Below are 115343 nucleotides of genomic sequence, written 5' to 3' on the forward strand. Positions count from 1 at the left end.
CCCGATAGCGGTGGTTCAGTCAATGGAGATGTTGACTGGAAGATCGCCATCGGGGGCAAGCCCCCTCCCACATTTGGGCAGTGTTGGCAGCGGAGAATCAGTCTTCCTTGCGCATCAGTGGGCAGCGGACGCTATTGGTCAAATTGGAACGCGGTCAACCCTGTGGGAGGGAGCTTTCCCCCGATGGCGGTGGCTCAGTCAATGGAGATGTTGACTGGAAGCCCGCCATCGGGGGCAAGCCCCCTCCCACATTTGGGCAGTGTTGGCAGCGGAGAATCCGTCTTCCTTGCGCATCAGTGGGCAGCGGACGCTATTGGCCAAATTGGAACGCGGTCAACCCTGTGGGAGGGGGCTTGCTTGCCCCGATGGCGTTGGTTCAGTCAATGGAGATGTTGACTGGAAGATCGCCATCGGGAGCAAGCCCCCTCCCACATTTGGGCAGTGTTGGCAGCGGAGAATCAGTCTTCCTTGCGCATCAGTGGGCAGCGGACGCTATTGGTCAAATTGGAACGCGGTCAACCCTGTGGGAGGGGGCTTGCCCCCGATGGCGGTGGCTCAGTCAATAAAGATATCGACTGAAGAACCACTTCACTTTTCCTTGCGCACCGTCGCCACATCGTCAGCTTTGACACGGATGCGTTTGCCGGCGATGTCGGTGAACTCATAAAAACCATCGGCGGTCTTGGCGTTTGGGGTGTCTTTGGTCAAATACTGCGTGCCATTTTGCAGTGTCACTACGGTTTGCGTCGCGCAACCGGCCAATACCAGAAATGTGAGTGCAACCAGTGGCAGACCCAAATTCTTCATGTTCATAACCCTTACCTTAACCCTGAAAAGTCCCGCAGCGTGCGGCTGCGGGCCGCAAATGTTACGCCATCGACTCCACCATCTGATCACTTTTATACAAAAAGTTGCGTGAGCCATTTATCTATTACCGATTGCAACACAGCATCGGGACCGGCACTCTGTATGCATAACCAGTATTTGACTCGCTTGCGCCATGACCAACCCCCTCGACGACCCGCTCTATTACCTGCACAACTTCCGCCAGGTCATGCAATGGCTGGGGCAGCGCTATGCCGATCTGCTGGACCCTGACGAACAGCATTTCATTCAGCAATTCGACAGCTTGCCGCAGCCGTCCCAGGCGTTGTTAGTGCGCATGGTAATGCGCAAGGGCGTGCACTTTCGCGCGGGGAAACTCAGCTATCAGGAGGTCGGTTGTACCCACGCGGCTGCAACGCCATTGCGGCAATTGGGTTGGGTTGATGATCAATGCCTGTTGGCCTTTGAAGAGGTGTTCGCCTTGCTGCAAAAAGGCGAAATCCTCAGCACGTTCAAGCCGTGGATCGACCAACCCAAAGGCAAGAAGGCCGACTGGCTTGAGGGTCTGGCGGCGCAGTTCAGCGAAACCCGCAGCTTTGCCCAGTGGTGCCCGCAGCTTGCCGAACCGCTGTACAGCCTCACCGTGATGGACCTGTGTGACCGGCTGCGCTTGATGTTCTTCGGCAATCTGCACCAGGACTGGTCGGAATTCGTGCTGGCAGACCTCGGTATCTACACCTACGAAAAAGTGGCGTTCTGCGCTGAATCCCGGGGTTTGCGCAGCCGTGACGACGTGCACGGCGTGCTGTTCCTGCACCAATGCCAGCACGCGTTTGAAACCGGCACCGCGCTGCACGACGTGCTGGCGCAGGTGGCCACGCTGACGACCGACAACCCCTGGCTGGAAAAACGCCGGGCCAAGCTGCTGTTCCAGATGGGGCAGTATTGTGAGCGCAGCGCCGAGTTGGCCTTGGCCGAGCAAATCTATCGTACCTGCGCCTACCCTGGCGCCCGTGCGCGATTGATCCGCGTGCTGGAGCGCCAGGAGGACTACGCCCAGGCCTTGGTTCTGGCGAGTACCGCGCAACAGGCGCCGGAAAGTGCCGCCGAACAGCAACACCTGCTGCGCGTCATGCCGCGCCTGCGTCGCAAGCTGGGTGAGCCCAAGTTGCCCAGGCTCAGACCACGGGAAGTCATGCGCCTGGACCTGGAACTGGCACTGCCGGAACCCTTGATGTCGGTGGAGTACTGCGTCCAGGCTCATTTGAGCGCGCCCGATGCGCCGGTGCATTACGTGGAAAACGGCCTGATCAATTCGCTGTTCGGGTTGCTGTGCTGGGACGCGATCTTCGCACCGCTGCCGGGAGCGTTTTTCCACCCGTTCCAGCGTGGCCCGGCCGACTTGCACAGCGAAGACTTCCACCAGCGCCGCGCCCCACTGTTCGCCGCGTGTTTCGAGCAACTGCAGGATGATCGGTACAAGGCCCTCATTCGCCAGCGCTACGCCGCCAAGTGGGGCATTCAATCGCCCTTCGTATTCTGGAATCTGCTCAGTGAAGACTTGTTAGAGCAGGCCCTGGAATGCTTGCCCGCCGAACACCTGCGCTACTGGTTTGAACGCCTGCTCCTGGACATCCGCGCCAACCGCGCGGGCATGCCGGACCTGATCCAGTTCTGGCCTGCGCAAAAGTCCTACCGCATGATCGAAGTCAAAGGTCCGGGCGACCGTCTGCAGGACAACCAACTGCGCTGGCTGGAGTTCTGTGGCGAGAACCAGATGCCGGTCACCGTCTGCTACGTGCGCTGGGCGGAGCAACCGGCTTGAGCTACAACGTGGCCGTGCGCGCATTGTGTGAGTTCACGGCCAAGGTCGGCGACCTGGACTTGCGCTTTACCCCGTCGCCCAGCGCCCAGGAAGGTATCGTGGGCCACCGCACAGTCGCGTCGCGCCGCAGTGCGCACTACCAAAACGAAGTAGCACTGGAAGGCGAGTACCAACAACTCAAGGTACGGGGCAGGGCAGACGGCTACGACCCGGATGCCAATCGCTTGGAAGAAGTCAAAACCTACCGCGGCGACCTTGATGCCCAGCCTGCCAACCACCGGCAATTGCACTGGGCCCAGGTCAAGGTGTACGGCTGGCTGATGTGCCAGAAGCTAGGGTTGACGGAAATCGACCTGGCGCTGGTGTACTTCGATATCGTCGGCGAGGGCGAGACCCTGCTCAATCAACGCTTCCACGCGCCTGATCTGGAGAGGTTCTTCAACCAGCAATGCACGCTGTTCCTCGGCTGGGCTCAACAGGAAATGCAGCACCGCGAAGCGCGCAACACCGCCGCGCAAGCCTTGAGTTTCCACCATGCTGACTTTCGCCCCGGCCAACGCACGTTAGCCGAGACGGTATACAAAGCCGCCAGCACCGGGCGCTGCCTGATGGCCCAGGCGCCCACTGGCATCGGCAAGACCATCGGCACGATCTTCCCGCTGCTCAAGGCCTTTGCGCCGCAGCAACTGGACAAGGTGTACTTCCTCACCGCCAAGACCCCGGGCCGAAAACTTGCCCTCGACGCATCGCAGGTGCTGTTCACCAGCAGCCCCGGCTTGCAACTGCGTGTGCTCGAATTGGTGGCGCGGGACAAAGCCTGCGAACACCTGGACAAAGCCTGCCATGGCGACTCATGCCCCTTGGCCAAGGGGTTCTACGACCGTTTGCCCGCCGCGCGCATTGCCGCCTCCAAGGTAAGCCTGCTCGACCAGCGCAACCTGCGCGCGGTCGCCCTGGCCCATGACGTATGCCCTTATTACCTCAGCCAGGAAATGGCACGCTGGGCCGACTTGATCGTCGCCGACTACAACTACTATTTCGACTTCGGCGCCATGCTCTTCGGCCTGGCCCAACTCAACCAATGGCGCGTCGCGGTGCTGGTGGACGAAGCCCATAACCTGGTAGAACGCGCACGCTCCATGTACAGCGCAAGCCTCGACCAGCACAGCCTCAAGAGCCTGCGCGACACAGCGCCCGAGCCCCTGAAGAAACCCTTACAGCGCCTCAATCGCGAATGGAATGCCCTTCACAAAGACCAGCTCGCGCCGTACCAGGCCTACGCCGCGCGCCCGGAAAAGCTGCTCCAGGCCTTGAGCCTGTGCACCAGCGCCCTGGGCGATTACTTCAACGACCACCCCGAAGCCCTCAGCGGTGACCTGCAAGCTTTCTACTTTGAAGCGCTGCAATTTGCCAAAGTCGCCGAGCTGTTCAATGAACACTTCATCTTCGACATCCACAAGCGTCAGCTCAGCGGCAAACGCAGCAGTTCCACCCTGTGCCTGCGCAACGTGGTGCCCGCCGAATTCATCCGCCCCCGGCTCACCGCCGCCCGCAGCAGCGTGCTGTTTTCGGCGACCCTTAGCCCTCGGCACTATTACGCCGACCTGCTCGGCCTGCCGACGGACACTGCCTGGATCGATGTGGAATCACCGTTCAAGGCCGAGCAATTGCAGGTGCGGATTATCGATGAAATTTCTACCCGCTACGTGCATCGCGAGGCCTCGCTGGCCCCCATTGTCGAGCTGATAGCCCGCCAGTTCGGGCAGCAACCGGGTAACTACCTGGCGTTTTTTTCAAGCTTCGATTACCTGCAGCAGGTGGCTCAACTGCTCGCCGAACGACACCCGCACATCACCCTGTGGCAGCAATCGCGGGGCATGGCCGAAACCGAGCGACAGGCGTTTCTCGACCAGTTCACCGAACACAGCCAGGGTATTGGCTTTGCCGTACTCGGTGGTGCTTTCGGAGAAGGCATCGACTTACCCGGTGCACGTTTGATCGGCGCGTTTATCGCCACCCTGGGGCTGCCGCAACTCAACCCGGTGAACGAGCAGATGAAGCTGCGGATGGCCGCGATTTTTGGCGCGGGGTACGACTACACGTACCTGTATCCCGGTATTCAAAAGGTGGTGCAGGCGGCGGGCAGGGTGATCCGCAGCCAGCACGATCGGGGAGTGGTGATGTTGATGGATGATCGGTTTGGGGAAGGGCGGGTGCGTCAGTTGTTGCCGAAATGGTGGGTAGTCGGCTGATGGTTAGACCCGGCGTATGGTTGGCGCAAAGCATAGTAAGGAGCGCTCACAACTACGTGCTCATTCAGAATTAATAGGTGCCGATAGCGAGCACACTGTTCAATCATCGGATCATTACCACTCGTCGCCACCTGTTAGTTCTGACAGTAGGCAACCCAGGGTTTGAAGCGTTTGATGCAGGTAAGCCTCCCTCACGGCGCCCTGCGAGTACTGTTGCCATGACCCGGAAAAAAAACCTAAAGCTCTTTTACCCCCCATTGAAGTGTCGCTTTTGGAGCTTCCCTTCGAAGGCGATCCTGACGGCGCCCACGGTGGTATCGGCCTTCGGCATACGGAGGTTGATTTCATTGTTTACCTCAGAAACCCCAAAGACGGTGTCAACCCCGGTAGCGTTGCGTATCTCTATTGGGGCAACCGCAATGTTCCCGTAGCGTCTACCCAGATTCGCGAGGGTGAGGAACACCTGGACCGTATCCCTTTGACTGTCCCTGCCCACAAAGTCGTCCAATATTGGGCCAACCCGGTATTCGGCAAATTAAGACGTGTCAGTGGCAATGAGTCGTTTACCGAAGAGCGCAAGTACCGGGTTAGCCTGACGCGTCCAGGGGACCGTGACCCCAATAGCATATTGCCCGGCCACCAGGGGCTGGTGTATGTGGTTCCACCCTCCATATTGTTGAATGGCGTCAGCGAAGTCGATGCATTGGCAGGGGTCAGTATCATCATCCGCCATTGGATTCACATGCATGCCTACGACCTGATCATTCTGGTCTGGGGGTCTCAGCGGGTACTCCATCGTGTGCAGCCTAATGAAGTAGGCCGTGATATTACGCTGACCGTTGACTACGCCACTATCAGTGCCGCAGGCAACAGCCGGGACACAAGAGTGGGTTATCAGGTCCGCGACGCCGGGGGTAACCAGCCGGATGAATGGGCACGTTGGTCGGCGACAACGCTGATTGATGTGCACCTGAATCAGATCCGCCCGGAAGCGCCGTGGCTGGCATTTCCAGGCACCGGCACCGACACGGAGATTGACCTGGCCGAACTGGGCAGTTTGGATGCACAAATCCAAGCTTGGATCACCAGCGCAGAGGTCGCCGCCTATTCAATACTGACGCTGATCTGGGCGGGTGTGGACCGCGAAGGGAACTCAATTCCTTATACAGAAACCAGGTCGCTGAATTCGGCAGGGCTCTACACATTCAATGTGCCTAATGCGCTGGTGGCTGCCATCGCCGACGGCTCCGTCAGCGTGCATATCGTGTTTCAACAAGGGACGATTGAGCAGCCCTCTAAAAAGCTTTACCTGGATGTAGTCGGCGAAATCGTCAGATGGCCGGCGCCGCAGATCAAGGAGGACCTGGGCGGCCACATCGAGCCTGATTTCGCTGCAACCGTGTATTTCCCCTTGCAACCCATTTGGCCGGCAAACGGCTATCTGGAAGTGATTTTCCGGGTCAGCAGCCCCGATATCACCATCGAGCATCGGGTGGGGCGCGAAGTCGACGATATTCCAGCCAATCCCGACGGGGACATGGAGTTCATCGTATACCCTGACGAGCTTTCGCGTTTTGACGGACACCTGGTGGAAGTGTTCTACGCCCACACACGTCCTGGCAGTCGGCCGCAGGAATCCTTGCGGTTGCAAGTTGTTGTGGGCCAGCTTCAACGCACGATGCCCGCGCCGATTATCGATAAGGCAATCAGTGGTCAGTTGAATCCGGATGATATTGGCGCCTATGCCAAAGTATTTGCACCATTTGCAGAAACAAAACGCGATGACTGGATCAGGATGCACTGGGTCGGGCCGAAGGCGCGTATCGAGGTGCCGGTGCAGGTGCCCGTAGACGGTGCCACCACCGAGCATTACATCGAAAGCTACTACGTCACCAGCAACCTGAATGAAACGGTGACGGTGTTCTACACGCTCAAGCGCGGCGATGAAGTTCCGCGTTACTCACAAATTACCGAGGTCCTGGTAAGCCAGGGTGTGGGCGAGCTGCCGTCGCCGACCTTGCTGGAAGCACAGGTGACCGGCCCAGGGACCGCCACGCTGGAACCGCTCAAGGTACAGAACGGCACCAAACTGGTGGTGACCTACCTTGGTATGCGGGGTACCGACTCCATTCAGGTCACCATGATCGGTGCAGGCAATGGTGGCTCGCCGACCATTCCGGCCAAACCCGGTAATGAAGCGCTGCAGAAGGTGGAGTTCGATATCACCAAAGCGGCGATTCACGCCAACATTCGTAACCAGGACACCACCGTGACATTCCAATACGGGGTGACGCGCGCAGGTGCAACGGTTCATTCAGACATATTGACGGTGACGGTCAAGGCGATACCGCTCGCCGAGTTGGTAAAGACAGTTTTGCAAATCAACCAGGCCAATGCCGACACCCAAGTACTGGACCTGAGCGCCTTTACTGGAGACGCCAGAGGCACGGTCGGCATCTGGCCATTTATCACGGCATCTTACCCCGTGTGGTTGAGGTTGCTGGGCAAAACAGCCAGCAACGTTGACCATGATCGTTTGGTGTACAACGGGGCCGGGGCTTCGGCGGTTAACTCGACCTGGATCGCTAATGGGAAAATAGAACCCAATTTGCCGCGGTCCTACCTGCAAGGGTTGGGTCATGGCACTGTGCTTAAGATGGAGTTCAAAGCGGCGGTGAGTAGCAGTAAGGCCGAAGCTGAGGCTCTGACTTTTCCGATAATGGAGTACCGGGTCAACACCTTGCCAGCCGAATTTCCTGTCCCAAAATTAACCCAGGCAACCGGTACGGGGGCGGTGTTTACCCTGGCGCCCTTGAATGCACAAAGCGGCGGCACAGTCTCGGTGGAATACACGCCGATGTACACGACCGACAGCATCAAGGTCACGATGGTGGGGACTGCCGGTGCGGGTTCGCCAGTTATTGCAGCCAAGCCCGGGTTGACCAGTGGCGTGGTGACATTTGCTATTCCTGCAACTGCGATTGCCGCGAACATTGGCAATATCAATAAGATGTTCACGCTTAAATATGAAGTGACGCGTGCGGGAGTGGTGCGTTCATCGCAGGTGGTGACAGTGACGGTGACGCCCATTCCTCAAGCCGAGTTGGCAAAAACCGTGATCCAAATGATTGAGGCGAACCAAACTACCAAGGTATTAGACCTGTCAAGCGGTACGGCTAATAGAACGCTCCGGGTCGGCAACTGGCCCTTCATTGCGACTAGTTCTCCGGTTTGGATTGAGTTCAGAGGTTTCAAGAATGGAGGAGAGGCGCACAACCGCACTCACTGGAATGGTGGCGCTGCATTTGTCAATGCAACCTGGTTCAGTCAAGGGTGGTGGCAGAGTGGGATTACCTATGCGTCGTACTTGAAAGAGTTAGGACACAACACCAAATTGACGCTGCATTTCAAAGCGGCGTTAGGCACTGGCCTAACGGAGGCTGACGCTATTGTATTTCCAGTGGTGGAATACAACGTCAATACACTGCCGGCTCAGTTCCCAGTGCCTAAGTTAACCCAGGCTACCGGTACGGGCGCATCTGTATCTCTGGCGCCATTGAATGTATTAAATGGCGGCACGGTGGAGGTGAGATATGCGCCGATGTATACCACTGACAGCATCAAGGTCATGATGGTGGGGACTGCCGGTGCGGGTTCGCCAGTTATCGCAGCCAAGTCCGGATTGACCAGTGGGGTGGTGACATTTGCTATTCCTGCAGCTGCGATTGCCGCGAATATTGGCAATACCAATAAGACGTTCACGCTTAAATACGATGTAACGCGTGCCGGAGTGGTGCGTTCATCGCAAGTGGTTACAGTGACTGTGACGCCGATACCCGACGCTAACTTGCCCAGACCTTTGATCAATGGTGTCGCCCATAACGGAACGCTGGATATCGCCGCGATGACAGCAAATGCTTCTCTTGCTATTACACCTTGGCCATTGCAGGTCGCTGGCAAGAAGGTTTGGCTGACTTTCCACTGTGGGGGCGCAAATCCTAACCCCTATAATGTATGGACGGGATATGCACACCCATCTGCTTCAGGTATCGATCACTTTGTATTGTTAAGCTGGCTCAAAAGTTGCCCGAATGGAAATCAAATATGGGTTGATTTCAAGGTGGCATATGATCCGAATGCGGTTGAAGCAGGTGCGGTTAGTTTTCCAAGGACGGTTTATACAGTCAAAAGCGTAAATGTTGTTGATAGTACTGATTTTAATAATGGAAGCATGAATAACTGGATTAATTACTCCAGCTCCGGTTCAATTGTTGGCAGTGGTTCCGGAAGATACTGGCAGGGTAACGGAAGTGGACAGTTTCCGTGCGGCATAGTTAAATTTTTTAACTATGGTTATTTGGCTGCTGGGTATCCATATAGAATTACTATCGACTTCGCTGTCAGCTCTAACTTGGGGTGCTTTGTTTTAGTTGAAACTGAAGGGGTTGCAGGCGCTCAAAGAACTACTTTAGTTGGGTCGAGCTCTTGGAGTACTCACTCTTTCGATTTCGTCCCACGAGAAAATTCAAGCAATCGTCGCCTAATAATTACAATTATAAACTTCAATGCTGGCGGTAGTACGCTTTTTGTGCTTGATAATATAAAGATAATCAAGCTGTAAATATTTTCACTGAAAAATTATGTGTGTTCAATCAGTCGAAGAATGCGCAGTAGTAAACCCGGACATTCTGTCCATTACCCCAACATGTCTATATGTGAGATAAAGATATGCATATTGTTGAAAGCACTGACTTTGAGAATGAAGGCATGAATGGTTGGGAAAATTTCTCCAACTCCGGTTCGATTGTTGGTAGTGATCCCCGAAGGTACTGGCAGGGTAACGGAAGCGGGCAGTTTCCATGCGGCATAGTTAAGTTTTTTGACTATGGTTATTTGGTTGCCGGGGATCCATATAGAATCACTATCGATTTCACGGTCACTTCTAACTTGGGGTGCTTTGTTTTAGTTGAGACTGAAGGGGTCGCAGGCGCTCAAAGAACTACTTTTATTGGATCGAATTCTTGGAGTACTCATTCTTTTGATTTCAGCCCAAGAGTAAATTCAAGCAATCTCCGCCTACAGATTACAATTATAAACTTCAACGCTGGAGGTGACACATCTTTCTCTCTCGATAATATAATAATAATCAAGCTGTGAATCCTTGCGTTGAAGAAGATAGTGCGCACTCGAAGAGTGCGCACTATTAACGATTCATATATGAAGATTCTGCCCCGACACACGCCCAAAAAATACAACCGCTATATCTGTTAGGCGATCATACAGAATGCCTTAAGTATCACGTCCTCTCATGGCGGATCATCGCCATGATCGGCACACCCGACGCTCGGTAAGTGCGTATTGGTCGCGCTCTACCAGCATGATTGGCCAGCTCTGTAAGGTGTGGGCAGTGGCAGAGGAGGGGCAGTTCGAGCATAGACTGCATCTATTTATTAATGCAGGTAAGACCTCGCTTCTCCCCAACACAAAAGCGGAACCCAAGCGGGCCAATCACCCGAATAAACAGGCAACTGGCCGAAACTCACTCAAACAACTTCCAAATAAGAACTATGAACCGCCCCCGCCAACTCCCTCACCGTCTCAATAAACTCCGTCAACCGACTATGCAGCCCATCCTCCAGAATCTCATCAATCCCCGTATACCTCAGCCGCGCTTCAAACTCGGCGGCCAGGCGTTGCGCCGTACGCCCATAACTACCGGGCAAGTCCGCGAGGATATGACTCAACTCCTCGATACACGCATGCAGTGAACGCGGCACATCACTGCGCAACAGCAGTAACTCCGACACCGACCGAGCATTCAGTGCATTCGGGTACAGCTCGGTATATGCCTCGAATGACGACAATGCGCGGAGCAGGGCGCTCCACTGGTAATAGCCGCGTGCCGAGAGGTCGCTGACTTCTTCGGACTCTTCGCCGAACATTTCGTAGCGCGCATCCAGCAGGCGCAGGGTGTTGTCCGCGCGCTCGATGAAGGTGCCGAGGCGGATGAACCGATAGGCGTCGTTGCGCATGATGGTGCCGGAGGTCGCGCCGCGGAACAGGTGCGAACGCTGCTTGACCCAGTCACAGAAGTGGCTGATGCCGTGCCGCGCCAGGCCGCCGGCGGCGATGCTGCGCATTTCCAGCCAGGTGGCGTTGAGGTTTTCCCACATGTCGGCGGTGATGCGTCCGCGCACGGCGTGGGCGTTGCCCCGGGCGGCGCGCAGGCAGTTGTAGATACTGGCGGGGTTTTCTTCGTCGAGGGCGAAGAAGTGCAGCATGCGCTCGGCGTCCAGTTGCTTATGGCGCTCCAGATAACTCTCCAGCGTGCCGCTGCTGAGCAGCGACATGGCCAGTTCGTCGAGGCCATCGCTGCGTCCGGCCTGGGGCATCAACGACAGCGAATAACTGACTTCCAGCATGCGCGCCAGGTTCTCGGCGCGCTCCAGGTAGCGGGACATCCAGTACAGATCTGCGGCGGTTCTACTCAACATGATTCAGCCCTCCACCACCCAGGTGTCCTTGGTTCCGCCGCCTTGCGACGAGTTGACGATCAACGAGCCTTCACGCAGTGCCACCCGCGTGAGGCCACCGGGCACCAGGCGGGTTTCCTTGCCCGAGAGCACGAACGGCCGCAGGTCGATATGACGAGGGGCAATGCCGTTTTCGACAAAGGTCGGGCAGGTGGACAGGCTCAGGGTCGGTTGGGCGATGTAGGCATGGGGCCGCGCTTTGATGCGTTGACGGAAATCCTCGATCTCGGCGGCAGTAGACGCGGGGCCGACCAGCATGCCGTAGCCGCCGGAGCCTTGGGTTTCCTTGACCACCAGTTCCGGCAGGTGGGCCAGCACGTGGGACAACTCATCGGGTTTGCGGCACTGGAAGGTCGGTACGTTCTGCAGGATCGGTTCCTCGTCCAGGTAGAAACGGATCATTTCCGGCACGTACGGGTAGATCGACTTATCGTCCGCCACGCCGGTGCCGATGGCGTTGGCCAGCACCACGTTGCCGGCGCAGTAGGCGGCCACCAGGCCGGGCACGCCGAGCATCGAGTCCGGATTGAAGGCCTGTGGATCGAGGAAGGCGTCGTCAATGCGCCGGTAGATCACGTCCACGGCTTTCGGGCCGTCGGTGGTGCGCATGAACACCTTGAGGTCGTGCACGAACAGGTCGGCGCCTTCCACCAGTTCCACGCCCATTTCCCGGGCGAGGAAGGCATGTTCGAAAAATGCGCTGTTGAAGCGGCCGGGGGTCAGCACCACCACGTTGGGGTTGTCCAGGCGGCTTGAGCTTTTGAGGGTTTTGAGCAACAGGTTGGGGTAGTGGTCCACCGGTGCGATTCGCTGCTTGGCGAACACCTCGGGGAACAGGCGCATCATCATCTTGCGGTCTTCGAGCATGTAGCTCACGCCGCTGGGGGTACGCAGGTTGTCTTCGAGCACGTAGTAAGTGCCGTCGCCGTCGCGCACCAGGTCGACGCCGGAAATATGCGAGTAAATGTCGCGGTGCAGGTCCAGCCCAACCATGGCCTTCTGATAACCCTCGTTGCCCAGCACCTGGTCGGCGGGAATGATCCCGGCCTTGATGATGCGTTGGTCGTGGTAGATATCGGCAAGGAACATGTTCAGCGCATTGACCCGCTGGATACAGCCGCGTTCGATCACGCTCCACTCACTGGCGGGGATGCTGCGGGGGATGATGTCGAAGGGAATCAGGCGCTCGGTGTCCTGCTCGTCACCATAGAGGGTAAAGGTGATCCCGGCGCGGTGAAACAGCAGGTCGGCTTCGCGGCGACGCTGGGCCAGCAGTTCCGGCGGCGTGTTGGCCAGCCAGCGGGAGAAATCCTGATAGTGCGCACGGCATACGCCATTTGCGTCATTCATTTCGTCAAAGAAAGATAGAGCCATTCCAGTACCTTGTCAGTGCCCAGGGTTGCGTGGGGGTGGCACTGCCGCTTCAAAAAACGCATGTTTTTATGAGCCTGTGGCGCAGAGTGCCAGCAGGCCTGGTCCTTACTTTCTTATGGGGTCGGCTCTGGGTCGGGCGGTAACGATTGCTCCTGTATCCGGGCAGATGAATGGGTTAAGCAATGCGTGTGCCGGAATGCCCTTGAGGTGACTGGGTTTGCTGTGGCGAGGGGGCAAACCTGCTCGCCACAGCGCGCCCAAACGCCATAAAGCCTGCTGGCCGAGTCATCCCCTCCCAGCAGCGAGCCCTTCCTGACGGAGCCCATTCACCATAAAGAGGCAATGGGCGCCCTGGTGTGGTGCATGAACAAACTTGAACTTCATTCGCGCCCGGTTCTTCTAACGAAACTCGAATCCTTGTGGAGCACGCCCGTGCCCAGAATCATTTCACCCGACACACCCGAATCGAGCCTGGACGATCACAGCGAGCACACCGCCAAGATTTTCGGCTCGCCCAAGGACCGCCTGGACTTTTACCGTCGAGAAATTCAGTACGAAACCTCAATCCTGGCCAACCGTACCGACGCCTATCTCACCGCGCAGTCGTTTCTGGTGATTGCCTTTGTCTCCGGCATGGGCAACCTCAACCCCGAGTGGGGCAAGTTGTTTACCCTGGTGGTGCCGGTTTTCCTCGCTGCGCTCGGGATTCTCAGTTCCTTGAACGCCTGGCCGGGCATCCGCGCTGCGTATGACATCATCGATCACTGGCACTTCAAGCAGAGTGAGTTGCTGCGCAGCGAACCGATAATGGGCATGGCCTATGACGAATCACCGTTGTTTTCCGAGATGGAGTCTTCCCATAAGGGCTACCGCAAGTCGCTGCTGTTCTCCATGCGCGCTCCGTGGCTGTTCATGGTGTTCTGGTTGCTGCTGGGCATCTATGCGTTTTATATCCAGGTCGACAATCCGATCCGCTAGGCAATTGGACGGAACTTCAACGCGCAGCGCGGCGCCTTAACCTTACAGATCCCAGTGAGAGGTGACCCATGAGCACATCCAACGATCCACAAGTCAGTAACCGTAACGATCCGGCGATTGACCGCGGCGAACCGGCCCCCGGCACCAGCGCTGACGCCCCCAAGGACCCCAAGGCCAAGAGCGATCCCAAGGCGAAGGACAACGACTACAGCCCTGATTTCAAGCCCGAGCGCGAGCCCAAGCCTGAAACGGATGCAGATATCGACACCCAAGGCGGTTAGAGGAGAAGGTCATGTCTAAAGAACTCGACGAAGAACTTAACGACCCAGGCAATGAAGATCCCGGGTCACTAATGGATGATGCCGAAGTCCCGCTTAATGATCTGGATGAAGCAGCCGATCTGGGCAACACCGAAGCTCAGGACTGAGCCCGTTACTTAAGACGCTCCAGCAATAGCCGCTCCAGCGTTACCACCGGCAACGGCCGGCTGAACAGATACCCTTGAATCTGATCACAGCCGGCCTCCTTCAAAAACGCCAGTTGCGCCTGGGTTTCCACGCCCTCGGCCACTACGCGCAATTTCAGACTGTGCGCCAGTTCAATGATGGTGCGGGTGATCGCCGCATCCTGCGGGTTGGTAGTGACCTCGCGGATGAACGCGATGTCGATTTTCAGCGTATCGATGGGAAACCTGCGCAGGTACGCCAGGCTTGAATAGCCGGTGCCGAAGTCATCAATGGAGATCTTCACGCCCATGGCGCGCAAGCGTTGCAGGCTGGCGATGGTGTGCTGGGTGTTTTCCATCAGCGAGCCTTCGGTCAGTTCCACTTCCAGCCAGTGCGCCTCAACCCCGGTGCTCTCCAGGCTATGGGCGATATCGGCAATCAGGTCGCCCTCGATTAACTGATGGCCGGACACGTTGACCGACACTTCTACCGCGCCGATGTCACTGCGTTGCCACTCGGCAATCTGCTGGCACACCTGCTCGATCACCCAACGCCCCACCGGTACGATCAGGCCCAGGCTTTCCAGGATCGGCACGAAGACCGCCGGGGACACCGCGCCATAATCGGGCCGGTCCCAGCGAAGCAAAGCTTCCAGTGCGCAGATATTGCCGTTGGCCAACTCGACCTTGGGCTGGTAGTGCAGGGCGAATTCGCCCCGCTCAATGGCCTCACGCAAGGCCTTCTCCATGTCTACGCGGACCAGATCATGCACATTGCCCTGGGTGGTATGCACGGTGTGCTGGTGCAACCGTTGCTCCAACTGCTCGCTGCGTTGTTTGAACTGGTCACCATGGGCCTTGAGCCGCAGCAGGTTGCGCACCCGCAGCCAGAGTTCCAAGTGCTCCACTGGCTTGCTGAGGAACTCTTCGGCGCCGGTTTCCAGACCGCTGACCCGAGCGCTGATGTCGCTCAAGGCCGAAAGCATGATGATCGGGATGTTCGCCGTGGCCGGGTTGCCCTTGAGCTGGGTGGCGACTTCATAGCCGTCCATGCCCGGCATCATGATGTCCAACAGGATCAGATCCGGCGGTTGCTGCGCCACCAACTGCAACGCTTCTTCACCGCTGCAGGCGCTCAGGGTCAGGTAGCCCTCGTGTTGCAGCAGGGTTTCCAATAGCTTGCGAACCTGGGGTTCGTCGTCAACTATCAACAGCGTTGCGGGTGAGCTGGCCATGGAGAGGACTCATTCAGGAGGTGTGAGGGTTGGGTTCAGCAGGGTGTCGATCTCCTGGTACAGCTCCTTGTAGCGCAGGGGTTTGCTCACGTAGGCGTCGCATCCGGCGAGTCGGGCTTTTTCCCGGTCTTCCTTCATCGCCATGGCGGTGAGGGCGATCACCGGGATGTGAGCCGTGTGAGGGTCTTGCTTGAGCAGGCGAGTGGCTGCCAGGCCATCCATGCCTGGCAATTGAATGTCCATCAGAATCAGAGCCGGCTGGTGTTCGCGGGCCATGGTCAGGCCGCTCTCGGCGTCGGCGGCCCACAGCACAATGTGGCCGGCGTTGACCAGCAGTAAGCGCGCAAGACGCATGTTGGCTTCGTTGTCTTCGACAATCAGGATGTTGGCCATGTGGCCTCCACAGTAGCGGCGGCGCGATGCAGCGGCAGCCACACCACAAAGCGTGCGCCCAGGCCTTCGCGGCTGGCCACGGCAACGCTGCCGCCCTGTAGGTCGGTGAGCTGCTTGACCATCGCCAGGCCCAGGCCGGTGCCTTCGAATTTGCGTGCCAGGCTGCTGTCGATCTGGCTGAACGCCTTGAACAGCTTGCCCATGTCATCCGGGGCAATCCCGATACCGCTGTCGCTGACGCTCAACTCAAGAAAGCGGCGGTGCGCGCTGGGTTGCAGGGCAAAGCCATGCACCGGCCAATCGCCGGCGACCAGCCCCACCTCATCGCGACTGACCTCACGCACCGCCAGGGTCACGTCGCTGCCGTGGGCGCTGAACTTCACCGCATTGGCCAGCAGGTTGTAGACGATTTGCTTGGTCTTGCGCAGGTCCAGGATCAGCGTGCCCAGGTCGTCCTGGCTGTCGAGTTTGAGTTGGATACGCTGCAGGGCGGCTTTTTCGCGCACGATCAACAGGCTGTTGGCCAATAAACCGGCCAGCTCCACCGGCTCCAGTTCCAGGTCCATCATCCCGGCCTCGACCTTGGACAGGTCAAGGATGTCGTTGATCAGCGACAGCAAGTGCTGCCCGCTGGTGAAAATATCGCCGATGTACTCGCGCTGGACATCAGTCATGTCGCCCACCAGCCCGTCCTTCAGCGCCTCGGAAAAGCCGATCACCGCGTTCAGCGGCGTACGCAGTTCGTGGGACATGGTCGCGAGGAACTCGGACTTCATGTGGTTGGCGTGTTCCAGCTCCAGGTTCTTTTCTTCCAGGGCGCGCTCAAAGCCTTTGCGCTCGGCTTCTTCCTGTTTGCGCGCAGTGTTGTCGGTACCGATCAGCAGGTAGCCGATGATCGTGTCATTGCGATTGCGCAACGCCGTCACCGAGACCATCGCCGATAGCCGACTGCCGTCCTTGCGGATATAGGTCAGCTCGTAGATGTCCTCGATGCCGCGCGAGGCCTTGAACACCAGCGCTTCGAACCCGGGGGTGATCGGCGTATCCAGTTCCTCGCTGAGGGCCGCCGCGCGGGTGATCAGCTCGGCAGGGTCGGAAATGTCAGCGGGGGTGATGCGGTTGACCACATCGACAGCGGCATAACCGAGCATGCGTTCGGCGCCGACATTGAAGATCTGGATCACGCCTTTTTCATCGGTAGCGATGCTGGAGAAATAAGCGCTATTGAAGATGGCGTCTTGCAGGGCGCCGGTCTTGAGCAGGGTTTTCTGGCGTTTGAATTCGACGATTTTTTCAGCGCGTGACTGCGGTTCGCTGGGGTGGTCGGTTGAGCTTTTATCCATCGTGGTGGGGTTCCGTGAACGTAAGGCCCGCCATCGTCAGTGGGCGAGGGCGCAGAGCATGCTCACAGAAGATCGCGATGAAGCGACGAGGAGGAGATGAGGTCCTTGGACAATAGCAGACATTATGGCGATTTGATGTCTTGGTCTATCTCTTCGGATTGGAAGGCACTCATATGAGTGCCTTTGAGGCTTGTCGTTAATGAATCGTTTCACTCATGGATAAACGACCTGCGCCAGCGCTGGTTTACCTCAGCGCAGACCGAACATGAATTCTCTTTGTGGGCAATTGCTGCTTCTGGCCTTAACGGCCATGTTGAGATTGCGCAGTTCGTTGCAAATCTGCGCGATGTTTTTCGGCGTGACGTAAAGGTTGTTGGAAAACCATAGGTGCTTGGCAGTGGGTAAGTTTTTCAGGGCTCCGCCCGCCGTGAGTATTCGCAAAACGATGGTGGAGCAGTTTTTGCGGAACAAATCGTAATGGGCGTTGGTTTTGTTGCGTATTTTGAACCACTCGGCCCGCATGTTCGCCACGTCCAGCCCGGAGACTGTATAGACCAGATGGGGAGGGCTGCCTTCGGCGCTTATGTCCGACTCCAGGAACAGGTTGCGTCCTTGCGGCTGCTTGCCTAACCACTGCGCGTCAGTTTCCGGCCACCAACTCACGTAGTTGGTATTGACATGCTCGATCGCACCCCTGTCGACATGCCGTGCCTCTCTATTTGCATACGCGTAGTAATTGCGCTCTATATTTTTTCCGATATGTGGGTCGCCGATGTACAGGGCGGCGTGGCCGACGTTTGTCTCTTGCTTAGCAAATACGGGAAACCAGATATAAACGACGGCGCTGGAAAGGGGCATGGTCTTCGATTTATTCCGCGTGAATGAGGGGCGCGCATTCTAGTCAGGTCATCTGTCTTTGCCCCTTACCCTACGGGCATAGGGTTGTAACCAAATCCATCCTGCTACCCGCAAGATTTCACCAAACAGCTTGGTGAAACGTTTCTTCAATGACAAAAATGCCTAAGCAAGCGCTTGCGTACGAAAATGTATCTGGATTAGAGTCGGCCTCGCTTAACCACAAAAATAATAAAACCAGGAGCTCAGCCATGAGCCTTGAACCCTTGCTTGAGATGCAGGGCATCAGTAAAACCTTCAGCGGTTTGCGCGTGCTCAAAAGTGTCGGCCTGAAGGTCTACCCCGGCGAAATCCACGCCTTGATGGGGGAGAACGGCGCCGGCAAATCGACGCTGATGAAAATCCTCTCCGGCGCCTACCAGGCCGACCCCGGCGGCGAAATTCGCATCAGCGGCCAAGCCATCGCCACTTACAACCCCGCCACCGCCAAAGCCCTCGGCATCGCCGTGATCTATCAAGAGCTGAGCCTGTGCCCGAACCTGAGCGTGGCCGAGAACATCTACCTGGGCCGTGAGCTGCGCCGAGGCTGGACCATCGACCGCAAAGGCATGCAGGCCGGCTGCGTCGAAGTGCTGCAACGCCTGGGAGCTGAGTTTACGCCGTCAACTCAGGTCAGCAGCCTGTCGATTGCCGAGCGCCAACTGGTGGAAATCGCCCGCGCCTTGCACGCCCACGCCAAAATCCTGGTGATGGACGAACCCACTACGCCACTCTCGTCCCGCGAGACCGACCGGCTGTTCGCGCTGATCAAGCAACTGCGCAGCCAAGGGTTGGCGATCATCTATATCAGCCACCGTATGGCCGAAATCTATGAATTGTCGGACCGCGTCTCGGTGTTGCGCGATGGCCAGTACATCGGCGAACTCACCCGCGATGCGCTGTCGGCCGAGGTGCTGGTGAAGATGATGGTGGGCCGTGACTTGTCCGGCTTCTATAAGAAAGAACACGCCGCCTACAACCCCGGCAACGTGGTGATGCGCGTGCGCGACATGGCCGATGGCAAACGCGTGCGCAACTGCAGTTTCGATTTACACGCCGGTGAAGTGCTGGGCATCGCCGGACTGGTGGGGGCAGGGCGCACCGAGCTGGCGCGGCTGATCTTCGCTGCCGACCCTCGCACCAGCGGCACCCTGGAAGTGGTGGGCAAGACCGTCACCCAACTGCGCACCCCGGCGGACGCGATTCGCGCCGGCGTGGTGTACCTCACCGAAGACCGCAAGGCCCAGGGCCTGTTCCTGGATATGAGCGTGGCCGACAACATCAACGTCTGCGCCTGCGTGCCGGATGCCCATGCCGGCGGCTTGCTGGATCGCGGTCTTGCGGCGCAGCGCTCGAATGACGCTATCAAGTCCCTGTCGATTCGCGTCGCGTCGGGCAAGGTCAATGTCGGCGCGCTGTCCGGCGGCAACCAGCAAAAGGTGTTGCTGGCGCGGCTGTTGGAGGTCAAGCCCCATGTGCTCATCCTCGACGAACCGACGCGGGGCGTAGACATCGGCTCCAAGTCCGAGATTTACCGCATCATCAATCAACTGGCCCAGGCCGGCGTGGGCATTGTGGTGATTTCCAGCGAACTGCCGGAAATCATCGGCACCTGCGACCGGGTGCTGATCATGCGCGAAGGCCAGTTGGTGGCCGAAGTCGGCGGGGCTTCCGGCCACGCTATTTCCCAGGAACGTATTATTGACCTCGCCACCGGTGGCGATCAGGTGGTTGCCCATGGCTGATTCGATGATTGCAACAACAGGCAAGGCAGAGCGCGTGCGCGAACTGATGCGCACGGTCGGCATGTTGCCGGTGCTGATCTTGCTGCTGGTGGGCTTCGCCCTGGCCAGCGAGAATTTCCTGACGGTGCAAAACCTGTCGATCATCACCCAACAGGCCTCGGTCAACGTGGTGCTCGCGGCGGGTATGACCTTCGTGATCCTCACGGCGGGCATCGACCTGTCCGTGGGGGCGATTCTAGCCGCGTCCGCCGTGGTGGCATTGCAAGCGTCAATGTCGCCGCAGTTCGGTATGTTCGGGATTGCCGCCGGGATTGGCTTTGGCCTGTTGCTGGGGCTGGTCAACGGCGGGCTGATCGCCTTTATGCGCCTGCCGCCGTTTATCGTCACCCTCGGTGCACTCACCGCGATGCGCGGCCTCGCACGGTTGCTGGCGGATGACAAAACCGTGTTCAACCCCGACCTGCCCTTTGCGTTTATCGGCAACGATTCGATTCTTGGTGTGCCGTGGCTAGTGGTGATCGCCGTGGCAGTGGTGGCGTTGTCGTGGTTCATCCTGCGCCGCACCGTGATGGGCGTGCAGATCTACTCGGTGGGCGGCAACCCAGAAGCCGCGCGGCTGTCCGGGATCAAGGTGTGGAAAGTGCTGCTGTTTGTCTACGCCATGTCCGGTGCGTTGGCCGGGCTTGGCGCGGTGATGAGCGCCTCGCGCCTGTTTGCCGCCAATGGCCTGCAACTCGGGCAATCCTATGAGCTGGATGCGATTGCGGCGGTGATCCTCGGCGGCACCAGTTTTACCGGCGGCGTGGGCACCATTGGAGGCACGCTGATCGGTGCGCTTATTATCGCGGTGCTCACCAATGGCCTGGTGCTGCTGGGCGTATCGGATATCTGGCAGTACATCATCAAGGGCATCGTGATCATTGGCGCCGTGGCGCTGGATCGTTATCGCCAGTCCGGTGCGCGGACCTGATTTCACTCATACAACAATCACAAGAGAGACTCCCATGAAGCTTAAACACCTGTTTCCTGTCATTGCCTTGGCCGCCCTGATGTCGCAAGCAGTGGAGGCCCGGGAGCTCAAAGCCCTCGGCATCAGCATGGGCTCGTTGGGTAACCCGTATTTCGTGACCCTGGCCGACGGCGCAACCGCCCGCGCCAAGGTGTTGAATCCCAACGTCAAGGTCACCTCGGTGTCGGCCGACTATGACCTGAGCAAGCAGTTTTCGCAGATCGATAACTTCATTTCGTCCAAGGTCGACCTCATCCTGATCAACGCCGTTGACCCGTCCGCCATGGCCTCGGCGATCAAGAAAGCCCGCGACGCCGGTATCGTCGTGGTCGCGGTGGATGTGGACGCCAAAGGCGTGAATGCCACCGTGCAGACCGACAACGTCGAAGCCGGCAAGCTCGCTTGCCAGTACCTGGTGGACAAGCTCTCGGGCAAAGGCAATGTGATTATCCAGAACGGCCCGCAAGTGACCGCTGTGACCGATCGAGTCAAAGGCTGCAAGGCTGCACTGGCCGGGGCGCCAGAGATCAAGGTGCTCTCCGACGACCAGGACGGCAAAGGCTCCCGCGAGGGCGGCTTGAACGTGATGCAGGGTTACCTGACGCGCTTCGCCAAAATTGACGGCCTGTTCGCAATCAACGACCCGCAAGCCATCGGCAGCGACCTGGCGGCCAAACAGCTCAAGCGCAGCGGCATCATCATTACCTCAGTGGACGGCGCGCCGGATATCGAGAACGCCCTGAAGACCGACACCCAGATCCAGGCGTCCGCCAGCCAGGACCCATGGGCCATGGCCCAGACTGCCGTGAACGTGGGCAATGACATTCTCAATGACAAAGCCCCGGCCGAAGCGGTTACCCTGCTGACCCCCAAACTGATCACCCGCGACAACGTCGGTACGTACAGCGGTTGGTCCAGTAAACATTGATCTATTGAGAGGAACGGCGCCGTGGTCACCATGGATGACGTGGCAAGCAGGGCGGGGGTGTCGACGTCGACCGTGTCCCACGTGTTGAACGGCACCCGCAAAGTCAGCCCGGCCACGGTGCAGGCGGTGCAGCGGGCGATCCAGGCGTTGGGGTATATCCCTAATACCCTGGCGCGCTCGCTGGCCCGCTCCAGTACCAACACCCTTGGCGTGGCGATCTCGGCGTTGTCCAACCATTACTTCAGCGAAACCGTGCACGCGATTGAAACCGAGTGCGCCAAACACGGCTACATGATGCTGTTTGTCGATACCCATGATGACCCGGAGCAGGAATTGCGGGTGGTCACGGCGCTGCATCATCGACGGGTCGATGGGATTGTCCTGGCGCCGTCCAACGGCTCGATGGCCCTGGCGTATTTGCAGGCCAACGAGATTCCAGCGGTGTTGGTGGATCGCATGATGAGTGAGCACTTCGATCAAGTCGGGGTGGAGAATGCCCAACCGACCCAGGCCCTGATTGAACACCTGATTGCCCATGGGCATCGCCGTATCGGTTTCATCGCCGGACGTGCCGGCTTCAGCACCACGGATGAGCGAGTGGCGGGGTACAAAGCCGCTTTGCAAGCGGCGGGGTTGGTGTTTGATCCGCAACTGCTGGTCGACGGCGGCTCCAACACTGAGCCGGCACGCCAGGCCACCGTTCAGTTGCTGGCTTTGGCTGCGCCGCCCACGGCGATCATGGCCGGCAATAACCTGATGACCCTCGGTGCCATGCAGGCACTGCGGGAGGCGCAGATCGAGGTGCCGGGGCAAATGGCCCTGGTGGGGTTCGATGATTTCGATTGGGCGGATTTGTTTGTGCCGCGTCTGAGCCTGATCGCGCAACCGGTCAAGGCCCTCGGCGCACGCGCGGTCGAGTTGCTGCTGCAGCGCATGGCTGCGCCCGGCGCGCCACCCCAGAGCGTACGACTGGCACCCACCCTGCAATTACGTAACTCCTGCGGCTGTGATTGATTGGAATAACGCACGTATGAACAGTCCTGTTTCCCTCGGAATCGACCTCGGCACTTCGGAACTCAAGGCCATCCTCATGGACACCGGCGGTGCTGTACTGGCCCACGCCGGCGTGCGCTTGAGCGTGTCACGGCGCCACAGCGGTTGGTCCGAGCAGGCTCCGGAAGATTGGTGGCAGGCGTGCCTGCAGGCCTTGGACCAATTGCGCCAGCATGAAGCGTTTGCCCGAGTGGCCTGTATCGGGCTGTCCGGGCAGATGCACGGTGCGGTTTTACTCGGGGAGGACGACCGCGTGCTGTACCCGGCGATCCTGTGGGACGACTCCCGCGCCGTGGCCGAAGCCGAACAGTTGGGGCCGACCTTTGCCGAGGTCACGGGCAGTTTGCCCATGGCCGGGCTGACTGCACCCAAGTTGCTGTGGCTGCAACAGCACGAACCTGAGGTATTCAAGGCGATTGACTGTGTGCTGTCGCCCAAGGACTACCTGCGTTTGCGGCTCAGTGGCGAGCGGATCAGCGAGATGTCCGATGCGGCGGGTACGCTGTGGCTGGACGTGGCGCAACGTGAGTGGTTCGCCCCGATGCTGCATGCAACGGGCCTCACGCCTGCGCAGATGCCCCGGTTGGTGGAAGGTGGCGCCGCGAGTGCGTGCGTGACGCTCAGTGGCCTGGGCTTGCCGACAAACGTGGTGATCGCCGGTGGTGGCGGCGATAACCCGGTGGCCGCAGTGGGTATGGGGGCGATCAATGCCGGTGATGCGTTTATCACCCTTGGTACCAGCGCGGCCCTGGTCGCGATCACCGATCACGCTGCCGGTAACCCGGCCAGCGCTGTGCACAGTTTCTGCCATGCGCTGCCCAACCGCTGGTACACCATGGGCGCCATGCTCGCCGGCGCCAGTTGCCTGCGCTGGGTCACTCGGCTCACCGGGACGGCGGATGAGCAAACGCTGTTGAATCAGGTGCAGGCGCAATTCCCGATCGGACAGCCGGTGCCGTTGGATACGCCGCTGTTTCTGCCTTACCTGGCCGGTGAGCGTACGCCCCATAACGATCCATTGTTGCGGGGTGGGTTTATGAACCTCGGTCACGACTGCAATCCCGCCATGCTCGGTTATGCAGTGATGGAGGGCGTGGGCTTTGGCCTGCTGGATGCGTTGCGCGCCGTGCAATCCGCTGGTGCCAGTGTCGGCGCCTGTGCGCTGGTGGGCGGTGGTGCGCGCAGCGAGTACTGGGCCCAACTGCTGGCCAACATCCTCCAGCGGGAAGTCCATACCCTGCACGGCAGCGAACTGAGTGCGTGTATTGGGGCGGCGAAGCTGGGGTTTCTGGCGATGGGGCAGGGCGCGGAGTTGTTGCAGGCGGGTATGCCGGTGAAGGCGCGTTATCAGCCTGATTTGGCTCAGCATGGGTTACTGGAAATGCGCTATGCCAAATTCAAGCAGTTATTGCCCGCCGCCAAGGCGTTGCGTGATTGAAGGGCTGCCTGTCGCGCATATTGAACTACAGTTAAATCTGGCGTCAGTTGCGAGTTTACTGTGCCACGGGCATTTCGCCGGCGCAGTCTCGGAGCGAGTGGAATCAGCTGCTGCAACTGGGTAATTGACTACTCAGGGAGAAGCACGATGCGCTCCGAAAAAAATCCTTCCACCCTTGCAACGTGGCAGAAAGGGGCGCTTCGCCTTGCATTACCTGCCTTGGTATTAATTGCCTTTGTGTGGGTGACTGTTGCGACGGGCACCGCCCGGGCTGACGATGCTCCCTCCCTGATCATCCTTGACAGTGGTGCCCCGAGAACCGTGCTAGGCCAGCCCGCCAGCCTGGGCCGTGGTAACGCAAAATTGTTGCTTGATACACAGCAGTGGCTGGACATTCCGTTGGACCGGAGCGTGACGGTCAGGGTCAAGAAACTTCGAGTTTCCCAGCAGTCCGGGGCCACGGTGTGGGTGGGTGAGGTGCAACCTTCCGCATCCGGGCGTCGTTACATCTCTCCCGGTACTGACCTGTCCCATGACCTGGCCATAGACCCCAAGAACCTGGCGATCCTGATCGCCCATGATGAGCGTGTCACCGGCACCGTTATCGTGGACGGGGTCAGTTATGAAATTTTACCCATGGAGAATGGCCAGGTTGCCGTCTCGCGCAGGCAAGACGCTGACCTTCCTGACCCCCCCACTTGTCGACACCCTGAACGCACGCGATGTGCAGGCAGTTGCGCGCAACGGCGACACGGTGCAGCAGCCGATACGTGTCCTGACGGTCTATAGCAACGATGTTCGCGATGCGTTGGTTGATCCCGTCGCACAAGGCATCAAGCACTTCGAGTATTTCAAGACGGTGGCCCAGCTCAGCGGGGTGACCGGGGTGTTTGAAAATGCAGGGGTGGCGCACATCGACTACAACCAGCCATCCAAGCAATGCCTGGGCGATTTGCCCTGCATGAATCGGTTGCTGAGCCCGGTCGGGACGTTAAGCAGTGATATTCGCACCCAACTAAAGGCCCATGTGGTCATCGCAATGCTGGATACCGATGGCGGCCTCGCGTCCACCGCAGGGCCCACATCGCTGAGACAAAGCCATGCCTACGCGACCATGCACAGCGCCCAGACCTACGCCCATGAAGTCGGTCATTTATTGGGCGCACACCATGAAGATGCCGGGACGCCCTATCCGTATTCCCGTGGTTATTGCCAGCGTAGCGTCTTGCCTTACTGGCACACCCTCATGGGGTATTGCGGCGGTGCCACACCGTCCTCGGTACGTATTGGTGTCTATTCCAATCCGCAATTGACGTACCAGGGATTACCCACCGGGGTGGAGGGCGTGAATGACAATGTACGTTCCATCAACAACTGGCATTCGGTAATCGCCGGCTTTTTCCCACCTCCCGATCCAACAGGGGCGCCCATCGCCAGTGGCTTCGTGGAGTTGGGGCAAAAAGACCTGCCGTTTTCCGGTGAGCGTGCCACGCTCAATGCCAAGGCGTCACGCAACCCTGGCGTGGACGCGCTGCAATTCGAATGGTCGCAGCTTGAAGGTGCCCCGGCTGCTGTGATCGACAACAGCCAGTCGGACATGGCCGTCGCACATTTCCCTGAAGTCCAGGTGCCCACCGACTATCGCTTTCGCCTCACCGTCAGGAATGCCACGGGGGCCGTGGACACCACCGTGGCCAGCGTGCGGGTGTATCCGCGCACCCTCGGGGACGCTTGCGAAAACGTAGCGCCATGGGACCCCGCGCAGGTGTATTCCGTGCCCGGCCAGCCGGTAAGTTACCAAGGCAATCTGTACCGTCTCATCGTGCCTGCGAGCGGTAGTTCTGCGCGACGTGCACCGGCCGTCTGGAGCGGATTGGTGGCGCCGATGAACTGGCGGCTGATCAAGACCTGTGACGACGCAAGGACTTTGCAGCAGCGTCTGGCGGCGGTGGACCACTGGGCAAGGGTCAACCGCGACGCGCCGGTGACTGTTGGCTTGCAGCAACAGCTGCACAATTTGCTGGCGCAACTACGCATGGACTGGCCCGTGCCAGCGGCGGCAGGGCGCTTACGTCCGATCGAGTTCGAATCCAAAAACTGCGTGGTCAAGGACGCGACCAACCCCCTCGGGTTGGTGGCGTAGGAGGCTTGTCATGAGCCCAATGCGGCGCGCTGGTTGCTCGATGGCAGTGGACGCCTGCACGCCATGGATACCCCGGAGCTGTGTGTGCGCAACAACGGCAATGATCAGCCAGTGACGTTGCAGGCCTGTGCCGACGACAGCACGCCCTGGGTCCGTCTCAAGGAAGGGTTCATTGACTACCAAGGGGCCGTGGGGCTGTCCCTTGCAAGCGACTTCACCGTAAACCCGGCGGTGGATTACGGTAATTTCCTGGCCAACGTGGGGGGGAGTCTGATCACCAAAACAAAAATCCCCACTAACTCCGTCACTTACACCCGCTTCGGCAACGTTGCCCAGGACGCCAGTTTGCTGCTGGCCCATGCGGGCGCGGACACCTTGAAAGTGGTCGGGCACGTGATGGACAGCGAAGGGCAACCCGGCACCGCTCCGCCCATGCCACCGATGATTGTGATCAGCGGACCCACCGAGGCCAGCAGTGGTGACAGCGTGCAACTGGACGGCGCGGGTTCGAGTTCCATCAACCCAGGCGCCAACCCGCTGATTTACACGTGGGAAGCGCCGCCCGAACTCGGCGCACACACCGACGGTGCGCGGCTGCAATTCAACGCGCCGACGGTGACCACGCCGACGCCGTACACCTTGGCCCTTCGGGTCGATGACGGGCAGGTCCAGGCCCGTGAAGAGCATGTGGTCGTGGTGCGCAGCCAGGGACAAGGCGGGCCCGAAGGCGAGCTGAACGCTCCGGCGGAGGTGGTGGAAAAAACCACCGCGACCTTTACGGCCTTGGTCAACTCCCCCGGCAACTTGCCCTTGATGTATGACTGGCGGATCCCACCTGGGTTTACGGGCCAGGTGGGCAATACCGCGAGCGTGACCCTCACGGCACCGCCGGTCGCGGCTGACACGACGCTTGAGTTGGCCCTGGACGTACGCGACAGCAACGGCGCAACGCTGAATTTGCACAAAAACGTAATCGTCAAAAAAGATACCCAGTTGGTCGGGGGAACCATCGTCGGCGAAACGCAAGTTCCGAGCGATCAGGCCTTCACCCAGCACGTCGAAATCGGCAACCCACACAATCGTGAACTGACCTACGTATGGACCGTAACATCGCCGCCCGAAGGCGCCTTGACGGTAATAGGCCCTAGCGATCAGCGGGAGATCACCCTCAAGGCGCCTAAGTTGATGGCTAACAAGAATGGTTACGTCAGGGTGTTGGTCCGAGATGGTGTGGGCTTCGCATCGCTGCCGAACAAAACCATCCAGATCAAGGCGTATGAATATCCCCCTTTGATCGGGCGCATGATCTTGCCTAACCATGTCAACGTGGGGGACATCTTCGAGCCCCGGGTGATCATTGATAACCCTGAAGACCGGGATCTGAGCTATCGCTGGTGGGTGAACACCGCCAGCTTCGAATTGTTGGATGCCGACCCCGAGCAGCCCACGGCCCGAGTGAAGGCGGTCAAGTCGAGTAATAACGGTGGGTTGGTGGTTCAGGCCACGGTCAGCGACGGCGGCCTTCGATCGGTGATTTACAACACGCCTCGCGTGGTTGTTGGAGAGCCGTCCGGCGCCAATCCACCCCAAGGTCAACTGAACGGCCCTCTGGAAGTCGTAAGTGGCCAAAGCATTCGTTACCAGGCCGCGTTTACCTCGCCCGTTGGCAATCCCTTGAACTACGCGTGGGTCAAAGGCTCATTGATCGGCGCCACGCCCAACAGCGCCGATCAGACCTGGACCGCGCCGCAAGTGACCACCGATCAAGTGGTCACCGTGGCGGTGACGGTTTCTGACGCGGCCCGCAACAGTGTCAAAAAAGCCGTCGCGGTGTTGGTCAAGGCCAGCGGCTCTGAGCCTGATCCAGAGCCTGATCCGCTACCGCCAGTGGGTAAAATCATCAGCGCGGACGACGTAGAAACCGGTGCATCCATCCTGTTAACTACCGACGCAGCCTCGAACCCGCCGGGCGGCGAACTGAAGTACGCGTGGTCCATTTCGCCGCCACTGGAGGGTACGCTGGTCGATGGCCCGTCGCTGACACTGCGTGCGGCCCAGGTCAGCATGGTGACCCCGGCCACGGTGTCATTGACCGTCACAGACAGCAAGAACGCCAGCCTGAACCTGCGCAAGACGGTGAGCGTCGTACCGTCCGCCAGGCCCGTCGCCCAGATCAGTGGGCCTACCACGGTCGAAGCGGGCAAATCCCTGGCGTTGTCGGCGACCGGCTCAAGTGGGCTCTCGTTACGCTACGCATGGCAGGCAGAGGGCTTTACCCCGGCCGCTTCGGTGACAGTCAGCCCAACGTTCACCGCGCCCACCACTGCGGGCGCGCGAAGCATCGGGCTGACTGTCACCGACGCCGCCAATCGCACGGCCAGCGCCAGTCATTCGGTGATTATCAGCCCACCGGAGCAAGCCGGCGATTGCGCGCCGCCGTGGGTGGCGAGCAAAGCCTATTCGGTCAACAACGAGAAAGTCTCGTATGACCGCTACAACTATGAGGTGGCGCACTGGACGCAAAACCAACGGCCGGATTTGAACTGGGTCATCACAGGCAGCGCCAAACCTTGGCGACGGCTGGCGCCCTGCGCACCCTAGAGGGGCGGTAAACGCCGCTTTACCGGGGTTTTCTTGACGATGGCCGTGTTGGTTTCGGCATAGACGTTGAGGCGGTCAAGCAGGCTGTCGAGATGGTCCATGGTGCGTACATGCAGACGGGCGATAAAGCAGTCTTCGCCCGTCACCTTGTCGCACTCGGTGAACTCGGGGATCGCCTGGATCTGGCGTTCCACTTCCTGCAACTGACCGGGCAGAGGACGGATGCGCACGATGGCTTGCAGCAAATAGCCAAAATGCTTGGGGTCAATGTCCACGGTGTAGTGGGTCAGCACGCCGCGTTCTTCCAGGCGACGCAAGCGTTCGCCAACGCTGGGCGAGGACAGCCCGGTAATACCCGCCAGGGCCTTGAGCGACAAACGCGAGTCGTCCATCAAGGCGGCGATCAGTTGCTGGTCGATGGTGTCAATCATGGTGTTCGCCTAATAAGAAAAGGTGATTTCCGGTGTTTGCCTTTTTTAGTCGCTGGAGCCGATCACGCGCAGATTGCCATAATTGAGCCTCACTTGAGGAGCTCCAATCATGGATACATCGATCCGTCGCGGTTCTTGGGAAATGGTTGCCGCCATGCTCATCTCGGGCACCATTGGCTGGTTTGTGCTGGTTTGTGCTGGTGTCGGGCGTGTCGGTGATTGAGGTGGTGTTCTGGCGCTGTGTGATCGGTGGGCTCACGTTACTGCTGGTCTGCGCGGTGCTGGGTTATCTGCGCCTGGACCTGCTCAGTTGGGCCCGGCTCGGGCTGGCGATGCTCAGCGGCGTGGCCATCGTCGGTAATTGGTTACTGTTATTTGAATCCTATTCCCGCGCATCCATCGCCATCAGTACGGCGGTGTACAACGTTCAGCCGTTCCTGTTGGTCATGCTGGCGGCGCTGTTTCTCGGTGAAAAAATCACCTTACAGAAACTGGCCTGGCTGAGTGTGGCGTTTATGGGGATGCTGGCGATTGTCACTGCCCATGGCGAGCAGCAGAGCGGTGGCGGGGACTATTTGACGGGAATCGTCCTGGCGTTGGGCGCAGCGTTTTTGTATGCCGTAGCGGCATTGATCATCAAGCGCTTGAAGGACGTACCGCCGCATTTGATGGCGTTGATCCAAGTGATTACCGGTGCGCTACTACTGGCGCCGCTGGTGCCTTGGAATAGCCTGCCGCAGGCGAGTAATGCCTGGTCGGCATTGGTGGCCCTGGGCGTTGTGCATACCGGGTTGATGTATGTGTTGCTGTACGGGGCGATCCAGAAACTGCCGACGGCCATCACCGGCGCGCTGTCGTTTATCTACCCGATAGCGGCGATCGTCGTCGATTGGATTGCCTTTGGCCACCGCCTGGGCTGGCTGCAATGGCTGGGGGTGGCGGCTATTCTGCTGGCGGCTGCCGGGTTGCAGCGGGGCTGGTGGTGGCCCCGCTCCCGCAGGGTTAGTGCGTGCCCTGAAAGATGATCTTATCCGGGTTGAAATGCTCCACCACGCTGCCCGGCTGCGGCAAGCCAAGGATATGCCCCTTGATCTTGCCCACCACATGCATCTCGCACGGCTTGCAGTCGAACTTCAGCGTCAGCACTTCGTCGCCATGGATCAATTGCATCGGCGCGACCTTGGTTTTCACGCCCGTCACACCCTTGGCCTGTTTAGGGCAGAGGTTGAACGAGAAGCGCAGGCAGTGCTTGGTGATCATCACCGGTACTTCGCCGGTTTCTTCATGGGCTTCAAAGGCAGCGTCGATCATCTGGACGCCGTGACGATGATAGAAGTCGCGGGCCTTCTGGTTGTAGACGTTAGCCAGGAACGACAGGTGCGCTTCCGGGTAAACCGGCGGCGGCGTGGTCTCGGCCTTGCGTCCACCACGGGGGTGAGCCGCGACACGGGCCGCAGTCAGCGTTTCGATCACTTCGCGGCGCAATGCCTTGAGCTGCGAGTTGGGGACGAAGAACGCCTGTGGCGCGTCCAGCTCGATATTCGTCGCGTGATACTCGGTAGTCCCGAGTTGGCCAAGCAGGTCGCGCAGGGTATCCAGCGCCTGCTCCGGCTTGTTGGCCGCGCCGAACGGGCCGGGCAGGGTGACGCTGGCGCTGATGCCTTCTTCACTGGTAGCTGTGATTTCCAGCTGGTCTTCACGCAGGCGCGCGACCCACGACAGGCCGATACGGCGCTCCGCCGAGGTCTTGAGCAGCGCTTGTTGCCAGTTATGGTCCAGGTTGCGGTTCAGCGGATGGTGCGGGCGCAACTGGTGCAGACCGGCCGGCATTTCGTTCGGCTCGACGCGGTAGCGATAGCGCTTCTGGCCGTCTTCCTCGAACTCGCCCTTGGGTTCGGCGATGTTGGCGCGAAAACCCACCACTTCGCGTTTGACCAGCACGTTCAAACCGTCACCGTTGGACAACGGCTCATGGGTGACCACTTGCAGATCGCGCTTGCCGGCTTTTTCCACCGTACCGACCGGCAGGCCGGTGAAGGTCGGCGTGTCGAAGGCGCCGATGTCGATCTTGCGGTCGCTGACGAAATAGTCGGTGCTGCCACGGTGGAAGGTTTTTTCCGGGTCAGGCAGGAAAAAGTGCACGGTGCGGCCGCTGGAAGCGCGGGCCAGGTCTGTGCGGTCTTCAAGCACGTCGTCGAGGCGCTGGCGGTAATAGGCGGTGATGTTCTTCACATAGCCCATGTCCTTGTAGCGGCCTTCGATCTTGAACGAACGCACACCGGCTTCGACGAGGGCGCGGATGTTGGCGCTCTGGTTGTTGTCTTTCATCGACAGCAGGTGCTTTTCAAAGGCCACGACGCGGCCCTGATCGTCTTTCAAGGTGTACGGCAGGCGGCAAGCCTGGGAGCAATCGCCACGGTTGGCGCTGCGGCCATTTTGCGCGTGGGAGATGTTGCACTGCCCGGAGAACGCCACGCACAGGGCGCCGTGGATAAAGAACTCGATGGCGGCATCAGTCTCGTCGGCGATGGCGCGGATTTCCTGCAGGTTCAGCTCACGGGCCAAGACCAACTGCGAGAAACCGGCCTGGTCGAGAAACTTCGCGCGGGCCAGGGTGCGGATATCGGTTTGGGTGCTGGCGTGCAGCTCGATGGGCGGAATATCCAGCTCCATCACACCCAGGTCTTGCACGATCAACGCGTCAACACCGGCGTCGTAGAGCTGATGGATCAGCTTGCGCGCGGGTTCCAGTTCGTTGTCATGCAAGATCGTGTTGATCGTGGTGAAGACGCGCGCATGGTAACGGTGGGCGAACTCTACCAACTGAGCGATATCGCTCACGTCATTACACGCGTTATGACGGGCGCCGAAACTTGGGCCGCCGATGTAGATGGCGTCGGCGCCATGCAGGATCGCCTCCCGCGCGATGGCGACATCGCGGGCAGGGCTGAGCAATTCCAGGTGATGCTTGGGCATGGACATAGTTTTTTTAGTCAGGCTTGTCACGGTTGAGGCGCGCATTGTAGCTGTGAAATGCCTGACCGGCATCAACTCAGGCCTGGGCGGCCATCGCGGTCACTTCCACGCGCATGCCTTCTACCGCCAATGCAGCAACGCCAACCGCCGCACGCACGGGCCAGGGCTTGGCAAAGAAGCGTTTGTAGACTTCATTAAAGGCCGCACGATCGGCCATATCCGTCAGATAAATGGTCAGGTGCATTACCCGATCCATGGAGCTGCCGGCCTTTTCCAGCGCGACTTTCAGCGCTTGCAGGGTGCATTCGCATTGCAGGGAGATATCGCCCAGCTCCAGGCTGCCGTCGGCGCGGGTCGGGATCTGGGTGGAGACCAGGATACCGTTGAAGCCAATTACGTCGGATGAGATGGAGTCAGCATCAGGATCGGGGGTGTAGGACAGGTCGTGGTTGGCCATGGGCGCCTCTCGTTGGCAGGTTGCAAAGGCGCCCATGGTCCCCGAAAACAGCCGCGCGGGCAAACCGCAATGCGCGGCTTTTTGACGCCAGAAAATAAACATTAAAAACCGCGTAAAGTCGCGTATTCAGCCGCCGATAGCCAGTTACAGACAGCTTCTTCGCACGGTTGAGGGTACGTCATGTTCAATAAAGCAGTTAAAACAGAACTGGCGGCCAGGACGGCCGAAGTCACCGAATACAAAGGACTGTTTACTGCACTCGAACGCTCCATGGCCGTGGTCGAATTTGACCTCAATGGCAAGGTGTTGAGTGCTAACGACAACTTCCTGAGGACGCTGGGTTACAGCCGTGAGCAACTGCTCGGCAAATCCCATCGTGATTTCTGCTTGCCAGCGCTGACCAGCAGCTCGGCCTATGGCCAGTTCTGGGCTGACCTCAAGGCCGGAAAGTTCGTGTCAGGTACGTTTAAGCGGGTGGACTCCCAAGGCAGGACTATCTGGCTTGAGGCCAGCTACAACCCGGTGCTGGATGAGCGTGGCCAGGTGTTGAAAGTGGTCAAGTACGCGTTGGACGTCACTGCCAAGGTTGAACAGGAAGCCGCTACGCGCAGCAAACTGACGGCGTTGGACCGGGCGATGGCCGTTATCGAATTCGATTTGAACGGGCAGGTACTGGACGCCAACGACAACTTCCAGAACGTCATGGGGTATTCGCTGGCCGAGCTCAAAGGCAAACACCACCGCCTGTTTTGCGAACCGGCCCTGATCAACAGCCATGAGTACGCGGACTTTTGGCGGCGCTTGAACAATGGCGAATTCTTCACCGGGCAATTCAAGCGCCTTGGCAAACATGGCCGGGTCGTGTGGCTCGAAGCGAGTTACAACCCGGTCTACGACGGCGACGGCAAGCTGATCAAGATCGTCAAGTTCGCCAGCGACATCACCGAACGTGTAGAGAAGTTCGAAGAAGACTCCCGTGGCGCCTCCCGTGCTTACCACATCTCGTCCGAGACCGAACGGTTTGCCGAGCACGGCACCCAGGTTATCCAGGAAACCGCCACGGAGATGCGCCGGATTGCCGAAAACATCGGCTCATCCGCGCGCCTGGTCGGGCAGTTGGGCGATCGTTCCGAGCAAATTACCGCCATCGTCAACACCATTCGTGGCATCGCCGACCAGACCAACCTGCTGGCGCTCAACGCCGCCATCGAGGCCGCAAGGGCCGGCGACCAAGGCCGTGGCTTTGCGGTGGTGGCCGATGAGGTCAGGCAACTGGCCGGGCGTACCAGTCGCTCCACAGCGGAAATCGCCGAGATGATCGGCATGATCCTTTCGGAAACCCGCGACGCAGTGACCAGCATGAACGCCACCCAGGAAGGCGCACAACGCGGCGTCCAGTTGGCGGACCAGGCGGGTTCGGTGATCTTGCAGATTCGCACCAGCACCAGCGATGCGGTGCAGGCGGTGAGTATGTTTGCGTCGAAGCTGGATGAGTCGGAGGTGATTCCCAAGACTGCCATAGGCTGGGTTGGCTAATCGCTGGCTCGCTGTTGATGTTGGTCTCAGGCTTGCTTTTGGGGCTCTTTTCCAAAAGTGAGCCGCCGTTACCTAGATAGTGGATAGGTACACCGAACGGCCGCTGTCGCGGGCAAGCCAGCGCTCACGTTTTACGGCGGATTTTTTTGTGGGGGCGTCCTTGAGCGCTGGGCTTAGCTGAACTCAATGCGCCAAACCCTGCAGCGCGATCCCCATCGGAAACGGTGCCTGGTGGGTTGCTGCCTTCATTTGGTTGCGATAACCCAGCGGGCTGGTGCCCAGTTGTTTTTGGAAAGCGCGCCGCATGCGCTCTTCACGGCCGAAACCAACCGTTTGCGCGATCCGCTTGATGGGTTCACTCGTGGTGGCCAACACCCGGCAGGCGGCTTCCAAGCGCAAACTCTCCACCGCCTGTGCGGGCGTATCGCCCGTGGCGGCGACATAGGCTCGCGCAAAGTGACGCGGGCTCATGCCGAATTGCTCGGCCAAGCGCTCCACGCGTAGATCACCGTTCAAGTTGCCCGCAATCCACGCATGCAAGCGCGCCAGGCGTACATCGGGATCAGTGCGCAGAGCGGTGGACTGGGCTTTGAGCGAAGCGCTCAACTGCGGTTGCTCGGCCGAGCGCCACAGGAACACGGTGAAATAGCGCGCCAATGACAGCGCCGCGTCGGCCCCCAGATCCTGCTCGACCAGTCCCAACGCCAAGTCGATGCCTGCGGTGGCTCCGCCGCACGTCCACAAGTTGCGGTCATGCAGGTACAACGCGTCGGTCTGGCAGATGACCTTGGGGTAACGTGCCTGCAATGCTTCGGCGAACTTCCAGTGGGTCACTACGTTGCGCCCATCGAGCAAACCGGCGGCGGCCAATGCGAAGGCGCCGGTGCCGATTGAACAGAGGCGACGGATCGCCGGGGCGCGGCCGCGCAGCCAGGCGCAGGCATGCTCGTTGGCTTCCAGGGCGTCCATGCCGGGGCCGCCCGCGACGATCAGCGTATCAATGTCGGGTGCTTGTTGATCGATTTGTTCCAGTGACTGGGTGCTGGCGCTGATCCCCGACACCGAGCTGACCTGGCCTCCAAACGGTGAAGCAAGCAGCAACCGATACGGCGCCTGTGTGGCAAACGCGCCGCCCAGCAGGCGTGGAATCGCGGCAAACACCTCCAGCGGTCCAGCGGCGTTGAGCAGCAGCAAGTCATCGAACGCTAGCACCACCACCGTGCGCACAGCGATGTCCGACGTGGCAGTAAAGGAGGGGTGTTTGGCATGGAGCGGCACGGCGAGCCTCGACATACTGGATTCAACGCAAAAATGAGGGAAAGACAATGACGTTAAAACCGGGTGCTGCCAAGTACGCTGTACGACAACGCTTGGCCGGGCTGGTGTACTGGGCTGCGTTGTTGATCGTGCAACCGGTGTCGGCTGCGCTGCATGTGGGTGACCAAAGCGGTTTGACCCAAGCCATGCTGCACGCGGCGGGGGAGGATGCGGGGCTGTCGGGAACGTTGGTGTGGCATCCATTCACCGCAGGTACCACGCTGCTGGAAGCCCTGAGCGCTGGAGCCATCGACCTGGGTGTGGTCGGCAACGCGCCGCCGGTTTTTGCCCAGGCTGGCGGTTTTGATATCCGCATCATTGGCGTGGCGAGCGGGGCGCAGAACAATAACGCGCTGTTGTTACCTGAGGGGACCACTGTCCAGCGAGTCGCCGATCTCAAGGGCAAACGGGTCGCCGTCGCCAAGGGCACCAGCGGGCACTACCTGTTCCTGGCAGCGCTGCATCAGGCCGGGCTCACAACGCGGGACCTGAACATGATCTATGCCAGCCCCGTCGATGCACAAAACGCCTTTGCCAGTGGCCGGCTCGATGCCTGGGCAGTGTGGTATCCCTTTGTTGGCCAAGCCACTTCGCGAGGCGCGCGGGTACTGCTGGACGGCAGCGAATGGCCGGAAACCGGGCAGAATTTTACGGTGGCGAGCCTCAAGGCTCTGGCCGACCCTGAGCGTACGGCGCAGGCCGGTGACTTGCTGGCCAGGCTCGCCCGCGCCCAAGCCTGGGCCACGGCGCATCCGGATGCCTGGGCCGAGGTATTTGCCCAGACCACGCGGCTGCCAATCGCTCTGGTGCGCGACATGCTCGCCCATCAAACCTTGCAGTACGTGCCGATTGATCCTGCCGTCATCGCCTTGCAACAGCGTCTGGCGGACCTGTTCGCCGCCGAGCGGGTGATCCCCCGTGCGCTGGACGTCGGGCAAATCTTCGACCCGCGCTTCAACAGCCTTTTACCGACCCCCCACTGATTCGCTTATTTCTGACCTTGTCGACGTAGCCTCGGCAGGGATTCCTGCACCCGGAGAAATCTCATGCACAGCACCACCCTCAAACGCCAGAAGACCGGCCTTATCACTGTCGACCACGCCCGCAGCGCGGGTGGCTACACCTTGTTCGCACCGCAAACCGCCGAGGGCAATGTGTTCCTGATCGACATCGACGGCGAGGTCGTGCACCGCTGGAAGCTCCCTCAGCGCCCCGGCCGCGACGCTGTGATCCTGGGCAACGGCAACCTGGGCTACAACGGCAATCACCCGGATTCCCCGGAGCTGTTTCCCGGTTGGTCGGTGTGGCACGGCGGTGCCTTCAGCGAGGTCACCCCCCAAGGCGAGGTGGTGTGGGAATACACCGATTTGCTGCACCATCACGACGCTCAATGGCTGGACAACGGCCACCTGCTGTACACCACGGTGGAACCCTTGAGTGCGGAGTTGGCCAGCCGAGTGGTCGGCGGCATTCCCGGCAGCGAGGCGGCGGGTGGCGTGATTTATGCGGACGTGGTCAAGGAGGTTGACCGCCAAGGGCAGGTGGTCTGGGAGTGGCGCAGTTGGGAGCATTTGCGGCCCGAGGATTACCCGCTGCACGACACATTCGAGCGTTACCACCGGCCGATGACCAACGCGGTCTCGCCGGGCAGTGACGGTAAGGTCATTCTCAGTTTGCGCAGTGTCTCTTCGGTGATTGCAATCCAGCGTGGCAGTGGCGAAGTGTTGTGGCGCCTGGGCCACGATCTGGTCGCGCAACAGCATTGCCCGACTGAGCTGGAAAACGGCAATGTGCTGGTGTTCGACAACGGCATTTCACGCCCACATGTGAGCATGCCGCACTCGCGCATCCTGGAGATCGACCCGCACACACAGCGTATCGAATGGCAGTACGCGGACACGCCGGGTTATGCCTTCTTCACGCCATTCATGGGCGGCGCCCAGCGTCTGCACAATGGCAACACGCTGGTGACCGAAGCCAACTTTGGCCGTCTGTTCGAAGTCACGCCAGCCGGCGAAGTGGTGTGGGAGTACATCAATCCGCACTTCGCCGCCTATCCCGATGCAGGCTCCCGGGCTTACCTGCCGGGAGAAAACAACGCGATCTTCCGTGCGCACCGTTACCAGCGCGAGGACATTGCCTGGCTGTGAGGGGGGAGGATTACTCTTTGACGTCCATGAACTCTTCAGCCCACGCCACGTAGTTTTCCGGGAGCGTGTAAGTGTGCGTCAGTTCGGTCGCGCTGAGATTAGAGGTGCTATGGGTTAATTGGCGCTGGGCACGCAAGCTGTCGTAAGTGGCTTTGATCGCCGCGAAATAGGCGCCATGCCCGGCAACCACCACGCGCACGCCCAGGCTCGCGAGGCGCTGGGCGTCGTTGAGCTTGGGATTGCCGTAGGTCACCAGCATCAGTGGAACGGTGAGGTTTTCTGCGATTTTTTCCAGATGCTCGAAGTCACTCACGCCCACCATGCAGATTCCATCCGCACCGGCTTTTTGATAGGCCAGGGTGCGCTCGATCACCGCTTCGGTGGGCAACACACCCGCATTGGTCCGAGCGATGATTGAGAGTTCAGGATCGACACGGGCTTCCAGGGCGGCGCGGACTTTGCCAATGCCTTCCTCGATGGAAATCAGGTCGGTGGATTTGCGCCCGAATTGCGCCGGCAGCAGGGTGTCTTCAATCGTTAATGCGGCCACGCCGGCGCGCTCAAGCTCTTCGACGGTGCGCATCACGTTGAGGGCATTGCCGTAACCGTGGTCGGCGTCGGCGATAAACGGCAGTTGAGCGACACGCCCAATGCGCGTGGCCTGCTCAACGAACTCACTCAGCGTGATCAACGCAAAATCGGGCGCCGCCAATACCTGCAACGACGCGACTGACCCTCCCAGGATACCCACCTCAAACCCCAGGTCCGCCGCGATACGGGCGGACATGGGGTCAAATACGGAAGCAGTTTCAACGCAGCTCGGCTTGGCAAGCAATTCGCGGAAGTCACGGCGCAGCGTCGAGTGAGATTTTTTGGGCATGTTCTTTCCTGGCTCTGATCGTCATGTGACGACATATGTCTATTCGTGGTCGCGCGAGATTACCATGCAGGCAGGCCGGGGATTATGACGTTTGAGCATGGGGTATGCGCCAAACAGATGTTGCACGCTGGCGTTAAAATGCGTAGGTGGCATTATTATAGAATTACGTTATGCGTTATCAGTATTTTACAGGTGGCTGGATGGGCCTCATCGTATGAGGCAGATTATTCCTGTGAACACTACCGAGACCGCACGCGCGGATCGACTTGATCTGCCTGACAAGGCATCTGGAGACGAACGTGCGTTACCTTTCAAAACTGGCGGCCGGGTTAGCCGCCGCACTGCTGAGCCTGACCGCGAACGCGCAAACGCTGGTGGTCGGCGACCAAAGCTACAACGCCCAAGCCGTCATGGAAGCGGCGGGGGTGCTGGACGATCTTCCCTATACCCTTGAATGGAAGCAATTCACCGCCGGCTCGCCAGTTGCCGAAGCGCTCAACGTCGGCAGCCTCGACATCGGCCTGCTGGGGGATGCGCCTGTGCTATTCCTGGGCGCATTGGGCGCGCCAATCAAGGTGATTGCCGTCAGTCGGCAAAATCTCGACGGCGTGGCGATTCTGGTTGCGAAGGATTCGCCGATCAAGAGTCTCGCGGACCTTGCAGGCAAGCGCGCGGCCATCTGGAAAGGCTCCTGGAGTCAGCAGTTGTTGCTGACGGCGCTGGACAAAGCCGGCGTGCAGCGCGACGCGCTGGAGTTGCGTTACCTGAGCGCGTTGGATGCCTCCCATGCGCTGGAAGGCGGCTCGGTTGACGTCATCGCGACCTGGGAACCCTATGTGACACAGCAGGAACGTCAAGGCGCGCGGGTGCTGGCCACGGCGCAAGGGCTGATTCCAGCCCAGAGTTTCATTGCCGCCAACGCCAGTGCTGTGGACGCCAAACGGGCGCCCATCAGTGACTTTCTCCAGCGCCTGAAGAAAGCACGCGACTGGGCTCGCCAAGCGCCGGCCAACACAGACGCCTACGCCGACGCGTGGGCCAAACGCACCCGCGCGGATGCTGAAATCGCCCGTGCCTGGTTTGCCCGCGCGCGCACTACCGTCGAGCCCGTAATGGCCCAATCTCCCGTCGAAGCGCAAAAGACCGTGGACTTTTTTGCCGGCCAGGGACTGGTCAAGTCTTTCCCCGCCGCCAGCTTGTTTGACGATTCGTTCGCGGCGTCTTTACAGCCCGCCGTCGCTACTAAACAGCCGTGAACGCCTCAAGGAATCCTCTGCAAATGACCAAACGACAGCTCAAACTGGGTGCCTTGACCATGGGCAGCGGCGGTCCAGGCCGACACAACCTGTGGCTCGACCCTCAATTGCCGGTCGATGCGAGCGTCAACGTCGACTGGTATATCGACATCGCGCGCCAAGCCGAGGCGGCGCTGTTCGACTTGATATTTATCGTCGACAGCCAGTTCATTACGCCGGGCTCACCGTCCCATTACCTGAATCGACTGGAACCGCTGACGCTGTTATCGGCGCTCGCCGTGAGCACTCGACACATTGGCCTGGTGGGCACGCTCACTACCTCTTATAACTCGCCGTATAACGTCGCGCGGCGCCTGGCGTCACTGGACCTGATCAGCAAAGGCCGTGCGGGTTGGAATGTGGTCACCAGCGGCGACGCCGGCACGGCGGGCAATTACAGCCGCGACGAACATTACGACTACGACACACGCTACGGCCGCGCGGCGGAACACGTCCAGGTGGTGCAGGGGTTGTGGAACTCCTACGAGGACGATGCATTCGTGCGCGACCGGGCGACCGGTCAGTTTCTCGATCCGAGCAAACTGCATAGCCTGAATCACCAGGGCGAACACTTTTCGGTGGTCGGCCCGTTGAATATCCAACGTTCAGCGCAAGGCCAACCGGTGATCTTCCAGGCTGGTGATTCGCAGCAGGGGCGCGACCTGGGGGCTGCGACTGCGGATGTGATCTTCACCCATGCCGCCAGTATCGAGCAGGGCCAGGCTTTTTATCAGGATATAAAGGGTAGGGCGGCGCAACAGGGGCGCGACCCGGAGCAATTGCTGGTCATGCCGGGCGCTGAAATTTATGTTGGCGACACTGACGAGCACGCTCGGGAAATCGAGCAGCACTATCATCAGATCGATCACAGCTTTGAGCTCGCCCTGAAGGAGTTCGGGCGCAATTTCGGCTGGCATGATTTCAGCCAGTACGACCTCGATGCACCGTTTCCCCAGCAAAGCCTGGAGGCTGCGCGCAGCAGCTTCTTTACCGCTGCCAAACGCATTGCAGACCAAGCGCGCGAGAAAGGCTTCACGCTGCGCCAGGCCGTAGAGTTCGGCCGACAACTGCGTCCCGGTGCATTCGTGGGTACGGCTGAAACCGTCGCGCAGAAAATGGCCGAATGGTTCGAGGCGCGAGCCGTGGATGGGTTCAATATCTACATCGGGCACCCCGAGCAATTCCATCGTTTCACCCAGGAAGTCATACCGTTGTTGCAGGCGCGTGGTGTCTACCGCACCGCGTATGAAGGGACAACCTTGCGTGAAAGCCTGGGATTGGAGATCCCCCGGTTTGAGCGTCGCGGGTCGACGTTTACGGTGGACCCAGCAACCGGGTTAGAGTGGTCATCCGTTACCCGTTGATATGTGAAAAATGAAGCGTGCGTTGTTTGTTTCTTTGGATGGTCCCAAGGGCGTCGGCAAGACCACATTGTTGGAGGCCGTGACGAAAGCCCTGAGGGTCGACCACCACACAGTGATCCGACTGAGCGAGAAAAAAAGCGATCCCTACAGGGCTGAAACCATGGCCCTGGTTAATCAATTCGTCAGAAACCCCAGCAGGGAGTTGGAGCTGACGGTGTGCGAGCGCTTTGCTGATAGCCGCCGGTGGATTTCCCAACAGGTGCTGCCGGAACAGCCGCCGGGCAGCATCATCCTGATGGATCGCTGGTACCCGTCAGAAGCGGCGTTTCGCCGGCTGGTGCCGTTTGCAGAGATTCTCCAGCTGAACCATGACCGCAACGTGCAAGTGCCAGACCTGCACGTTGGGGTTGTCACCGCGCCTGAGATTTCATGGGCGCGAGCGGCAGCACGAACGCGCGGGTTGAGCAGTACGGTCATGCATGCGCTGGAAGAACATGTTGCTAGCACCGAGGCGTTTGAGCAGGCGGCTGCCGATCATGACTGGGTGCTCTGCCGCAATGAAGGAACGATCGAAGAGGCAACCATGCAGGTGGTTGCTCATATCCAGAGAGTCCTTCGTGATGCTTCGCCTCTACCCAATCAGGGTTAAGGGATGCGCTATCGGATATCAGCCAGACAGTGACGATTTACCCCAGGCATACAGCAACAGCCTTTAAAAATGCGCTGTCCGGCTACTTCGGATGCCGTGGATTTTTAGAACCTCAAGATCTCGAATGTTGCGCGCAATCCTCCGCATTCACGGTTTTCTAAACGCACGCTCCCTCCCAAACGACTTGCGATGGACCGGACGATGGTCAGCCCCAGCCCAGCGCCTTGATCATTTCCACGACTGTAGAACCGCTCAAAAAGTCGATCACATTCTGCTTCATCGATGCCTGGCCCCTCGTCCTCAACACATAATTCGTAGTGATCCTGGTTTTTCATCAACCGCACGGTAATCACTCCCTGGGGAGGGGAAAAGTTGGCGGCATTGGTGACCAAGTTGTTCAAGGCAATATGTATGACGGCTGCATCGACCTTAACAAGGCAGACCTCTTCCATGGGTTCGAACACGAGTTCAAGCCCCTTGCTCAGCAGCCAGGGTGTCATTTGCACCAGACCGCCCCGAATCGTCGCCACTAGATCGATGCTCTGCGCCTCATGGGTTTGGGGTTGCGGTTCGATACGGGCCATGGTCAGGAGTTGATTGACCAGGCGAGTGGTGCGGTCCACACCTACGATCAGGTAATTAAGGGATTCGCGCCGATCTTCCTCACTGACGGCCTCCACGAGGTTTTCTGCGTGGACCTTGAGCACGGCGAGCGGTGTGCGCATTTCATGGGCGGCATCCGCGATAAAGCGTCGCTCACGGCCCATCACCTCCTGGATCTGTGCCAGCACACGATTCAGGGCGGCCTGCATGGGCTCCAGCTCAGTAGGCAGCGGATTCAACTGCAAGGGTTCGAGAGAACCTGAATGCCTCGCTCGCAAGGTTTCAGCCATATTGCTCAACGGTTTGAGCCCCCAGCCAATGGCCAACCAGATCACTGCGGCAAGCAGCAGGCTACCTATCAAGTTAGGTAAAACCGTATGGCGAACGATGCGATCCACTAGGTCGGCACGCACATCGTCACGCTCTCCCACCCAAATTTTCAGATTGTATTGGGCATCATCCAAGACAAATGCGCGCCAGGTTCGGTTGTTGATATCCGTGATGTCACTGAAACCCGGTTTGACCGGAGGCGAACCAAAGGACGGCGCACTGGAGGTGTGCACCAGCAACGTGCCATCCGCGTTCCACACCTGAAAAGCGATTTTGCTTTCATACGGGTGGCCATCCACTCTGGGCGCGGCGAGCCCCAATGCCTGGTTGAACGCCTCATACAGCTTTGCGTGCTCGTTGCTCGCCATTGGCATGCGCATCACGCCCTGCAGCAGACGTGCGTTCTGCGCCAGCTGAGCGTCGTATACCTCGTCGATTTCATGATTGCTGTCGTGGAGATTGACAACGGTCATGAGCAACAGCCCGAGGAACAACAGACCCAGAATCAACCTGAGCGTACGTCGCCGAATAGACGTCATGGGCGCTCTTCCACCAGGTAACCGACCCCACGGATCGTGCGGATCAGCTGGCTCGAAAACTTCTTGCGCAAGTGATGGATATGCACCTCCAGCGTGTTGCTTTCTGCCTCTTCGTTCCAGCCGTAGAGTAACTGCATCAGTTGGTCGCGCGTCATCACCCGACCCGGCGGGGAAAGCAACTCATGGAGTAACTGATACTCCTTGGGTGTCAGGGCGACCGCTTCGCCCTGATAGCTGACTTGTTGAGTTCCCGGGTTCAGGCTGATGCCTGCGTGCTCAATCAACACCTGGGCGCGGCCCGCACTGCGTCGCAGCAACGCCCTGAGGCGTGCCTTGAGTTCTGCCAGGTCGAACGGTTTGATCAAATAGTCGTCGGCACCGGCGTCGAGCCCTGCGATGCGGTCCTCTGTGGCGTCCCGAGCGGTCAGGATCAACACCGGCAGATTGGAGCCACTGTCACGCAAGCGGCGCAGCACTTCGAGTCCATCCATGCGCGGCAAGCCAAGGTCGAGTACGGCCAGATCAAACGTTTCACTGAGCAGAGCATGCAAGGCGCTACTGCCATCCTGTAACCAGTCGACGGTATAGCTTTCTCGTACCAGCGCCTGGTGAATACCCTCGCCCAGAGCGACGTCATCCTCGATCAATAATATGCGCACACGGACTCCTGTCAGCCGAGTTTCTTGGTTATATCCTGCAGCAACGCTTCGATTTCCTTACGCCGTCCAGCGTCAGCGGTTTCGCGGCCTGGCCTTGGGGCGGCCAGCAGTGCTTTTTGCAGTGCCGCGTGGGCGTCGGTATAGCGCTTTTGACGGTAGAGGTGATCACCCCAGAAGTACAGACTATCGATGCCGTTCGGGTTCAGTTGCAAGGCTTGCTTGAGTAACACCTCTGCTTTGTCCGAGTCGCCGAACCCAATGGGCCAGCCCGGCACGCGATCGTACAACGCAGCGAGACTGGTATAAGCCGAGCCTTGCAAGGCTTTGGGGTCCAGGGCGATGGCTTTTTCAAGATCGGCCTTTGCCAGCTTGACCTTGCTCAGGGCACCGAGCCCACCCTGGGCGCCGGCCCAACTGCTGGTGACAATGCCGGACCATATCCATGCCTCGGCGACTGACTGGCGCTCTTGAGTAAAGGCGTCGGCCTGCGTGGCGAGCTGTTCAAACGCAGCAGTACGCTGGTCTGCGGGCAGTTCGTATTGGATATGTGCCCAACTTTGCTGAATATTAGCGAGGCGCTGCTGGTCAGCAGCATCAAGGGCCCAGACGTTATGGCTCATAGCGCCGAGCAACAGGCCACAGAGAATTTTTTTCATGGTTTAGGGTGCTCACTGTCGTTTTTTTCACTGAGGCGACGGACCAGAGGTAACTGTTTGCGCAAGCCTCGGTCCACCAAGTTGGGCAGCAGGCTGTTGAGGCGCACAAAAAATCGCTCTTGCCATCCGAGGTACAAGTCGCGGTGGTCGCCGGCAATTGCGCGGATCACTGCGGATGCGACGGTTTCCGGGTCGTCGACATTGGATTTGAGGGCATCATTCAACGCCTGCGCAGCCGGACTATTCATGGGGGTGCGGGTGGCCCGGGGCGCGACGTATAAAACGCCAACACGGGTGTCTGCCAGTTCTCGGCGCAAGGCTTCGGAAAATCCGCGCAACGCAAACTTGCTCGCGCAATAGCTGGCATATCCGGGATAGCCGATAGAGCCGTACGTGGAGCCAACGTTGACGACCATCGCGCTTGGGGCTTGCTTGAGCAGCGGCAGCAGGATTTTGGTCAGGCAGATCGGTGCGCTGATGTTTACCGCCAGCATTGCATTGATGTCGCTGTCCGCCAGTTGCTCAAGCATGGCGAAGTGGTTGATCCCGGCAGCGTTTATCAGCAAGTTGACCCCGCCCATGGCCTCGGCCGCCGCCAGCACCTTACGACGATCTGCCAGAAACGTGAGGTCGGCCCCCACCCACAACACCTGGTTCGGATACTGATCAAGCAACGGCACCAATGACTCTCGGTTCCTCGATACCACCAACACAGAGGCGCCGCTGGCGCACAGGGCATGAGCGATCGCCAGACCGATACCGCCGCTGGCGCCGGTCAATACCGCACGGGCCTCAGACAGGCGCATGCAAACGCTCCCCGTCACGCGGCAAGCCACGAAACATGTCGGTGTAGAGGGTGTAGACGACCTTGGAGGCGTGTATGACCGCAGCCTGATCGCTCGGGTCGTCCAGTGTGTCCATCAATCGGCGATAAGTTTGCATATGTTCAATATCGAGCGAGCCATGGGAACTGAGGTAGCTGAACGCCGTTTCCGGTAACTCAAGGCGTTCGCGAATAGCGCCTGCAGCATGGGTCGCCAAGGCGATGCTGGTACCTTCAAGCACGTTGACCATACCGAACAGGCCTACTGGGTTATCCCGGGCGATGAGGTCATAGAGGAAGCTGATCATCAGCTCAATGGGCAAGGACGGACGCCCGTCACGCACTGCATCCTTGTCGCCGCCGCAGGCATGGATGTCGTTGAGTACCCATTGTTCATGGCCGTATTCGTCTTCGATGTATTCGCAGACCGCTTTGCGCAGCCACTCCAGGCGCGACGGGAGGCGTGCACCACAGGCCATCATCAACGGCACGGTGTGGCGTACGTGGTAGTAAGCCTGAGTCAGAAAGGCCCGATAGCTTTCCAGGCTGACCCTTCCCTCAAGGGCATCACGAATGACCGGAAGGTTGAACAATTCGGCCCGTTCTTTTTGCGTGGCCAGTTGCAGCGTGTCAAAAAAACTCATGATTCAGATTCCTCGGTGCGTAGGGGAGCAGTCAGTTGTGTCTGGTAAAGCTCGACAATGGCGTCACGGCGGGGTCTGCCGTTGGCGGTCAGCAGGCCATTGGCGGGCGTGAATGGGTGGGGCAGGCGGGTCCAGTGATGGACTTGGGCGTAATAGGGCAACGCCTCGTTGGCCTCGGCAACTGCCGCCGCCAACGCCTCATCGGTGCAATCGGGTCGATGAGGCCACAACAATGCATGGTTGCTTGGCATGGCTTCGCCATACACGAATGCTTGGGCGATGTGGCGGCGCTGTGTCAGTTCGGCCTCAACCCATTCAGGGTTCACGTTGCGCCCGAAACTGGTCACGAATTGATGTTTCTTGCGCCCCTTCAGGTAGAGGAAACCTTCATCGTCAAATTCGCCGATGTCGCCACTGGACCACCATTCATGGGCGTGAGGCGGCTCGCCCAGATAACCCAGCAAAGTAGCGCCCTTAATCAGTACTTCGCCGTCCTCGGCCAGACGCACCTCAACGTGCGGCAGCGGTTTTCCGACACTGCCTGCGCGGCGCGCCCCTGGGCTATTGAGGCACACCACCGATGCGCATTCCGACAGCCCGTAACCTTCGTAAACCGGCATGCCAACGCGTTGCGCACGGTCCAGAAGTTCGTGTGAAACGCGCGCGCCGCCCACGGCTGCAAAATGCAGCGTCTTTGGATTGAAGGCGTTCTGTTCGGCAGCAGTCACCAGCAGTAACAGCAGCTGTGGCACGAGAATCAGGCTGTCGGGGGCGCGAGAGGCCAGGCAGCCGAGCAGTCGCGGTACATCAACGCCGCTGGCGCCCTGAATACCCAAGGTTGCCTGACTGGGCAGGCTAAGGGTTGCGCCCGCATACAGCGCGGCATAACAGCCGATGTTTTCCAACAGGATCGCAAGGGGCAGAACAGCAAGGTGGTGCTGCGGATCGTTGGGCCGGCTCGCCTCATACAACTCACGCGCGACGCACACAATGCTCTCGGCGCTGAGGCACACGCCTTTGGGGGTGCCGGTAGTGCCCGACGTAAACGTCAGTTTCGCGGTGCCCTCAGGCATCAGCGATGGGCCGTGAACAGTCTTACGCCAGAATTCGCCGGTTTTCTCGAAACCCGCTGTTTGCAGTTCAGACTCCAACTCGACTTCTGCGATTAACAGTTCTGCTTGGCTTTGGTCCAGGCAATGCTTGCGCTGGGAGGGCGTGAAGAACGGTGGCAGCGTTAGGCACGTCAGCCCTTCGAACAGCGCGGCCAGATCCCATATCAGCGCCTCGACGCCGTTATCCAAAGCCAGCGCGACCACCTTGACGTTCTCGTCACGCAGGCGTTCCTGGCGATACACGACCTCGGCATACAACGTGGCGTAGTCCAGCTTCAGCTCATCGCCCCATAAAGAAATGGTGTTTGTGTTGCGCTCAGCATGGCTGCGCAGGGTTTTCTTGAAATGCTCGACTTCAGGCGACATGAGTGGCCTCCAGGAGTGACGTGGGCAAGCCCAGGCGATTGAATAACCCGATGTTGCGTAAATGGATAAAGCCCGCGCGGACATTGCCGACATGCACCCAGGGCTTGCTCTCGTAATAACTGCCCCAGCTGTGGCGGTCATCGCCGAGCCGCGCCGGGTCGGCGGCGCACAGCGTCACGGGTTTTAAACCGAGGCGATGGAAGCTGTTGACCAACCCGATATTCCCCGTGAACGCCACCCACTCAAGCCCCCCCAGGGCCAGCATGTAAGTGAGGGTGATGATGCTCAGACGCGCGCTGCCGTTGTCACTGGCAGCCAGGTTGCCCACCTCGACGATGCAGGCGCGGTCAACCGGCCGCCCGGCAGCCGCGGCGATCAGTGGATCAATCGAATCGTCTAGATAGCGTTCGAGAAAGAGGGGGTCTTCGCTGGCCAGGCGTACGCCAGCGACTGCGCACAATTCTCCGGCCGCATCGCTCATGCCAAACAGTTGCGGCATGAAATGACGAATGTCAGCACCGTGTGCCTGACGAAAGCGTTGCTGCACAAAGGTTTCGAAGTGAGGCCTTGCCGCATCGCTGGGCAGGGCCCGAGCCATACTCAGCGGTGGAGAGCCGGCTTGGCCGAAGTGGAGTGGTAATGCGATGTGCCAGTCGAAATCGGCCATTGGACAACGTCTCCCCGGTAGGTTTGGGAAGAGTATCGAGGGCATTTCTTAACGAAGTCTGAATGTGGCAAAAGCCGATGCAAACGCACCTTCAGATTACCTTAAGGCTTGATGGGCACTGTGCTGGCATTCGATTAGGTGACACGTCGGATCGTGGCCGGGCGAATGACTTGCCCGCGTTAATTATTCAAGAGGCGCATCATGACCCCAGACTCAACTGACCATCGTTACGGAAAACTGTCGATCACCTTGCACTGGTTGATGCTGGGGCTGTTTGTCGGCGTGTATGCCTGTATCGAAATCAAAGGGCTTTTGCCACGGGGTAATCCGTGGAAAGCGATGTTCCTCGGGTTGCATGGGGTCTTCGGATTGAGCATTTTTGCTCTGGTCTGGATACGCCTGCTGGGTCGCCTGACACCTCGGCCACCGATAACGCCACACTTACCGGCGTGGCAGACTGGGATATCGCACCTGATGCATCTGGCCCTGTATGGCCTGATGATCGCTACGCCCGTGCTTGCATGGTTAATGTTGTCTGCAGCAGGTAAACCGATGCCTTACTTCGGGTTCTTTTTACCCGCGCTGGTCCAGCCCGATCCAGACTTGGCCAGGCAGTTCAAACATTGGCATGAGCTGCTCGGTAGCAGCGGCTATTGGCTGATCGGTTTGCATGCGGCTGCGGGGCTGTTTCATCACTACTGGGTGCGGGACAACACCCTGACGCGGATGCTACCGAAACGTTAGTGGTCTGGGGCTTGAGCGCTTATCGACTTAACGGTTGCCGCACTACTCAATAAAGGGGTGAGTCAGTCTTTAATTTCCGTCGTGGGCGCTGAGGTCCGTTTCAGGGATTGGCTTGCACAGCGGCATGAACCAGTGCGTTCGTCTTGCCAAAGAGCGCGTTGCCATTCTGTGATGGGTTCACTTGACGATAGTTGCCATAAACGATGCGCACGCCCTTAAGTAGGGTGATCGCTGATACAGCAATTACGCGGCGGTGCTCACCATTGTCGGCGAGTATTTCACTTCCCAGAATGAAATAGATGGCTTCGTCGTCCGCCTTTAGAACCTGGGTGCCCATCATCCTGAAGTCCGCTCCGGTTACTAAGCTATTGAGTCGAATCTGGGCGTCAGCATTCGTGCGCGAGAAGAGGGCTGGATCTTTAGACATTGCACTTCCAAGTGTGCGGACAAACTCCTTACGGCTCACGCCGTCCATGGGCCGCAGTTGACCATCACGGTCCAGGATGACGCCCAACACCACCCAGTCGGAAGAGCTCACTAACTCGGACGGTGCGTTTTTTCTCCACTCTGCCACCTCTTCGCACCTCAAAAACAACGCCAAAATGCGGCTCGACGGCCCAGTGGCCTTGGCTGTCAGTTCAACGAACTTTTGCTCTCCGCGCGTTTCGCCAATCTTGCAGTAGCCTTGAGGCGAAGGCAGCTCAATCGATCTGCCGCCCACTGTGTATTGCTCAGAGTGGGCATCAGTCGCTGCAGTGAGCGCGATTGCGATGCTCGCGAATCGCACGAATAAAAGAAGGCGAACGTTTAGGCGAATGGTCACTTGTTTCTATCCCTGATTGTGGCCTCCGATGAATGTAGCAGAGCGTGACAAGAAGAAATCATTCTCGCAAGTCACGCACATTCCCGTTATTGAGGCTCTGCTAGAAGCGCCACTCTTCGGCCCGAACCAGCCGGCAGAACGGCCCATCTAGGGTTGCATTGTGATGAGCAACGATGTCCTTAGCGCTCATCACTGGCGTGTCTGAACAGGTATGACCTTCGGCAACGAGTACCGCATCGAAGCCAAGATCACGAGCAGCACGGCAAGTGCTGTCGACGCAGTATTGAGTTTTCATGCCGGTGATGACCACACCGGTAACTCCACGAGACCGCAAATTGTCCGCCAGCTCAGTCATTTCAAAGGCGTTGGGCCGCCGCTTTTCGAATACCACCTCTGTACCCACCAGGTTGAGTTCCTGCGCAAGCATCGTCAACGGACTGTCGGGGCCGATGGGCGATCCAGCGGGCCCGACGTGGCGCGCGAGAAAAATCGGAGCGCCAGCGCTGCGGGCTTTGTCCATTAGGCTATTCACTGTTTCCAATAACGCTTCGCAGCGCCATGGTTTTTCCGGGCCGTGAACAAGCCCGACTTGGATATCGAGTATCAATAGGGCGTACATGGGTGCATCTCCTTGCGTTTGAACCAGCGACACAAGGGCATAAAAAAAGGTCCTGTCCATCGCTGGCGGGCCTTTGAAGTTCGTAGTCTATTGGCTCACGACACCTCGCACGCTCCGCATACAGCGGTCGTGGTGGTGGTAGTCGAGGTGAGGCAATAGTGAGTCATGGATCGACACTAACAATCTCGCGGCGAGCTGACAAGCCAGGATCCCAGGCTGAGTGCGTTTGGCCAACTAGACACTGCAAGTCTGCGGCCATCTGATGCCTGACGTGCCATGGTCGTTACCCACAGGCCGACAACCACGTGCAGGAAGCACGGTTCAGTTCAAGGCGGAAATTGGCGCTAAGGAGGAGGGCAGTCATCTGCCATTAAAGGAACGCGAAATTGCAGCAACTGCTCTGATTTGCATACGTCCCTGTGCGCGGCCCTGTCGGTCGGCCCCTGGAGATTCAGGGTTCACTTCCTGTCTACCAAGGAAGGCGTTCTCCGTTATAGGCAAAGAAATTACCGCTGTCAGCAGGCCCTAAGCGGTCAATCAGAGATAACAGCTCATGTGCAGCAATGTTTGCCGGCCTGGCTTCAGAGGCACCTCGAAAGGGGTGTGACAGGCCTGAAATAACCGTGCCGGGATGAAGACTTAACAAGCGCGTCTGAGGCCGGGTTCGTGCCAGCTCGATGGCGGCCGTTTTAATCATCATGTTCAGTGCCGCCTTGGAAGCGCGATAGGCGTACCAGCCGCCCAAACGGTTATCACCGATGCTACCCACCTTGGCAGAGAGCATCGCCATCGCGCCTCGTGGGTCAAGCAAGGGCAAAAAGTGACGCAAAACCAGCGCAGGCCCGATGGTGTTGACTTGGAATATCGCCTGGAGCGTATCCGCTTCAATAGCGGAGTAGCTCTTTTCAGGTTTGATTTCGTCGCGATGGAGCAAACCGGCAGCATGCAAAATTAATTGGTAGGGGGCTTCTTGAGCTAATTCGGAGGCCGCGCTGGCAATACTGTCGGCCTCTTCCAGATCGAGGCATGGAACACTGTTGCGCCCCAGCTCACGCACATACGCGCAACTTGGATCCTGATTGAGCAACTCACAAAAAGCCGAGCCGATCGCTCCACTGGCACCTATCACGAGGGCACGATAGCCCTCACCAAGCGAGTTCATCTTGAAGGGACTGTTCATCTAGGCGCTCCTGCGGTCTGGTTCTATTTGTTGGTGTTAACCCATTCGTCCAATCAGCTGCAGAAACTCCTGACGCGACGCGGACGACTCGCGAAAGGCTCCCAGCATCACCGAAGATGTCATCACCGAGTTTTGCTTCTCCACGCCTCGCATCATCATGCACATGTGCTTAGCCTCAATGACCACTGCCACGCCGGCCGCATCGGTGATGTGCTGAATGGCGTCAGCAATTTGTTTTGTGAGGTTTTCCTGGATCTGTAAGCGGCGGGCGAACATATCGACCACTCGGGCCACCTTCGACAGGCCCAATACCCTTCCAGTAGGGATGTATGCCACATGAGCCTTACCGATGAAGGGCAGCATGTGATGCTCACACAATGAATACAGTTCGATGTCGCGCACGATGACCATTTCATCGTTTTGCGATTCGAATAATGCGCCATTGATCACTTCTTCCAGGCTCATTGTGTAGCCATTGCACAGGTACTGCATTGCTTTGGCTGCGCGCTTGGGGGTGTCCAGCAGTCCTTCACGCTCAGGGTTCTCGCCTACGCCGACGAGAATTTCACGGTAGTGTTCGGCTAATGATGGGCTCATCTTGATTCCTCGCAGCCATGCTGCGGTTTAAGTGTCGGCAATCCATGGCGGTAGGAACGTATCTGCTGCGCACGATCTGACGCAGATGGCACGGGGTTCGTCAGATCAGCCATGCCCCACCTTCTTCGTCGGGACCATGACAACGCAAAGCGTTCTAGGTCTGCTTTTTTTTCAAAATGGCCTGCTTGTCTGATGCGGGTTTTGACGCCGGCACCGCGCACTGCTGATCGACACAGCGGCGGCCACCCTCTGGATGAGGTAACCACGCCAAATGGGGGCGTAAACGGCAGAAAAGGCGATAACCGAATTCAAACAGCGGGCGCAATGCACGCCACGTCAGTGGCGTGGCCCAAAAACCTAAGCCAGCCGCTCGCCAACTCCACAGAGTGGCATCCAGGCCGGTAACCCAGCGGCCATCAGCGAAACGAGCGTGCAGCGAGGACTGCATGTGCTCGAACGTCAACCCGAGTGCCTCGGCATCGAATGCACCGCTGCTGATGTCCACAAAAAGCAGTCGATCCGTTACGGCGCGTCCTCGCAGGAACTTGATTTCTCGCGCACACAGAGGGCATTCACCGTCAAAATACAGCGTCAACGGCCACTTCATTTTCTTGTACATCGTAATAGACCTTGTATAGGTTTATACAAGATAGGCTGAAAGAAACGGACTGACAATGGGCACTATGCTGTAGCTGCGTGATGGGCACGCCCAGTGTTGTGAAGGGATCGTCCGCCCCTTCGGCATCAAGCTTCCAGAGGGCGGGCCACAGCTAAGTGTCGTTGCGGAGAAGGGAGGAGGGGGCAGGCGTAAATTGTTTCATGTAGCTTGAGTACAAGAGGGCCTGTGACGGCCCTTTTCTGGTCAACGTTTGCTGCGCCGGCAGCGCTCCGAGCAATAACGGACTTCGTCCCAGCAGCGCGCCCATTTCTTCCTCCAAGTGAAGGGAAGACCACAGATCACGCAGGTTTTTACGGGAAGCTCACTCTTTTTCACGGATATTACTACCGGCTGGTGCGATCAATAGATCTCGTGGATAACCCGCCGAGATCGTGGCCCTGGTGCGAGTAATGCTCCCTATGGCCGTGAGACTTCCGTTTCTCATCAATCCTTGCTCGGTACTCCCGGCACATCCATGTTGATCTTGCGCCAAAAGGCTTCAGAGAAGCTGTACACCGAGAAGGCAATCAGCCCCAAGGCCATCACCATCAAAATCAACCAACCAGCAGGTAGATTTTGGAGCGCATCCAGCGATTCCTTCATACCAGGTGGATCCATGGCTTGATAAGTGGAACCACTGATGGCCAGTAACAACGCAATTTCTAAAAACACGACTCCGCGGGCGATTAGTCCGAATCGTGATACCGGGCGGACGTATCGCATGACGTCTTCATCGGCCTCAAAATATCTCTCGAATGACGCTTTCCATCCCTTGATGATGTGAGCAATACCAACCCCAAGCGGAACGAGTGCGATCAGGTATACCAACACATTCGAGTGATCCCATGACAAGAGATGCGCTAACCAGTCTTTGGTTTGCCCTCCAGAATCGCCCGAGCTTTTAATACCGCTAATGAGTAGGCCCAACGCAAAAAACGCTAGAGCGCCGTTGAACATACCTCCCGCGAACAGACCAGCGCGAATCACCAACCCTTTGAATTTCTTGCCATGATGATCGACATCGCGTGTAGCTTGCAGGATGCGCCACGCCGCAAATGCGAGGAGGCCAGCCACCACAAGGCCAACTAGAAAATAGCCAAAGGGTTGGCTTAGCAGTGCTTCCAGGCTTTTGTGGCTGTCCTTCGGTTTCGTCGAATCTTGTGCTGCCAGCAGTGCGAAGATACCGATGATCAAATAAAGCAATCCCCGAGCGGCGTAGCCTCCCCGAGCGAGTATTACCAGGCTATGTTGCGCGGACATTCGATGTATTCCTGAGGTCTGATACAAGAGCAGACCCCTATCGCTGGGTGGGGTTCTATTACCAAGTCGAAGGGTGAAGTGATTTAAAAAACCCCAACGCCGGCCGCTGTCGAGATTGCCTCGCCCACGCGGGTCTTTTGGGCCTACAGTTTTGAGTGTCACTCACTGTAAGGAATACATACGTCCGGCACTTGCTGTTGACTTCGGGCAATGTGCATCCCTCAACGAAAGCTGAGGCAAGGGATGGGAAGGGTGCTTCGACCGGTTTTCCTTAACGCCATTGGCGGCGGCGTCCATCGGCCAGGCTACCTTGTTGCGCATGTCCGGGATTCTTCGAAATCGCATGGCCGTTGCCCCATTGATACAAGAGCCCAAGCGTCAGCTGCAGAATGAAAAAACCGAGCACTTACGGCGCTTTGATCAACTGTTGGCCGACAGCCCTGACTTTCTGGTTACTCGTGCGTATGCCCAGTTCAGAGCGCCGAATACTCTGGTGAGTTTAGAAGGCGCCCGAGGTGTGTGGTTTCGACGTAGCAAGCCCCAGAAGCTTTGCTCAAGATTCTAGCTACGTGCCAACCAGGCAAAATATCGTTGGCAGTACCAGACGCTGACAAATGGACGGCTGGAAGCGGTGACAGCCTGCAGCTTGGCGATCGCATCGGCATTTTTTGGAAATTGACTGATGCCTGATGGACGCCATTCAACAATTGGGAAAGGGACAGTAGACGTTGAGGGGTATATGGCTGATGAGCATCTCTACGTAACATCCTGTTTAACATAATATACATTATGCGTAACCATATATTTCTGGATGCCAGCCGTAGGCCTGCAGAATTCACACACCACCCCAGCACTTTCCGCCTAGCTGATGGCAACCCCCTTAAGCGTCATCTTTACTCGTTCCAACGGATGTCAGTGCCTTGGAGGTTTTGCATGAAGTCGATTGCAGTCATGGTGTTCATACTCACGATGCTCGGTGGCTGCGACGTCAGCTTCAACAACAACACCACGCCTAATGTCACTGCAACCGATCCTGGCACGCCGCAACAGCAACAGAATGTTTTCGATACAGCTGTGGGATTTTTGGGGTTACTTGATGCGGGCACAGCCGAAATGACTTGGCCCGCAGTCAGTCCCGTGCTGCAAGCCAAAACCTCTAAGTTGATGTGGGCCAGTAGCCTCAAAGGCCTGCGACTGGGGCTGGGTTCATTCCAGAAGCGAGAACCTATTGCGATTGGTTTTATCGATCAGCTACCTGACGCGCCTGCCGGAAATTATGCGGTGATCGAGTTTGCCTCGATATTTTCCACGACCTCTGTTCAAGAGAAAGTGATAATGCGCGACGACGACAAGCACTGGGGAATCGTCGGGTATTTCGTCCATAAGAGCATTGTTTTCGGTGAAGGTACTAAGAAATCCCCCTAGCCCGGCCCTGTCCCAATTATTCGATAATGATATAACTCAACTAAATATCTATTTAGTTGAGTTATATATGAATCATTCCAACGCTACCCCTGTTAGAGCTGAAAACGGTCCACAGATTGCGACAGTTTGCCTGCTAGATTGGCAAGTTCATCCGTAGTTGAGGCAGTTTGCCCGATCACGCGGCTGTTGTTTTCCGACATGCCAGCGATCATCTCCACCTGATGGGAGATTTCATTGCTGGCCAGGCTTTGTTCCCCGATGGTGCGCGAAATGTCGTTCACCAACTCCGTGGTGTTCAACGTGGCCTGCAGAATCTCGCGGATTGCCCGTTCTACTTCTGCGGTCACCGCCATGCCTTTATCCACTTGGGTGACGCCCTCCTCCATGCTGGTCACCGCTTCCCGAGTATTTTGCTGGATGCGTCCGACCATGCTGGCAATTTCCTGGGTCGAAGCGCTGGTGCGACCCGCCAGGCTGCGCACTTCATCGGCGACCACCGCAAATCCCCTGCCTTGTTCTCCCGCGCGGGCAGCCTCAATCGCAGCGTTGAGGGCCAATAAGTTGGTCTGGTCGGCGATGCCTTTGATGACTTGGATAATGCTGAAAATCGCCTCGGACTCCTTGTCCAGCGTGCGGATCACCTGAGCCGATTGCTGGGCTGAACGGGCAATACCGTCCATGTCCTTGACCACTTGGTGAATGACGCGACCGCCGTCCTTGGCCAAGGCTTCAGCCTGATTGGCCATGTCCAGGGCGCGGCCGGCGTGCCGGGTGATTTCTTCGATGCTCGCCGTCATTTCACTCGCAGCAGCGGCCATGGTGCTGGCGGCAGCGCTTTGCTGCTGGCTGCTGCCTGCGACTTCATGGCAGCCGTGGCTCAGTTGCTCGCTCATGCCATTGACGCCATGAGCGTTGCTGCGCACCACTTCGATCATGCCGCGCAAGTCGCGCTGCATGGTGGCAAGGCTGAGAATCAGCGCGCCTGCTTCATCATTGCGCTTAGGTTCGACAATCGGCTCGCTCAAGTTGCCCCTGGCGATACTCGCCGCAATGCGGCTGGCGGTCTGCAGCGGCCCCATGATGCTCAGGATGACCCAGCGGCCCTGAGCCAACAGCAGCAATACGCTGGCAATCAACACCGTGCCCAGGGTGAAGTTCGCATTACTGATTGCGTGCTGAGTGCTAGCGCTGGTCTGCTGGGTATTGGTTTCGATCAGCTCACTCAGCGCCGCCATTTGGTCTTCCAGACGGCTGAACGCAGTGTTGAAACTCTCCAGTTCTGCGCGAGCGGCTTCGGGATTTTCCAACGCCCGCGCGACGATACGTTCGCCGGCGCTTATATAGGTATCGAGGCTGGGTTTGATTTTTTCCAGACTGGCTTTAAGGCTGTCATCCAGGGGCAACTTGAGGTTGTCCCCCAGCACCTCCCGGAAGTGCTCTGAATGTTCCTTGATCGAACTCGTCACCTCGGCCTTGGTACTGGCGCTTTTCCCCAAGCCCACCAACATGGCCGACAACACGTCGGCGCGCAGGGCGTCGTGCATCATGTCGGCTTCCATGTGGTTGCGCAGTACCGTCATGGCGACCTCGTTGGCCTGCACAGCCTCGCCCATCCGCGTGTTGCCCAGGTAACTGGCCAGGCTCATGACCAGGGCGGTAAGCAACCCGGTCGCTATCAACAGCATCAAGCGTAGTTTGATCGTCATGCGGGTATCCCCATACCTTAGCCGCGGGTTGGGAACCCAACCTCTATTAACGTTATCGGCAGCAGTCACTGGTTAGTGAAGCCTAAGTTTGCGGATCTGCGAGGATCCCTTAAGCTGGCCATCCTTTGCTCCGCCCGGAAATGCCCATGTCTCGAAGTATTGCCCACTTGGCCCTGCTCCTGGGGTTGATCACGGCCGTTGGCCCGTTCGCCATCGACATCTACCTGCCTGCGCTGCCAACCCTTGGCGCGAGCCTGCACGCCTCGCCGGCCGCCGTACAGATGAGCCTGACCGTGTTCTTTGTGATCGTGGGGGTATGCCAGCTGTTCTACGGCCCCATCAGCGATGTATTCGGACGCAAACCGCCGATTTATGCCGGACTGCTGATTTTTGCCATCGGGAGTATCGGCTGCGCCCTGGCGCCGACCATTGAAGTGCTGATTGGATTTCGTGCCCTGCAAGCATTTGGTGCGTGCGCCGGCATGGTGATCCCTCGGGCTATCGTTCGCGATCTGTACACCGGCCATGAAGCCGCGCGGCTGATGTCATTGCTGATGCTGGTGATGAGTGTCTCGCCAATTCTTGCCCCGCTGGCTGGCAGTGTGGTGATTGCGCTCTGGAGTTGGCGCGAAGTGTTCGCCGTGCTGGCGGTGGTGGCCGTGTTGTGCCTGGTGATGACGGCCGTGCAATTGCCCGAAACCCACCCGCCCGAGCGTCGTATGGGTAAAACCCTGGGCACTGCATTCAGCAGTTATGGGGCTCTGCTGCGCGATCCTGTGTTTATCGGATTGTCGGTGGTCTGCGGCTTTGGGTTGGCAACGTTCTTTGTTTTTATTGGCAGCGCGCCCTTTGTGTACATCGAATATTTCGGCCTGACACCCACGCAATTCAGCCTGTGTTTTGCCCTGAATGCGGCGTCATTTTTCGCTATGAGCCAGCTGACGGCGCGCCTGAGCGCACGCTTCGGTCTGGTGCCGTTGATACTTTGGTCAGTTACGGCGGTGGCTGCAGTGATGCTTCTGCTGGCGGTCACCACGCTGTGGGTTGATAGCTTGGTCCTGATGATGACGTTGCTGTTTATCGGCTTCGGCTTCCTTGGCTTGCTGTTGCCTGCCTCGGGTGTGTTGGCCCTGGAGGACCATGGCGCGGTGGCGGGTTCTGCATCCGCTTTGCTTGGCGCGATTCAAATGATCACAGGGGCGGTGTCCATGACCCTTGTTGGAGTCTTTGCCGACCACACCCCGGCGCCAATGATCATCGGTATTGCGATGTGTGCCGTTGCGGCGATGCTCACGGTGATCTGGACATTACGCCGTTTGCCCGCCCACTTGGCGAGTGCCCCGCCCTCCTCCTGAGGGGTAACAACAGGGCTCGGCGTTAACCACTCGTCGGCCCTGGGCAGGATCCAGCACAACTATCGCCGGCCAAGGAATTACTAACTCCATAGCACCCTTAGGAACCTATGGAGATTGAGATGACTGACTACCCACGCCCGCCCTTCGCCCCTCAAGCCCAATCGGTCCCAGGCTCCCAGAGAAAAATGGACCCTTATCCCGATTGTGGCGAGCAAAGCTATAAAGGCTCTGGTCGGCTGGCCAACAAAATCGCGCTGATCACGGGGGCCGACAGCGGCATCGGTCGCGCGGTTGCCATTGCGTTTGCCCGTGAAGGTGCAGACGTTGCCATCGCCTACCTGGACGAGCACGAAGACGCCAAGGAAACCGCACGCTGGGTGGAAGAGGCCGGTCGCCAATGCCTGTTACTGCCCGGCGATCTTGCACAGAAAGCCCAGTGCCAGGCACTGGTCGACAGCACCGTCGAACAGTTCGGTCGCATCGATGTGCTGGTCAATAACGCTGCGTTCCAGATGACCCACGAAACCCTCGAAGAGATCGAGGACGAGGAATGGGTGAAGACCTTCGATATCAACATCACGGCGATGTTTCGCATCTGCAAGGCCGCCCTGCCCCATATGAAGGCTGGCAGTTCGATCATCAACACCAGTTCGGTCAACTCTGACATGCCCAAACCGACCCTGCTGGCCTACGCCGCCACCAAGGGCGCGATTGCCAACTTCACCGGCGGTTTGGCGCAGTTGCTGGGCAGCAAGGGCATTCGCGTCAACAGTGTGGCCCCCGGACCGATCTGGACGCCGCTGATCGTGGCGACCATGACTGATGAAGATGTGAAGAGCTTCGGCAGCGAAACACCACTGGGCCGACCTGGCCAGCCGGTGGAAGTGGCGCCGATTTATGTGCTGCTTGCCTCGGATGAAGCCAGCTACATCTCCGGTTCACGCTATGCGGTTACCGGGGGGAAACCCATCCTCTAGCCTTGAAGGCGCTCTAAGGCTGAACATCCTCCCTGGGGCGAGCGCCTTGATGAACTGAGCGCCTGTGGTGACCTCTCTGTTCGTGGTGACAGGGCTTTTTGTGGTGATCGGGCTTTTGTGATCATCAGGCTTTTGTGGTGAGCGGGCTTGCCCCGCGCTGGGCTGCGAAGCAGACCCAATAAACTTGGGGGCTGCTATGCAAGCCGGCGAGGGGCAAGCCCGCTCACTACAGGTCGAATCGATCTACGGCTCGGCGGCGTTCGTTGTCGTCACGCACGTCATAGCTGGCGGTGGTCTGGATGTTAGTGTGATGCGCCAGCTTCTGCGCGATCGATAGGTCATGCTCCTCGATCACCCGCGTGATAAACGAGCGACGGAAGTCATGGGGCATGATCTTGACCCCCACCTGTTCCCCTCGCTGCCGGGCAATGTAGTAAATCGCGTGTTTAGTAATGCGTTCCCGGGTGATATGGCTACCCCGGCGGATGCGATTGAACAGGAAGCTGTCGTCCTGCTCGCCCTCTTTTAACTGCTCGCGCCGAAACGCCAGCCAGGCCTGCAACTTGGCAAATGCCCATTGCGGCGCGTACTTGATCAACTCTTTGTTGCCTTTGCCAATGACCCGCAAGCTGCGCTCCTCAACGTTGATCTGCGCGAGATCCAGGTTGACCGACTCCGACTTGCGCATGCCCGAGCCGTAGAGGATGCCGATGACCGCTGCATCACGCAGGCCTTGTGGCCTGGGGTCGGCGGCACAGACTTCCATCATTTCGCGGATCAGCGTGCGCCGCAGGTTACGGCCCTGGCCAAGACGCGTACCGGGCGCTGGCTTGACCGTGCGCATTCTCAACAAGTGTTCCTGACTGATCAGGCTCAGGCGCCACGCTTCATTCATCACCCCGCGCACCGCATTTACATATAACGATGAGGTGTTGGGCGCGTAGCCGTCTTCGCGCAGGGCGGCTACCAGGGCGATGACGTGTTCGGGTTGCAGCAGGTGCCAGTCGATGTCTTCAAGGTTGATATCCTCGAAGCCCAGGCGGTCGGCGGCGTCCTGCAGCACGTAGCGCATGGTGAGTTGGCTGGAGGGGGCCAGGCGGGTGAGGTAGAGGGTCAGCGGGTTGCGGATATGCTCAGTCAAAATAGATCAGCCTTTGGATTAAATACCTCGAACAAGCCATTGTTAAATCAAGGTATTTAGTGAATTGGCGAGGGCCGAGTCTAGCGCAGCACAGGCCCTCTTACCAAATCATGGGGCAGTTTCTTCGTCCTCCGTGGGTTCCTGGGGCTGGGTCTGGGCCTGGCTCCATTCGGCGTCCTGCTTTTGCATCAGTGCGAACCAATGCTGACGCATGAACGTGAGATACGCCTCGGGCGCATTGGCGAAATCCCTCTCATCGCCATAGCAGCCGGGTAACGGCAATTCGGTGCCCTGCTCCTTGTACTGGCTGACGAGCGCCTGTTGCCCAGCGGTGCTGCAATCCTTGGGCAGCGGCATCCCGCGCAACGCCCCGGCCTCTTCATCCCACCAGGCGGCGCCGTAGCGGTCGACACCGCGCAAACGGTACTTCTGCGACTTGCCCACATGCATGATCAGCTTGAATTCATTGGGGCTCACGTCGCTCGTGCAGGTGCGCGAATAGCCCACAGTGGCCTGGGTGATGCCATCGCCCGACAGGTCGGTGACCTTGGTCGCTGCTTGGTCGAAACGCAACGCCGCGTCAAATTCGCAATGCTGCACATCGTCGTAGAGCATCCACACGCGCTTGGGGCGGTTACCGTCGATCAGGTACTGAGCGGCATACACAAAGGACGACTGGGTGCCGTCGTCATCCCGCTCGCTGACTTGTTCAGCCAGCACCAGCAGATTCTTGCCCTGGCGGTCGTCCCAGGTGTAAGCGGCGATCTGCTTGCCACGTACTTCCACGCCATCCGGCACCTGATCGAGGCGGGTCAACGCCACGCTTTCATCGGCGCGAACGATCGTGACACACGCCACGCTCATCAACAACCCCATCAATACTGGCCGCAACTGGCCGCGTAAAAGCTGCACGCTATTCATCCGATTACCCTGCCAAGAGACGCGTTACTTTACCGGCACTTGAGAGGCATTGCAGAGAAGATTCTTCAATCGTGGTCGAAGCCTGATTGTGTTCGCCGACGCTGTAGTAAATGCGTTGCATGCCGTCCCTGTTTCACCACGACCCCGCCCCCCCTTAGCGCCCTCATGTTTAGCTGAACCCTGGCTGTCTGGCTGTCAAATAAACGAATTTTCGACTTCCCCTTCATACCTTTCCTACATATTTGAGCTTAATCTTAAATACGGAAGTTCAAGGCGATATTCACATTCTTGAACTAACCTCTTGATTAGATTTCGATTTTTAGCGGTTCTTAACCGTTGCACGGCGTTTGTATCCAATGATTGCGGGCGTTTTCACGCGCCACGCTGCTCCAACCCCGAGGTCATAAATCTTTGAAACCCTACCCTATTCATCGCGTGTCGATCGTTATCCCGGTCTACAACGAAGAAGAAAGCCTGCCTGAATTGCTGCGTCGCACCACCGCGGCGTGCAGGCAACTGGCCTACGAATACGAAATCATCCTGGTGGATGACGGTAGCCGTGACAACTCGGCCCAACTGCTGGAAGACGCTGCCGCAGAAGACGGCAGCAACGTGGTGGCTGTGATCCTCAACCGCAACTACGGCCAGCATGCCGCGATCATGGCGGGTTTCGAACAGTGCCAGGGCGAAGTGGTGATTACCCTCGATGCCGACCTGCAGAACCCTCCCGAAGAAATCCCGCGCCTGGTGGAGCAAGCCGCCCTCGGCTACGACGTCGTCGCCACCGTGCGCAACAATCGCCAGGACTCGGCGTTTCGCCGCTGGCCGTCACGCCTGATCAACCTTGCCGTGCAGCGCTCTACCGGCGTGGCCATGACGGACTACGGCTGCATGCTGCGCGCTTACCGCCGCACCATCGTCGACGCCATGCTCGCCTGCCGCGAGCGCAGCACCTTTATCCCGATCCTCGCCAACGGCTTCGCCCGCCACACCACGGAAATCCTGGTGCACCACGCCGAGCGCGAACACGGTGAGTCCAAATACAGCGCCATGCGCCTGATCAGCCTGATGTTCGACCTGCTGACCTGCATGACCACCACGCCGCTGCGCCTGCTGTCTATTGTCGGCTTCAGCCTGGCGGCCCTGGGCATGCTGTTTGCCTTCGCGCTGATCGTTCTGCGCCTGGCCTTCGGTGCCGACTGGGCGGGCGACGGCCTGTTCGTGCTGTTCGCGGTGCTGTTCGTCTTCACCGGTGGCCAGTTCATCGGCATGGGCCTTTTGGGTGAATACCTGGGCCGCATGTACAGCGATGTGCGCGCCCGCCCACGCTTCTTTATCGAAAAAGTGCTGCGCAACCAACCGGCAGCACCGGCTCCTGTGGTCGTCGTTGACGGCCTGGTGTCTTCCCATACTTCCACTTCCGCCGATCAGGTTCAGTCATGAGTTCAAAAGCTGTTGTATTCGCGTACCACGATATTGGTTGTGCAGGCATTGAAGCGCTGCTCAATACCGGCTACGAAATTGCTGCTGTGTTTACCCATGCCGACGACCCCAAGGAAAACAACTTCTACGGCTCCGTTGCCCAACTGTGCGCCCGCAACGGTATCCCGGTGCATGCGCCAGAGGACGCCAACCACCCTCTGTGGATTGAGCGCATCGCCAAGCTGAACCCGGATTACATTTTCTCTTTCTACTACCGCAACCTGCTGAGCGAGCCGCTGCTGGCCACCGCCCGTAAAGGTGCGTTCAACCTGCACGGTTCGTTGCTGCCCAAGTACCGTGGCCGCGCGCCGGCCAACTGGGTGCTGGTCAACGGCGAAACCGAAACCGGCGTGACCCTGCACCGCATGGTCAAGCGTGCGGATGCCGGCGCGATCCTCGCCCAGCAAAAAGTCACCATCGAGCGTAGCGACACCGGCCTGACCCTGCATGCCAAGCTGCGTGAAGCCGCCAGCAACCTGCTGCGTGATGTCCTGCCGCAACTGGCCGAAGGCAAGCTGACTGAAACCGCACAAGATGAAAGCCAAGCCACTTACTTCGGTCGCCGCACGGCCGCAGACGGCAAGCTGGACTGGAAACATCCGGCTGAAACCCTGTTCAACCTGGTTCGCGCCGTGACTCAACCGTATCCAGGCGCATTCTGTGCCGTGGGCGAACACAAGCTGATCGTGTGGCAAGCCGAGGTGGTCAAGGGCAACGAAGGCCTGGCACCGGGCCGGGTGATCAGCGTCAACCCGCTGCGCATCGCCTGTGGCGAGGACTCCCTGGTGGTCAAGTTCGGCCAGCGCAACGACAACGGCCTGTACCTGGCCGGCCCTTCCCTGGCCAACGAACTGGGCCTGGTCGACGGCTCCGTGCTGCGCGGTGCCGAATCCGGCCGCAAGCCACGCCGTACCCGCGTGCTGATCCTGGGCGTGAACGGTTTTATCGGTAACCATCTGTCCGAGCGCCTGCTGCGTGACGACCGTTATGAAGTCTACGGCCTGGACATCGGCTCCGACGCCATTGAGCGCCTGCGCAGCCACCCGAACTTCCATTACGTCGAAGGCGACATCAGCATCCACACCGAGTGGATCGAATACCACATCAAGAAGTGCGACGTGGTCCTGCCGCTGGTGGCCATCGCCACGCCGATCGAATACACCCGTAACCCGCTGCGCGTGTTCGAGTTGGACTTCGAAGAAAACCTCAAGCTGGTGCGCTACTGCGTCAAGTACAACAAGCGCGTGATCTTCCCGTCGACCTCTGAAGTCTATGGCATGTGCCAGGACCAGTATTTCGACGAAGACACTTCCAACCTGGTGGTTGGCCCGGTCAACAAACAACGCTGGATCTACTCGGTCTCCAAGCAACTGCTGGACCGCGTGATCTGGGCCTACGGCGCCAAGGGCCTGAACTTCACGCTGTTCCGTCCGTTCAACTGGATGGGCCCACGCCTCGACCGCCTGGATTCGGCCCGTATCGGCAGCTCCCGTGCTATCACCCAACTGATCCTGAACCTGGTGGAAGGCACGCCGATCCGCCTGTTCGATGGTGGCGAGCAGAAACGCTGCTTCACCGACATCGCCGACGGTATCGAAGCCCTGGCCCGCATCATTGATAACGACAACGATGCCTGCAACGGCCAGATCATCAACATCGGTAACCCGGAAAACGAAGCCAGCATCCGCCAGTTGGGCGAAGAGCTGCTGCGTCAGTTCGAAGCGCACCCGCTGCGCAGCAACTTCCCGCCGTTCGCCGGTTTCCGCGATGTGGAGAGCAAGGCGTTCTACGGCACCGGTTACCAAGACGTGGCACACCGCAAGCCAAGCATCGAAAACGCCAAGCGCCTGCTGAACTGGGAGCCGACCGTGGAGATGAGCGAAACCATCGGCAACACGCTGGACTTCTTCCTGCGCGAGGCCATGCTCGAAATCGCGGATAAGCGCTAATGCAGGCAGGTCTTCGCATTGACGTCGATACCTATCGGGGCACCCGTGAAGGTGTGCCACGGTTGCTCGAATCCCTGGACGAGGCCGGGGTAAAAGCGACGTTCTTCTTCAGTGTCGGGCCGGACAACATGGGGCGCCACTTGTGGCGCCTGATCCGCCCGCAATTCCTGTGGAAGATGCTGCGTTCCAACGCTGCCGGCCTGTACGGCTGGGACATCCTGCTCGCCGGCACTGCCTGGCCGGGCAAGCCGATCGGCCGTGACTTGGGGCACTTGATGCGCCAGGCCAAGGCCGCCGGTCACGAAGTCGGCCTGCACGCCTGGGATCACCATGGCTGGCAGGCCAACACCGGACGGTGGAGCGATGCACAACTGGTCGAGCAAATTCGGCGCGGCGTGGAGACCCTGAGCGACATCCTGGGCGAACGCATCGACTGTTCGGCGGCCGCCGGTTGGCGTGCCGACGAGCGTGTGGTGCAAGCCAAGCAAGGTTTCAACTTTCGCTACAACAGCGATTGCCGGGGTACCAGCCTGTTTCGGCCGACATTGGCCGATGGCAGCGCAGGTACGCCACAAATTCCGGTGGACCTGCCGACCTTCGACGAAGTCGTAGGGCCGGTGGTGGCCGCCAAAGACTTCAATAGCTTCATTCTTGACCGGTTTGCCGAGTCGAAGCTCAACGTCTACACGATCCACGCAGAAGTAGAAGGGATTCTGATGGCCAACGATTTTCGCCAGTTGCTTGCCCAGGCAGGGCAGCGCGGCATCGATTTCAAACCGCTGGGTGACTTGTTGCCTGCGGACCTGACCACCCTGCCCCAGCAACAGTTGGTGCGCGGCGCATTGAGCGGCCGTGAGGGTTGGCTTGGAGTGCAGCAGGCATGATTCGGCGTTGGGCCTTGCCCCTGCTCCTGTTAGCGTTTGGCGTGTTTTACCTGCTGCCGCTGGCCACCCATGGCCTGTGGATTCCTGATGAAACCCGCTACGCACAGATCAGCCAGGAAATGCTGCTGACCGGCAAGTGGGCTTCGCCGCACTTCATGGGGATTCGCTATTTCGAAAAGCCGGCTGCCGGTTACTGGATGATCGCGCTCGGCCAGGCGATCTTCGGGCAAAACCTGTTTGGTGTGCGCTTCGCCTCGGCGTTGAGCACCGGTTTGAGCATCCTGCTGGTGTACCTGGTGTCACGCCGGCTGTGGAATGACCCGCAAAAGAGCCTGGTCAGCACCGTGCTGTACATGAGCTTTGTCAGCGTCGCGGCCTTGGGCGGTTATGCCAACCTCGATCCGCAGTTCACCTTCTGGGTCAACCTGACCGGCGTTGCCCTGTGGTTCTGCTTCGACAGCACCTCCCGCAACGGCCGCCTGGGATCCTGGGCGCTGCTGGGTTTCGCCTGTGGCATGGGCTTTATGACCAAGGGATTCCTGGCGTGGCTGTTGCCGGTGTTGATCGCCCTGCCCTACGCGATCTGGCAGAAGCGCTTTCGCGAACTGCTCGGTTATGGGCTGGTGGCCGTGGTTGTCGCCATTGCAGTGAGCCTGCCGTGGGCACTGGCCGTGCATCTGCAAGAACCGGACTATTGGAATTTCTTCTTCTGGCACGAGCATATCCAGCGTTTTGCCGGCGAGGATGCCCAGCACGCCGAGCCTTTCTGGTATTACCTACCGCTGCTGGTCGCGTTCAGCCTGCCGTGGGTCGCACTGCTGCCGTCCACCCTGAAACAGGCGTGGCAGGAAAAACGTGCAGCGAAAACTGCCTTCCTGCTGCTGTGGCTGCTGATGCCGCTGGCGTTTTTCAGTCTGGCCAAGGGCAAGTTGCCCTCCTACATCATGCCGTGCCTGTTGCCGCTGGCGCTGCTGATGGGCTCGACACTGGCGGACAAACTCGCCGCAGGCCGCGGCCGTGTCGTGCGTATCAACGGTTGGCTGAACCTGGTGATTGGCGTCGCGGCGTTACTGGCGCTGACGTGGTTTCAACTGAAGAAGCCCGTCTACGAACACGGTCAGGAAACCCTCAGCCTGGTGCTGGTGTTTGTCTTCCTGTTCGGCTGGATCATCGCCAACCTGCTGCAAGCGTCACGCCCGCTGCGCTTGTGGGCAGCGCCGGTAGTCGGCAGTTGGTTGCTGGTGGCGTTGGTCCCGGCCGCACTGCCCCATTCGGTGGTTTACAACAAGACTCCGGACCAGTTCATCATCGATCACCTCCAGGAGCTGAGCCAGACCAGCGCGTTGCTGAGCAATGACCTGGGCGCAGCCTCCGCCTTGGCCTGGCGCGTCAAGCGCCCGGACGTGACCCTCTATAACACCGTCGGCGAAGTGAAATATGGCTTGGCCTTCGACGATGCGGCCCATCACAAGGTCGACACCACACAGGTCCAGCAGTGGATGAGCGACGCACGTAAACACGGCGCCGTCGGGGTGGTCATGCGTGTGAAGGGTGACGACGAAATCGCCGAGGTGGACTTGCTGCCCAAAGACGGCAAGCGCTACGAGCAAGGCAACATCGTGATCCTGGTGTTCCCGCAGGTTGCGCCATGATCACGCTGTGCCTGTTATTGGCCGCCTGCCTGCTGACATGCATGGGCCAGGTTTCGCAAAAATTCGCCGTGGAAAGCTGGCGCGACCAGCCCGACGGTTGGGCGCTGAAGCTGCGCTCGCTGTGGCTGTGGTCGGCCCTGCTGTGCCTGGGTTTTGGTTTGCTGGTGTGGTTGCTGGTGTTGCAGCGCCTGGAAGTCGGTATCGCCTACCCGATGCTCAGCCTCAATTTTGTCCTGGTCACGCTGGTGGCGCGCTTTGTGTTCAAGGAACACATCGACACACGGCATTGGCTGGGTGTCGTGCTGGTGATTGCCGGTGTGGTGCTGTTGGGGCGCCAGGTATGAGCCGCGTGCGTGGTTTTGCCCTGGCCCTGGGCAGCGTTGGCCTGGTCAGCGCCGCCCAATTGGGCATGCGCTGGAGCATGACGCGCCTGCCCTTGCCCACCGAATGGCTGGCGGCGTTGAACAGCAACGCCATCGACTTCGCTGCGTTGGGCGTGGTGAGCCTGGCGATCTTCGCCTACGCGCTGTCGATGCTCTGCTGGCTCGGCGCGCTCAAGCACCTGCCCCTTGGCCGCGCCTATTCATTGCTCAGCATCAGCTATGCGCTGGTGTACCTGTTGGCCGCCAGCTTGCCGGTGTTCAACGAACATTTTTCCGTTTCAAAAACCCTGGGGGTGGCGCTTGTCATCCTCGGTGTGCTGATCATCAACTCTCGTCGTGCCAGTGCTACTCGTCCCAGGAATGCCCCATGAAAATCAGTGTATTTGGTAGTGGTTACGTCGGCCTGGTACAGGCCACCGTATTAGCCGAAGTCGGTCACGATGTGATCTGCATGGACGTCGATCAAAACAAGGTCAAGCTGCTGCAGCAAGGCCATGTGAGTATCTTCGAACCGGGACTGGCCGCCATGGTCAAGGAGAACCTGGAAAGCGGCCGCCTGAATTTCACTTTCGATGAGAAGCTCGCCGTCGAACACGGTGAAGTGCTGTTCATCGCCGTCGGCACGCCGTCGGATGAAGATGGCTCGGCCGACTTGAAGTACGTGCTGTCGGTGGGCGACGCCGTGGCCCGTCATCGAGTGGCCCCGGTAATCCTGGTTGAAAAGTCCACGGTCCCCGTGGGCACCGGCGACACCCTGCGCGCCCATATCGAAAAAGCCCTGCACGTCGCTGGCCGGCACCTGGAGTTCGATATCGTCTCCAACCCGGAATTCCTCAAGGAAGGCTCGGCGGTTGCCGACTGTCGCCGTCCGGATCGCATCATCATCGGCTGTGAGCGCGAAGAAGTGCGCGAGGTGATGCGCGATCTGTACGCGCCGTTCAACCGCAACCACGACCGCATCATCTTCATGGACCTGCGCAGCGCCGAGCTGACCAAGTACGCCGCCAACTGCATGCTGGCCACCAAGATCAGCTTTATCAACCAGATCGCCGAGCTGGCCGAGCACCTGGGGGCGGATATCGAAGCCGTGCGCCTGGGCATCGGTGCCGACTCGCGCATCGGCTATCACTTTATCTACCCCGGTTGCGGTTACGGCGGTTCATGTTTTCCCAAAGACATGCGCGCCTTGATCCACAGCGCCAAACAGGCCAACTGCTCCAGCGACCTGTTGGAAGCCGTAGAAGCGATCAACCAACGCCAGAAGAGCAAGCTGTTCGAGCGCGTCAATGCGTTCTTCCAAGGCAATCTGCGCGGCAAGACCTTCGCCCTGTGGGGCCTTGCGTTCAAGCCCAACACCGACGACATGCGCGATGCACCCAGCCGCGTGCTGATGGAAGCGCTGTGGGCTGCCGGCGCCAACGTGCGCGCGTTCGACCCGGAAGCCATGCAGGAAACCCAGCGCCTCTACGGTGACGAAGAACGGCTGATGCTGATGGGCACGCCGGAGTCCACTCTGGTTGGCGCCGATGCGCTGATCGTGTGCACCGAGTGGCAGCAGTTCAAAGCCCCCGATTTCGACCTGATCCACCAGCGCCTGAAAACCCCGGTGATCTTCGATGGCCGCAACCTGTATGACGGCGAGCGCCTGTCGCGCAAGGGCTTCCAATACTTCCCGATAGGGCGAGGCGACTCATGTCAGTTGCCGATTCCGCAGCAGCAGTGGGTGCCACAGGTCGTGGAAGCCTGATACGTGAACACAGCCCGACCGCCTTTGCTGAGTGCCACGATCCGCCGCCAATCCCTCTGCCTGGGATTGCTGGCGCTGTTGCTGTTTATCGCCGGCAGTTGGCACCAGGCGATTATCGGTTTCGACTCACGCTTCGTGCTGTTCGCCCAGGAAATGCTGCGCCATGGGCCGGGCTTTTTTCCCACCACTTACGGCCAGCCGTATGCTGATTATCTGGCCACCTCGACCCTGATGACCTGGCTGTTGTCGCTGCCCCTGGGCCAGGTCACCAGCCTCACGGCCTGGCTGCCCACTTCGATGGCCTCGGCACTGATCGTCATCCTGGTGTATCGCCTCACGGCGCCCTACTCCCAGCGCTGGGGCTTGTTGAGCATTGCGGTGCTGCTGTTGAGCACCACCTTTATCAGCGAAACCCGCGCCGTGTCCCTGGACCAGATGCTCGCCGCGATCACCTTGACGGTGTTTTATCTGGGTTACGCCCATGATCATTTCTCTGCGGGTAAACGTCTGCACTGGCTGTTTCTGCTCTTGATCCTGGGGTTTGCGATACGCGGGCCAATTGGCCTGGTCGTGCCCACCGGTGTGCTGTGCAGCTATTACCTGATCAACCGGCAATGGCGCCAACTGCTCAGCTTCGGCCTCCTGGCGCTGGCGCTGCTGCTGGCCTGTGTCGGCCTGCTGTTGCTGATGGCCAAACTCAGTGGCGGTGAGCGTTTCATGCAGGACGTGATCCGCATGCAGTTCCTCGGGCGCATGGATGGCAGCGAAGGCAGCAGCGGTGTGCTGTATTACTTCACCAGCTCCCTGGGTAATTACGCCTTGGCCTATCCCCTGGCGTTGCTAGCGCTGCTGGCAGTGGCAACCGGTGGGCGGCGCACGCCGGAGCCGGCCTTGCAATTGGTGCTGTACTGCGCCGCTGCCGGCTTGCTGGTGATGGTTGGCCTGTCGATTCCCCAGGCGAAAAAGGCGCGCTATGTACTGCCGATGCTGCCCATGGCGGCGATTATTGCGGCGTATCCCTTTTACGGCGCACGCGGGCGGCTTTTCGCCTGGCTGCGCGGCCTGATGCTGGGTCTATGGACGCTGCTGCCTACGCTGCTGATCGCCGGGCTGCTGTTCGTGCGCCCACGTTATCCGGAACAACTGAGCCATCTGGGCTTGGTGCTGGGTGTGCTTGGTGCGCTGCAGGCATTGGCGCTGTTGACGTTGTTCGTCTCTCGTCTACGGCCGGTCGGGCCGGCCTTCACTGCGGTGTTGGCGGTGTGGGCTACCTATATCCTGGTGGTGGAACCGCTGGAGCGCAGTGTCTATGACACCCGCACATTTACCTTGAACGTTCATGAGCAGGTGATGCAGCAGCGTGCCCCCGTGGTCTTGCACGGTTTGGGCAAAGACGCCAAGGCCATCAAATACATGGTCAACCTCGACTGCGATCAGGTGCCGTTGTTTACCCAGCAAGCTGCTGACCTGACGCCGCTGCAAGGGCCAGCCTGGCTGGTGATGAGCGAAGAGGATTTCCGCGCGCTTAAAGATCCGCGCTTTGCCACGCTCACGCCGACCTTAACGGGTGAGTTCGATCGCAACACCTTTGTCCTGCTGTACCTGGCCAAACCCCCACAGCCTTGAGTCGACCCGGAAGAATCCTACGCAGCTATGCGTAATGGCTGGTGTCATTTCACTTTCCGGGGGTTGAAACCCAACTGTAAACTCGATGGCCATGTGGGGTAGGTCTTTACCGCCACAGGCCATGGAACACAACAAGGACGTTAAGAGCGGCAGCCATCACTGCGGCTCACTTCGCGAGAGGACAATGCCGTGCCAAATGATCGTTTACCTGATACTCCTGCTGCCTTGATCCGGGATGAAGTGCATATCGGCTACCTACCCATTCCGCCGTTGGATCGACTGATGTCGCTACGCAACGCTCTGGTGGCACTCAAAGGTCCCCTCTCTGGCGAGCCAGGGCTCCTGGAAAACCTGCAAAAGCATATGTTCAACGAAGAGACCGATATCCGCGTATTGGGCAAACTGAACACCGCGTACATTCCCCTTTGATGAAACGGGTTTTAATTCAATATTTATGCATTAAAACCTCATTAATATGCATTGGCGCCGATAATCGAGGCGCGGCACACTGCGCAGGTTCCTCCCCCAAATGCAGGAACGTTCAAAGGGCTTTTCCGGGAAACCAGACAAGCCTTTTTTTTGCCCGCCGTTTATGGATTTCTTTTCAATGCTCGCTCGCTGGTTTCCCGCTGCAATCAATACTCGTCCTACAGAATGGAGCCGGGCCGCCATTGGCATGGCACTGGGTACATTGTTCAGTGTCTGGCTCTGTGCCCAGGTATTTGGCATGGAGGTGGCGCTGCACCTGCTCGGCCCGCTAGGGGCCTCGGCGGTGTTGTTGTTTGCCGTCTCCTCCGGTGCGCTGGCGCAACCCTGGTCGATCATCGGCAGCTACCTGTGCGCCGGTGTCGTGGCATTGCTGGTCGCGCGGGTTCTCGGACGCACCTTGGGCGGCGCTTGCCTGGCGGCCGGCATGGCAGTGGTGTTGATGTGCTGGCTGCGTTGCCTGCACCCACCCGCAGGTGGCCTGGCCATGACCCTGGTGCTGGCCGACCCGGCTTCCGCCGCACTGGGCTGGCATGAGTTGGGCGCTGTGCTGCTCGGCGCCAGCGCCCTGCTGGCATGTGCGCTGGCCTACAACAACGCCACTCGCACGCGTTATCCCAAGGGGGCTGTCGAGTCCCCTTCGGCCGTATTGAATACCCCCGATGCAGCGCGAAACGCTGCCGTGACCGCCGCCGATTTGAAGCTGGCGCTTGCCGAGATGGAGCAGTTCTACGACGTGGCGCCCGCAGAGCTTGAACAACTGATTCACGCGGCCGAAACCCACGCGCGCCGTCGCAGCATCGGCGAAGTACTGGCCAACCGCGTGCCCTGAGCAGAGGCCCGGGCGCCCTGCATAAATGCAACAACCACCTGCATGATTCCGGGTTGTACTGCGCAAATTTGCACTGGTACGATCGCGAGATGGTTCGTCCCCGAACATCTTGATAAAGAACAATAAAAGCAGGGAGTTAGAGATGACTGCTCAGGTTTCATCCGAAGCAAGCCGCGCCGATTCGCCTCAGGAAGAGGTACTGGCCGACGTCCGCAACCATATCGGCCACCTCACCCTTAACCGCCCTGCGGGTTTAAACGCCATCACCCTCGACATGGTTCGCAGCCTGACCCGGCACCTGGAGGCCTGGTCCGACGATCCATCGGTCTACGCCGTGGTCCTGCGAGGCACCGGCGACAAAGCCTTCTGTGCCGGCGGCGATATCCGTTCCCTGTACGACAGCTTCAAGAATGGCGACACCCTTCACGAAGATTTCTTCGTCGAGGAATACGCCCTCGACCTCGCCATCCACCACTACCGTAAGCCCGTGCTGGCGTTGATGGACGGGTTTGTCCTCGGCGGTGGCATGGGCCTGGTGCAAGGTGCCGATTTACGCGTCGTTACCGAGCGCAGCCGCCTGGGCATGCCGGAAGTGGCCATTGGTTATTTTCCCGACGTGGGTGGCAGCTATTTCCTGCCGCGCATTCCGGGCGAACTGGGGATTTACCTCGGCGTCACCGGCGTGCAGATCCGCGCCGCCGATGCACTGTATTGCGGTTTGGCGGACTGGTACCTCGACAGCAACAAGCTCGCCGAGCTGGACCAGAAACTCGACCACCTGCAATGGCACGACTCTGCGCTCAAAGACTTGCAAGGTGTGTTGGCAAAGCTTGCGGTGCAGCAGCTGCCCGATGCGCCTTTGGCAGCCTTGCGCCCGGCGATCGACCATTTCTTCGGGTTGCCGGATGTGCCGAGCATCGTTGAGCAATTACAGGCCGTCACCGTTGCCGACAGCCATGAATGGGCGCTCAACACGGCCCACCTGATGCAGACCCGCTCGCCCCTGGCCATGGCCGTGACTTTGCAAATGTTGCGCAAAGGCCGCCGCCTGTCGTTGGAACAGTGTTTCGCCCTGGAACTGCACTTGGACCGGCAATGGTTCAAGCGCGGCGACCTGATCGAAGGCGTGCGCGCCCTGATCATCGACAAGGACAAAACCCCGCGCTGGAACCCGCCAACGTTGCATGGGCTATCAGTTGCCCACGTCGAAAGCTTCTTCCAACAGTTCGAGCAAATTGCGAGATAAGCCATGCAAGACATTGAATACACTGAAGAACAAGTGATGATCCGCGACATGGCGCGTGACTTCGCCCGACGTGAAATCGCCCCATCTGCCCAAGCCTGGGAAAAAGCCGGCTGGATTGACGACAACCTGGTAGCCAAGATGGGCGAACTCGGCCTGCTGGGTATGGTGGTCCCGGAAGAATGGGGCGGCACCTACGTCGACTACGTGGCTTATGCCCTGGCGGTGGAAGAGATTTCTGCCGGCGATGGCGCCACCGGCGCACTGATGAGTATCCACAATTCAGTGGGTTGCGGGCCGATCCTCAACTACGGCACAACGGCGCAGAAAGAAACCTGGTTGGCAGAACTTGCCAGTGGCCAGGCGATTGGCTGCTTCTGCCTGACCGAACCCCAGGCCGGTTCCGAAGCCCACAATCTGCGCACTCGCGCTGAGCTGCGTGACGGCCAGTGGGTGATCAACGGCGCCAAGCAATTCGTCAGCAACGGCAAGCGCGCCAAGTTGGCTATCGTGTTTGCCGTGACTGATCCGAACTTGGGCAAGAAAGGCATTTCCGCTTTCCTCGTGCCCACCGACACCCCTGGCTTTGTGGTGGACCGCACCGAACACAAGATGGGCATTCGGGCTTCTGACACCTGTGCCGTCACCCTCAACCAATGCACAGTTCCCGAAGCCAACTTACTGGGCGAGCGCGGCAAAGGCTTGGCGATTGCGCTGTCGAACCTGGAAGGTGGCCGCATCGGTATCGCCGCCCAGGCCCTGGGTATCGCGCGAGCAGCGTTTGAAGCGGCGCTGGCCTACGCCCGGGACCGGGTGCAGTTCGACAAGGCGATCATCGAGCATCAGAGCGTGGCTAATTTGCTGGCGGACATGCAGACCCGCTTGAACGCGGCCCGCCTGCTGATCCTGCACGCAGCGCGCCTGCGCAGTGCCGGCAAGCCGTGCCTGTCGGAAGCGTCACAAGCCAAACTGTTTGCCTCGGAAATGGCGGAGAAGGTCTGCTCGTCAGCGATGCAGATACATGGCGGCTACGGCTACCTGGAGGATTACCCGGTGGAGCGTTACTACCGGGATGCGCGGATCACGCAGATTTACGAGGGGACCAGCGAGATTCAGCGGATGGTGATTGCTAGGGAACTCAAGAACTACCAGCTCTGACAGACACCAACGAACTACTGTGGGAGGAGGCAAGCCCCCTCCCACATTTGCACTTCAGTACATGAAGATTGGCTTACTTATCCTTGAACTCTGGCGCGCGCTTGGCCACAAACGCCGCCATACCTTCCTTCTGATCCAGCGTCGCAAACGCCGCATGGAACACACGGCGCTCAAAGCGCACGCCTTCGGACAGGCTCACTTCAAACGCACGGTTCACGCTTTCCTTGACCATCATGCTGATTGGCACCGACTTGCCAGCAATCAGCGTGGCGACCTTCAGCGCTTCATCCAGCAGCTCATCGGCCGGCACGATGCGCGCGACAATCCCGCAACGCTCCGCTTCCACCGCATCGATAAAGCGCCCGGTCAGGCACATTTCCATGGCCTTGGCCTTGCCTACCGCGCGGGTCAGGCGCTGGGTGCCGCCCATGCCGGGCAGGACGCCGAGGTTGATCTCTGGCTGGCCGAATTTGGCGCCATCACCCGCCAGGATGAAGTCGCACATCAGCGCCAGTTCGCAGCCGCCGCCCAAAGCAAAACCGTTGACGGCGGCAATGATCGGCTTGCGTCGGTTGGCCACGCGGTCGCTGTCGCTGAACAGGTCATCGAGGTAAATCTGCGGGTAGGTCAGCTCGGCCATTTCCTTGATATCGGCGCCGGCCGCAAAGGCTTTCTTCGAACCGGTCAGCACGATGCAGCCGATGTGCGGATTAGCTTCCAGATCATCCAGCGCCTGGTTCAACTCACTGACCAACTGCGCATTCAGCGCATTCAGGGCTTGCGGACGATTCAGGGTAATCAGCCCGACGCGGCCCTGGACGTCGAGCAAAATGGTTTCGTAACTCATGTATCGGCTCCTTAGAGATTGCGTGAGATGACCATGCGTTGAATATCGCTGGTGCCTTCGTAGATCTGGCAGACCCGCACATCGCGGTAGATCCGCTCCAGGGGAAAGTCGCTCAGGTAACCGTAACCGCCCAAGGTTTGCAAGGCAGCCGAACAGACTTTTTCGGCCATTTCCGAGGCAAACAGCTTGGCCATCGACGCTTCCACCAGCGCCGGCTTGCCGCTGTCGCGCAAGGCGGCGGCGTAATGCACCATCTGCCGTGCCACGGCGATTTGCGTGGCCATGTCGGCGAGTCGGAAGGCTACCGCCTGGTGTTCGATCAGCGGTTTGCCGAAACTCTCGCGCTCGCGGGCGTAGTCGCGCGCTGCTTCAAACGCGGCACGGGCCATGCCCACTGCTTGCGAGGCGATGCCCACGCGGCCGCCTTCGAGGTTGGCCAGGGCGATCTTGTAGCCTTCACCCTCCTCACCCAAACGGTTGGCCACCGGGACCTTCACGTCTTCAAACAGAATCTGGCACGTGTCGGACGCATGCTGCCCCAACTTGTCCTCGACCCGCGCGACGCTGTAGCCCGGCGAATCGGTGGGCACGATAAACGCGCTGATCCCGCGTTTGCCTGCCGCTGGGTCGGTAACGGCAAACACAATCACCACCCCAGCGTTTTGCCCGGAGGTGATGAACTGTTTACAACCGTTGAGCACGTAGTGGTCACCGTCCAGACGCGCGCGGGTTTTCAGGCTGCTGGCGTCGGAACCGGCCTGCGGTTCGGTCAAGGCAAAGGCCCCCAGCATGGCGCCGCTGGCCAGAGGCGTGAGGAACTGCGTTTTTTGCTGGTCGTTGCCGAACTTGAGGATGGGCACGCACCCCACCGAGTTGTGCACGCTCATGATGGTGGAGCAGGCTCCATCACCGGCGGCAATTTCTTCCAGGGCCATGGCGTAAGCCAGGTAGCCGGTATCGCAACCGCCCCATTGCTCCGGCACCAGCATGCCGAAAAACCCCAGTTCGGCCATCTCGCCGATGGCCGAACTGGGAAAGCGGTGCTCGCGATCCCATTCGGCGGCGAAAGGTTTGAGACGTTCCTGGGCGAATTGCCGGGCCGCGTCGCTGATTTGCAGTTGTTCGTCATTGGGCAGCATCGTGGCTCCTTAATACAGGCATTCAACGGCCATGGCTGTGGCTTCACCACCGCCGATGCAGATCGCGGCAACGCCACGCTTGAGGCCCTTCTGGCGCAGGGCCGAGAGCAAGGTCACCAGGATGCGGGCACCCGAGGCACCAATCGGGTGGCCGAGGGCGCAGGCACCGCCGTGCACGTTGACCTTGGAATGGGGGATTTGCAGCTTGCTCATGGTCACTAGGCTGACCACCGCGAAGGCTTCGTTGATCTCGAACAGATCCACTTCATCAAGGTTCCAGCCGGTCTTGCTCATCAATTTGCGAATCGCACCCACTGGCGCCACGGGAAACAGCCCCGGCTCATCGGCAAATGCAGCATGCCCATGGATCACCGCCAACGGCTTGAGCCCACGCTTGTGCGCCTCGGACTCGCGCATCAGCAGCAGCGCCGCAGCACCGTCGGAAATCGAGCTGGAGTTGGCCGCTGTCACCGTGCCGCCTTCGCGAAACGCCGGTTTGAGGCTGGCAATCTTGTCCAGCTTGGCTTTGGGGGGCTGCTCATCGTGCAGAATGGTTTTTTGCTCTTTGCCGACAGTGACCTGTACCGGGACGATTTCGGCAGCGAAGTTGCCGTGGGTAATCGCCTCCTGAGCGCGGGTCAGGGAGGCAATGGCGAAGGCGTCCTGGGCTTCACGGGTGAAGCCGTTATGCAGGGCGCAGTCTTCGGCGAAGGTGCCCATCAGACGGCCCTTGTCGTAAGCGTCTTCCAGGCCGTCGAGGAACATGTGGTCGAGGACGCGGCCATGACCCATGCGGTAGCCACTGCGGGCGCGGTCCAGCAAATACGGCGCGTTGGACATGCTCTCCATACCGCCAGCAATCACCACATCGACACTGCCCGCCAGCAGTGAATCATGGGCCAGGATGGCGGCTTCCATACCTGAGCCGCACATCTTGTTGAGGGTGGTGCAACGGGTGGACTTGTCCAACCCGGCGCCCAATGCCGCTTGCCGCGCTGGCGCCTGGCCCAGGCCAGCAGGGAGTACGCAGCCAAACAGCACTTCATCCACGGCGTCGGTGGCGATACCGGCGCGCTCAACCGCTGCACGAATAGCGGCGGCACCGAGTTGAGGCGCGGTCAGTCCCTTGAGGTCACCCTGGAACCCGCCCATGGGCGTGCGCACGGCGCTGACAATCACGATGGGATCAGTCATGGGTCACTCTCCTTACTTGGCTGCCATGCGCAAGGCGCCGTCAAGACGGATCACCTCGCCATTGAGCATGCTGTTTTCAATGATGTGCCGCACCAGTGCGGCGTATTCGGCAGGCTTGCCCAGGCGTGGCGGGAATGGCACGCCGGCGGCCAGGGAGTCGCGCACTTGCGGCGTCATGCCGGCCATCATGGGCGTCTCGAAGATACCGGGAGCGATGGTCATTACGCGAATACCGAAACGCGCCAATTCACGAGCCGCGGGCAGTGTGAGGCTGGCGATGGCACCTTTGGAGGCCGCATACGCAGCCTGACCGATTTGCCCATCGAAGGCGGCCACGGAAGCGGTATTGATGATCACGCCGCGTTCACCGTCGGCATTCGCTTCGGTTTCCGCAATGGCCGCAGCGGCCAGGCGTAACAGGTTGAAGCTGCCGATCAGGTTGACGTTGATCACCTGGGCGAAGTTCGCCAGAACGTGAGGGCCGTTCTTGCCGAGAATTTTCTCGCCGCGCACCACGCCTGCGCAATTGACCAACCCGTGCAAGCCGCCAAAGGTAGAAACCGTGGCTTGAACGGCGGTTTCAGCAGCAGCTTCCTGGCTGATGTCAGCCACCGCACTGCGGGCGTTTTCACCCAATTGCTTGGCCTTGGCGGCGACCGCTTCGGCGTTCAAATCCACCAGCATCACCTTGGCACCAGCGGCGATCAGCATCTCAGCGGTGGCCGCGCCGAGGCCCGAAGCGCCGCCGCTGACCAGAAAAACCTTGTTTTCAATCTGCATCATTGTTTCCTTGAACGATGGACCGGGTAACGAGCGTATGGCCCAGATAGTCGCTTGGGTGCTGCACAGCGACAATGGTCAAAGCTTTCAACATGGCTGACTGGTTTGGCCAAGGGGGCAAGGCACTGGTGGTGAGTGGACTTGCCCCGCCCACCACAGAGGCCTGCTTAACACAGAAGCTGGCGCACCTCCGATCATAGACCCCACCGATCAGCCGGTAAGCCCAAGCGATTGGACGCCCTCCCTATCAGCTTCTAACCTGATGGACTGCGCCACCAAAGAAGCCCCCCATGATCGTGCGTCCTAAACCCAATCTCCTGGGTATCCTGTTTTCCCTCAAAGGTTCGATTGCCAAACGCATCGCCCTGCGCAGCCTACTGGTCACGTTGCTGGCGTCAGTGATCGTGCTCGTGGAAACCCTGCACCCCGCGTACTTCTCCAAGGTCAACGCCACGCCCTTCACCTTGCTCGGGCTCTCGTTGTCGATCTTCATGAGCTTTCGCAACAATGCCTGCTATGACCGTTGGTGGGAGGGCCGCAAGCAGTTGGGGCAGATGATCATCGAGGTGCGCTCGCTGATCCGTGAAACACAAGTACTCGCCGATGCCGCTGAACGTGCGCGCGTGTTGCGCGGGCTGGGGGGCTTTGCCCATGGGTTGATCGCACGACTGCGCCATGAAAATGAAGCCCAGGCGATACAGCCCTGGGCCAGTGTGGAAGCGGACCATCCCAACCTGCCGGACCGTGTGCTGCAACAGCTCGGCGGGCGGTTTTCGGTACTGGCTCAGCAGGGCGTCATCAGCGAATGGCGCTACACCCAGCTGGAAACCCGCTTGGTCGGCCTGAGTCAGGTTCAGGCCTCGTGCGAGCGGATAAAGACCACGCCACTGCCCTTCCCTTACACGCTGCTTTTGCACCGCACCATCTACCTGTTCTGTATTCTGCTGCCTTTCGCCATGGCCGAACCTCTGGGCTGGCTGACACCGGTGTTCACCGCCATTGTCAGCTACACCTTTTTTGGCCTGGATGAAATCGGCGATGACCTGGAAGACCCGTTCGGCTTTGATGAAAACGACCTGCCCTGCAATGCGCTCCTACGCACCTTGGAGCGTGAGATTCTCGCGGCGCTGGGCGAAACCGAACTGCCAGCGCCCTTGGAACCAGTGGAGTACGTGCTCACACCTGACGCCGGTTTGACACCTGCCCTGGTCTGACCGAAGCTGACGGCCTTTGTAATAGCTACTCAAGCTTTCGGACGCCTGCATGTCAAAGTCACGCCGTTACGCCATCGTCGGCCTGTGCGCCCTGTTCTTCATTGTGCTGCTCACCTGGTATTTCTCCCGCTCCGCCCCGGTGGCTGTGGCTCCCGCGATTGCCCATGGCTACGCCAAAGCGTTGAAACAGGCGCGTAACGGCGAGCCTGGCGCCGCCCGAGTGCTGTATCAGCAATTGGGCCGCCCGGACCTGACCGATGAGCGCCGCGCCGCCCTGCATGCCGAACTGCACAACTATCCAAGCCCCCAGGCCCTGAAGCTGGCGGATAAAGACCTGATCAATGAATCGCCGGTGGTGCGCGAAGCGGCGATCCACAGCATTGTCGGCCTTGTGCCCACGGGCCAGCGCACCCTGCTGCTGGGCCCGGCGCTGGATGACCCCGAGCAAAGCGTGCGCTTTGCCGCCGCCAATGCTTTGCTCGGCCTGTCGCCGGATACACTTGGCCTGTATTTCGGGCCGCTGCAGCAGGTGTTGGACGAATTCGTGAAATACCTCAAGGCCCAGCCCGAAACCGCCGAGGGGTGGATTCAGCTGGCACGCCTCTACATCCACAGCGCGCTGTTGCCGGAGGCGCAACAGGCCCTGGAACAGGCGATGCGTTTGCAACCGGACAACCTGCAAGCAGTGGTCGCGCAGATCGAGCTGTTGGATAAGCAAGGCAAGACCGACGAGTCCCGCCAATTGCTGGCGCGGCAGTTGGCGTCTCACCCCGAATCCGCCTACTTGCAACACGCCCTCGGCATGTGGCTGCTGCACCATGGCGAGCGGCCTTATGCCCTCCTCGGCCTGTCCAAAGCGGTAGAGCTTGAGCCGGATAATCAGGATTACCGCTACGACCTGGCCACCACCCTGCACGACCAGCAGGAGCTGGAGGCAGCGCAGCGCCAATTGGAAGAAATCGTCCAGCGCCACCCGGCCAATCGCAAGGCTCGGGTGCTGCTGGTCAACTACTGGAAAGAGAGTGGGCAGTTGCAGAATGTCCAAGTGCTGCTGGCTCAGCTTGAGCAACAGAATCCGGACGATCCGGCCTTGCAGCAAGGGCTCTAAGACACGCCACGACACCTCGCGGACGGCTCGCCTGTACCGATAAATTGAGCCGTTTGTTGAACGGTTGCATAGTGCCACGGTCAAGTAAACATGGCGTGTTGTGACGAACATGCCCTTCCACTTGTACGTGACCCGAGGGCACTTCTTGTCTACATCCAAAGAGCTGTTCAGTGAAAAGGCGGCCACCGGCATCGAAGGTCTTGATGACATTCTTGCCGGGGGGCTATCGCGCAGCCACCTGTTTTTGCTGGAAGGTGAACCTGGTACCGGTAAAACCACCGTGGCCCTGCATTTCCTTCAGGCCGGGGCAAAAAACGGCGAGCGATCCTTGTACATCACCTTGTCGGAGACTGAGCGCGAGTTGCGCCAGGGCGCCAAGTCCCACGGTTGGGACCTGGATGACAACATCCATATTTTTGAGCTGACCCCACCGGAAAGCTTGCTCAATGCCGAGCACCAACAGAGCCTGCTGTATTCCTCTGACCTTGAGCTGGGTGAAGCCACGCGGCAGATCTTTGAGGTGGTGGAACGGGTCAAGCCAACCCGCGTGGTCGTCGACAGCCTCTCTGAGATCCGCCTGCTGGCGCAGAGTTCGTTGCGTTATCGCCGGCAGATCCTCGCCATCAAGCACTACTTTGTGCGTTATGACGCCACCGTACTGCTGTTGGACGACCTGACCACTGAATCCCTGGATAAAACCGTGCACAGCGTGGCCCACGGCGTGATCCGTCTGGAAGAATTGACGCCGAACTACGGTGCCGAACGCCGCCGCGTTCGCGTGGTGAAGTACCGTGGACAGAAGTATCGCGGCGGTTTCCACGACTTCACCATCATGCAGGACGGGGTGCATGTATTCCCTCGCCTGGTGGCCGCCGAACACCGCGGTGGTTACAACCGCCAGACGCTCACCAGCGGCATCAGCGAGATGGACTCATTGTTGGGCGGCGGTATCGAGACGGGCTCCAGCAGCCTGATTCTCGGCCCGGCCGGTACCGGCAAATCGTTGATCTCGATGATCTTCGCTGCCGCCGCTGTGTTACGCGGAGAGAAGGCAGCGCTGTTTATCTTCGACGAAGAGCTGGGGTTGTTGTTTGATCGCATGAACAACATGGGTATCGACCTTGAAGCGCTGCAGGCCACCGGCAACTTGATGATCGAACAAGTGGACGCTGCCGAACTGTCCCCTGGCGAGTTCTCCCACCGGGTGCGCCGCGCTGTCGACGAAGGGGGTATCAAAACCGTGGTGATCGACAGCATCAACGGTTACCAGGCGGCGATGCCTGAAGAAAATGCGCTGATCCTGCACATGCACGAGTTGCTGCTGTACCTCAACCGGCGCGGTGCGGCGACCTTCATGACCGTCGCTCAACACGGGTTGGTGGGTGACATGCAAGCACCGGTCGACATCACCTACTTGGCCGACACCGTGATTCTGCTGCGTTACTTCGAAGCGCTGGGCAAAGTCCGCCGGGCGATTTCGATCATCAAGAAACGTACCGGCGCCCACGAGTCGACCATTCGTGAATACCGCATCAGCAACCGTGGCTTGACCGTCGGCGAGCCCTTGGACAACTTCCAGGGCGTACTGCGCGGCATCCCGACCTACATGGGCGCAGGCTCCCCTTTGCTCAAGGATGAGCAATAGTGCCGAATCTACTTGGCGTTTCCGAACGCGCGATCATCCTGGCGCCAGTGGGGCGCGACAGTTCACTGGCGTTGATGATGCTCAACGAAGCCGGTTACTCCGGCATCGTCGCGACCCACCTGCCGATGCTGTGCGACGCGATGGAAGAAGGTGCAGGTCTGTTGATCATTGCCGCCGAAGCCTTGCGCGGTATCGATCTGGAGCCGCTGCTGGAAAAACTGCACCAGCAGCCCGCTTGGTCGGATATGCCCATCGTGCTGATGACCCATCACGGCGGCAGCGAACAGAACGGTTCGTCCCACCTCAGTGGCCTGCTCGGCAATGTGACCTTCCTGGAGCGGCCCTTCCACCCGGTGACCCTGATCAGCCTGGTCAGCGCTGCTCTGCGCGGCCGTCGTCGCCAGTACGAGGCGCGTGACCGCCTGATCGACTTGAGCGAAAGCGAACTGCGCCTGCAACGCACACTTGAAACCCTTGAACAACAAGTCGAAGAGCGCACCGCGCAACTGCGCCACAACGAAGAGGCGCTGCGCCAATCACAGAAAATGGAAGCCGTCGGCCAATTAACGGGCGGTATCGCCCACGACTTTAACAATATGCTCACCGGGATTATCGGCAGCCTCGAGTTACTGCGCAGGCGCGTGTCCCGTGGCAAGTTGGACGACCTCGATAGCCTCATCGATCTTGGCGTCACGTCAGCTAACCGCGCAGCCGGATTGACCCATCGGTTGCTAGCGTTTTCCCGCCGGCAATCCTTGGACTCCAAACCGGTCAATATCAATGAACTGGTCAGCTCCATGGGTGAACTGCTGCAACGCAGCATCAATGAAAGCATTACCCTTGAGATGCAACTCACCGACCAGCCTTGGACAGCTGAAGCCGACCCCAATCAGCTGGAAAGCGCCCTGCTCAACCTGGTGCTCAATGCCCGCGATGCAATGCCCAACGGCGGCAAGCTGACGGTGGAAACGTCGAATCGGCACCTGGACAGCGTTTTCACCGCTGCGTTTGGCACCCTGCCCCCAGGCGATTACGTTGAGCTGAGCATCAGTGATAACGGCTGCGGCATCCCGCAAAGCGTGATTGGCCGTGTGTTCGATCCCTTCTTTACCACCAAGCCGATCGGCCAAGGCACCGGCCTTGGTTTATCGATGATCTACGGCTTCGCCCGTCAGTCCCGCGGACACGTCACCCTGCACAGCGAGGTGGGCCTGGGGACGACCGTCAGCCTGTTCCTGCCACGTTTTCTGGGTGAGACCGTCGTGCCCGCACCCGTCGACCCTGCGTTGCTGCCATTTGCCAATTCCGGGGAGACCGTGCTGATCGTCGAGGACGATCCCGCCGTACGCGTGCTGGTCAGCGCAGTACTTAAAGAGCTGGGTTATGGGTTTGTTGAGGCAGAGGACGCCAATACGGCATTGCCGATCATTGAATCTGAACAGCGGATCGACCTGTTGATCAGCGATGTCGGCTTGCCCGGCATGAACGGCAGACAAATGGCAGAGATCGGCCGGCAGATGCGACCGGATCTGAAGGTATTGTTTATTACCGGCTATGCCGAACATGCCGCCGTGCGCGGTGGTTTTCTCGACCCTGGCATGCAGTTGATTACCAAGCCATTTACCTTTGATTTGTTGACGGCGAAGGTGCGGGAGATGATCCGGGCGTGATGTGATGCATGTATTGCTTGCGGCACAGCCAGGTCAAGAGGGAAAAGTTCGGAAATCATTGGCGTCGGGATAAGCGGAATCGCCAGAACGGTTTTGGGTACTGAGAGTGACACCTAGGGTGTTCCTCCCTGCCGACCTGACGAGCTAGCCAATGATCCCATCCCGTAATGATGTAGTGCTCAGTCATCACCTCCCGATGAACGTCAACGCGCCACTGACGTCCGTAGATCAATCCCAGTTCAATAAGCCTGGGCTCAGGACTGAAGGTCCCGTCCCCTCCCATGACACCGCCCGTTCCGAGGGCGACAGCCTTCTGGCCGAGATTTATGGCAAGGCACTCCTTCGCTTGACTGATGTTGAAAGTCAGGATCGGGAGGTGATGATAGGAAACATTCCTCCCAACTCCACATTCGGTCAGTGGTGGGCGCAATTAGGGCGAGCGATGCAGTCCGATGATGTCAAGGAGTGGATGAGACACATCGGGGTGGATAGCCGCACAGTGAAAATCACGCCCGAATCGGGTCAAGTATCTTTCAAAGTTCAGCGCTATATCGCCGCATCACCAGTGACACAGACGCATGGCCAGGAAGACAAGCAGTGGTCCGGGGTAAGCGGCCCTGTCGTTGAGGCGGCGAAGGTCATAGCGGCGGGCAACGGACTTTCCACTTTCTCCCCGCCGTTGTCCGAACACAGCAACAGCGCGCCGTTATGGCTGGTGAAGCGCTTCTATCGGGAGCCCGAAAAATCGTCAGTCGCAGAGCGCCAGGACAGAGCGGCGCAATTGGCGCAGGATAAATCCTTTGCGCAGCTACCCGCCGGCCTTCAAGAGGCGCGCAGTGAGGAGGCACTCACAGGGCAAAAGAAGGCCCTGGGAGATAAGAATACCCGCCGTGATGCCGCGTTTGCGTTCACGCATCTCGCCATGCTTTTAAAGCGCGGCGATCTTCCCCCCGAGCTGATTCTTGATCACCTGCAAAAAAACAACGTCCAGATCGCCCCCGACAGCAGCTATCCAGAAGCTGCCATGAACACATGGGGCGAAGCCACACTTGAGCACTACCTGCAGGCAAACGGTTGGGATATTCCCACCAATCACCAGGAAGCGGAGAATCTCGCCGCGGCCCTGCTCAGACCAGAACCCCAACACCCGCCCCATGGCAACTATGGCGGTGCACTGGCATGGCCGATACCACTCGACACCCGCAGCCAGTGGCAACTGAGGGCAAACCTACGTCACGGCAAGATCGGCGACATTGACCTGAAGCCTTTCAAGAGCGTGCTGGAGTACCTGGCGCAAGACGCGACATTCGAGCCTTCCGAGTTACGTCATCCTCAACGGGTCCTCGACAGGTTGATCCAGTCGCCCAGGGGGCAGGCACTTGGCGAAGCACTGCAGAGCAGTTTCGATGCAAAGTCTGTGAAAGGCAGTCCCAACGACTGGCTGCTGGCTGCGCTGAGTATTGACCGTAAGGTTCAACCAGGCGCTCCCAGAGGCTACGTAGCGGGCATTTCTACCTTGGGCCCTAATGTTTACGGGAAGCCTGTAGCGGGCATCGTCAAGGACCTGAGCGACTACCTGGTGTCCTCAGGCCAAGCATCATCGACCGAGAAAGCAGCGCTGCAAGCCCACCTGTTGTTGGCAAGCCGTACGCCGGAGTTGCTGGTCAAGGACATCCCCGAAAGCCTGACCTTCGGCTCTCACAGTTGGGTCAGTTTTGTCACCGCCGTCGGGCGCCTTGAGGCGAAGGCAGCGGGATCAACGGCGGCGATGACCTATGGCGAGGTGATGCTGCAAGCGGCGATCGCACCGATCTCTGAAGAGGAGCGCCGTACTGAGTTCCTTGTCCAGCAGGAACCGCTCAAGGACTGGGGGCGTGCCAATGGCTTGCCTTACCCTGAAAACGAAACGCAGATGAACGCAGTGCGCAACGCGTTTCATGCTCGGATCGCTGAATTGAAAACTGCCAGCGACGCGCAACGTGCACCGATGCCGATAGCCAGGGACATGGCGCGGGAACAGTTACAGAAGGCGCTGCCGCACATGGCTGCGGCACTTTTTGATGAAAAGTGCATCACGCTGGAGCCTTCTGTTGCGGATTTCCCCGGACCTTATTCGGTCCTGGATTTGTACATGGATGGAAGAAGTGCACATGGCGCACCCACCGCCCAACCCGATGCTTTTTATAGAGCGCTCTTCACCGACGGATCCCCCTACTCGCCCAGCAGGTTTGTTTCGTCAGCCTCTGGCGTCAATATCAGCGAGGTCCTGAAAACGATAAAACAACTCCCTCATCTTTCCTCGGCCTTCAAAAGTGCGTTTTCGGCGTACTGCTCAGGCATGGAAAAAAGCCTGGGCACGCAAGTCAAACACTTGATATCGCAACAACCCATTTCCACGCGAAATAATCTTGAACTCGGAAAATTAACTATTGTTAAAGAGCAATACATTGACTATCAACCCATCTCTCTCATGCCGAAAATACGCGAGCGTGACGATCACAACCTGTTGGTCAAAACTGAACGCATGGGTCAGATTCATACCTACGAGATAGATCTGAAACACGCAAAAATTACCGAACGTACCGACCTGGGCGATTTTCGACCTGGAAGATTCCCAACCGGTCACACCCATCCTGATAGAAAACTTGTCCAGGTGATTCCCGATACACCGTCCGCGTCAGGCCTCACGGATGAAAAAAGTAGCGCAACCGCCACGCCCGATAGCTTTAACAGTGAACGTACCTCTTATATTGCCGATGCTTTTATCAAACACATCAATATCAAAGCACTCACAATGGAGGCCCAACAACAAACGACCTTTGACACTGAGGAGCCTTTTCACAAAAAGGTGCGTGAGTTCATGTTGAATCTGATCCCATTAAGGTCGGCGATTTTCAACTTTCAAAACGGTGATTACGCTGAAGGCGTTTTGGATCTGACATTGGATGTGTTTGGTTTTATCGTCGGGGCCGGTGCGGCGGCAAAGGGCGCCAAAGCAATGATGTCCGGCGCTTCCGCACTCAGCAAGCTGCTCCACGGCGCTAAGATTGTCGGGCGCACAGCCATAGGAAGTCTTAATCCCTTCGACGGCGCAACGGACCTCGCCAAGGGGGCCTTTTACCTCGCGAAAACTGGTTCCACATCAGTACTAAAGGGTTTTAGAACACTGACTCATTCTGCTGGCAGTTATGACCTTGTGTCCGCCAGTAAACGTTTCGACGCGGCCTCGGTGGGAACATTCAAGGTCAACAACGAGTTCATTGAAGCACCGGCAACCCTTCTCGATGGAAAGTGGCACGCCTTCAACCCGGCAACCGGGCAACCCTACGGCCCTGCCATAAAAGACTTCCTGCCTTCGGTACACAGCAATGATTTGGGAAGTTTTGCGACAGCAACGGACCCTGCAAAAAGAATAAGTGGCGCGGTGGTCGGCGACTGGAAGAAATCCGTTAGAACCCATCGAGAAGGGCCAGATAAAGAGGCGTTTGACCGCGGCTATATTTACGGAGACCCGCGGAAGATCAATGGCTACTCCAATAAGATGTCATTGGCTGACTTAATGAAGCTTGGCGCCAGTAAAACCCTAACATCAGAACAGGTCGGCATGTTGGTCAAAAAATATGACGACATGGCCTATCAGTTCGGTAAAAACACATCGGCGCGATTTATAGGCAACATTGAGCCGCGCTTCGGCGACGTTACGCCTATGCCCCAAATCATTTACCTCACCCAAACCGGACAATTGTCTGATGGTCAGTGCGCGGCTCTCGCACGTGCCATGGCAACGGCGATGGCGCAAGGCAAGGAGCAAGTGTTAATCAAGAATATGTACACCGCCGCGGCCTTTGCTTTAGATCCGGCCTCCAGGGATTTCGTCGCCAAGCTCAGTAAAATCCAAAGCAAAACGGGTGGCCAAAGTGCCTTCCACGCAGGACAGCCCACCCGCCAGGTTTCCATTCAAGACATGGTCAGGGAGCTGTCCAATTCGACGGTTTCGAAATCATTAATGATCGACTCTCCAGGCCATGCGATGGCCGCGGGAGTAAAAGTCGATGGCGGGTATAAAACGTATTACTTTTATGATCCCAACCATGGTCTCGCCAACTTCTCAAGCGCAGAGGCGATGCAAAAAGGCTTAGAAAAACTGACGCGTGACAAGAAACTTCAGCCCCCCTATAAAACCCATAGCACCGACCCAACAAAGTTGGAATTCAAGGTCTTTGATCACACGGATGACTGGCAGCAAAAAAACAGCGTTTTCAATCTGGACGTCAACAGCTTGTACAGCGCCCCCCTCACTCCGTCCGGCCCCCAAAAACTGTCTAACACTCAGTTGAGACAGAACTTGGAAATACTGCACAAAGCGCCGGGTAATCAGGGCTTGGTTTGTTACGAGGCGTCTATGCGGGTGGGGCAGGCTGAAAAAAGCCTTTCATCTGAAGTGTACGATGCTGTCATAAAGGCTACAGACCGCAGCGGCGGCACAAACTATTCGCCGCATTACCTGGACCTGATGGGAATCAAAACAGATAGCCTCCAAACGGTGTTCAACAGCGCTGACATTACAGAGTCCGGGCTATTGAATTTCAAGCATACCAATGAGGGCGAAGCGTTCGCGCACACCGTCTACATCCAAAAAACCAAAGACAATCAGTTGTACCTTTTCAACACTAATAGTCCAGATCTGGATATGGCCATGATCAAAAATGGCAACCTCCCGGTGATTAGCGGCGGTATGACGGTCTATCCACTGAGCAACGACAAAGGTCTGCAGGCCTTCCTCAATGGTATTGACGGAAAACGCGGTTGGCAGTTCGCGTACACGCCAGCCAGTACGCTCAACGCCAATGTTCAAAGGTTAAAACGTTAACGATTGAATTGAGTGGCGCCCACGCGCCACTTTTTCACGCCAGCAAGCGTTGGATATGCTCGTGCAGGGTATCCAGGTCAAACGGCTTGGCCAGGATCGGCGCATTGCGCGTGATCGGGCTGTTGCATTCGAGAATTTCCTGCGGGTAACCGCTGATAAAAATGACCTTCAATTCCGGTCGCAACTGGATCGCCGGTTCTGCGATCTGCACCCCGGAAATCCCGCCCGGCAGACGGTAGTCGGTGACCATCAAGTCCAAGTGCGGCTTGGTCGCCAGAATCTCGAACGCTTGCTTGCCGTCGATCGCCTTCAGGACCCGATAACCCAGGCCTGCCAGGTATTCACCCAGCACAAACATAATGGATTCGTCGTCCTCGACGATCAGTACGACATCTTGTGCATCTTCACTCATGGGAAGCCTTCGTTCGGTCAATTGCTGCAAGTACGACCATGGGGTCACGCAGAGGTTGCGTCGAAGTGACGATTGATTTCACGCTGACGTTTCAAGGGGCAGACACACCCGAAACAGCGCGCCCTCGCCTATCTGGCTTTCGACCTCGATGGTGCCGCCATGGGCCGCAACGATCTGCTCGGAAATAAACAGCCCAAGGCCCAGGCCCGCCGCCACTTGGCTGGCAGACACGCGCTCGAACTGCTGGAAAATACGCTTCTGGTTCTCTGCACTGATGCCGATGCCGTGGTCGCGCACTTCGACCCGAGCTTCGCCATGCTCGCTGTACACCTGCACCTCCACCGGGCTTTTGGCCCCGTAGCGCAAGGCATTGGTCAGCAGGTTGGTGACTACCTGCTCAATGCGGAACTCATCCCAGTTCCCTTCGACGGGCCCTTGCACAACCAGTTGCATCGACGAGTCGGCGGCTGCCACTTGCGGCGCGAAGTTCTCCACCAGGTTGCTGACCAGTTGCGCGAGGTCAAACCTTGCGGGGCGGATCGACAGCTTGCCGGTGCGAATGCGCGACACATCAAGCATGTCTTCAATCAGGCGAATCAAGCTTTTGATCTGCCGCTCATCGCGGTCAACCATCGCGTGCATCTTGTCCAGGGTGAACGCGGCGGCGTTATCCCGGGCCAGGTGCATCTTGCGTAGCTGTGTCTCCAGGATCAGCCCGTTAAGGGGCGTACGCACCTCATGGGCGACAATCGACATAAAGTCATCACGCATGCGCACAGCCTGTTCCAACTCGGCCTGGGTGGCCTGCAGGCGGTTCAGCAACTGCTCCTGCTCGCGGCGGCTGCGCTCCAACGCTTCAACCTGTTGCTTCATGGCCTTGCTTTGGCGGTACAAGTCGACGAAGACATTGACCTTGCTCTTCACCGCGTGGATATCCAGCGGTTTATGCAGGAAGTCCACCGCGCCGCTCTCGTAGCCCTTGAAGGCGTAGTTGAGTTCGCGGCCGGCGGCACTGACGAACACGATCGGGATGTTCTTGGTTTTTTCGGTGCCTCGCATCAGTTCGGCCAATTCAAAACCGTTCATGCCGGGCATCTGCACGTCGAGAATCGCCATGGCGAATTCGTGTTCCAGTAACAGGGACAAGGCCTCGTCGGCGCTCAACGCTTTGAAGACCTGGCGATCCTCGCGTTTGATCAGCGCTTCGAGAGCCAGCAGGTTCTCCGGCAGATCGTCGACGATCAACAGTTTGGCCTGGAAGGTACTTAACATGGGGAGGATTCCAGCAAAGCCAGCAACGAGCCAATTTGGCTCAGCGTGAGAATATGGTCAGGTGTATGCAAGGCCAGGGCCGCTAGCGGCATCACCGAAATACGCGCCTCGGCGGGGTCTTGCACGACGGTGATCCCCCCCGAGCGCTTGACATGGGCCAACCCTTTCGCGCCGTCCTGGTTGGCGCCGGTCAGCAGAATAGCCAGCAAGTTTTTGCCATAGGCATCAGCGGCGGACGCGAACAGGTAATCGATGGCGGGCCGGGAATGATGCACGCGATCCTCCTGGCTCAGGGACAGGCTGCGGTCATGCTCCACCGACAGGTGATAGCCGGGACCGGCGAAATACAGGGAGCCCGCTGCAATAATTTCTTTGTCACGAGCTTCAAGCACCGGGATACGCAAGCGCCGCGCAAATACCTCGGCCAGCTGGCTGCGGCGCTCATCTGGCAGGTGCAGCACGGCAATGATCGGCAATCCAAAGCCCGCAGGCAGCTCGCCAAAAATATGCAGCAACGCCTCCACACCGCCGGCAGATGCGCCGACGACGATGGCTTCAATCCCGCGAATCGGGCTGGCTTGCGCGTCGTTCATGATTTCCGGTAGATCCGCTCTTGCTTGACCAAGGCTTCGAACTGCTTGCTGTAGGCAGAAAAATCCAGGGTTTCCTTACTGCCCAGCACCAGGAAGCCGCGATGGCACAGCGACTCATGAAACAACCCAAACGCCCTGTCTTGCAACTTTTTATTGAAATAAATCAGTACGTTACGGCATGAAATTAATTGAGTTTCTGAGAACACGCTATCGGTCGCCAGGCTGTGATCAGCAAAGGTCACGTTCTCGCGCAGCGTCTTGTCGAAGATCGCGTAATCGTAAGCCGCCGTGTAGTAGTCGGCAAATGAACGCTGCCCACCCGCCTGCTGATAGTTGGCGGTATAGGCGCGCACGTTCTCCAGGGAAAAGATGCCCTGCTTGGCTTTATCGAGCGAGGCAGGATTGATGTCCGTGGCATAGATGATCGTGCGCTCCAGCAGCCCTTCTTCGCGCAGCAGGATCGCCATGGAGTACACCTCCTCCCCTGTGCTGCAGCCGGCGATCCAGATCTTGATCGACGGATAGGTTTTGAGCAGCGGTACGACTTCCTGGCGGATCGCCAGGAAGTGCGACGGGTCGCGAAACATCTCGCTCACCGGGATCGTGAGAAATTGCAGCAATTGCATGAATGCCGCTGGATCATGCAGCACCCGTTCCTGCAACGCCGAAATGGTCGCGCAGTCGAACTGGCGCAGGGCGTGAGCCACACGGCGTTTGACCGACGCACCCGAGTAGTCGCGAAAGTCATAGCTGTACTTGAGGTATATCGCCTCAATCAGCAGGCGCAGCTCAATGTCGCTGCTCTTGTCCAAAAAAACGTGCTCCACTTAAATGCGTTCCATCTTGGGTAGCCATACGCGAATCAGTGAGAACAGACGGTCCAGATCGATCGGCTTTGCCAAGTAATCGTTGGAACCCGCCGCGAGGCAGCGCTCCTGATCGTCCTTCATGGCCTTGGCCGTCACCGCAATAATCGGCAGCTTCTTCCAACGCGGGTCCTGGCGGATCAGGGCGGTGGCTTCGTAACCGTCCATCTCCGGCATCATCACGTCCATCAGCACCAGGTCGATATCGTCGACTTCATTGAGTTTCTCGATGGCTTCACGGCCGTTACGCCCGATCACCACCACGGCACCTTTATGCTCCAGGGCGCTGGTGAGGGCGAAGATGTTGCGCACATCGTCGTCCACCAACAGGATCTTGCGCCCCTCGAAGACCTTGTCGCGGCTGCGGGCAGTCTTGAGCATCTTCTGGCGGTCATGGGACAGCTGGGATTCGACTTTGTGCAGAAAGAGTGTGACTTCGTCCAGCAGGCGCTCCGGCGAACGGGCGCCCTTGATGATGATTGAGCGCGAGTACTTGCGCAGCTCGGCCTCTTCATCACGGGTGAGGTTACGCCCGGTGTAGACAATCACTGGCGGGAACGAGCAAATGTCCTCGGTGGCCATGCGCTTGAGCAGCTCGTTGCCGAGCATGTCAGGCAGCTTGAGGTCGATGATCATGCAGTCGTAGACGTTGGTGCGCAGCAGCTCCAACGCGGCCTGGGCGTAACCGACATCGGTAATTTCGATGTCATCGTCGCCGATCAGGCGGGCAATGCTATCGCGTTGCAGGTCGTCGTCTTCCACCAGCAATACGCGCTTGACCTTTTGGGTCAGCTTGGCTTCCAGGCGCGCAAATACGTCCTTGAGCTCCTCGCGGGTGGTGGGTTTCACCGCATACCCGATGGCGCCCATGTGCATGGCAGCTTCGACGCGGTCTTCGACGGATATCACATGTACCGGGATATGTCGGGTACTGGCGTGCTCTTTGAGGCGTTGCAACACGGTCAACCCGGAATGGTCCGGCAGGCGCATGTCCAGCAGGATTGCATCGGGGATGTATTCCTCGGCCAGGCTATAACCCTCATCCGCACCGTGGGCGACCAGGCATTGGTAGCCCAGCTCGTGGGCCAGGTCGAACAGGATGCGCGCGAAGTTAGGCTCGTCTTCTACCACCAGGATGCAGCGCGTGGTGAACGGTGCCTTGTCGCGGTCGTCGGCAAAGCGCGGGATGAGTTTAGTGTCGGTCACCGGTAACGGCGACACTTTGATCGGCGTTGGTGCCGGCACTACGACGGCCTGGCGCGGCTGCTCGATCGGCGGCGCGTCTTCGGCGCGCTCCACGTACTGCTCCGGCAATACCAGCGTGAAAACGCTGCCCTTGCCCGGTTCACTGGTTACGCTGATGTAGCCACCGAGCAAGGCCGCCAGGTCCCGGGAGATCGACAGGCCCAGGCCGGTGCCGCCGTAACGCCGGTTGGTGGTGCCATCGGCCTGGCGGAAGGCTTCGAAGATGCTTTCCTGCTGGTCCGGAGCAATGCCGATCCCGGAATCTCGCACGGTAAAGGCAATGCCCCCTTCCGATGCGCTTGATACCGACAGGCTGACCTGGCCCTGTTCAGTGAACTTGACTGCGTTAGACAGCAGGTTCTTGAGGATCTGCTCCAGGCGCTGGCGGTCGGTGTACAGCATGATCGGCGCACCTGGCTGGATCTCCACCTGGAACCCCAACTTGCGGTCGGCGGCCAGCGGCTCGAACATCCCGCGTAGACCGTCCACAAGACGCGTCACGCTGGAGTTTTCCGGGCGCACTTCCAGTTTGCCGGCTTCCACCTTGGAAATATCCAGGATGTCGTTGATCAGGTTCAGCAGGTCATTACCCGCCGAATAGATCGATTCGGCGAACTTGACCTGTTCGGCACTGAGGTTGTCCTGGGGGTTTTCCGCCAGCAATTTGGCCAGAATCAACGAGCTGTTCAGCGGCGTGCGCAGTTCGTGGGACATGTTGGCGAGGAATTCGGACTTGTACTTGCTGGACCGCTGCAACTCTTCGGCGCGGTCTTCCAGTTCTACCTGAGCCTGATTGAGCTGGATGTTCTTGCGGTCCATGGCGTCGCGCTGTTCGGCCAGGGTCTGGGCCTGCTCGGCCAATTGTTCGTTAGTCTGCTCCAGCTCTGCTTGTTGGGTCTCCAGGTGGGCCTGGGATTCCTTGAGGATGCGTGACTGCTCTTCCAACTCTTCGTTGGCGGTCTTGAGCTCTTCCTGCTGCACTTGCAGCTCTTCGTTGAGCTGCTGGGTTTCGGCCAGCACTTCCTGCAAACGCTGACGATAACGCGCGGCTTCGATGGAGGTGCCGATGTTGCCGCCGATGAGTTCCAGCAACTCAACGTCACGGTCCTCCAGCGGGCGCAGGAAGCCGAGTTCGACTACCCCGTTGACGCGGTCATCATCGCTGGTCGGCATCACAAGCACGCTGCGGGTGGCGCCTTCGCCAAGGCCGGAACTGACTTTAAAGTAGTCCACCGGCACATCGTCCAGGCGAATCAGGCGATCCAGCTGGGCAGCCTGCCCAACGATGCCTTCGTCACTGTAGATCGATTGTTCCAGTTGCTCCTGGTCACGGGAGAAGCCATAAGTGGCGGCCCGCTTGAGGCCGCCGTGCCCTTCGCGTACATACAGCGCCGCAACCGCCGAGCCCATGTATTGGGCGAAAAACTGCAGGATATTGCGCCCTAGCATGTTCAGGCTCAGTTGGCCCAGCACTTGCTCGGCCAGCTCGGTTTGCCCGTTGCGCAACCAAGCCTGCTGTTCGAGGCGCCGTGCAATCTTCTGCTGAGACGCGAGGGTTGCGGCGTAACTCTCTGATAAAGAGAGTAAATTCTTCCTGCCGATATACGCCAGAAAGCCACTCAAACCGAGTACGAATACCAGGTACAAGGTGACACTGATCACCGTGGTGCGCGTCACGTCCTCATTGCGAGTGAGGCGAAGCTGTTGCTCCATCGCCACCGCATCGTCGTACTCCTTGCGAATCTCATCGGTGAGGCGCTTGCCGCGGCCAGCCTTGACCGCGCCGCGGTAATCACCGCTCTGGCGCTGCATATCTATCATCGACTGGGCGTATTTATTCCACTCGTCCTGCATGGCCTCAAGGCGTTTGAGGCGGTCGACCTGTTGCGGGTTATCGGCCACCAGTTCCTGCAAATTGCGCAGGTCGGCAATGATGCGCGGCTTAGCCACTTCGTATGGGTCGAGGAAATGCTCGTCGCCGGTAATCAGGAAACCACGCATGCCGGTTTCCAAGTCCACGGTGAGCTTGGACGACTCGTTAAGGTTATTGATTACCCGATCGGTGTGCTCAACCCACTTGATCACCGTTAGCAAATAGGTAATCAGGCAGACGAAAAACACGGCGCTCAGCACACCCACACCCAGGGGCAATGCCACGTTCCGGCTCAGGAGGTTACGAAAGCTCTTTTCATCGACGGACGACGCAGGAGTCATGGGCATGCCTTGGCCAAATACGGAAAAACCGGGAGTTTGCCCCAAACTGGCGGGCAAGACCATTTTTCTAAAGCTGTTTTGTACAGATTCCTACAGCGGAACAAGCTATTCTCCCTAGCCTTTTGTATTGCATTGTTTTTACCGCTTGCGGGAACTTGTCTACAGGCCGCGCTTACTCAAGGAAGAGGCCTGTCAGAACGGCAGCCGGTAAACCTCGCCTTTTTTGGGAATTCCATATTATGTCCACAGTCATCTCCACCATCCTTGTCGTTGAAGACGACGCCATCGTGCGCATGCTGATCGTCGATGTGCTTGAGGAGTTGGAGTTCAAGGTGCTTGAAGCAGGCGACGCTGAAAAGGCCTTGGAAAAGGTTAAAGATACTGACCAGGTGATTGACCTGATGATGACCGACGTTGGCTTGCCCGATATGGACGGCAAGCAACTGGCAACCAAAGTGCGTGAGTTGCGCCCCTCCCTGCCCATCCTGTTCGCCAGCGGCTATGCCGAAAACATCGATGTGCCTGACGGCATGCAGGTGATTGCCAAGCCGTTTTCCATCGATCAACTGCGTGACAAAGTCAAAGCGATGCTGCCCAACGTTTGACACTCGTCGCCGCCCTGCCCCGTTACTCATTCAATAGGACGCTAGCGCGATCGTGCCCCTCAACGCACGCGCCAAAAGACTTCGAGCGCAACTGGGTGCAAACTTCGTCCGGCAAACACGGGTTCAGCTTTTTACGGCTGTATGCGCCGACCGAGGCCAACGTCGATAAAAGCTGAAAACTGGAAGACATCACCCCTGCTCATTAAGAGACGCAACAACATGATCAAACAACCGACGCGCCTGCTGTTGGCGAGCCTCTCGATACTCATGAGTACCGGCGCCTTGGCCGATTTCACCGCGACCCCGGGCGAAGCGCGGGCTATCGCCAAGGAAGCGTATCTGTATGGCTACCCGGTCGTGCAGATGTACAAGACGCTTTACACCCAGGCCGTTGATAAAGGCGGTGCCAACTTCAAGGCGCCGTTCAACCGGATAGGCAACACCGCCCAGGTGTTTACGCCCAAAGACACGGCGTCCGTGACCCCGAGCTCCGACACGGCCTACTCGTTTGTATGGATGGACCTGCGCAGCGAGCCGCTGGTGCTGACGTTGCCGAAGATCGAAGACAACCGTTACTACTCGGTGCAGTTGATCGATCTTTACACACAGAACTTCGCCTACCTGGGCACCCGCAGCACCGGCAACAACGGCGGCCACTACATGATTGCCGGCCCGGACTGGAAAGGTCAGCAGCCGGTGGACGTTGACCGCGTGGTGTACAGCGAAAGCAACATCGCCTACGCCCTGTACCGCACGCAGCTGTTCGATGAAAAAGACCTGAACAAGGTCAAGCAGATCCAGAGCGGCTACAAAGTCCAGTCCCTGAGCAGCTATGTGAAACAAGCCGCGCCGGCCAAGGCGCCGAAGGTCGAATGGCCCAAGCCTACGGCGACCATGGTCGAAGGCCCGCAGCTGTTCCGCTACCTGAACTTCATGCTCTCCTTCGCCGCCCCTCAGGACAGTGAAAAAGAGCTGCTCGCGCGTTTTGCCAGGATCGGCATCGCCCCCGGCGCACCCTTCGCGCTCAACCAGTTGACCGCCGAGCAGCGCAAAGCCCTGGAAGATGGCATCAGCGATGCCCGCGCTGAATTTGCAGCGTTCAAAAAAGACAGGATCGACACGCATCAAGTGCCCAGCGGTGATTTGTTCGGCAGTCGCGACCATCTGCAAAACAACTACCTGTACCGCTACGCCGGTGCGGACATGGGGATCTTCGGCAACTCCAGCGACGAGGCCGCTTACCTCGAGTACGTCGTCGACAGCGAAGGCAAGCCTGCCAACGGTGCGCGCCACAGTTACACCGTGCATTTCGCCAAGGACCAACTGCCGCCAGCCGATGCGTTCTGGTCCCTGACCCTGTACGACGCAAAGACCAAGTTGCTGGTGCCCAACCACAAGAAACGCTACCTGATCAACTCGCATATGTTGCCTGATCTCAAGCGCGACGCCGATGGCGGCGTGACCCTGGCGCTACAGCACCATGAGCCACCGAAAGCCGAACAGAGCAACTGGTTGCCGGCTCCACCCGGCCCATTCTTCGCTGTGCTGCGCATTTACCTGCCCAAGCCTGAGGTAGGTTCCGGTCAATGGAAGCTACCGCCACTGACGCCGCTTAAGTGACACCTCGCGCCCGGTCGCAACAGCGCTGGACCGGGCGCGCCCTGCCCCATACCGTTGGAATATCACGCCGTAAAACAGGCATGGCGCCTGCGATTGTCTAGGGAGCTGTACCGCACATGACTTGCTGGAATGTCCTCGGCCTGACGCCGGATGCCGATAGCCGTACGATCAAGCGCCAATACGCCGCCTTGCTGAAACAGACCCGCCCGGACGATGACCCGCAAGGCTTTCAGCGCCTGCGCGAAGCCTATGAGGCTGCACTGGCGTGGAACCCGGACGAGCAGGTCGCTGATGACGTGCTGGTCGAGACGCCCGACCAAACCCTCGCTCAGCATTACGAAGCGGCCATGGCCGATGGCACCGCGCTGTTGCTGGAAGTCCACCTGTTACAGCGCTGCATCGAAGGCGATCTGAATGCCGAAGACACCCGGTGGGCCTTCGAAACCTTCAACTGGCTGACTGCCTGGCAACGCCTGGAACTGCCCAGCGCGTTAATCAGCACCCTGGAGTTCCAGCAACGGACCCAATTGCAGAACCCCTTGCACCAAGCCCTTGGCCAGCAAGACGACGCTGCGTTCCTGGCGGCCTACGCCGCTACACCCAACGCGCATGCCTGGGTGAACAATCATCCTCATGCCGAGTGGTTCAACGAATGGTTGGCCAGACTGCTTGCCAACCATCATTACTGGTCGAGCACTGTATTCGAAGCGGTTTGCGCCGGACAAAACTGGCACGGTGGCGCAGATCATGGGTGCCTCGCTGGAGACTGGGCGCAGATGTTGAAGCGCCAAGAAGGTCCTGCTTTTATGGCGCACCAACGTGCATTGGCCGCACAACCGCCCGACAGCCCGCAACAGCGTGCCGCGCGCTTGCTACTGGCACCCATGAGCCTTGGCCAGCGCCGTGCCTTTGCTCAGCGCTTCGACGAAGACGACTGGAAGGCCTGCAAGACGTTGAGTGCCGATATTTATGCCGACCACGTCAGCGTTGCCGAAGGCATGCCCGGTGGCACGGTGTATTTCTGGCAGGGCTGGGAGGCCTCCATGGACAGCTGGCCGTGGATCGTTGCGCTGGTGCTCAGTTGCCTGGTGGGTGTGCTGGTAAAGGCCGAAGCCTTGGCCGGCAAAGTAATACCGACCCTGGGCCAGGGCATTCTGTGGTCGATCGGCGCCGTGGTGTGTGCGGGCATAGCCTGGCAGGCCTGGCGACCGCTGGCCCACCATTACCGCGTGCTGGATGAACAGCTCAGCCAACGCTTGCCCCGCTGGCTCAGCCCGACCCACTTGCCGTTGCTGCCGATACGTGACCTGGTACCGGGTCTCATTCTGGCCGCAGCGTTGGGTTATGTGTTCAGCCCGTTCGCCAGTTTGACCCTGGCGGTCGCACTGGCGCTGGTGGGTTTGATCAAGCGGCCGTTCATGAATCACCACACCCCTTGGACCGCCCGGCATCCACGCTGGGCCGTCCTGGGCGGCACGCTTTGTCTTGTTGGCGCGGTCGCGCTCTATGCCGGGTTGAAGATGCTCGACAACCAGCACCTGGTTACCCGCAACCAAGGTCTGCAGCAGTGGACCGAACGCCTGTGCAGCCGCATGCCAAGTAGCGTGGTTGAGTGCCAGGCGCCCGCCACCCAAGTGCAGTGGTACGGCCAGGAGGGCAAGCCATGAATCCAAAATGGTTGTTACCCATAAGCATCGCATTGGGCCTTGGCCTGCTCGGGGTGGCCAGCGCCACCAGACCGTTGCAAAAAGTGCAACTGTGGCTGGACCAGCGCGACAGTCCCTACACTGCCAGAGCCAGTGCCCTGGCACCGATCATTGACTGCGTGAACCGCGTCGACCGGGACACGCGCCTCGCGTATTACCCCATTCCAGAAGTTGAGCCCGACAAGCCCACCCTCGATACCTATGGCGACCGCAATGAGCCCGAGCCGTACCTTATCCAGCGGTCGGTATGTTCGCAGCAGTACACGGTGAAGCTGGAACGCCAGGCGCCCGGCAGCAACTTGCTCGCCGCCGCAGGTGCTTACGCGCAAGCTTTGTACAACGTCACGGCACTGGCCGATGGGGTTACTCGCGTGCAGGCGCGCAGCCTGGCGCCGACAACGCAGGAAATAGCGTCTGAGGCTGCTGGCAAGCAATTGCTGCTGGCCTACGATCAGGTCGTCGAAAAATACCTGGCAGCGTCCACTTCTCTGCGCCAACAGTTGGCGGATGAAGACCTGAGTGTGCGTCCCGCCCAACTGGCGTTGCTGGAAGCGCGCTTTGGCCGAGACATGCAGTGGCACTTGCTCAACTACATGATCGCGGCGCGCCAGGCGGTGAACCAGATCGAGCAAGGCGTGCGCGACGCCAACCTGACCCCGCAGCGCGTGGCTGACTTGACCGAGGGGGTACGCAAGGCCGCCGAGGACAGCAGAGTCTTTCTCAATGCCATGCCCAGCAGAAGGCTGGACGATGAGGCGATTTACCTCTGGTACAACATCAAGGCGCCTGCCGATGAATACCTCAAGGCGTTGACCACCCTGCACCAGGACTGGCAGGACCACGCCGCGCCGCAGCAGTTGAGTGACGACTATTACCGCGTCACCCGCCGCTACGACGCACTGCTCAGCTATTACAACCGCCTGGCCAGGAATGCGTTCTAGTGGTTTCTGAGCTTTACATAGGATTGATGCAGGTCCGACGCCCAGCCATCGATCACGCTTTTGACGTCATCGGCTTTCATTACCTGGGCAGCGTTGTCCAACGGCTTGCCGGTGCCTTTGCGCACCACCTGGGCGATCACCTTGCCAGTGGCCCCGTCGAGGAACTGCGCTTCGGTCCCCAAAGTGGTTTCCTGGTCACGGATGCCGGTACCGGTACTCACCGCCGCTGCCACCAGGGCCACCGGGATGAATTCATAGGGTTTCAGGCTCTCGGTCTTGCTGCTGACGGCGGTTATTGCCGCGCGCACCACGATCACGCCAGGGCCGGGCGCGCTGGCCAGGGGCAGTGACTTGGCCAGCTCACGCTTGAGCGCTTGGTTGTAGTAGGCGTTGATGCCGTTGAGGGTGCTCTCGGGGATTTTTGCGGTGGCGTGGGGTTTGGGGTAGAACTGAGTCGGTTCGATGTATGCCGCGTTGTAGCGGCTCAGGTCCAGCTTGGGATCGACCCAGCGCATCACCACGGCGCCCGACGGCGACTGGGCTTGTTTGAGTTGGCTGTAGTCGGACAGAAAGCCCGAATACTCATCCGGTTGCGTGACCTTGCTGGCGCAACCGGTCATCCCCAGCGTGGCGATACACAGCGCGCCGATCATTAGCCTTAGTTTCATCATCGAACTCCTTGGCGGTCATCATCGAAACAGTGAGCTGTAGGTATAGCCAATCCTGGGGAATACGCCCTATTTAGCCTCGGGCATTTGCCAGGCCTGGGATCGGCGTCAAAGCTGAAGGCTCAAGCGCGATCGCGCGGGATCAGGCTTTGTAATTGCGAAGCCAGGAAGTTGGCGTCGAAGCCGAAGGTGTCGGGGTCTTTCAGGCCATTGGTTTTCTTCCACAGCCAGTCGTTCTTGTCGGCCGCCAGCACCAGCGAGACGCTGCCGTGGCGGGCTGCGGTCAAGCCCATCACCGCGACGGAAATCGAACCGCCCGCCCCCATCACATCCGGCACGAACTCCACGGTTTTGCCGGTGATCTGCACAATGAGCTTCTCAGTCTTGAAGGTGGACGTCTCCACCGGCACGCTCGGGCCGCTGGCCACATAGGCTTCACGATTGACTTCCAGCAGCCCGACGGTTTTGACCGGTTCCAGCCACAGCTCAATCTGCCCGAACAACTCGCCGAGCTTTTGCGCCCAGCGGGCTGACTGCACGTCGAATTGCTGTTTTTTGTGGGCTTCGCTGTCGGCGTAATGACGAAGCATCTCGCCCAGTTGTTGTACATCGTCCATTGCGGATTTCCTTGGGTGAGCCAGGTTGCGAAGACTGATCATGGCAGATGCGGCGGTTCGCCGTACGCCTTAAAACTGCACCGGTCATTTGGCTGGCAACTGCGTATGACTATTGGTTGGCCAGTGGGTAAGGTGAAGTCACATCCCTTGTCAGGAACATCACATGCGCACCATCGGCCTTATCGGCGGCATGAGCTGGGAGTCCAGCGCCGAGTATTACCGCATCATCAACCAGCGTGTGCGCGACCAGCTGGGCCCGCTGCGCTCGGCGCAACTGTTGATGTACAGCGTGGATTTCGGCCCAGTGGAACAGGCCCAGCATGCGGGGCGTTGGGATGACACCGCGCAGATCCTCGAAGATGCTGCGCGCCGCCTGCAGGCTGGCGGCGCCGAGTGTGTGGTGCTGTGTACCAACACCATGCATAAAGTGGCCCCGCGTATTGAGGCGGCGGTGTCGATTCCGTTCCTGCACATCGCCGATGCAGCCGGTTTGGCCGCAGTGGAGGCCGGCACGATGACGGTCGGTTTGTTGGGCACCGCATTCACCATGGAGCAGGACTTTCTCAAGTCCCGCCTGGCCGATCACGGCCTGACGGTGTTGGTGCCGGACACGGATGAACGTAAGGACGTGCACCGCATCATCTACGAAGAGTTGTGTGTGGGCGTGATCAGCGACACTTCACGCCAGATCTATCAACGGGTGATCAAATCCCTGGCCGCCCGTGGCGCCCAGGCAATCATCCTTGGTTGCACGGAAATAGGCCTGTTGATCAAGCCCGAACACAGCGACCTGCCGCTGCTGGACACCACCGAGCTGCATGCGCAGGCTGCGGTGGCGTTTGCTCTGGGTTAACCCCGCTGGCGCAGACGGGCCATGCTGACGGTGTCGACAAACACACCGTCACGCAGGGCGTAATCGCGCAGCAGCCCTTCCACCTCGAAACCGAATTTACGGTACAGGTGTTGCGCGGCTTCGTTGTCGGCGTACACCGTTAACTCCACGCGGTGAAGATTCATCCAGTTGTCAGCCACGTCCAGCGCAGCGCTCAACAGACGCGACCCCACCCCCTTGCCCTGCCAGGCCGGCGCAACGCCCATGCCGAACGAACCCACATGGGCCTGGCGCACGCGCAGGTACTGTTCCAGGCCGAGTTGACCGATCACCTCACCGCCGTGCACCGCCACCAGTTGCAGCCGACGCTCGTTGTCCATCACCAGCTTGTTGCGCCAGGCCTCCACCGATTGGTAAGGCATTTGCAGCACCTGTCGACACACCGCCGGTTCGTTATAGAGCGCTGCGACGCCCTCAAGATGGGCCTCGGTAAAGCGCTGGATCACGATATGGGGTTCAGGTGTGTGCATGGTGTTTCATCCTTTGAAAGACACGTGGCCAGCCAGTGTAGAGGCCCTGCCCACCCGATGGCTAGGGCGCTGGCGCCGTCGACCACAACGCCGGCCAATCACCGTAACCCACCCCAGTGCAGCGCGGCATGGACAGCAATTCACTGAGCTGGAAACCCTTGCCGTCAAACACCCAGACGGCGCCCGCACCACAATCGCCAATTCCCCGGAGCTTGTAGAAATAACTCAAGGTGCCACTGGCTGCGTCATATCCCACAGAGCCTTGCAGTGGCTCGATCCCTAATGGCAAGGGCTCAAGCTGCATCGGGGTTTCAGCATACGGCGCCTGGCGCTGGCGGCTGACCACATCGTATTCACAGTTGTAGGCCGCGCAGTCATAACGCACCACGGTCATCGCCTGCTGCGCGGTGAGGGCACCAGCGTTCGCCTCGGGTGCGCTGCCGGTGCCGTTGTCCTCGGGCGTGACGGTGTGCAACGCGGCCGCTATCAGGCCGGCCTGCTCCTGCGCAGTCAACATCGGTGCTCCTGGGAATTTGCGCAGCACCGGTGTCGGCAAACGTGCAGGCACGGCGCTGGCCGCGCCCTTACCTGGGCGGGCCAAAGCCGTGACGTTATCCACCCGCCCCTGCACCGCATCCATCAACAGCAGCGAAGCGCTCAACCCGCTCAGCGACACATGCGCCTGCTCATCCCCCGGCAATTGCAGGCGCTGGCCGTTACGCAAACGCTGCAACCAACGCCGCGCCACTGCCTCCTCGATCACGCCATAGGACTGAACCTCGGGATCACCGCCCTGATCGTCCAGTTCAACGTGCAGACCCTGCGTCGACTCCAGCCCCAGCGGCTGACCGTCCAACAGCAGGGTCGACAGGTCGAGCGCCTCACCGCGGTGGTCGAAGCGCAAACGCAGGTAACCTTCAGGCCCGGCCTGATGCCAGATATGCAAAGTCAGCGAGCTGTAGTCCTCCTCGTCGACGCCACTGGGTGCGCTGAGGGCATGGCAATTACGCAGGTTGTCGCAACCCGTTACCCAATTCTTGATTTCCCGGAGCAAGGGAACGCTTTCAGTGTTGGTTTGAGCGAAGGTGGCAGTGCTGGTCAACAGCAAGGCCAGGAGTGCGGGGCGCAGCATGGGGACTCTCCGTGTCGAAAAAAGGCGCGGATTGTCCCATGTTCGGGAGGTGGCGTCAGTGCTTAGCCGCCACGCGCCACACCCGCGCAATGTCCGCCGCCCGCTCGCGCAATAATCGCGGGGCCTCACTGCACGCCTGTTCCAGGCTCATCGGCCCGTTCGGCAAGGCGAAGGCGGCGTCGACGCCGTGGGCGTACATTTGCTCGTAGCCGTCGCCCAGGGTGCCTGCGATGACGATCACGGGCACGCCGTGCTGCTGGGCGATACGAGCGACGCCAAAAGGGGTTTTGCCGCGCAGGGTCTGGGCGTCGAAGCGGCCCTCGCCGGTGATGACCAGGTCAGCGTCGCGTACGACGGCGTCCAGGCCAACCAATTCGGCGACGACTTCCACGCCGGCTCGAAACTGCGCACCGAGAAAGGCCTTGGCGGCGAAGCCCAGGCCGCCGGCGGCGCCGCTGCCGGGTTCGTCGCGCACGTCCTTGGGCAAGACCTTGGCGCAGTGATCGGCGAAGTGGCTGAGGGCCGCGTCCAGTTGTTGGACGTGTGCGGGACTGGCACCTTTCTGCGGGCCAAAAATGGCTGAGGCACCGTGGGGGCCACACAGGGGATTGTTGACGTCGGCCGCGATTTCAAAGCGCACCTCAGACAGGCGCGGATCAAGCCGCTCAAGGCTGATATGGGCCAGGCCAGCTAAGGCCAAACCGCCCGGCGCCAGCACTTGGGAGTGGGCATCAAACAAGTGCACGCCAAGCGCCTGCATCGCCCCCGCGCCTCCATCGTTGGTGGCACTGCCGCCAATCGCCAGGATGATGCGCTGTGCGCCGGCATCCAGGGCGGCGCGGATCAGCTCGCCGGTACCGTAAGTGCTGCTGATACACGCATCGCGCTGTCCTGGTGGGACCAATTGCAAGCCGCTGGCTTCGGCCATTTCGATGATCGCTGTGTGGCTGTCGGCCAACCAGCCCCAGCGCGCGTCAACCGTCGCGCCCAACGGTCCGCGAACCGCCTGGCGGCGCAGCTCGCCGTTGCAGGCGGCGAGTACCGAGTCCACCGTTCCTTCACCGCCGTCCGCCATCGGGCACTGGATCAACTGCGCGTCCGGCCAGACCTCGGCCAAGCCTTGGGCAATGGCCTGGGCAACGCCTTCGGCACTCAGGCTGTCCTTGAACGAGTCGGGGGCGATGATGATTTTCATGGGCTTTCTCCGGTTTTTATGACGCCCATGCTGCCAGTTGGCACCGGGAATGACGCCGGTCCGATGCACAAGTGCGGGTGAGGTTTGTTGTTCATTCCGACAAAGCCTGGGGCAACAGCTGGACGCCCAGGTACAGGGCGAGCATGCCGTCCAGGGTCAGCGGGTCGACGCCACTGAGTTCAGCGATGCGCTCCATGCGGTAACGCAGACTGTTGCGGTGGATACCCAGCGCGTCGGCGCAGGCCTGGCTTTGGCCATCGTGCTCGCACCAACTGCGCAGCGTGGCCAGCAATTGGCCGTTGTTGTCCTTGGCGAGCACTTTGCGCAGGGGGTTGAGCAGTTCATCGAGGGCGTCGTCGTTGCGATGGCGCCAGAGCATCACCGGCAGGCGATAACGGTTGAGGGTCAGCAGCAGTGAGTGCGGCAGTACATCGCGACCGTAGGCCAGTAAGTCACCCACACGCCGATAGCAACGGCGCAGCCCGGCCAGTCCTTCCGCTTGCCCGCCGACGGCTACGCGCAGCACATTCCAACCTTGGCCTTCGAGCTTTTCCAGCAGGCGCGGATTATCCACTTGCACCGCCGCGGGCCGGCACCATAACAACGAGAACTGCGCCGAGCTGACGCACCAACTGTCCGGATAGCGCGACGTCAGCCACGCGCTTAATGCCTCCGCCGACTGGCCCGGCCCCAGTTCGAAAAGGTACGGCGTGCGCGCCAGCTGCGGCTTGAGTCCCAGTTGCTGAGCTTCGTCGACCAGGCGCGGCGAATCACCGGTTTCGGCGAGGAGCAACGCCAATAGATCGTCGCAACGCTGGCGTCGCCATTGCTGCTCGGCTTGCTGATGGCGATGGCTGACCAACATTTCTGCGGTCATACGCACCAGTTCCGCGTAGGTGCGCAGCAGTTCAGGTTCGCCGGTGATACCCAGCACGCCGATCAGACGCTGATCGTGCATCAGCGGCAGGTTGATACCCGGCTGTACGCCCTTGAGGTGTTTGGCGGTCTGGCCGTCGATTTCCACCACGCGACCATTGGCCAGCACCAGTTGCGCACCTTCATGGCGGGTGTTGATGCGCTCGGACTCACCACTGCCGAGAATCAGGCCCTGGCTGTCCATGACATTGACGTTGTAGGGCAAAATCGCCATGGTCCGATCGACGATGTCCTGTGCCAAGTCATGATCCAACTCGAACATGAGTCTAAATTCCTAAAAAAGCATGGTTGTTCATCGGCACAGCGCAAAGTTTCCATCACTGTGCGCGAGCACAAAGACAGCACCCCGCCCCGTGGCCAAGACTCGTTGAGCGATCAACGTTACCCTCGCATCGCGAAAAATCATAATAAAGAGAGAACGCCATGTCACAGAGCGCCGCTGCCACACTGGCCACCGATGACGATAAAAACGCCATCTACAAGCGCATTACCCTGCGCCTGATCCCCTTCATTTTCATCTGCTATCTGTTCAACTACCTTGACCGGGTCAACGTTGGCTTTGCCAAGTTGCAGATGCTTGATGCGCTGAAATTCAGCGAAACCGTGTACGGCCTAGGTGCCGGGATATTCTTCATTGGCTACGTACTGTGCGGCGTACCGAGCAACCTGGCGCTGACCAAGTTCGGTCCACGACGCTGGATCGCATTGATGATGATCGTGTGGGGCACCTTGTCCACGTGCCTGCTGTTCGTCACCACGCCGACGCATTTCTACACCCTGCGCCTGTTCACGGGCGCCGCCGAAGCCGGCTTCTTCCCTGGCGTGGTGCTGTACCTGTCGCAGTGGTTCCCAACGTTCCGCCGTGGACGGATCATGGCGCTGTTCATGTCGGCGATTCCGGTGTCCGGCTTACTCGGCAGCCCGTTCTCCGGCTGGATCCTCAACCACTTCGCCGCCGGCCAAGGCGGTTTGGCGGGTTGGCAGTGGATGTTTCTGCTGCAAGGCATCCCCACCGTAATCCTCGGCGCCCTCGCCTACTTCCTGCTCAGTGACACGTTTGCCCACGCCAAGTGGCTCAAACCCCACGAGCGTGCGGTACTGGAAGCCGACCAGGCGACGGACCTGGCCAACAAGCCGAAAACCACCACCGATTCCCTCGCCGAAGTGTTCAAGAACCCGGCGATCTGGGCATTCGGCCTGATCTACTTTTGCATCCAGAGCGGTGTGTACGCGATCAACTTCTGGCTGCCGTCGATCATCAAGAACCTGGGGTTCAGCGATAACTTGGTGATCGGCTGGCTCAGTGCGATCCCGTATTTGCTGGCGGCGGTCTTTATGCTGCTGGTGGGCCGCTCCGCAGACTTGCGCAAAGAGCGTCGCTGGCACTTGGTGGTGCCTATGTTGATGGGCGCGATTGGTCTGGTGATTGCGGTGAATTTCGCCACGACCCCAGCGATTGCGATTCTGGGCCTGACGATCGCCACCATGGGTGCCCTCACCGGTCTGCCGATGTTCTGGCCAGTGCCGACTGCGATGCTCAGCGCGGGCGCGGCGGCGGGTGGTTTGGCGTTGATCAACTCCATGGGCCAGATGGCGGGCTTTCTCAGCCCGTACATCGTGGGCTTTGTGAAGGATGCGACGGGGTCCACCGATATTGCGTTGTACCTACTGGCGGCGGTGATTGTGGCCGGTAGTGTGTTGGCGTTGCGGATGACGCACACCCTCAAGGCTTGACGGCGTCCATGTGGGAGGGGCAAGCCCCTCCCACATCTCGTCCGCGTTTACAGCAGCCCGCCGCCGTCGATATCAATGACAGCACCGGTCATGTAGCCATTTTCCATGGCCAGCACATACGCCGCCGCCACTTCCTCTGCCTGCCCCACGCGCCCCACCGGCAACGCGCCACCGGCCTTGGCAAACATCGCCAGGCGCTGGTCCTCGGCCAACCCTGCATACGCTGGGGTATCAATCACACCGGGACTCACCACGTTGACGCGTCGCGGCGCCAACTCCTTTGCCAACTGCTTGCCCAGGGCTTCAGTGGCCGCGTTGATACCAACTTTGATGAACTGGCCCGGCGCCAACTTACGGCCCAGTTGCCCGGAGGTCAGACTGATACTCCCGCGCTCATCTAGGAAAGGCAGCGCCTGCTGGATCGCCCGCAACGCGCCCCAGAGTTTCACGTTGAAGTTGTCCTGGGCCTCGTCCAGATCGGTTTCGATCAAGGTCTTGGCGCGCACCGAGGGGCCGGAGGTGTACACCAGATGGTCAAAACGCCCAACGGTTTCGAACAGACGTTGCAGTGAGTCGGGGTCGGTGACATCCACTGGCTCGCTGCGTAGGCCGTTGTCGCGGCCCGACGATAGGCGCCGCCCCGCCAACACCACCTGAGCACCGCGTGCAGCGGCGGCCTTGGCCACCGCCGCGCCAATGCCACTGCTGCCGCCGATCACGACGACCGTTTTACCGTTGAGGGAAGATGTCATGGGGAGATGTCCTGGGTCAGAAAGTGAGCGTTCATCTTCCCAGCTTGGCAATCGACGAAAAATCCCGGTAAAACGACAAGATCTTTAAAGGATTTTTACAAATGAGCTCAATCCTAGACCTTGAAGTTTTTGTGCGCACCGCCGACACGGGCAGTTTGTCCGCCGCCGCGCGCGGCCTGGGGTTGACCCCTGCTGCGGCCAGCATCGCCCTCAAGCGTCTGGAAACACGGCTGGGCATCCGCCTGCTCGCGCGCTCTACCCGCAGCATGCGCCTGACCGAGGAAGGCAAGCGCTACCTGGACAGCGTGCGCGAAGCCCTGGCCGCATTGGCCGAAGGTGAACAAGCCCTCAAGCAGCACAGCCAGGGGTTGACCGGATTGCTGCAATTGGCCGCGCCGTCGGATTTTGGACGCAATGTCGTCTTGGGCTGGCTGGACGAATTCAAGGCGGAACACCCGAATATCCGCCTGCAATTGCTGCTCAACGACAGCAATGCTGACCTTTTCCGCGACACCGTCGATATCGCCCTGCGCTTCGGCGTACCCCGTGACTCCAGTCTGGTGGCACTGCCTGTCGTGCCCGGTCACCAGCGCATTGCATGTGCCAGCCCCGAGTACCTCGCGCGTCACGGCACACCCACGACGCCCGCGCAGTTGGCGCAACACAACACACTGCGGTACATGCGCCAGGGGCGCGCCAACAGTACGTGGTTCTTTCGCCAGGGCAGCGAGCTGCAGGAAGTCAACGTGACAGGCGATTACCTGAGCGACGACGGTGAAATTGTGCGGCGCTGGGCCTTGGCCGGTCACGGCATCGCCTATAAAGCCAACCTGGATATCGCCCGGGATCTGAAGGCCGGCCGCCTGGTGCACGTGTTGCCGGATTGGCAAGGCGAACCGACGCCATTCAACCTGATGTGCCCGCACCGCCTGCAAGTGTCGGAGCGGGTAAAAGTGCTGCATCGGTTTCTCCACGTGCGCTGCCATGCGTTGCTGAGCGAATGAAGAAACACGCTCAGGGCTTGTTCCAGAGCCTCTGAGTCTGGTATTGCATGGATTACGTCTCACAGCCGCAAGGAGCTTTGCATGATTTACCGCACATTGGGCCAGTCCGGTTTGAAGGTCAGCGCCTTGACGCTGGGCACCATGATGTTTGGCGAGCAGACCAATACCGAGGACTCGCTGCGCATCATCGATAAGGCCTGGGATCAGGGCATCAATTTTATCGACACGGCCGACGTATACACCGGCGGACGCTCCGAGGAACTCGTCGGCGAAGCCATTGCCCGTCACCGCCAGGATTGGGTGGTGGCGAGCAAAGTCGGTTTCGGTCCGCCGGACGGTTTGCCCAACCGCAGTGGCTTGAGTCGCAAACGGATTTTCAATGCGCTCGACGCCAGCCTGACCCGACTCGACACCGATTACCTCGACATCTACTACCTGCACCGCGAAGACCACTCGACCCCTCTGGAGGTCACGATTTCTGCGATTGGCGACTTGATCCGCCAGGGCAAGATCCGCTACTGGGGCTTATCCAACTACCGCGGTTGGCGCATTGCCGAAGTGATCCGCGTGGCCGAGCGTTTGGGCGTGGACAGGCCGGTGATCAGCCAACCGCTGTACAACATCGTCAACCGTCAGGCTGAAGCGGAGCAGATTACCGCCGCTGCCGCCTATGGCCTGGGCGTGGTGCCTTACAGCCCGCTGGCCCGAGGCGTGCTCAGCGGTAAATACGCGCCGGATGTCACGCCAGAACCGGGCAGCCGCGCCGCACGCCAGGATAAACGTATCCTGGAAACCGAATGGCGCGTGGAGTCGCTGCGCATTGCCCAGCAAATTCAGCAATATACCCAGGGACGCGGTGTGGGGATCGTCGAGTTTGCCATCGCCTGGGTATTGAACAACTCTGCGGTGAGTTCGGCGATTGTCGGACCGCGTACCGAGGCCCAGTGGGATGCCTACACCGGCGCGCTGGACGTCAAGATCACGGCTGAGGATGAAGCGTTTATCGATTCATTGGTGACATCGGGGCACTCGTCCACCCCAGGGTTCAATGATGTTAGCCACTATGTCTCGGGGCGCGTCGCTCGCTCGTAGTCGAGTGCTGTTGGGGCGAGCGGCAGCGGGTGTTGACCGAAAGAGGTTGCGGGGCTGCATCGCAGCCCAACACGGGCAAGCCCGCTCGCCACCGGGATAGGAGAAATTTTATGGCGTGAGAAAATTTCCCACCAATCGCCCCAAAACAGAGCAGCCGTTTCACGCCGCAAGCACCATAATGCCCGCCTCTCTTGTACAAATCGGTTTTCGCGAGGACAGCGTGTCTAAAGGTGTTGTGTTATCGGTCTCGGCCTCGGTGTTGTTTGCCGTGATGTATTACTTCACATCGTTGCTCACGCCGTTGAGCGGTCTGGAGATTTTCGGCTGGCGCATGCTGCTGACTGTGCCGTGCATGACGGTGTTCATGATCGTCAGCGGCGAATGGCGGCGTGTTTGGGAATTGCTGCAGGTACTGGCGGCAAAGCCTCGATTGATCGCAGGCGTCGTGTTGTCTTCGGCCTTGCTGGGCGTGCAGCTGTGGTTGTTCATGTGGGCACCGCTGAACGGGCGCAGCCTGGATGTTTCGGTGGGTTACTTTCTGCTGCCATTGACCATGGTGCTCACCGGACGGCTGGTATGGGGTGAGCAGCTGTCCTATCTGCAAAAGATCGCAGTGTTCTTTGCAGGCCTTGGGGTACTCAACGAGTTGTACCAAGCCGGTGGGTTTTCGTGGGCAACGCTGGTGGTGATCATTGGCTATCCGCTTTACTTCATCGTGCGCAAATACCTTAAGACCGATAACTTGGGCGGGCTCTGGCTGGATATGGCGCTGATGCTGCCGGTGGCTTGGTGGTTCGTGCAAAGCGGCGAGCAAGGTTTTGCGGTCATGGATGTGCACCCAAAGCTTTACGCATTGATTCCCATGCTGGGTCTGATCAGCGCCTCTGCATTGGTGAGCTACATCATTGCCAGCCGATTACTGTCGTTCAGCCTGTTCGGGCTGCTCAGCTATGTCGAGCCGGTGCTCTTGCTGTTCGTAGCCTTGCTGCTGGGTGAAGGCATCAAGGCGGGCGAATGGCTGACCTATATCCCGATTTGGATCGCAGTCATGGTGCTGGTGTTCGAAGGGTTCAAGCACCTGGTACGCCAGCGCAGGGCTTGAACCGTCTTCACCTGGAATTGCCCAACAGCGCCGAATGCGTTTGGGTTGCACCTTGATCGTCAAGTGTAGTGAAGCGCACTGTTGCGCTGCCCGCCGCGCCGTGCGGCAGCCTTGGCATCGTCACGACGGCGGTGGATCGTGGTGCGATCATCGGCGGGTCTTCGCTGTGGTATTCAACGCCCTCGCGTGTCACAACGATGCCGGACAGCGTGACGTGGTAATCGCCGGGATTATTCACGTGCAGCGTCGACTCATCCCCGGTAACTAGTTGCCATTTCAAGTCATTAATCGAGCTTGCCGCCGTCCCCGCTAGTTGGTTCGGCCGCAAGAACAATTTAACCCGCGTACGAAATGCCAGATTCACTTGGTTATTTTGCACAGCGGGCTCGCCTGTCGGCCTGATCGCAAGCACGTTGAGCCAATACACTGATTCCCGGTCCTCGTTCGTGTGTGAAGACGATTGATAGAGCACGCGCAGCGCTCGTCCACTGCCGGCCTCCATGCGGAAAATCGGTTGAGTGACAGTGAACGGCACATCACTGTTTTCAGGTGACGCCTCGCTATCGTTGGCGTCGATCCATACCTGGACCAGCCGCGGGCCATCCGTTTCATTGGTAAGGTTGACCGTTACTTCGCGGGCTTGAGCCGGATAGATCACACGGGTACGGTCGATGACGATTTCGCCTTGGACCAGAGGTGCCTGCAGCGCCATCAGCAGCCCTATCACGTTGAGCCGTCGCAGGAACGTCCGGCTCATCGGTAACTCATCGTGAACGTTGCCACGCCATTTGCGCTGCCTGGCGCAATCGTCTGTTGTGTCTGGATATAGCGCGCAGTCAGCGGAATTTGCACCGTGCCATTGCCCGTCGTCCCCACCAGCCATTGATTAGGGTTGCCCACGCTTGAGGAGTCCGCACCGTAACGAACCAGAATATTGCCGCCGCGTACCAACTGCAGGGCCACGCCCTTGGCCTGGGAACTTGCGGTCAGGGACAGCACATCGCTGCGATTCGAGCGGGTGGTATGGTCAGTGACGGTGATAAACACATCACGCGTGCCTCCGGTGCCGCCTTCGCACAAGAGCGTGATATTGCGGGTTACGCTGCCGGCATGACTGCCGACGCCACGGAACGCCGTAACCGGTACGCTTCCCAAAGACATCGCAATGGAGGGCGTCGAAACCCGGCATGTCGGCTTTAGCGGTGGGCTAATGACCAGCGCCTGCATATTGACCGGATGATACCCAGGGGCTGAGGTATTGGTATTTTGCACCCTGTAATGCGCGACAGTGCGTGTGGGCACAGTCCCCGGAGAAATCGCCCCTCCCGTGGCCACCAGGTAAAGCCGTCCCTGCAGGCCCCAGACAACTGGCTTGGGATACTTCACCCTGAGCAGTGATGCTGCCGATTGACCGACAGCGGCGAAGCCATGATTCGGGTCGCGGGCCATCATTGCAAACCCAACCCCGGGCACGCCTGTGGCGAACACTGGCATGGACACACCGTTGGCGTTGAATGTCCTGCCAGTGGAGCTGGAGTTGACCGCGTTGATCGTCGCAGTTACCCAGTGGAAATCGCTCCAGAAGTCGTAACGGCACTGCATGACACTTGCCGGTGCATTAAAGGGATAGCCTCCCGCCAAACCGATCACTTGCCCGACCTGAGGGTTGGTCGGGGGGATGATGGGGGCAATGTTGATCGCCGTTGCCCCTTGCGGATAACAATCCCCACCTGAAAAAGCATGCGCTTGCATCGCTAGCATCCAGCCGCCCAACGTCGAGGCAGCAAGCCAAGATAAGTTCATTCAAAAGTCCTCTGCTGGTGCCCCACAGATGTGGCACCGAATATTCACGGGTGCCGTTCAATACTGCCGGCTACTTGGCGAACCGAGCTGGGTACGCACAACCCTTGGAGATAGTCGACGTCTTGCTGGCGGCTGTTCGCGGCATGCGCAGCCATCTGGTAGTGGACGTCGCATCGTTCAGAAATTTTTTCACCCCATTTGACGATCAACGTGCCGGCAGCCGGGATATCGCGCACAAAAGCTTTGCTGGCTTGGCCCACTACGCCGACTTCCCGGCCTTGCTGGTCCAGAACCTGAGCCGCAAATGGCAGCGGCGTGCCATTCTGCTGTTTGGCCTGGACGATCACCGCCCGCCCGCTGACGGTCTTGAACTCCACCAATTGCACTGCACCGAGGGTTGGAACGATATCCAGGCTCGACTCTTGAAGCTCCACGTCCATGGACATGCCTTGTGGATCAACACTCACCGTATTGTTTTGGAATGCCCTGAGTGACGGAACCACGGCATACCCGCTGCTATTGATGCGTGTAACACCGTCGTGGCCCAACACTGCGCCTTCGGCATCCGGCACATGAACCAGCGCAGAGGCCTCTCCCAGGCTTTGCGAAAACGTCACGCCGCCAGCGTGAGCGACGATGCCGCCATCGGCGCCAAATGAAAGCTGGGATCTATCGCGGCTCTGACCATA

At 59.2% G+C, this 115343-nt stretch carries 97 protein-coding genes and 4 pseudogenes (1 of these 101 running past the window's edge); 52 read left to right on the forward strand and 49 right to left on the reverse strand.

Annotated elements, in window-relative coordinates; all coding sequences use genetic code 11:
• Positions 1 to 588: 588 nt before the first annotated feature.
• The gene (locus G9Q84_RS12530; protein WP_122681023.1) at positions 589 to 813 is read right to left on the reverse strand and encodes a YgdI/YgdR family lipoprotein; all 225 of its coding nucleotides are present in this window, start codon (positions 811 to 813) and stop codon (positions 589 to 591) included.
• A 187-nt stretch (positions 814 to 1000) separates the two neighbouring features.
• Between G9Q84_RS12530 and G9Q84_RS12535 the strand changes: the two genes are divergently transcribed.
• The 4 genes from G9Q84_RS12535 (at position 1001) to G9Q84_RS12550 (ending at position 10059) form a co-directional block, all read left to right on the forward strand.
• Entirely contained in the window at positions 1001 to 2650 is a 1650-nt protein-coding gene (locus tag G9Q84_RS12535) for a VRR-NUC domain-containing protein (protein ID WP_181643429.1), read from the forward strand.
• Positions 2647 to 4902 carry an ATP-dependent DNA helicase gene (locus G9Q84_RS12540; RefSeq protein ID WP_181643430.1) on the forward strand — a complete coding sequence of 752 codons (2256 nt, stop codon included), beginning with the start codon at positions 2647 to 2649 and terminating at the stop codon, positions 4900 to 4902. Before G9Q84_RS12535 ends, G9Q84_RS12540 begins: the two co-directional genes overlap by 4 nt.
• Before the next feature lie 271 nt (positions 4903 to 5173).
• Entirely contained in the window at positions 5174 to 9523 is a 4350-nt protein-coding gene (locus G9Q84_RS12545) for a hypothetical protein (protein ID WP_181643431.1), read from the forward strand.
• Between the two features lie 107 nt (positions 9524 to 9630).
• Positions 9631 to 10059: a hypothetical protein gene (locus G9Q84_RS12550; protein ID WP_181643432.1), complete on the forward strand. Its 429-nt coding sequence runs from the start codon at positions 9631 to 9633 to the stop codon at positions 10057 to 10059.
• 386 nt (positions 10060 to 10445) lie between these two features.
• Here the strand turns inward: G9Q84_RS12550 and G9Q84_RS12555 are convergent, their stop codons facing one another.
• The gene (locus G9Q84_RS12555) at positions 10446 to 11396 is read right to left on the reverse strand and encodes an alpha-E domain-containing protein (RefSeq protein WP_032887395.1); all 951 of its coding nucleotides are present in this window, start codon (positions 11394 to 11396) and stop codon (positions 10446 to 10448) included.
• 3 nt (positions 11397 to 11399) lie between these two features.
• Positions 11400 to 12809, reverse strand: a complete 1410-nt coding sequence (locus tag G9Q84_RS12560) for a circularly permuted type 2 ATP-grasp protein (RefSeq protein ID WP_032887392.1) — start codon at positions 12807 to 12809, stop codon at positions 11400 to 11402.
• A gap of 432 nt (positions 12810 to 13241) precedes the next feature.
• Between G9Q84_RS12560 and G9Q84_RS12565 the strand changes: the two genes are divergently transcribed.
• From G9Q84_RS12565 to G9Q84_RS29540, 3 genes are all read left to right on the forward strand, one after another.
• Entirely contained in the window at positions 13242 to 13787 is a 546-nt protein-coding gene (locus G9Q84_RS12565; RefSeq protein ID WP_032887390.1) for a hypothetical protein, read from the forward strand.
• Positions 13788 to 13855: 68 nt separating this feature from the next.
• Positions 13856 to 14068: a hypothetical protein gene (locus tag G9Q84_RS12570; protein ID WP_032887388.1), complete on the forward strand. Its 213-nt coding sequence runs from the start codon at positions 13856 to 13858 to the stop codon at positions 14066 to 14068.
• A gap of 11 nt (positions 14069 to 14079) precedes the next feature.
• Positions 14080 to 14214, forward strand: a complete 135-nt coding sequence (locus tag G9Q84_RS29540; RefSeq protein WP_260366890.1) for a hypothetical protein — start codon at positions 14080 to 14082, stop codon at positions 14212 to 14214.
• A gap of 5 nt (positions 14215 to 14219) precedes the next feature.
• Here the strand turns inward: G9Q84_RS29540 and G9Q84_RS12575 are convergent, their stop codons facing one another.
• The 4 genes from G9Q84_RS12575 to G9Q84_RS12590 all read right to left on the reverse strand — a co-directional run bounded on the left by G9Q84_RS12575 (position 14220) and on the right by G9Q84_RS12590 (position 18061).
• On the reverse strand, positions 14220 to 15467 hold the full coding sequence (locus tag G9Q84_RS12575) for an EAL domain-containing response regulator (protein WP_032887387.1): 1248 nt from the start codon (positions 15465 to 15467) through the stop codon (positions 14220 to 14222).
• A gap of 9 nt (positions 15468 to 15476) precedes the next feature.
• Positions 15477 to 15860, reverse strand: coding sequence for a response regulator (locus G9Q84_RS12580; protein ID WP_032887385.1), 384 nt, complete (start codon positions 15858 to 15860; stop codon positions 15477 to 15479).
• On the reverse strand, positions 15845 to 17203 hold the full coding sequence (locus tag G9Q84_RS12585) for a sensor histidine kinase (protein WP_032887384.1): 1359 nt from the start codon (positions 17201 to 17203) through the stop codon (positions 15845 to 15847). The genes G9Q84_RS12580 and G9Q84_RS12585 overlap by 16 nt, the downstream gene beginning before the upstream one ends.
• A 249-nt stretch (positions 17204 to 17452) precedes the next feature.
• Positions 17453 to 18061, reverse strand: a complete 609-nt coding sequence (locus G9Q84_RS12590; RefSeq protein WP_242461434.1) for a hypothetical protein — start codon at positions 18059 to 18061, stop codon at positions 17453 to 17455.
• A 248-nt stretch (positions 18062 to 18309) separates the two neighbouring features.
• Between G9Q84_RS12590 and G9Q84_RS12595 the strand changes: the two genes are divergently transcribed.
• The 7 genes from G9Q84_RS12595 (at position 18310) to G9Q84_RS12625 (ending at position 29014) form a co-directional block, all read left to right on the forward strand.
• A complete protein-coding gene (locus tag G9Q84_RS12595) occupies positions 18310 to 19842 on the forward strand; it encodes a sugar ABC transporter ATP-binding protein (protein WP_181643433.1) in 1533 nt (510 codons plus the stop codon).
• Positions 19835 to 20812: an ABC transporter permease subunit gene (locus G9Q84_RS12600; RefSeq protein WP_032887379.1), complete on the forward strand. Its 978-nt coding sequence runs from the start codon at positions 19835 to 19837 to the stop codon at positions 20810 to 20812. The genes G9Q84_RS12595 and G9Q84_RS12600 overlap by 8 nt, the downstream gene beginning before the upstream one ends.
• Before the next feature lie 34 nt (positions 20813 to 20846).
• Positions 20847 to 21779 carry an ABC transporter substrate-binding protein gene (locus tag G9Q84_RS12605; RefSeq protein ID WP_181643434.1) on the forward strand — a complete coding sequence of 311 codons (933 nt, stop codon included), beginning with the start codon at positions 20847 to 20849 and terminating at the stop codon, positions 21777 to 21779.
• Between the two features lie 21 nt (positions 21780 to 21800).
• On the forward strand, positions 21801 to 22793 hold the full coding sequence (locus G9Q84_RS12610; RefSeq protein ID WP_181643435.1) for a LacI family DNA-binding transcriptional regulator: 993 nt from the start codon (positions 21801 to 21803) through the stop codon (positions 22791 to 22793).
• 16 nt (positions 22794 to 22809) lie between these two features.
• Entirely contained in the window at positions 22810 to 24270 is a 1461-nt protein-coding gene (gene xylB, locus G9Q84_RS12615) for a xylulokinase (protein WP_179178987.1), read from the forward strand.
• A 652-nt stretch (positions 24271 to 24922) separates the two neighbouring features.
• Entirely contained in the window at positions 24923 to 26413 is a 1491-nt protein-coding gene (locus G9Q84_RS12620; protein WP_181643436.1) for a PKD domain-containing protein, read from the forward strand.
• Between the two features lie 63 nt (positions 26414 to 26476).
• On the forward strand, positions 26477 to 29014 hold the full coding sequence (locus G9Q84_RS12625; RefSeq protein ID WP_207182453.1) for a hypothetical protein: 2538 nt from the start codon (positions 26477 to 26479) through the stop codon (positions 29012 to 29014).
• Here G9Q84_RS12625 and G9Q84_RS12630 read toward each other — a convergent pair.
• A complete protein-coding gene (locus G9Q84_RS12630) occupies positions 29011 to 29445 on the reverse strand; it encodes an Lrp/AsnC family transcriptional regulator (RefSeq protein ID WP_122753321.1) in 435 nt (144 codons plus the stop codon). The two genes, G9Q84_RS12625 and G9Q84_RS12630, sit on opposite strands and share 4 nt — an antisense overlap.
• A gap of 109 nt (positions 29446 to 29554) precedes the next feature.
• On the opposite strand from G9Q84_RS12630, the pseudogene G9Q84_RS12635 reads away from it, so the two are divergent.
• A pseudogene (locus tag G9Q84_RS12635) lies at positions 29555 to 30470 on the forward strand (DMT family transporter).
• Here G9Q84_RS12635 and G9Q84_RS12640 read toward each other — a convergent pair.
• Entirely contained in the window at positions 30448 to 32427 is a 1980-nt protein-coding gene (locus tag G9Q84_RS12640; RefSeq protein ID WP_032887361.1) for a peptidase U32 family protein, read from the reverse strand. The pseudogene G9Q84_RS12635 and the gene G9Q84_RS12640 overlap by 23 nt on opposite strands.
• Positions 32428 to 32497: 70 nt before the next feature.
• Entirely contained in the window at positions 32498 to 32878 is a 381-nt protein-coding gene (locus tag G9Q84_RS12645; protein ID WP_032887358.1) for a RidA family protein, read from the reverse strand.
• Positions 32879 to 33058: 180 nt separating this feature from the next.
• Here G9Q84_RS12645 and G9Q84_RS30010 point away from each other — a divergent pair.
• Together G9Q84_RS30010 and G9Q84_RS30015 are read left to right on the forward strand one after the other, a co-directional pair.
• Positions 33059 to 33826 (forward strand): annotated as a pseudogene (locus G9Q84_RS30010) (PAS domain-containing protein); the annotation flags it as partial.
• Positions 33827 to 33937: 111 nt separating this feature from the next.
• Positions 33938 to 34414 (forward strand): annotated as a pseudogene (locus tag G9Q84_RS30015) (methyl-accepting chemotaxis protein); the annotation flags it as partial.
• A gap of 183 nt (positions 34415 to 34597) precedes the next feature.
• Here G9Q84_RS30015 and G9Q84_RS12655 read toward each other — a convergent pair.
• Positions 34598 to 35707: a GlxA family transcriptional regulator gene (locus tag G9Q84_RS12655; RefSeq protein WP_122765139.1), complete on the reverse strand. Its 1110-nt coding sequence runs from the start codon at positions 35705 to 35707 to the stop codon at positions 34598 to 34600.
• Positions 35708 to 35739: 32 nt separating this feature from the next.
• Between G9Q84_RS12655 and G9Q84_RS12660 the strand changes: the two genes are divergently transcribed.
• Both G9Q84_RS12660 and G9Q84_RS12665 read left to right on the forward strand, forming a co-directional pair.
• Positions 35740 to 36714 (forward strand): ABC transporter substrate-binding protein, encoded by a 975-nt coding sequence (locus G9Q84_RS12660; protein ID WP_181643438.1) that lies wholly within the window; start codon positions 35740 to 35742, stop codon positions 36712 to 36714.
• A gap of 63 nt (positions 36715 to 36777) precedes the next feature.
• A complete protein-coding gene (locus tag G9Q84_RS12665) occupies positions 36778 to 37881 on the forward strand; it encodes an aryl-sulfate sulfotransferase (protein WP_181643439.1) in 1104 nt (367 codons plus the stop codon).
• Positions 37882 to 37891: 10 nt separating this feature from the next.
• Here the strand turns inward: G9Q84_RS12665 and G9Q84_RS12670 are convergent, their stop codons facing one another.
• Positions 37892 to 38761 (reverse strand): isocitrate lyase/PEP mutase family protein, encoded by an 870-nt coding sequence (locus G9Q84_RS12670; RefSeq protein WP_032887345.1) that lies wholly within the window; start codon positions 38759 to 38761, stop codon positions 37892 to 37894.
• 299 nt (positions 38762 to 39060) lie between these two features.
• On the opposite strand from G9Q84_RS12670, the gene G9Q84_RS12675 reads away from it, so the two are divergent.
• The 3 genes from G9Q84_RS12675 to G9Q84_RS12685 are packed head-to-tail and all read left to right on the forward strand — an operon-like array spanning position 39061 to position 42069.
• Positions 39061 to 40017 carry an ABC transporter substrate-binding protein gene (locus tag G9Q84_RS12675; RefSeq protein WP_181643440.1) on the forward strand — a complete coding sequence of 319 codons (957 nt, stop codon included), beginning with the start codon at positions 39061 to 39063 and terminating at the stop codon, positions 40015 to 40017.
• Between the two features lie 23 nt (positions 40018 to 40040).
• Positions 40041 to 41420 (forward strand): LLM class flavin-dependent oxidoreductase, encoded by a 1380-nt coding sequence (locus G9Q84_RS12680; RefSeq protein ID WP_181643441.1) that lies wholly within the window; start codon positions 40041 to 40043, stop codon positions 41418 to 41420.
• A gap of 10 nt (positions 41421 to 41430) precedes the next feature.
• Positions 41431 to 42069, forward strand: coding sequence for a dTMP kinase (locus tag G9Q84_RS12685; protein WP_181643442.1), 639 nt, complete (start codon positions 41431 to 41433; stop codon positions 42067 to 42069).
• Positions 42070 to 42173: 104 nt separating this feature from the next.
• Here the strand turns inward: G9Q84_RS12685 and G9Q84_RS12690 are convergent, their stop codons facing one another.
• The 7 genes from G9Q84_RS12690 to G9Q84_RS12720 are packed head-to-tail and all read right to left on the reverse strand — an operon-like array spanning position 42174 to position 48468.
• Positions 42174 to 43541, reverse strand: coding sequence for an ATP-binding protein (locus G9Q84_RS12690; protein ID WP_181643443.1), 1368 nt, complete (start codon positions 43539 to 43541; stop codon positions 42174 to 42176).
• The gene (locus G9Q84_RS12695; RefSeq protein WP_032887337.1) at positions 43538 to 44200 is read right to left on the reverse strand and encodes a response regulator; all 663 of its coding nucleotides are present in this window, start codon (positions 44198 to 44200) and stop codon (positions 43538 to 43540) included. The genes G9Q84_RS12690 and G9Q84_RS12695 overlap by 4 nt, the downstream gene beginning before the upstream one ends.
• Before the next feature lie 11 nt (positions 44201 to 44211).
• A complete protein-coding gene (locus G9Q84_RS12700) occupies positions 44212 to 44856 on the reverse strand; it encodes a tetratricopeptide repeat protein (protein ID WP_095184773.1) in 645 nt (214 codons plus the stop codon).
• Positions 44853 to 45662: an SDR family oxidoreductase gene (locus G9Q84_RS12705; RefSeq protein WP_032887333.1), complete on the reverse strand. Its 810-nt coding sequence runs from the start codon at positions 45660 to 45662 to the stop codon at positions 44853 to 44855. Before G9Q84_RS12705 ends, G9Q84_RS12700 begins: the two co-directional genes overlap by 4 nt.
• A complete protein-coding gene (locus G9Q84_RS12710; RefSeq protein WP_032887331.1) occupies positions 45649 to 46323 on the reverse strand; it encodes an iron-containing redox enzyme family protein in 675 nt (224 codons plus the stop codon). The genes G9Q84_RS12705 and G9Q84_RS12710 overlap by 14 nt, the downstream gene beginning before the upstream one ends.
• On the reverse strand, positions 46320 to 47801 hold the full coding sequence (locus G9Q84_RS12715) for an AMP-binding protein (protein ID WP_181643444.1): 1482 nt from the start codon (positions 47799 to 47801) through the stop codon (positions 46320 to 46322). The genes G9Q84_RS12710 and G9Q84_RS12715 overlap by 4 nt, the downstream gene beginning before the upstream one ends.
• Positions 47791 to 48468: a thermostable hemolysin gene (locus tag G9Q84_RS12720; RefSeq protein WP_181643445.1), complete on the reverse strand. Its 678-nt coding sequence runs from the start codon at positions 48466 to 48468 to the stop codon at positions 47791 to 47793. Before G9Q84_RS12720 ends, G9Q84_RS12715 begins: the two co-directional genes overlap by 11 nt.
• Positions 48469 to 48669: 201 nt before the next feature.
• Here G9Q84_RS12720 and G9Q84_RS12725 point away from each other — a divergent pair, with 201 nt between their 5' ends.
• Positions 48670 to 49212 (forward strand): cytochrome b, encoded by a 543-nt coding sequence (locus tag G9Q84_RS12725; protein ID WP_032887324.1) that lies wholly within the window; start codon positions 48670 to 48672, stop codon positions 49210 to 49212.
• A 100-nt stretch (positions 49213 to 49312) separates the two neighbouring features.
• Here the strand turns inward: G9Q84_RS12725 and G9Q84_RS12730 are convergent, their stop codons facing one another.
• The 7 genes from G9Q84_RS12730 to G9Q84_RS12760 all read right to left on the reverse strand — a co-directional run bounded on the left by G9Q84_RS12730 (position 49313) and on the right by G9Q84_RS12760 (position 54349).
• Positions 49313 to 50035 carry a hypothetical protein gene (locus tag G9Q84_RS12730; protein ID WP_181643446.1) on the reverse strand — a complete coding sequence of 241 codons (723 nt, stop codon included), beginning with the start codon at positions 50033 to 50035 and terminating at the stop codon, positions 49313 to 49315.
• Positions 50036 to 50135: 100 nt separating this feature from the next.
• Complete coding sequence (locus G9Q84_RS12735; protein WP_122681001.1) at positions 50136 to 50654, reverse strand: cysteine hydrolase family protein; 519 nt, start codon at positions 50652 to 50654, stop codon at positions 50136 to 50138.
• Positions 50655 to 51123: 469 nt separating this feature from the next.
• Positions 51124 to 51834: an SDR family NAD(P)-dependent oxidoreductase gene (locus tag G9Q84_RS12740; RefSeq protein WP_095184766.1), complete on the reverse strand. Its 711-nt coding sequence runs from the start codon at positions 51832 to 51834 to the stop codon at positions 51124 to 51126.
• Positions 51835 to 51870: 36 nt separating this feature from the next.
• Complete coding sequence (gene folE / locus G9Q84_RS12745) at positions 51871 to 52431, reverse strand: GTP cyclohydrolase I FolE (RefSeq protein WP_032887313.1); 561 nt, start codon at positions 52429 to 52431, stop codon at positions 51871 to 51873.
• A 154-nt stretch (positions 52432 to 52585) separates the two neighbouring features.
• Positions 52586 to 53050 carry a thiol-disulfide oxidoreductase DCC family protein gene (locus tag G9Q84_RS12750; protein ID WP_122757319.1) on the reverse strand — a complete coding sequence of 155 codons (465 nt, stop codon included), beginning with the start codon at positions 53048 to 53050 and terminating at the stop codon, positions 52586 to 52588.
• Positions 53051 to 53293: 243 nt separating this feature from the next.
• On the reverse strand, positions 53294 to 53425 hold the full coding sequence (locus tag G9Q84_RS12755) for a DUF2256 domain-containing protein (protein WP_081797726.1): 132 nt from the start codon (positions 53423 to 53425) through the stop codon (positions 53294 to 53296).
• A 108-nt stretch (positions 53426 to 53533) separates the two neighbouring features.
• Positions 53534 to 54349 (reverse strand): DUF1206 domain-containing protein, encoded by an 816-nt coding sequence (locus G9Q84_RS12760; protein ID WP_032887308.1) that lies wholly within the window; start codon positions 54347 to 54349, stop codon positions 53534 to 53536.
• Positions 54350 to 55282: 933 nt separating this feature from the next.
• Here G9Q84_RS12760 and G9Q84_RS12765 point away from each other — a divergent pair.
• Complete coding sequence (locus G9Q84_RS12765; RefSeq protein ID WP_181643447.1) at positions 55283 to 55774, forward strand: DUF4019 domain-containing protein; 492 nt, start codon at positions 55283 to 55285, stop codon at positions 55772 to 55774.
• Positions 55775 to 55866: 92 nt separating this feature from the next.
• Here the strand turns inward: G9Q84_RS12765 and G9Q84_RS29825 are convergent, their stop codons facing one another.
• Positions 55867 to 56730 carry a methyl-accepting chemotaxis protein gene (locus tag G9Q84_RS29825; RefSeq protein ID WP_407692698.1) on the reverse strand — a complete coding sequence of 288 codons (864 nt, stop codon included), beginning with the start codon at positions 56728 to 56730 and terminating at the stop codon, positions 55867 to 55869.
• Positions 56725 to 57480, reverse strand: a pseudogene (locus G9Q84_RS29830) (MCP four helix bundle domain-containing protein); the annotation flags it as partial. The gene G9Q84_RS29825 and the pseudogene G9Q84_RS29830, both read right to left, overlap by 6 nt.
• 146 nt (positions 57481 to 57626) lie before the next feature.
• Between G9Q84_RS29830 and G9Q84_RS12775 the strand changes: the two are divergent.
• Positions 57627 to 58835, forward strand: coding sequence for a multidrug effflux MFS transporter (locus G9Q84_RS12775; protein ID WP_099602487.1), 1209 nt, complete (start codon positions 57627 to 57629; stop codon positions 58833 to 58835).
• A 119-nt stretch (positions 58836 to 58954) separates the two neighbouring features.
• Positions 58955 to 59812, forward strand: a complete 858-nt coding sequence (locus G9Q84_RS12780) for an SDR family oxidoreductase (RefSeq protein ID WP_032885742.1) — start codon at positions 58955 to 58957, stop codon at positions 59810 to 59812.
• 226 nt (positions 59813 to 60038) lie between these two features.
• Here G9Q84_RS12780 and G9Q84_RS12785 read toward each other — a convergent pair whose 3' ends face one another.
• Both G9Q84_RS12785 and G9Q84_RS12790 read right to left on the reverse strand, forming a co-directional pair.
• Entirely contained in the window at positions 60039 to 60953 is a 915-nt protein-coding gene (locus G9Q84_RS12785) for a site-specific integrase (protein ID WP_095184760.1), read from the reverse strand.
• A 108-nt stretch (positions 60954 to 61061) separates the two neighbouring features.
• Positions 61062 to 61874, reverse strand: a complete 813-nt coding sequence (locus G9Q84_RS12790; RefSeq protein WP_181643449.1) for a M949_RS01915 family surface polysaccharide biosynthesis protein — start codon at positions 61872 to 61874, stop codon at positions 61062 to 61064.
• A gap of 411 nt (positions 61875 to 62285) precedes the next feature.
• Here G9Q84_RS12790 and arnC point away from each other — a divergent pair, with 411 nt between their 5' ends.
• The 12 genes from arnC (at position 62286) to G9Q84_RS12850 (ending at position 75316) form a co-directional block, all read left to right on the forward strand.
• Positions 62286 to 63317, forward strand: a complete 1032-nt coding sequence (gene arnC, locus G9Q84_RS12795) for an undecaprenyl-phosphate 4-deoxy-4-formamido-L-arabinose transferase (RefSeq protein ID WP_032885656.1) — start codon at positions 62286 to 62288, stop codon at positions 63315 to 63317.
• The gene (gene arnA, locus G9Q84_RS12800) at positions 63314 to 65305 is read left to right on the forward strand and encodes a bifunctional UDP-4-amino-4-deoxy-L-arabinose formyltransferase/UDP-glucuronic acid oxidase ArnA (protein ID WP_032885657.1); all 1992 of its coding nucleotides are present in this window, start codon (positions 63314 to 63316) and stop codon (positions 65303 to 65305) included. The genes arnC and arnA overlap by 4 nt, the downstream gene beginning before the upstream one ends.
• Positions 65305 to 66189 carry a 4-deoxy-4-formamido-L-arabinose-phosphoundecaprenol deformylase gene (arnD, locus tag G9Q84_RS12805; RefSeq protein WP_032885658.1) on the forward strand — a complete coding sequence of 295 codons (885 nt, stop codon included), beginning with the start codon at positions 65305 to 65307 and terminating at the stop codon, positions 66187 to 66189. Before arnA ends, arnD begins: the two co-directional genes overlap by 1 nt.
• Entirely contained in the window at positions 66186 to 67841 is a 1656-nt protein-coding gene (arnT, locus tag G9Q84_RS12810) for a lipid IV(A) 4-amino-4-deoxy-L-arabinosyltransferase (protein WP_181643450.1), read from the forward strand. The genes arnD and arnT overlap by 4 nt, the downstream gene beginning before the upstream one ends.
• Complete coding sequence (arnE, locus tag G9Q84_RS12815) at positions 67838 to 68185, forward strand: 4-amino-4-deoxy-L-arabinose-phosphoundecaprenol flippase subunit ArnE (RefSeq protein WP_181643451.1); 348 nt, start codon at positions 67838 to 67840, stop codon at positions 68183 to 68185. The genes arnT and arnE overlap by 4 nt, the downstream gene beginning before the upstream one ends.
• A complete protein-coding gene (arnF, locus tag G9Q84_RS12820) occupies positions 68182 to 68595 on the forward strand; it encodes a 4-amino-4-deoxy-L-arabinose-phosphoundecaprenol flippase subunit ArnF (protein WP_032885661.1) in 414 nt (137 codons plus the stop codon). Before arnE ends, arnF begins: the two co-directional genes overlap by 4 nt.
• A complete protein-coding gene (locus tag G9Q84_RS12825; protein WP_032885662.1) occupies positions 68592 to 69971 on the forward strand; it encodes a UDP-glucose dehydrogenase family protein in 1380 nt (459 codons plus the stop codon). The genes arnF and G9Q84_RS12825 overlap by 4 nt, the downstream gene beginning before the upstream one ends.
• 3 nt (positions 69972 to 69974) lie before the next feature.
• Complete coding sequence (locus tag G9Q84_RS12830) at positions 69975 to 71597, forward strand: ArnT family glycosyltransferase (protein WP_181643452.1); 1623 nt, start codon at positions 69975 to 69977, stop codon at positions 71595 to 71597.
• A 189-nt stretch (positions 71598 to 71786) separates the two neighbouring features.
• On the forward strand, positions 71787 to 72026 hold the full coding sequence (locus tag G9Q84_RS12835; protein ID WP_122680988.1) for a type VI secretion system contractile sheath small subunit: 240 nt from the start codon (positions 71787 to 71789) through the stop codon (positions 72024 to 72026).
• Between the two features lie 178 nt (positions 72027 to 72204).
• On the forward strand, positions 72205 to 72915 hold the full coding sequence (locus tag G9Q84_RS12840) for an HPP family protein (protein WP_122757434.1): 711 nt from the start codon (positions 72205 to 72207) through the stop codon (positions 72913 to 72915).
• Between the two features lie 142 nt (positions 72916 to 73057).
• Positions 73058 to 74161, forward strand: a complete 1104-nt coding sequence (locus tag G9Q84_RS12845) for an enoyl-CoA hydratase/isomerase family protein (RefSeq protein ID WP_181643453.1) — start codon at positions 73058 to 73060, stop codon at positions 74159 to 74161.
• Between the two features lie 3 nt (positions 74162 to 74164).
• Positions 74165 to 75316 carry an acyl-CoA dehydrogenase family protein gene (locus G9Q84_RS12850; RefSeq protein ID WP_032885666.1) on the forward strand — a complete coding sequence of 384 codons (1152 nt, stop codon included), beginning with the start codon at positions 74165 to 74167 and terminating at the stop codon, positions 75314 to 75316.
• A 73-nt stretch (positions 75317 to 75389) separates the two neighbouring features.
• On the opposite strand, the gene G9Q84_RS12855 is transcribed toward G9Q84_RS12850, so the two are convergent.
• The 4 genes from G9Q84_RS12855 to G9Q84_RS12870 are packed head-to-tail and all read right to left on the reverse strand — an operon-like array spanning position 75390 to position 79276.
• Positions 75390 to 76163: an enoyl-CoA hydratase gene (locus G9Q84_RS12855; protein WP_099602496.1), complete on the reverse strand. Its 774-nt coding sequence runs from the start codon at positions 76161 to 76163 to the stop codon at positions 75390 to 75392.
• An 11-nt stretch (positions 76164 to 76174) separates the two neighbouring features.
• Positions 76175 to 77302, reverse strand: a complete 1128-nt coding sequence (locus tag G9Q84_RS12860) for an acyl-CoA dehydrogenase (RefSeq protein WP_181643454.1) — start codon at positions 77300 to 77302, stop codon at positions 76175 to 76177.
• 9 nt (positions 77303 to 77311) lie between these two features.
• Positions 77312 to 78496: an acetyl-CoA C-acyltransferase gene (locus G9Q84_RS12865; protein ID WP_032885669.1), complete on the reverse strand. Its 1185-nt coding sequence runs from the start codon at positions 78494 to 78496 to the stop codon at positions 77312 to 77314.
• 12 nt (positions 78497 to 78508) lie between these two features.
• Positions 78509 to 79276 (reverse strand): SDR family NAD(P)-dependent oxidoreductase, encoded by a 768-nt coding sequence (locus G9Q84_RS12870; RefSeq protein ID WP_181643455.1) that lies wholly within the window; start codon positions 79274 to 79276, stop codon positions 78509 to 78511.
• A 290-nt stretch (positions 79277 to 79566) separates the two neighbouring features.
• On the opposite strand from G9Q84_RS12870, the gene G9Q84_RS12875 reads away from it, so the two are divergent.
• The 5 genes from G9Q84_RS12875 to G9Q84_RS12895 all read left to right on the forward strand — a co-directional run bounded on the left by G9Q84_RS12875 (position 79567) and on the right by G9Q84_RS12895 (position 89783).
• Positions 79567 to 80490, forward strand: coding sequence for a bestrophin family protein (locus G9Q84_RS12875; RefSeq protein ID WP_181643456.1), 924 nt, complete (start codon positions 79567 to 79569; stop codon positions 80488 to 80490).
• 49 nt (positions 80491 to 80539) lie between these two features.
• Positions 80540 to 81598, forward strand: a complete 1059-nt coding sequence (locus G9Q84_RS12880; protein ID WP_095184748.1) for a tetratricopeptide repeat protein — start codon at positions 80540 to 80542, stop codon at positions 81596 to 81598.
• Between the two features lie 145 nt (positions 81599 to 81743).
• Positions 81744 to 83243 (forward strand): ATPase domain-containing protein, encoded by a 1500-nt coding sequence (locus tag G9Q84_RS12885; RefSeq protein ID WP_181643457.1) that lies wholly within the window; start codon positions 81744 to 81746, stop codon positions 83241 to 83243.
• Entirely contained in the window at positions 83243 to 84913 is a 1671-nt protein-coding gene (locus G9Q84_RS12890) for an ATP-binding protein (protein WP_181643458.1), read from the forward strand. Before G9Q84_RS12885 ends, G9Q84_RS12890 begins: the two co-directional genes overlap by 1 nt.
• Positions 84914 to 85064: 151 nt before the next feature.
• Entirely contained in the window at positions 85065 to 89783 is a 4719-nt protein-coding gene (locus G9Q84_RS12895) for a DUF8038 domain-containing protein (RefSeq protein WP_181643459.1), read from the forward strand.
• Between the two features lie 34 nt (positions 89784 to 89817).
• On the opposite strand, the gene G9Q84_RS12900 is transcribed toward G9Q84_RS12895, so the two are convergent.
• From G9Q84_RS12900 to G9Q84_RS12920, 5 genes are all read right to left on the reverse strand, one after another.
• Positions 89818 to 90195: a response regulator gene (locus tag G9Q84_RS12900; RefSeq protein ID WP_032885674.1), complete on the reverse strand. Its 378-nt coding sequence runs from the start codon at positions 90193 to 90195 to the stop codon at positions 89818 to 89820.
• A gap of 78 nt (positions 90196 to 90273) precedes the next feature.
• The gene (locus G9Q84_RS12905) at positions 90274 to 91467 is read right to left on the reverse strand and encodes a hybrid sensor histidine kinase/response regulator (RefSeq protein WP_095184745.1); all 1194 of its coding nucleotides are present in this window, start codon (positions 91465 to 91467) and stop codon (positions 90274 to 90276) included.
• Positions 91461 to 92060 (reverse strand): chemotaxis protein CheB, encoded by a 600-nt coding sequence (locus G9Q84_RS12910; RefSeq protein ID WP_032885676.1) that lies wholly within the window; start codon positions 92058 to 92060, stop codon positions 91461 to 91463. The genes G9Q84_RS12905 and G9Q84_RS12910 overlap by 7 nt, the downstream gene beginning before the upstream one ends.
• Positions 92057 to 92887, reverse strand: coding sequence for a CheR family methyltransferase (locus G9Q84_RS12915; protein ID WP_177326419.1), 831 nt, complete (start codon positions 92885 to 92887; stop codon positions 92057 to 92059). The genes G9Q84_RS12910 and G9Q84_RS12915 overlap by 4 nt, the downstream gene beginning before the upstream one ends.
• Positions 92888 to 96385, reverse strand: coding sequence for a response regulator (locus G9Q84_RS12920; RefSeq protein ID WP_181643460.1), 3498 nt, complete (start codon positions 96383 to 96385; stop codon positions 92888 to 92890).
• Positions 96386 to 96624: 239 nt separating this feature from the next.
• Between G9Q84_RS12920 and G9Q84_RS12925 the strand changes: the two genes are divergently transcribed.
• The 4 genes from G9Q84_RS12925 to G9Q84_RS12940 all read left to right on the forward strand — a co-directional run bounded on the left by G9Q84_RS12925 (position 96625) and on the right by G9Q84_RS12940 (position 101257).
• Positions 96625 to 96990: a response regulator gene (locus G9Q84_RS12925; RefSeq protein ID WP_181643461.1), complete on the forward strand. Its 366-nt coding sequence runs from the start codon at positions 96625 to 96627 to the stop codon at positions 96988 to 96990.
• A gap of 219 nt (positions 96991 to 97209) precedes the next feature.
• Positions 97210 to 98610 (forward strand): DUF1254 domain-containing protein, encoded by a 1401-nt coding sequence (locus tag G9Q84_RS12930; RefSeq protein WP_181643462.1) that lies wholly within the window; start codon positions 97210 to 97212, stop codon positions 98608 to 98610.
• A gap of 116 nt (positions 98611 to 98726) precedes the next feature.
• Positions 98727 to 100277, forward strand: coding sequence for a J domain-containing protein (locus tag G9Q84_RS12935; protein WP_181643463.1), 1551 nt, complete (start codon positions 98727 to 98729; stop codon positions 100275 to 100277).
• Entirely contained in the window at positions 100274 to 101257 is a 984-nt protein-coding gene (locus G9Q84_RS12940) for a DUF3829 domain-containing protein (RefSeq protein ID WP_181643464.1), read from the forward strand. Before G9Q84_RS12935 ends, G9Q84_RS12940 begins: the two co-directional genes overlap by 4 nt.
• On the opposite strand, the gene G9Q84_RS12945 is transcribed toward G9Q84_RS12940, so the two are convergent.
• The gene (locus G9Q84_RS12945; RefSeq protein WP_181643465.1) at positions 101254 to 101925 is read right to left on the reverse strand and encodes a DUF3313 domain-containing protein; all 672 of its coding nucleotides are present in this window, start codon (positions 101923 to 101925) and stop codon (positions 101254 to 101256) included. The two genes, G9Q84_RS12940 and G9Q84_RS12945, sit on opposite strands and share 4 nt — an antisense overlap.
• Before the next feature lie 122 nt (positions 101926 to 102047).
• Complete coding sequence (locus G9Q84_RS12950) at positions 102048 to 102542, reverse strand: hypothetical protein (protein WP_032885682.1); 495 nt, start codon at positions 102540 to 102542, stop codon at positions 102048 to 102050.
• A 163-nt stretch (positions 102543 to 102705) separates the two neighbouring features.
• Here G9Q84_RS12950 and G9Q84_RS12955 point away from each other — a divergent pair, with 163 nt between their 5' ends.
• Positions 102706 to 103395 (forward strand): aspartate/glutamate racemase family protein, encoded by a 690-nt coding sequence (locus G9Q84_RS12955; protein ID WP_181643466.1) that lies wholly within the window; start codon positions 102706 to 102708, stop codon positions 103393 to 103395.
• Here G9Q84_RS12955 and G9Q84_RS12960 read toward each other — a convergent pair.
• The 4 genes from G9Q84_RS12960 to G9Q84_RS12975 all read right to left on the reverse strand — a co-directional run bounded on the left by G9Q84_RS12960 (position 103392) and on the right by G9Q84_RS12975 (position 107429).
• Complete coding sequence (locus G9Q84_RS12960) at positions 103392 to 103904, reverse strand: GNAT family N-acetyltransferase (protein ID WP_032885684.1); 513 nt, start codon at positions 103902 to 103904, stop codon at positions 103392 to 103394. The two genes, G9Q84_RS12955 and G9Q84_RS12960, sit on opposite strands and share 4 nt — an antisense overlap.
• A 61-nt stretch (positions 103905 to 103965) precedes the next feature.
• Positions 103966 to 105036 carry a DUF1176 domain-containing protein gene (locus tag G9Q84_RS12965; protein WP_181643467.1) on the reverse strand — a complete coding sequence of 357 codons (1071 nt, stop codon included), beginning with the start codon at positions 105034 to 105036 and terminating at the stop codon, positions 103966 to 103968.
• Positions 105037 to 105091: 55 nt separating this feature from the next.
• Positions 105092 to 106231 carry a glycerate kinase gene (locus tag G9Q84_RS12970; protein ID WP_099602508.1) on the reverse strand — a complete coding sequence of 380 codons (1140 nt, stop codon included), beginning with the start codon at positions 106229 to 106231 and terminating at the stop codon, positions 105092 to 105094.
• 91 nt (positions 106232 to 106322) lie between these two features.
• A complete protein-coding gene (locus tag G9Q84_RS12975; protein ID WP_181643468.1) occupies positions 106323 to 107429 on the reverse strand; it encodes a sugar diacid recognition domain-containing protein in 1107 nt (368 codons plus the stop codon).
• Positions 107430 to 107590: 161 nt separating this feature from the next.
• Between G9Q84_RS12975 and G9Q84_RS12980 the strand changes: the two genes are divergently transcribed.
• Positions 107591 to 108901 (forward strand): MFS transporter, encoded by a 1311-nt coding sequence (locus G9Q84_RS12980; RefSeq protein WP_181643469.1) that lies wholly within the window; start codon positions 107591 to 107593, stop codon positions 108899 to 108901.
• A gap of 47 nt (positions 108902 to 108948) precedes the next feature.
• On the opposite strand, the gene G9Q84_RS12985 is transcribed toward G9Q84_RS12980, so the two are convergent.
• Positions 108949 to 109653, reverse strand: a complete 705-nt coding sequence (locus tag G9Q84_RS12985; protein WP_181643470.1) for an SDR family oxidoreductase — start codon at positions 109651 to 109653, stop codon at positions 108949 to 108951.
• Positions 109654 to 109754: 101 nt separating this feature from the next.
• On the opposite strand from G9Q84_RS12985, the gene G9Q84_RS12990 reads away from it, so the two are divergent.
• The 3 genes from G9Q84_RS12990 (at position 109755) to rarD (ending at position 112851) form a co-directional block, all read left to right on the forward strand.
• Complete coding sequence (locus tag G9Q84_RS12990; RefSeq protein ID WP_181643471.1) at positions 109755 to 110657, forward strand: LysR family transcriptional regulator; 903 nt, start codon at positions 109755 to 109757, stop codon at positions 110655 to 110657.
• 81 nt (positions 110658 to 110738) lie between these two features.
• Positions 110739 to 111749, forward strand: coding sequence for an aldo/keto reductase (locus G9Q84_RS12995; protein ID WP_032885691.1), 1011 nt, complete (start codon positions 110739 to 110741; stop codon positions 111747 to 111749).
• A gap of 220 nt (positions 111750 to 111969) precedes the next feature.
• On the forward strand, positions 111970 to 112851 hold the full coding sequence (rarD, locus tag G9Q84_RS13000; RefSeq protein ID WP_032885747.1) for an EamA family transporter RarD: 882 nt from the start codon (positions 111970 to 111972) through the stop codon (positions 112849 to 112851).
• Positions 112852 to 112858: 7 nt separating this feature from the next.
• Here rarD and G9Q84_RS13005 read toward each other — a convergent pair whose 3' ends face one another.
• The 3 genes in view from G9Q84_RS13005 to G9Q84_RS13015 are tightly spaced (at most 44 nt apart) and all read right to left on the reverse strand, a layout consistent with a single transcriptional unit that may run on beyond the window.
• Entirely contained in the window at positions 112859 to 113608 is a 750-nt protein-coding gene (locus G9Q84_RS13005) for a fimbrial biogenesis chaperone (protein ID WP_181643472.1), read from the reverse strand.
• Positions 113605 to 114654, reverse strand: coding sequence for a fimbrial protein (locus tag G9Q84_RS13010; protein ID WP_122680968.1), 1050 nt, complete (start codon positions 114652 to 114654; stop codon positions 113605 to 113607). The genes G9Q84_RS13005 and G9Q84_RS13010 overlap by 4 nt, the downstream gene beginning before the upstream one ends.
• 44 nt (positions 114655 to 114698) lie before the next feature.
• On the reverse strand, positions 114699 to 115343 hold the end of the coding sequence (locus G9Q84_RS13015; protein ID WP_242461435.1) for a fimbria/pilus outer membrane usher protein. The gene runs 1956 nt beyond the window's last position; 645 of the gene's 2601 nt are visible here — the last part of the coding sequence; its start codon lies off the right edge, out of view; the stop codon is at positions 114699 to 114701.

This window comes from Pseudomonas sivasensis, from assembly GCF_013778505.1.
Classification (GTDB): Bacteria; Pseudomonadota; Gammaproteobacteria; order Pseudomonadales; family Pseudomonadaceae; genus Aquipseudomonas; species Aquipseudomonas sivasensis.

Excerpts from the sequence above, each read along its gene's own strand:
- G9Q84_RS12530 (WP_122681023.1), bottom strand. The coding sequence starts at position 813 with ATGAACATGAAGAATTTGGGTCTGCCACTGGTTGCACTCACATTTCTG.
- G9Q84_RS12535 (WP_181643429.1), top strand. The coding sequence starts at position 1,001 with ATGACCAACCCCCTCGACGACCCGCTCTATTACCTGCACAACTTCCGC.
- G9Q84_RS12550 (WP_181643432.1), top strand. The coding sequence starts at position 9,631 with ATGCATATTGTTGAAAGCACTGACTTTGAGAATGAAGGCATGAATGGT.
- G9Q84_RS12555 (WP_032887395.1), bottom strand. The coding sequence starts at position 11,396 with ATGTTGAGTAGAACCGCCGCAGATCTGTACTGGATGTCCCGCTACCTG.
- G9Q84_RS12560 (WP_032887392.1), bottom strand. The coding sequence starts at position 12,809 with ATGGCTCTATCTTTCTTTGACGAAATGAATGACGCAAATGGCGTATGC.
- G9Q84_RS12570 (WP_032887388.1), top strand. The coding sequence starts at position 13,856 with ATGAGCACATCCAACGATCCACAAGTCAGTAACCGTAACGATCCGGCG.
- G9Q84_RS29540 (WP_260366890.1), top strand. The coding sequence starts at position 14,080 with ATGTCTAAAGAACTCGACGAAGAACTTAACGACCCAGGCAATGAAGAT.
- G9Q84_RS12575 (WP_032887387.1), bottom strand. The coding sequence starts at position 15,467 with ATGGCCAGCTCACCCGCAACGCTGTTGATAGTTGACGACGAACCCCAG.
- G9Q84_RS12580 (WP_032887385.1), bottom strand. The coding sequence starts at position 15,860 with ATGGCCAACATCCTGATTGTCGAAGACAACGAAGCCAACATGCGTCTT.
- G9Q84_RS12585 (WP_032887384.1), bottom strand. The coding sequence starts at position 17,203 with ATGGATAAAAGCTCAACCGACCACCCCAGCGAACCGCAGTCACGCGCT.
- G9Q84_RS12590 (WP_242461434.1), bottom strand. The coding sequence starts at position 18,061 with ATGCCCCTTTCCAGCGCCGTCGTTTATATCTGGTTTCCCGTATTTGCT.
- G9Q84_RS12595 (WP_181643433.1), top strand. The coding sequence starts at position 18,310 with ATGAGCCTTGAACCCTTGCTTGAGATGCAGGGCATCAGTAAAACCTTC.
- G9Q84_RS12600 (WP_032887379.1), top strand. The coding sequence starts at position 19,835 with ATGGCTGATTCGATGATTGCAACAACAGGCAAGGCAGAGCGCGTGCGC.
- G9Q84_RS12605 (WP_181643434.1), top strand. The coding sequence starts at position 20,847 with ATGAAGCTTAAACACCTGTTTCCTGTCATTGCCTTGGCCGCCCTGATG.
- xylB (WP_179178987.1), top strand. The coding sequence starts at position 22,810 with ATGAACAGTCCTGTTTCCCTCGGAATCGACCTCGGCACTTCGGAACTC.
- G9Q84_RS12625 (WP_207182453.1), top strand. The coding sequence starts at position 26,477 with ATGGATACCCCGGAGCTGTGTGTGCGCAACAACGGCAATGATCAGCCA.
- G9Q84_RS12630 (WP_122753321.1), bottom strand. The coding sequence starts at position 29,445 with ATGATTGACACCATCGACCAGCAACTGATCGCCGCCTTGATGGACGAC.
- G9Q84_RS12640 (WP_032887361.1), bottom strand. The coding sequence starts at position 32,427 with ATGTCCATGCCCAAGCATCACCTGGAATTGCTCAGCCCTGCCCGCGAT.
- G9Q84_RS12645 (WP_032887358.1), bottom strand. The coding sequence starts at position 32,878 with ATGGCCAACCACGACCTGTCCTACACCCCCGATCCTGATGCTGACTCC.
- G9Q84_RS12655 (WP_122765139.1), bottom strand. The coding sequence starts at position 35,707 with ATGTCGAGGCTCGCCGTGCCGCTCCATGCCAAACACCCCTCCTTTACT.
- G9Q84_RS12660 (WP_181643438.1), top strand. The coding sequence starts at position 35,740 with ATGACGTTAAAACCGGGTGCTGCCAAGTACGCTGTACGACAACGCTTG.
- G9Q84_RS12665 (WP_181643439.1), top strand. The coding sequence starts at position 36,778 with ATGCACAGCACCACCCTCAAACGCCAGAAGACCGGCCTTATCACTGTC.
- G9Q84_RS12670 (WP_032887345.1), bottom strand. The coding sequence starts at position 38,761 with ATGCCCAAAAAATCTCACTCGACGCTGCGCCGTGACTTCCGCGAATTG.
- G9Q84_RS12680 (WP_181643441.1), top strand. The coding sequence starts at position 40,041 with ATGACCAAACGACAGCTCAAACTGGGTGCCTTGACCATGGGCAGCGGC.
- G9Q84_RS12685 (WP_181643442.1), top strand. The coding sequence starts at position 41,431 with ATGAAGCGTGCGTTGTTTGTTTCTTTGGATGGTCCCAAGGGCGTCGGC.
- G9Q84_RS12690 (WP_181643443.1), bottom strand. The coding sequence starts at position 43,541 with ATGACGTCTATTCGGCGACGTACGCTCAGGTTGATTCTGGGTCTGTTG.
- G9Q84_RS12700 (WP_095184773.1), bottom strand. The coding sequence starts at position 44,856 with ATGAAAAAAATTCTCTGTGGCCTGTTGCTCGGCGCTATGAGCCATAAC.
- G9Q84_RS12705 (WP_032887333.1), bottom strand. The coding sequence starts at position 45,662 with ATGCGCCTGTCTGAGGCCCGTGCGGTATTGACCGGCGCCAGCGGCGGT.
- G9Q84_RS12710 (WP_032887331.1), bottom strand. The coding sequence starts at position 46,323 with ATGAGTTTTTTTGACACGCTGCAACTGGCCACGCAAAAAGAACGGGCC.
- G9Q84_RS12715 (WP_181643444.1), bottom strand. The coding sequence starts at position 47,801 with ATGTCGCCTGAAGTCGAGCATTTCAAGAAAACCCTGCGCAGCCATGCT.
- G9Q84_RS12720 (WP_181643445.1), bottom strand. The coding sequence starts at position 48,468 with ATGGCCGATTTCGACTGGCACATCGCATTACCACTCCACTTCGGCCAA.
- G9Q84_RS12725 (WP_032887324.1), top strand. The coding sequence starts at position 48,670 with ATGACCCCAGACTCAACTGACCATCGTTACGGAAAACTGTCGATCACC.
- G9Q84_RS12735 (WP_122681001.1), bottom strand. The coding sequence starts at position 50,654 with ATGTACGCCCTATTGATACTCGATATCCAAGTCGGGCTTGTTCACGGC.
- G9Q84_RS12740 (WP_095184766.1), bottom strand. The coding sequence starts at position 51,834 with ATGAACAGTCCCTTCAAGATGAACTCGCTTGGTGAGGGCTATCGTGCC.
- folE (WP_032887313.1), bottom strand. The coding sequence starts at position 52,431 with ATGAGCCCATCATTAGCCGAACACTACCGTGAAATTCTCGTCGGCGTA.
- G9Q84_RS12750 (WP_122757319.1), bottom strand. The coding sequence starts at position 53,050 with ATGTACAAGAAAATGAAGTGGCCGTTGACGCTGTATTTTGACGGTGAA.
- G9Q84_RS12760 (WP_032887308.1), bottom strand. The coding sequence starts at position 54,349 with ATGTCCGCGCAACATAGCCTGGTAATACTCGCTCGGGGAGGCTACGCC.
- G9Q84_RS12765 (WP_181643447.1), top strand. The coding sequence starts at position 55,283 with ATGAAGTCGATTGCAGTCATGGTGTTCATACTCACGATGCTCGGTGGC.
- G9Q84_RS29825 (WP_407692698.1), bottom strand. The coding sequence starts at position 56,730 with ATGCAGCGCGACTTGCGCGGCATGATCGAAGTGGTGCGCAGCAACGCT.
- G9Q84_RS12775 (WP_099602487.1), top strand. The coding sequence starts at position 57,627 with ATGTCTCGAAGTATTGCCCACTTGGCCCTGCTCCTGGGGTTGATCACG.
- G9Q84_RS12780 (WP_032885742.1), top strand. The coding sequence starts at position 58,955 with ATGACTGACTACCCACGCCCGCCCTTCGCCCCTCAAGCCCAATCGGTC.
- G9Q84_RS12790 (WP_181643449.1), bottom strand. The coding sequence starts at position 61,874 with ATGAATAGCGTGCAGCTTTTACGCGGCCAGTTGCGGCCAGTATTGATG.
- arnA (WP_032885657.1), top strand. The coding sequence starts at position 63,314 with ATGAGTTCAAAAGCTGTTGTATTCGCGTACCACGATATTGGTTGTGCA.
- arnD (WP_032885658.1), top strand. The coding sequence starts at position 65,305 with ATGCAGGCAGGTCTTCGCATTGACGTCGATACCTATCGGGGCACCCGT.
- arnT (WP_181643450.1), top strand. The coding sequence starts at position 66,186 with ATGATTCGGCGTTGGGCCTTGCCCCTGCTCCTGTTAGCGTTTGGCGTG.
- arnE (WP_181643451.1), top strand. The coding sequence starts at position 67,838 with ATGATCACGCTGTGCCTGTTATTGGCCGCCTGCCTGCTGACATGCATG.
- arnF (WP_032885661.1), top strand. The coding sequence starts at position 68,182 with ATGAGCCGCGTGCGTGGTTTTGCCCTGGCCCTGGGCAGCGTTGGCCTG.
- G9Q84_RS12825 (WP_032885662.1), top strand. The coding sequence starts at position 68,592 with ATGAAAATCAGTGTATTTGGTAGTGGTTACGTCGGCCTGGTACAGGCC.
- G9Q84_RS12840 (WP_122757434.1), top strand. The coding sequence starts at position 72,205 with ATGCTCGCTCGCTGGTTTCCCGCTGCAATCAATACTCGTCCTACAGAA.
- G9Q84_RS12845 (WP_181643453.1), top strand. The coding sequence starts at position 73,058 with ATGACTGCTCAGGTTTCATCCGAAGCAAGCCGCGCCGATTCGCCTCAG.
- G9Q84_RS12850 (WP_032885666.1), top strand. The coding sequence starts at position 74,165 with ATGCAAGACATTGAATACACTGAAGAACAAGTGATGATCCGCGACATG.
- G9Q84_RS12855 (WP_099602496.1), bottom strand. The coding sequence starts at position 76,163 with ATGAGTTACGAAACCATTTTGCTCGACGTCCAGGGCCGCGTCGGGCTG.
- G9Q84_RS12860 (WP_181643454.1), bottom strand. The coding sequence starts at position 77,302 with ATGCTGCCCAATGACGAACAACTGCAAATCAGCGACGCGGCCCGGCAA.
- G9Q84_RS12865 (WP_032885669.1), bottom strand. The coding sequence starts at position 78,496 with ATGACTGATCCCATCGTGATTGTCAGCGCCGTGCGCACGCCCATGGGC.
- G9Q84_RS12870 (WP_181643455.1), bottom strand. The coding sequence starts at position 79,276 with ATGCAGATTGAAAACAAGGTTTTTCTGGTCAGCGGCGGCGCTTCGGGC.
- G9Q84_RS12875 (WP_181643456.1), top strand. The coding sequence starts at position 79,567 with ATGATCGTGCGTCCTAAACCCAATCTCCTGGGTATCCTGTTTTCCCTC.
- G9Q84_RS12880 (WP_095184748.1), top strand. The coding sequence starts at position 80,540 with ATGTCAAAGTCACGCCGTTACGCCATCGTCGGCCTGTGCGCCCTGTTC.
- G9Q84_RS12895 (WP_181643459.1), top strand. The coding sequence starts at position 85,065 with ATGATCCCATCCCGTAATGATGTAGTGCTCAGTCATCACCTCCCGATG.
- G9Q84_RS12900 (WP_032885674.1), bottom strand. The coding sequence starts at position 90,195 with ATGAGTGAAGATGCACAAGATGTCGTACTGATCGTCGAGGACGACGAA.
- G9Q84_RS12905 (WP_095184745.1), bottom strand. The coding sequence starts at position 91,467 with ATGTTAAGTACCTTCCAGGCCAAACTGTTGATCGTCGACGATCTGCCG.
- G9Q84_RS12910 (WP_032885676.1), bottom strand. The coding sequence starts at position 92,060 with ATGAACGACGCGCAAGCCAGCCCGATTCGCGGGATTGAAGCCATCGTC.
- G9Q84_RS12920 (WP_181643460.1), bottom strand. The coding sequence starts at position 96,385 with ATGACTCCTGCGTCGTCCGTCGATGAAAAGAGCTTTCGTAACCTCCTG.
- G9Q84_RS12925 (WP_181643461.1), top strand. The coding sequence starts at position 96,625 with ATGTCCACAGTCATCTCCACCATCCTTGTCGTTGAAGACGACGCCATC.
- G9Q84_RS12930 (WP_181643462.1), top strand. The coding sequence starts at position 97,210 with ATGATCAAACAACCGACGCGCCTGCTGTTGGCGAGCCTCTCGATACTC.
- G9Q84_RS12935 (WP_181643463.1), top strand. The coding sequence starts at position 98,727 with ATGACTTGCTGGAATGTCCTCGGCCTGACGCCGGATGCCGATAGCCGT.
- G9Q84_RS12940 (WP_181643464.1), top strand. The coding sequence starts at position 100,274 with ATGAATCCAAAATGGTTGTTACCCATAAGCATCGCATTGGGCCTTGGC.
- G9Q84_RS12945 (WP_181643465.1), bottom strand. The coding sequence starts at position 101,925 with ATGAAACTAAGGCTAATGATCGGCGCGCTGTGTATCGCCACGCTGGGG.
- G9Q84_RS12950 (WP_032885682.1), bottom strand. The coding sequence starts at position 102,542 with ATGGACGATGTACAACAACTGGGCGAGATGCTTCGTCATTACGCCGAC.
- G9Q84_RS12955 (WP_181643466.1), top strand. The coding sequence starts at position 102,706 with ATGCGCACCATCGGCCTTATCGGCGGCATGAGCTGGGAGTCCAGCGCC.
- G9Q84_RS12960 (WP_032885684.1), bottom strand. The coding sequence starts at position 103,904 with ATGCACACACCTGAACCCCATATCGTGATCCAGCGCTTTACCGAGGCC.
- G9Q84_RS12965 (WP_181643467.1), bottom strand. The coding sequence starts at position 105,036 with ATGCTGCGCCCCGCACTCCTGGCCTTGCTGTTGACCAGCACTGCCACC.
- G9Q84_RS12970 (WP_099602508.1), bottom strand. The coding sequence starts at position 106,231 with ATGAAAATCATCATCGCCCCCGACTCGTTCAAGGACAGCCTGAGTGCC.
- G9Q84_RS12975 (WP_181643468.1), bottom strand. The coding sequence starts at position 107,429 with ATGTTCGAGTTGGATCATGACTTGGCACAGGACATCGTCGATCGGACC.
- G9Q84_RS12980 (WP_181643469.1), top strand. The coding sequence starts at position 107,591 with ATGTCACAGAGCGCCGCTGCCACACTGGCCACCGATGACGATAAAAAC.
- G9Q84_RS12985 (WP_181643470.1), bottom strand. The coding sequence starts at position 109,653 with ATGACATCTTCCCTCAACGGTAAAACGGTCGTCGTGATCGGCGGCAGC.
- G9Q84_RS12990 (WP_181643471.1), top strand. The coding sequence starts at position 109,755 with ATGAGCTCAATCCTAGACCTTGAAGTTTTTGTGCGCACCGCCGACACG.
- G9Q84_RS12995 (WP_032885691.1), top strand. The coding sequence starts at position 110,739 with ATGATTTACCGCACATTGGGCCAGTCCGGTTTGAAGGTCAGCGCCTTG.
- G9Q84_RS13005 (WP_181643472.1), bottom strand. The coding sequence starts at position 113,608 with ATGAGCCGGACGTTCCTGCGACGGCTCAACGTGATAGGGCTGCTGATG.
- G9Q84_RS13010 (WP_122680968.1), bottom strand. The coding sequence starts at position 114,654 with ATGAACTTATCTTGGCTTGCTGCCTCGACGTTGGGCGGCTGGATGCTA.